General features: G+C 62.3%; 103 protein-coding genes, 1 tRNA gene and 1 pseudogene (2 of these 105 only partly in view). 37 read left to right on the plus strand and 68 right to left on the minus strand.

Going from position 1 to position 114,867, the window contains the following annotated elements:
• From CO656_RS04870 to CO656_RS04885, 4 genes are all read left to right on the plus strand, one after another.
• Positions 1-122, plus strand: the 3' end of a protein-coding gene (locus CO656_RS04870; RefSeq protein ID WP_097524969.1) for an adenylate/guanylate cyclase domain-containing protein. 1,288 nt of this gene lie to the left of the window's left edge; 122 of the gene's 1,410 nt are visible here — the last part of the coding sequence; its start codon lies beyond the left edge, outside the window; its stop codon occupies positions 120-122.
• Positions 123-167: 45 nt separating this feature from the next.
• Complete coding sequence (locus CO656_RS04875) at positions 168-461, plus strand: hypothetical protein (RefSeq protein WP_234819689.1); 294 nt, start codon at positions 168-170, stop codon at positions 459-461.
• 106 nt (positions 462-567) lie between these two features.
• Positions 568-1,227 carry a dihydrofolate reductase family protein gene (locus CO656_RS04880; RefSeq protein WP_097524970.1) on the plus strand — a complete coding sequence of 220 codons (660 nt, stop codon included), beginning with the start codon at positions 568-570 and terminating at the stop codon, positions 1,225-1,227.
• A gap of 138 nt (positions 1,228-1,365) precedes the next feature.
• Positions 1,366-1,785 carry a CBS domain-containing protein gene (locus CO656_RS04885; protein WP_097525073.1) on the plus strand — a complete coding sequence of 140 codons (420 nt, stop codon included), beginning with the start codon at positions 1,366-1,368 and terminating at the stop codon, positions 1,783-1,785.
• Positions 1,786-1,863: 78 nt separating this feature from the next.
• On the opposite strand, the gene CO656_RS04890 is transcribed toward CO656_RS04885, so the two are convergent.
• A complete protein-coding gene (locus CO656_RS04890; RefSeq protein WP_097525074.1) occupies positions 1,864-2,127 on the minus strand; it encodes a hypothetical protein in 264 nt (87 codons plus the stop codon).
• A 378-nt stretch (positions 2,128-2,505) separates the two neighbouring features.
• On the opposite strand from CO656_RS04890, the gene CO656_RS04895 reads away from it, so the two are divergent.
• Entirely contained in the window at positions 2,506-3,138 is a 633-nt protein-coding gene (locus CO656_RS04895; RefSeq protein WP_097524971.1) for a TerC family protein, read from the plus strand.
• A 334-nt stretch (positions 3,139-3,472) separates the two neighbouring features.
• Here the strand turns inward: CO656_RS04895 and CO656_RS04900 are convergent, their stop codons facing one another.
• The 4 genes from CO656_RS04900 to CO656_RS04915 form a co-directional block, all read right to left on the minus strand.
• Positions 3,473-6,079 carry a mechanosensitive ion channel family protein gene (locus CO656_RS04900; RefSeq protein ID WP_097524972.1) on the minus strand — a complete coding sequence of 869 codons (2,607 nt, stop codon included), beginning with the start codon at positions 6,077-6,079 and terminating at the stop codon, positions 3,473-3,475.
• A gap of 202 nt (positions 6,080-6,281) precedes the next feature.
• On the minus strand, positions 6,282-6,749 hold the full coding sequence (locus tag CO656_RS04905) for a GFA family protein (RefSeq protein ID WP_097524973.1): 468 nt from the start codon (positions 6,747-6,749) through the stop codon (positions 6,282-6,284).
• An 86-nt stretch (positions 6,750-6,835) separates the two neighbouring features.
• Positions 6,836-7,396, minus strand: coding sequence for a DUF924 family protein (locus tag CO656_RS04910; RefSeq protein WP_097524974.1), 561 nt, complete (start codon positions 7,394-7,396; stop codon positions 6,836-6,838).
• A 173-nt stretch (positions 7,397-7,569) separates the two neighbouring features.
• The gene (locus CO656_RS04915) at positions 7,570-9,345 is read right to left on the minus strand and encodes an SLC13 family permease (RefSeq protein WP_097524975.1); all 1,776 of its coding nucleotides are present in this window, start codon (positions 9,343-9,345) and stop codon (positions 7,570-7,572) included.
• A 333-nt stretch (positions 9,346-9,678) separates the two neighbouring features.
• On the opposite strand from CO656_RS04915, the gene CO656_RS04920 reads away from it, so the two are divergent.
• Positions 9,679-9,957, plus strand: coding sequence for a hypothetical protein (locus CO656_RS04920; protein WP_097525075.1), 279 nt, complete (start codon positions 9,679-9,681; stop codon positions 9,955-9,957).
• A gap of 32 nt (positions 9,958-9,989) precedes the next feature.
• Entirely contained in the window at positions 9,990-10,280 is a 291-nt protein-coding gene (locus CO656_RS04925; protein WP_037423529.1) for a hypothetical protein, read from the plus strand.
• 76 nt (positions 10,281-10,356) lie between these two features.
• On the opposite strand, the gene CO656_RS04930 is transcribed toward CO656_RS04925, so the two are convergent.
• The 6 genes from CO656_RS04930 to CO656_RS04955 all read right to left on the minus strand — a co-directional run bounded on the left by CO656_RS04930 (position 10,357) and on the right by CO656_RS04955 (position 14,681).
• On the minus strand, positions 10,357-10,695 hold the full coding sequence (locus tag CO656_RS04930; protein WP_097524976.1) for a DUF1515 family protein: 339 nt from the start codon (positions 10,693-10,695) through the stop codon (positions 10,357-10,359).
• The gene (locus CO656_RS30725; protein WP_234819691.1) at positions 10,688-10,939 is read right to left on the minus strand and encodes a hypothetical protein; all 252 of its coding nucleotides are present in this window, start codon (positions 10,937-10,939) and stop codon (positions 10,688-10,690) included. Before CO656_RS30725 ends, CO656_RS04930 begins: the two co-directional genes overlap by 8 nt.
• Positions 10,940-11,059: 120 nt before the next feature.
• Positions 11,060-11,905, minus strand: coding sequence for a glycoside hydrolase family 108 protein (locus CO656_RS04945; RefSeq protein ID WP_234819692.1), 846 nt, complete (start codon positions 11,903-11,905; stop codon positions 11,060-11,062).
• A gap of 93 nt (positions 11,906-11,998) precedes the next feature.
• Positions 11,999-13,306, minus strand: a complete 1,308-nt coding sequence (locus tag CO656_RS04950) for a calcium-binding protein (protein ID WP_234819693.1) — start codon at positions 13,304-13,306, stop codon at positions 11,999-12,001.
• A 212-nt stretch (positions 13,307-13,518) separates the two neighbouring features.
• Positions 13,519-13,854 carry a hypothetical protein gene (locus tag CO656_RS29595; RefSeq protein WP_052035560.1) on the minus strand — a complete coding sequence of 112 codons (336 nt, stop codon included), beginning with the start codon at positions 13,852-13,854 and terminating at the stop codon, positions 13,519-13,521.
• Positions 13,855-13,922: 68 nt separating this feature from the next.
• The gene (locus tag CO656_RS04955) at positions 13,923-14,681 is read right to left on the minus strand and encodes a TylF/MycF/NovP-related O-methyltransferase (RefSeq protein WP_037386506.1); all 759 of its coding nucleotides are present in this window, start codon (positions 14,679-14,681) and stop codon (positions 13,923-13,925) included.
• 318 nt (positions 14,682-14,999) lie between these two features.
• On the opposite strand from CO656_RS04955, the gene CO656_RS04960 reads away from it, so the two are divergent.
• Entirely contained in the window at positions 15,000-15,842 is an 843-nt protein-coding gene (locus tag CO656_RS04960) for a glycosyltransferase family A protein (protein WP_097524980.1), read from the plus strand.
• A gap of 136 nt (positions 15,843-15,978) precedes the next feature.
• Here CO656_RS04960 and CO656_RS04965 read toward each other — a convergent pair whose 3' ends face one another.
• The 14 genes and pseudogenes from CO656_RS04965 to CO656_RS05025 all read right to left on the minus strand — a co-directional run bounded on the left by CO656_RS04965 (position 15,979) and on the right by CO656_RS05025 (position 29,426).
• The gene (locus CO656_RS04965) at positions 15,979-16,473 is read right to left on the minus strand and encodes a hypothetical protein (RefSeq protein WP_097524981.1); all 495 of its coding nucleotides are present in this window, start codon (positions 16,471-16,473) and stop codon (positions 15,979-15,981) included.
• Between the two features lies 1 nt (position 16,474).
• The gene (locus CO656_RS04970; protein ID WP_097524982.1) at positions 16,475-17,686 is read right to left on the minus strand and encodes a hypothetical protein; all 1,212 of its coding nucleotides are present in this window, start codon (positions 17,684-17,686) and stop codon (positions 16,475-16,477) included.
• Between the two features lie 90 nt (positions 17,687-17,776).
• A complete protein-coding gene (locus CO656_RS04975; RefSeq protein WP_097524983.1) occupies positions 17,777-19,126 on the minus strand; it encodes a tail fiber domain-containing protein in 1,350 nt (449 codons plus the stop codon).
• Positions 19,127-19,133: 7 nt separating this feature from the next.
• Positions 19,134-19,580 carry a GNAT family N-acetyltransferase gene (locus tag CO656_RS04980; RefSeq protein ID WP_097524984.1) on the minus strand — a complete coding sequence of 149 codons (447 nt, stop codon included), beginning with the start codon at positions 19,578-19,580 and terminating at the stop codon, positions 19,134-19,136.
• On the minus strand, positions 19,577-21,205 hold the full coding sequence (locus CO656_RS04985; protein WP_179864700.1) for a hypothetical protein: 1,629 nt from the start codon (positions 21,203-21,205) through the stop codon (positions 19,577-19,579). The genes CO656_RS04980 and CO656_RS04985 overlap by 4 nt, the downstream gene beginning before the upstream one ends.
• Positions 21,202-21,804 (minus strand): hypothetical protein, encoded by a 603-nt coding sequence (locus tag CO656_RS04990; RefSeq protein WP_097524986.1) that lies wholly within the window; start codon positions 21,802-21,804, stop codon positions 21,202-21,204. Before CO656_RS04990 ends, CO656_RS04985 begins: the two co-directional genes overlap by 4 nt.
• Entirely contained in the window at positions 21,801-22,397 is a 597-nt protein-coding gene (locus CO656_RS04995; RefSeq protein ID WP_097524987.1) for a hypothetical protein, read from the minus strand. The genes CO656_RS04990 and CO656_RS04995 overlap by 4 nt, the downstream gene beginning before the upstream one ends.
• A complete protein-coding gene (locus CO656_RS05000; protein ID WP_097524988.1) occupies positions 22,394-22,717 on the minus strand; it encodes a hypothetical protein in 324 nt (107 codons plus the stop codon). Before CO656_RS05000 ends, CO656_RS04995 begins: the two co-directional genes overlap by 4 nt.
• The gene (locus CO656_RS30145) at positions 22,714-22,890 is read right to left on the minus strand and encodes a hypothetical protein (RefSeq protein ID WP_165914035.1); all 177 of its coding nucleotides are present in this window, start codon (positions 22,888-22,890) and stop codon (positions 22,714-22,716) included. The genes CO656_RS05000 and CO656_RS30145 overlap by 4 nt, the downstream gene beginning before the upstream one ends.
• A 66-nt stretch (positions 22,891-22,956) precedes the next feature.
• Positions 22,957-23,924, minus strand: a pseudogene (locus tag CO656_RS05005) (DUF5309 domain-containing protein).
• Positions 23,925-24,071: 147 nt separating this feature from the next.
• The gene (locus tag CO656_RS05010; protein ID WP_097524989.1) at positions 24,072-25,016 is read right to left on the minus strand and encodes a hypothetical protein; all 945 of its coding nucleotides are present in this window, start codon (positions 25,014-25,016) and stop codon (positions 24,072-24,074) included.
• A gap of 157 nt (positions 25,017-25,173) precedes the next feature.
• Positions 25,174-25,410 (minus strand): hypothetical protein, encoded by a 237-nt coding sequence (locus CO656_RS05015; protein WP_037423463.1) that lies wholly within the window; start codon positions 25,408-25,410, stop codon positions 25,174-25,176.
• 537 nt (positions 25,411-25,947) lie between these two features.
• Positions 25,948-27,996 (minus strand): phage portal protein, encoded by a 2,049-nt coding sequence (locus tag CO656_RS05020; protein ID WP_097524990.1) that lies wholly within the window; start codon positions 27,994-27,996, stop codon positions 25,948-25,950.
• A complete protein-coding gene (locus CO656_RS05025; RefSeq protein ID WP_179864701.1) occupies positions 27,996-29,426 on the minus strand; it encodes a terminase large subunit in 1,431 nt (476 codons plus the stop codon). The genes CO656_RS05020 and CO656_RS05025 overlap by 1 nt, the downstream gene beginning before the upstream one ends.
• A 159-nt stretch (positions 29,427-29,585) precedes the next feature.
• Between CO656_RS05025 and CO656_RS05030 the strand changes: the two genes are divergently transcribed.
• On the plus strand, positions 29,586-29,927 hold the full coding sequence (locus CO656_RS05030) for a GFA family protein (protein WP_037423455.1): 342 nt from the start codon (positions 29,586-29,588) through the stop codon (positions 29,925-29,927).
• Positions 29,928-29,960: 33 nt separating this feature from the next.
• Here CO656_RS05030 and CO656_RS05035 read toward each other — a convergent pair whose 3' ends face one another.
• On the minus strand, positions 29,961-30,116 hold the full coding sequence (locus tag CO656_RS05035) for a DUF3309 family protein (RefSeq protein ID WP_037423507.1): 156 nt from the start codon (positions 30,114-30,116) through the stop codon (positions 29,961-29,963).
• Positions 30,117-30,460: 344 nt separating this feature from the next.
• Here CO656_RS05035 and CO656_RS05040 point away from each other — a divergent pair, with 344 nt between their 5' ends.
• Positions 30,461-30,862, plus strand: coding sequence for a hypothetical protein (locus CO656_RS05040; protein ID WP_037423452.1), 402 nt, complete (start codon positions 30,461-30,463; stop codon positions 30,860-30,862).
• Positions 30,863-30,932: 70 nt separating this feature from the next.
• Here the strand turns inward: CO656_RS05040 and CO656_RS05045 are convergent, their stop codons facing one another.
• Positions 30,933-31,322 (minus strand): hypothetical protein, encoded by a 390-nt coding sequence (locus CO656_RS05045; RefSeq protein WP_234819696.1) that lies wholly within the window; start codon positions 31,320-31,322, stop codon positions 30,933-30,935.
• A gap of 863 nt (positions 31,323-32,185) precedes the next feature.
• Here CO656_RS05045 and CO656_RS05050 point away from each other — a divergent pair.
• Positions 32,186-32,380 (plus strand): hypothetical protein, encoded by a 195-nt coding sequence (locus CO656_RS05050; RefSeq protein ID WP_037423450.1) that lies wholly within the window; start codon positions 32,186-32,188, stop codon positions 32,378-32,380.
• A 196-nt stretch (positions 32,381-32,576) separates the two neighbouring features.
• The gene (locus tag CO656_RS05055; protein ID WP_037386694.1) at positions 32,577-32,756 is read left to right on the plus strand and encodes a hypothetical protein; all 180 of its coding nucleotides are present in this window, start codon (positions 32,577-32,579) and stop codon (positions 32,754-32,756) included.
• A gap of 28 nt (positions 32,757-32,784) precedes the next feature.
• Here the strand turns inward: CO656_RS05055 and CO656_RS05060 are convergent, their stop codons facing one another.
• The 4 genes from CO656_RS05060 to CO656_RS05075 all read right to left on the minus strand — a co-directional run bounded on the left by CO656_RS05060 (position 32,785) and on the right by CO656_RS05075 (position 35,332).
• Complete coding sequence (locus CO656_RS05060) at positions 32,785-33,183, minus strand: BA14K family protein (RefSeq protein WP_097525078.1); 399 nt, start codon at positions 33,181-33,183, stop codon at positions 32,785-32,787.
• Between the two features lie 215 nt (positions 33,184-33,398).
• Positions 33,399-33,893: a BA14K family protein gene (locus tag CO656_RS05065; protein WP_083854219.1), complete on the minus strand. Its 495-nt coding sequence runs from the start codon at positions 33,891-33,893 to the stop codon at positions 33,399-33,401.
• A 196-nt stretch (positions 33,894-34,089) separates the two neighbouring features.
• Complete coding sequence (locus CO656_RS05070; protein ID WP_097524992.1) at positions 34,090-34,698, minus strand: hypothetical protein; 609 nt, start codon at positions 34,696-34,698, stop codon at positions 34,090-34,092.
• A 133-nt stretch (positions 34,699-34,831) separates the two neighbouring features.
• A complete protein-coding gene (locus CO656_RS05075) occupies positions 34,832-35,332 on the minus strand; it encodes a helix-turn-helix domain-containing protein (protein WP_097524993.1) in 501 nt (166 codons plus the stop codon).
• 401 nt (positions 35,333-35,733) lie between these two features.
• Here CO656_RS05075 and CO656_RS05080 point away from each other — a divergent pair, with 401 nt between their 5' ends.
• The 4 genes from CO656_RS05080 to CO656_RS05095 all read left to right on the plus strand — a co-directional run bounded on the left by CO656_RS05080 (position 35,734) and on the right by CO656_RS05095 (position 37,752).
• The gene (locus CO656_RS05080; RefSeq protein ID WP_037423501.1) at positions 35,734-36,411 is read left to right on the plus strand and encodes a helix-turn-helix transcriptional regulator; all 678 of its coding nucleotides are present in this window, start codon (positions 35,734-35,736) and stop codon (positions 36,409-36,411) included.
• A 208-nt stretch (positions 36,412-36,619) separates the two neighbouring features.
• Positions 36,620-36,946 carry a hypothetical protein gene (locus CO656_RS05085; RefSeq protein ID WP_097524995.1) on the plus strand — a complete coding sequence of 109 codons (327 nt, stop codon included), beginning with the start codon at positions 36,620-36,622 and terminating at the stop codon, positions 36,944-36,946.
• Complete coding sequence (locus tag CO656_RS05090; RefSeq protein WP_037423441.1) at positions 36,946-37,209, plus strand: hypothetical protein; 264 nt, start codon at positions 36,946-36,948, stop codon at positions 37,207-37,209. The genes CO656_RS05085 and CO656_RS05090 overlap by 1 nt, the downstream gene beginning before the upstream one ends.
• Before the next feature lie 48 nt (positions 37,210-37,257).
• Entirely contained in the window at positions 37,258-37,752 is a 495-nt protein-coding gene (locus CO656_RS05095; RefSeq protein WP_234819697.1) for a hypothetical protein, read from the plus strand.
• Between the two features lie 49 nt (positions 37,753-37,801).
• Here CO656_RS05095 and CO656_RS05100 read toward each other — a convergent pair whose 3' ends face one another.
• The 4 genes from CO656_RS05100 to CO656_RS05115 all read right to left on the minus strand — a co-directional run bounded on the left by CO656_RS05100 (position 37,802) and on the right by CO656_RS05115 (position 41,818).
• Complete coding sequence (locus tag CO656_RS05100) at positions 37,802-38,518, minus strand: pentapeptide repeat-containing protein (RefSeq protein WP_234819708.1); 717 nt, start codon at positions 38,516-38,518, stop codon at positions 37,802-37,804.
• A gap of 177 nt (positions 38,519-38,695) precedes the next feature.
• The gene (locus CO656_RS05105) at positions 38,696-39,703 is read right to left on the minus strand and encodes a Tim44 domain-containing protein (RefSeq protein ID WP_097524998.1); all 1,008 of its coding nucleotides are present in this window, start codon (positions 39,701-39,703) and stop codon (positions 38,696-38,698) included.
• 140 nt (positions 39,704-39,843) lie between these two features.
• Positions 39,844-40,851, minus strand: coding sequence for a glycosyltransferase family 2 protein (locus tag CO656_RS05110; RefSeq protein ID WP_050988333.1), 1,008 nt, complete (start codon positions 40,849-40,851; stop codon positions 39,844-39,846).
• Positions 40,852-41,047: 196 nt separating this feature from the next.
• Entirely contained in the window at positions 41,048-41,818 is a 771-nt protein-coding gene (locus CO656_RS05115) for a Stf0 family sulfotransferase (RefSeq protein ID WP_037423437.1), read from the minus strand.
• A 276-nt stretch (positions 41,819-42,094) separates the two neighbouring features.
• On the opposite strand from CO656_RS05115, the gene CO656_RS05120 reads away from it, so the two are divergent.
• Positions 42,095-42,170 (plus strand) — tRNA-Lys (locus CO656_RS05120).
• 167 nt (positions 42,171-42,337) lie between these two features.
• Here CO656_RS05120 and eutB read toward each other — a convergent pair.
• From eutB to CO656_RS05150, 6 genes are all read right to left on the minus strand, one after another.
• Positions 42,338-44,689 (minus strand): ethanolamine ammonia-lyase subunit EutB, encoded by a 2,352-nt coding sequence (gene eutB, locus CO656_RS05125; RefSeq protein ID WP_097524999.1) that lies wholly within the window; start codon positions 44,687-44,689, stop codon positions 42,338-42,340.
• A gap of 35 nt (positions 44,690-44,724) precedes the next feature.
• Positions 44,725-46,044, minus strand: coding sequence for a glucoamylase family protein (locus CO656_RS05130; RefSeq protein ID WP_097525000.1), 1,320 nt, complete (start codon positions 46,042-46,044; stop codon positions 44,725-44,727).
• A gap of 2 nt (positions 46,045-46,046) precedes the next feature.
• Positions 46,047-49,919 carry a glycosyl transferase gene (locus tag CO656_RS05135; RefSeq protein ID WP_097525001.1) on the minus strand — a complete coding sequence of 1,291 codons (3,873 nt, stop codon included), beginning with the start codon at positions 49,917-49,919 and terminating at the stop codon, positions 46,047-46,049.
• A gap of 43 nt (positions 49,920-49,962) precedes the next feature.
• The gene (locus CO656_RS05140; RefSeq protein ID WP_179864702.1) at positions 49,963-52,419 is read right to left on the minus strand and encodes a phosphoketolase family protein; all 2,457 of its coding nucleotides are present in this window, start codon (positions 52,417-52,419) and stop codon (positions 49,963-49,965) included.
• 33 nt (positions 52,420-52,452) lie between these two features.
• Positions 52,453-53,481 (minus strand): alcohol dehydrogenase AdhP, encoded by a 1,029-nt coding sequence (gene adhP / locus CO656_RS05145; RefSeq protein ID WP_037423488.1) that lies wholly within the window; start codon positions 53,479-53,481, stop codon positions 52,453-52,455.
• Between the two features lie 68 nt (positions 53,482-53,549).
• Positions 53,550-54,221, minus strand: a complete 672-nt coding sequence (locus CO656_RS05150; RefSeq protein ID WP_097525002.1) for a CBS domain-containing protein — start codon at positions 54,219-54,221, stop codon at positions 53,550-53,552.
• A gap of 427 nt (positions 54,222-54,648) precedes the next feature.
• Here CO656_RS05150 and CO656_RS05155 point away from each other — a divergent pair, with 427 nt between their 5' ends.
• From CO656_RS05155 to fabI, 4 genes are read left to right on the plus strand one after another with little or no spacing between them, the layout of a single operon-like run.
• Positions 54,649-56,847: a DUF3141 domain-containing protein gene (locus CO656_RS05155; RefSeq protein ID WP_097525003.1), complete on the plus strand. Its 2,199-nt coding sequence runs from the start codon at positions 54,649-54,651 to the stop codon at positions 56,845-56,847.
• A gap of 22 nt (positions 56,848-56,869) precedes the next feature.
• Complete coding sequence (locus CO656_RS05160) at positions 56,870-57,826, plus strand: phosphate acetyltransferase (protein WP_097525004.1); 957 nt, start codon at positions 56,870-56,872, stop codon at positions 57,824-57,826.
• A gap of 4 nt (positions 57,827-57,830) precedes the next feature.
• Positions 57,831-59,015: an acetate kinase gene (locus CO656_RS05165; RefSeq protein WP_097525005.1), complete on the plus strand. Its 1,185-nt coding sequence runs from the start codon at positions 57,831-57,833 to the stop codon at positions 59,013-59,015.
• Between the two features lie 18 nt (positions 59,016-59,033).
• Positions 59,034-59,819, plus strand: a complete 786-nt coding sequence (gene fabI, locus CO656_RS05170; protein WP_097525006.1) for an enoyl-ACP reductase FabI — start codon at positions 59,034-59,036, stop codon at positions 59,817-59,819.
• Positions 59,820-59,927: 108 nt separating this feature from the next.
• On the opposite strand, the gene CO656_RS05175 is transcribed toward fabI, so the two are convergent.
• A complete protein-coding gene (locus tag CO656_RS05175) occupies positions 59,928-60,845 on the minus strand; it encodes a PhzF family phenazine biosynthesis protein (RefSeq protein WP_037423426.1) in 918 nt (305 codons plus the stop codon).
• Between the two features lie 328 nt (positions 60,846-61,173).
• Between CO656_RS05175 and CO656_RS05180 the strand changes: the two genes are divergently transcribed.
• Complete coding sequence (locus CO656_RS05180; RefSeq protein WP_097525007.1) at positions 61,174-62,379, plus strand: MFS transporter; 1,206 nt, start codon at positions 61,174-61,176, stop codon at positions 62,377-62,379.
• 54 nt (positions 62,380-62,433) lie between these two features.
• On the opposite strand, the gene CO656_RS05185 is transcribed toward CO656_RS05180, so the two are convergent.
• From CO656_RS05185 to CO656_RS05205, 4 genes are all read right to left on the minus strand, one after another.
• Positions 62,434-63,174, minus strand: a complete 741-nt coding sequence (locus tag CO656_RS05185; protein ID WP_097525008.1) for a DNA mismatch repair protein MutT — start codon at positions 63,172-63,174, stop codon at positions 62,434-62,436.
• Between the two features lie 2 nt (positions 63,175-63,176).
• Positions 63,177-64,283 (minus strand): endonuclease/exonuclease/phosphatase family protein, encoded by a 1,107-nt coding sequence (locus tag CO656_RS05190; protein ID WP_097525009.1) that lies wholly within the window; start codon positions 64,281-64,283, stop codon positions 63,177-63,179.
• A 194-nt stretch (positions 64,284-64,477) separates the two neighbouring features.
• A complete protein-coding gene (locus CO656_RS05195) occupies positions 64,478-64,921 on the minus strand; it encodes a TIGR02594 family protein (RefSeq protein WP_037423483.1) in 444 nt (147 codons plus the stop codon).
• A gap of 880 nt (positions 64,922-65,801) precedes the next feature.
• Entirely contained in the window at positions 65,802-68,720 is a 2,919-nt protein-coding gene (locus tag CO656_RS05205; protein WP_179864703.1) for a calcium-binding protein, read from the minus strand.
• Between the two features lie 896 nt (positions 68,721-69,616).
• Between CO656_RS05205 and CO656_RS05210 the strand changes: the two genes are divergently transcribed.
• The gene (locus tag CO656_RS05210) at positions 69,617-70,681 is read left to right on the plus strand and encodes a LuxR C-terminal-related transcriptional regulator (protein WP_234819698.1); all 1,065 of its coding nucleotides are present in this window, start codon (positions 69,617-69,619) and stop codon (positions 70,679-70,681) included.
• A 33-nt stretch (positions 70,682-70,714) separates the two neighbouring features.
• Here the strand turns inward: CO656_RS05210 and csgH are convergent, their stop codons facing one another.
• Together csgH and CO656_RS05220 are read right to left on the minus strand one after the other, a co-directional pair.
• Positions 70,715-71,017 carry a curli-like amyloid fiber formation chaperone CsgH gene (gene csgH, locus CO656_RS05215; protein ID WP_037423407.1) on the minus strand — a complete coding sequence of 101 codons (303 nt, stop codon included), beginning with the start codon at positions 71,015-71,017 and terminating at the stop codon, positions 70,715-70,717.
• A 176-nt stretch (positions 71,018-71,193) separates the two neighbouring features.
• The gene (locus CO656_RS05220) at positions 71,194-71,553 is read right to left on the minus strand and encodes a hypothetical protein (protein ID WP_037423405.1); all 360 of its coding nucleotides are present in this window, start codon (positions 71,551-71,553) and stop codon (positions 71,194-71,196) included.
• A gap of 770 nt (positions 71,554-72,323) precedes the next feature.
• Here CO656_RS05220 and CO656_RS05225 point away from each other — a divergent pair.
• Positions 72,324-73,313: a hypothetical protein gene (locus CO656_RS05225; RefSeq protein ID WP_234819699.1), complete on the plus strand. Its 990-nt coding sequence runs from the start codon at positions 72,324-72,326 to the stop codon at positions 73,311-73,313.
• A 471-nt stretch (positions 73,314-73,784) separates the two neighbouring features.
• Here the strand turns inward: CO656_RS05225 and CO656_RS05230 are convergent, their stop codons facing one another.
• The 3 genes from CO656_RS05230 to CO656_RS05240 form a co-directional block, all read right to left on the minus strand.
• Positions 73,785-75,524 carry a TRAP transporter large permease subunit gene (locus CO656_RS05230; protein ID WP_097525013.1) on the minus strand — a complete coding sequence of 580 codons (1,740 nt, stop codon included), beginning with the start codon at positions 75,522-75,524 and terminating at the stop codon, positions 73,785-73,787.
• On the minus strand, positions 75,521-76,189 hold the full coding sequence (locus tag CO656_RS05235; protein ID WP_050988330.1) for a TRAP transporter small permease subunit: 669 nt from the start codon (positions 76,187-76,189) through the stop codon (positions 75,521-75,523). The genes CO656_RS05230 and CO656_RS05235 overlap by 4 nt, the downstream gene beginning before the upstream one ends.
• A 74-nt stretch (positions 76,190-76,263) precedes the next feature.
• Positions 76,264-77,406 carry a TRAP transporter substrate-binding protein gene (locus tag CO656_RS05240; RefSeq protein ID WP_097525014.1) on the minus strand — a complete coding sequence of 381 codons (1,143 nt, stop codon included), beginning with the start codon at positions 77,404-77,406 and terminating at the stop codon, positions 76,264-76,266.
• A 258-nt stretch (positions 77,407-77,664) separates the two neighbouring features.
• Here CO656_RS05240 and CO656_RS05245 point away from each other — a divergent pair, with 258 nt between their 5' ends.
• Positions 77,665-79,005, plus strand: coding sequence for a sorbosone dehydrogenase family protein (locus CO656_RS05245; RefSeq protein ID WP_097525081.1), 1,341 nt, complete (start codon positions 77,665-77,667; stop codon positions 79,003-79,005).
• Positions 79,006-79,179: 174 nt separating this feature from the next.
• Positions 79,180-80,952 carry a tetratricopeptide repeat protein gene (locus CO656_RS05250; RefSeq protein ID WP_097525015.1) on the plus strand — a complete coding sequence of 591 codons (1,773 nt, stop codon included), beginning with the start codon at positions 79,180-79,182 and terminating at the stop codon, positions 80,950-80,952.
• A 50-nt stretch (positions 80,953-81,002) separates the two neighbouring features.
• Here the strand turns inward: CO656_RS05250 and CO656_RS05255 are convergent, their stop codons facing one another.
• Positions 81,003-81,335: a hypothetical protein gene (locus CO656_RS05255; protein ID WP_037386615.1), complete on the minus strand. Its 333-nt coding sequence runs from the start codon at positions 81,333-81,335 to the stop codon at positions 81,003-81,005.
• A gap of 41 nt (positions 81,336-81,376) precedes the next feature.
• Positions 81,377-82,414: a cell division protein FtsZ gene (gene ftsZ / locus CO656_RS05260; protein ID WP_097525016.1), complete on the minus strand. Its 1,038-nt coding sequence runs from the start codon at positions 82,412-82,414 to the stop codon at positions 81,377-81,379.
• A gap of 307 nt (positions 82,415-82,721) precedes the next feature.
• Between ftsZ and CO656_RS05270 the strand changes: the two genes are divergently transcribed.
• Positions 82,722-82,916 carry a hypothetical protein gene (locus tag CO656_RS05270; protein ID WP_037386619.1) on the plus strand — a complete coding sequence of 65 codons (195 nt, stop codon included), beginning with the start codon at positions 82,722-82,724 and terminating at the stop codon, positions 82,914-82,916.
• Positions 82,917-82,931: 15 nt separating this feature from the next.
• Here the strand turns inward: CO656_RS05270 and CO656_RS05275 are convergent, their stop codons facing one another.
• From CO656_RS05275 to CO656_RS05300, 6 genes are all read right to left on the minus strand, one after another.
• Complete coding sequence (locus tag CO656_RS05275; RefSeq protein ID WP_097525017.1) at positions 82,932-84,644, minus strand: HAD-IIB family hydrolase; 1,713 nt, start codon at positions 84,642-84,644, stop codon at positions 82,932-82,934.
• Positions 84,645-84,774: 130 nt separating this feature from the next.
• Positions 84,775-85,383: a glutathione S-transferase family protein gene (locus CO656_RS05280; RefSeq protein ID WP_097525018.1), complete on the minus strand. Its 609-nt coding sequence runs from the start codon at positions 85,381-85,383 to the stop codon at positions 84,775-84,777.
• Positions 85,384-86,006: 623 nt separating this feature from the next.
• Positions 86,007-87,059, minus strand: coding sequence for an ABC transporter ATP-binding protein (locus CO656_RS05285; RefSeq protein WP_097525019.1), 1,053 nt, complete (start codon positions 87,057-87,059; stop codon positions 86,007-86,009).
• Positions 87,047-89,059, minus strand: a complete 2,013-nt coding sequence (locus CO656_RS05290) for an iron ABC transporter permease (protein WP_097525020.1) — start codon at positions 89,057-89,059, stop codon at positions 87,047-87,049. Before CO656_RS05290 ends, CO656_RS05285 begins: the two co-directional genes overlap by 13 nt.
• A 7-nt stretch (positions 89,060-89,066) precedes the next feature.
• Positions 89,067-90,047, minus strand: coding sequence for an ABC transporter substrate-binding protein (locus CO656_RS05295; protein WP_097525021.1), 981 nt, complete (start codon positions 90,045-90,047; stop codon positions 89,067-89,069).
• Positions 90,048-90,217: 170 nt separating this feature from the next.
• Entirely contained in the window at positions 90,218-91,111 is an 894-nt protein-coding gene (locus CO656_RS05300; protein WP_097525022.1) for an NmrA family NAD(P)-binding protein, read from the minus strand.
• An 802-nt stretch (positions 91,112-91,913) separates the two neighbouring features.
• Between CO656_RS05300 and CO656_RS05310 the strand changes: the two genes are divergently transcribed.
• The gene (locus CO656_RS05310; protein WP_097525024.1) at positions 91,914-93,020 is read left to right on the plus strand and encodes an efflux RND transporter periplasmic adaptor subunit; all 1,107 of its coding nucleotides are present in this window, start codon (positions 91,914-91,916) and stop codon (positions 93,018-93,020) included.
• A 3-nt stretch (positions 93,021-93,023) separates the two neighbouring features.
• Complete coding sequence (locus CO656_RS05315) at positions 93,024-96,260, plus strand: multidrug efflux RND transporter permease subunit (protein WP_097525025.1); 3,237 nt, start codon at positions 93,024-93,026, stop codon at positions 96,258-96,260.
• 112 nt (positions 96,261-96,372) lie between these two features.
• Here the strand turns inward: CO656_RS05315 and CO656_RS05320 are convergent, their stop codons facing one another.
• Together CO656_RS05320 and CO656_RS05325 are read right to left on the minus strand one after the other, a co-directional pair.
• Positions 96,373-97,185: a methyltransferase domain-containing protein gene (locus tag CO656_RS05320; protein ID WP_037386644.1), complete on the minus strand. Its 813-nt coding sequence runs from the start codon at positions 97,183-97,185 to the stop codon at positions 96,373-96,375.
• 187 nt (positions 97,186-97,372) lie between these two features.
• Positions 97,373-98,281, minus strand: a complete 909-nt coding sequence (locus CO656_RS05325) for an SDR family oxidoreductase (protein ID WP_097525026.1) — start codon at positions 98,279-98,281, stop codon at positions 97,373-97,375.
• Between the two features lie 83 nt (positions 98,282-98,364).
• Here CO656_RS05325 and CO656_RS05330 point away from each other — a divergent pair, with 83 nt between their 5' ends.
• The 3 genes from CO656_RS05330 to CO656_RS05340 all read left to right on the plus strand — a co-directional run bounded on the left by CO656_RS05330 (position 98,365) and on the right by CO656_RS05340 (position 100,855).
• On the plus strand, positions 98,365-98,946 hold the full coding sequence (locus CO656_RS05330) for a TetR family transcriptional regulator (RefSeq protein ID WP_097525027.1): 582 nt from the start codon (positions 98,365-98,367) through the stop codon (positions 98,944-98,946).
• 104 nt (positions 98,947-99,050) lie between these two features.
• A complete protein-coding gene (locus CO656_RS05335; protein WP_097525082.1) occupies positions 99,051-99,725 on the plus strand; it encodes a glutathione S-transferase family protein in 675 nt (224 codons plus the stop codon).
• An 80-nt stretch (positions 99,726-99,805) separates the two neighbouring features.
• A complete protein-coding gene (locus tag CO656_RS05340) occupies positions 99,806-100,855 on the plus strand; it encodes an aldo/keto reductase (protein ID WP_097525028.1) in 1,050 nt (349 codons plus the stop codon).
• Positions 100,856-101,114: 259 nt separating this feature from the next.
• Here CO656_RS05340 and CO656_RS05350 read toward each other — a convergent pair whose 3' ends face one another.
• The 5 genes from CO656_RS05350 to CO656_RS05375 form a co-directional block, all read right to left on the minus strand.
• Positions 101,115-103,082: an acyltransferase family protein gene (locus CO656_RS05350; protein WP_097525029.1), complete on the minus strand. Its 1,968-nt coding sequence runs from the start codon at positions 103,080-103,082 to the stop codon at positions 101,115-101,117.
• A 437-nt stretch (positions 103,083-103,519) separates the two neighbouring features.
• Positions 103,520-104,746, minus strand: coding sequence for a PLP-dependent aminotransferase family protein (locus tag CO656_RS05360; protein ID WP_097525031.1), 1,227 nt, complete (start codon positions 104,744-104,746; stop codon positions 103,520-103,522).
• A 124-nt stretch (positions 104,747-104,870) separates the two neighbouring features.
• Complete coding sequence (locus CO656_RS05365; protein ID WP_072642821.1) at positions 104,871-106,061, minus strand: ABC transporter substrate-binding protein; 1,191 nt, start codon at positions 106,059-106,061, stop codon at positions 104,871-104,873.
• Between the two features lie 88 nt (positions 106,062-106,149).
• Entirely contained in the window at positions 106,150-107,907 is a 1,758-nt protein-coding gene (locus tag CO656_RS05370; protein ID WP_037423311.1) for an adenylate/guanylate cyclase domain-containing protein, read from the minus strand.
• A 150-nt stretch (positions 107,908-108,057) separates the two neighbouring features.
• Positions 108,058-108,981 carry an adenylate/guanylate cyclase domain-containing protein gene (locus CO656_RS05375; RefSeq protein ID WP_097525032.1) on the minus strand — a complete coding sequence of 308 codons (924 nt, stop codon included), beginning with the start codon at positions 108,979-108,981 and terminating at the stop codon, positions 108,058-108,060.
• 237 nt (positions 108,982-109,218) lie between these two features.
• Between CO656_RS05375 and CO656_RS05380 the strand changes: the two genes are divergently transcribed.
• From CO656_RS05380 to CO656_RS05390, 3 genes are all read left to right on the plus strand, one after another.
• Positions 109,219-109,821, plus strand: coding sequence for a class I SAM-dependent methyltransferase (locus tag CO656_RS05380; protein WP_097525033.1), 603 nt, complete (start codon positions 109,219-109,221; stop codon positions 109,819-109,821).
• 68 nt (positions 109,822-109,889) lie between these two features.
• Entirely contained in the window at positions 109,890-110,861 is a 972-nt protein-coding gene (locus CO656_RS05385; RefSeq protein WP_097525034.1) for an aldo/keto reductase, read from the plus strand.
• An 80-nt stretch (positions 110,862-110,941) separates the two neighbouring features.
• A complete protein-coding gene (locus CO656_RS05390; protein ID WP_097525035.1) occupies positions 110,942-111,196 on the plus strand; it encodes a hypothetical protein in 255 nt (84 codons plus the stop codon).
• 193 nt (positions 111,197-111,389) lie between these two features.
• Here the strand turns inward: CO656_RS05390 and ilvC are convergent, their stop codons facing one another.
• Positions 111,390-112,409, minus strand: coding sequence for a ketol-acid reductoisomerase (ilvC, locus tag CO656_RS05395; protein ID WP_037386668.1), 1,020 nt, complete (start codon positions 112,407-112,409; stop codon positions 111,390-111,392).
• 59 nt (positions 112,410-112,468) lie between these two features.
• Complete coding sequence (locus CO656_RS05400; RefSeq protein ID WP_179864704.1) at positions 112,469-113,116, minus strand: TetR/AcrR family transcriptional regulator; 648 nt, start codon at positions 113,114-113,116, stop codon at positions 112,469-112,471.
• A gap of 252 nt (positions 113,117-113,368) precedes the next feature.
• Between CO656_RS05400 and macA the strand changes: the two genes are divergently transcribed.
• On the plus strand, positions 113,369-114,637 hold the full coding sequence (gene macA / locus CO656_RS05405; RefSeq protein ID WP_097525036.1) for a macrolide transporter subunit MacA: 1,269 nt from the start codon (positions 113,369-113,371) through the stop codon (positions 114,635-114,637).
• Positions 114,638-114,646: 9 nt separating this feature from the next.
• Positions 114,647-114,867: the start of a MacB family efflux pump subunit gene (locus tag CO656_RS05410; RefSeq protein WP_097525037.1), read on the plus strand. The gene runs 1,723 nt beyond the window's last position; 221 of the gene's 1,944 nt are visible here — the first part of the coding sequence; the start codon lies at positions 114,647-114,649; its stop codon lies beyond the right edge, outside the window.

A 114,867-nucleotide genomic window follows, 5' to 3' on the forward strand; every position in this document is an offset into this window, starting at 1 on the left:
GCTCTGTGCTCGAAGACCCGCGAGCCTCCAACCTGCTTTCGGATCGGGGTCTGAGCCCGATGTCACACAATGTCACGCTGCGCGGCATTGCCACCGAGATCAGCATCTTCGCCATTCCGTGAGGCCGCGACTGAGAAAGGTGCCGCACTCCTGGAGTCCATCGTTCAGTGGACGTTCAGGCTCGGAGGCCCACTCTGGCGGGAGTGAAGGAGGAAGCCATACGTATCCTGCCGTTTCTATTTGTCGCCGCAGCGATGACAACCGGAAAGGCCGAGGCCGGCAGTCAATCGTCGAACACGAGCTCGAACAGTTCATCCAACAACGGAGTCGTCAACGAGCGGATCGTCGACACCTACTGCGAGGACGGCTATTGCGAACGCCGCGTCTGGCGCCGGACCTATCGCGAGGGACGCCGTGGTGGCGAAGGAGAATGGCGCCGCTATTTTTATCATGAGGACTGACCTGATCGATTTTGGAAGTTAGGCCGAAATTGTCGCTGGCGGCTGTCGGAATCAGCCCCCGCCATCCGTCTTAGTCGATATCAGGAGGCGACTAAGGAGAGCGATAATGAGAAAGATCATCGTTGGCGCATTCGTAAGTCTGGACGGAATCATGCAGGCGCCGGGGGGACCGCACGAAGATCCCGTCGGCGGCTTCAAATATGGCGGCTGGGCCTTCCCCTATTTCGACGAGGCCATGGGACAAGCGGTGGACGAGATGTTCGCCAAGCCGTTTGACCTCCTGCTTGGCCGGAAGACCTATGAGATCTTCGCGGCGCATTGGCCCTATGCCGGCGCGGACGACCCGATCGGCTCATTGTTCGACCGCATCACCAAATACGTCGCGACGCGCAATCCGGACCTGAAGCTCGACTGGAAGAACAGTCAGACATTGGGCAACGACGTGCTTGCTACACTGCAAGAACTGAAAGCTGAGCAAGGACCGGACCTGCTGACGCAGGGCTCGACCGATTTCCTCCAGACCCTTTTCCGCCATGACCTGGTGGACGAGATGTATATCTCGTACTTTCCCGTCATTCTCGGAAAGGGCAAGCGACTGTTCGGCGAAGGCACAGCGCCAATGGCGCTGAAACTGGTAAGTTCGAAGCTTTCCGGAACCGGCGTCACGGTCAACAAATATATCCGCGGAGGACCGGTCGTCACCGGTTCATTCGAATTCGATCAGCCATCCGAAGCGGAACTCGAACGGCGACGAAAATTGACGTGAGCGATTTTCGCGACTGTGGACCGCATCTTTTCCACGAACGTGTAAAGTTCGTGCCGAATTCGCATCGAAACACCGGATTCCAACGATTGGCCATGTTTCAGGCGTGTAATGCGGCTGAGTATAGCAAGGGAGGATATGATGAGAACCGAAGAAGCGATGCATTCCGGTGTTCGTTGGATCGGCCCGGACGCGGATCTGCGAACCATCGCGCGGATCATGAAGGAGGAAGACATCGGCGCGCTGCCGGTCGGCGAGAACGATCGCTTGATCGGAATGGTAACCGATCGCGATCTCACTCTGCGTGCATTGGCGAACGGCCGCGACGTCTCCTCGCTGACGGCTCGCGACGTTATGACCAGGGAGATCGTCTATTGCCGCACCAATGAATCCGTCGAAGACGCCATTCACCTGATGGAGTCGAAGAAGATCCGGCGGCTGCCGGTGATCAACGATGACAAGCGCATGGTCGGCATGCTGTCGCTGGGCGACATTTCCCACTGCACCAGCCAGCAATTGGCAGGCGAATTGGTCAAGGCAGTCAGCGCTCACCACGCCTGAGCCATTGGACACAATTGTCCAGCATTAAGGAGCGGCGGGGCACCACGTCCCGCCGCCTTCACGCGACCGGCTGTTCAGTTACTTCACCACAACGGAGCCGTTGACGATTTCGATGGTCTCGTCGCCTTGAAGGCCAATATGGTCGCCACTCGGCGCGGTCACGAAGCAGCCGCTCGGGCAAATCATTTCCGTAGCGCCGGAATCGACGACCACCTCTATCCGGCCTTCTCCCTCGACGATCACCAATATGGCGGATTCGCCATCCTTGTTGGTCACCATTGCAGCGTTCGCGACGCCAGCGGCAAACATGCCGCAAAGCAAGGCAGCAACAACTGTCTTCATCGCCATCGGCGCGCTACCCGCGCGCCGCCCCCCTTTGGCCGGTCACCCTTTCGCCCCGTGGCAAAAACTACCGGCCCCCCCTTCAGCCGACGCCAACCTAGACAATGGCCGGTTGAATTGCATGCTTTTTATGAGAGAACTGCTGAATAGGCGCTGAATGGCGCGTTGAGCTGTCGTTCAGAAGCACGAAGGCGGGCACTTGTTATCGTGTTCTTCGACACGGGGAAGCGAAGCCCGAGGCGGGGCAATTTGCCGATCTCCGCAATATCTTTGGACGAGATCTCCAGCTGCCCCTTGATCCGGCGATTGTTGACGGTCTATGCGTTTGCGACGCCGGCCCGGCGTTTCGGGGATCAGGGTATACAAGGATTATAGCTTATGGAGATTTTCACGTCCGCCGGACTATTGGCGCTTATGCAAGTTATCGTCATCGACCTCGTGCTTGCCGGGGACAACGCCGTCGTGATCGGCCTCGCGGCAGCGGGCCTGCCGATCGAGCAGCGCAAAAAGGCCATTCTCGTCGGCATTATCGCGGCGACCGTGCTTCGCATCGTGCTTGCGGCCTTCACGGTCCAGCTTCTGGCCATCATCGGCCTTCTCCTCGCCGGCGGCATTCTCCTGCTTTGGGTCTGCTGGAAAATGTGGCGGGAGATTCGTTCAGGCGGCCATGAAGAGCTTGGATTGGACGACGCCAACGCACCGAAGAAGACATTCAGGCAGGCCGCGACCCAGATCGTCGTGGCAGACGTGTCGATGTCGCTCGACAACGTGCTTGCGGTCGCAGGCGCCGCACGCGAGCATCCGACCGTCCTCGTCTTCGGGCTCATGCTCTCCATCGCCTTGATGGGCGTTGCGGCAACCTTCATTGCCAAGCTGCTCGCCCGCTACCATTGGATCGCCTATGTCGGCCTGGCGATCATTCTCTACGTCGCTCTCGATATGATCTATCGCGGCGCCTTGGAGGTATGGCCACACGTCGCGCCGGTCGCCCAGGCCATGGCCGGGCTCTGACAGCATGTTCCGGAACCGGCGCGTGGACGCGCCGGTTCCGGCACTGCGGCGATAACCTTGCGGCGCCGAAGAGCATCTGCAAGTCGCCTACACGGCGCCGTGCATCCTCAGACGCCACAGTGCACGACAGCAGCATGAATACGCCTTGTCGTCTACCGTACGCACTGCTCTTCTCCCTCATTCCTGTGCTTGTCACAGGAATCCAGCAGTTAAAAATCTTCTGCGCTGCCGACGCGCCGTCGCTGTGACAAGCACATGAGGGCGTGCCACCGTCGTTTACTGCGGGGCGCTGTAGCACTTCGAATTGCTACCGAAGCTTCGAAATTCATTCGCGTTAGCGGCTGCTGCTGCGCGCACCGAAGGACCGGCGGCGCGTCTCGCTCTCCTCCGCCTGAATCTCGGTTTTGTCTTCCTCAGCCGCTGGTAGCTCGATGTCGGATGGCGTCGCCTCCTCCGGCGTCGTGTCCTCTACCCTCACAGGGAATGGGGCGCCGATCTCCTCGTCGCGGAAACGCTCGTAAATCGAGACACGGATGTCGTTGCGGACGTTGCCCGCCGTCAGCACGTCGGCGACATAGATGCGCAATTCGAAAGTCATGCGCTCGTCGCCGAAGGCCGTGAAGCCGACATTCGGCGCCGGATTCTTGAGGACCATCGGATGGGCGGCGGCGATTTCGTGCAGCAGCTCGATGACCCGGCGCGGATCGCTGGCATAGCTGAGCGTGATGGTAATTTCGGAGCGACCAAGCTTGTTTCGGTGCGTCCAGTTGCCGACCGATGCGTTGATGAGCAGCGAGTTCGGCATCATGATCGACTGGTGCTGGAAGGTTTCGATCTCGGTCGCGCGGACGGAAATGCGCCGGACGAAGCCCTCGGTCGTGCCGCTGACGATCCAGTCGCCGACCTTGAAGGGCCGCTCGACGAGCAGGATCAAGCCCGAGACGAAATTCGAGACGATGTTCTGCAGGCCGAAACCGACGCCGAGCGAGAGAGCACCGGCGACGAGAGCGAGGCTTGAAAGATCGATGCCCGCCGCCGACAGGCCGATGAGGCCGGCAAGGCCGACGCCGATATAGCCGATGCCGGTGCGGATGGAATTGCGCACGCCGGCATCGACACGGCTACGCGCCATGACGTTGCCGTCGATCCAGCGCTGCACCCAACGGGTGACGACAAAGCCGATCGCGAAGAAGAGCACGCCCGCAAGAAGGCCGACCAGCGAGATCGTAATCGTTCCGATCCGGATCTCGGTAACGAACCGATAGACCCAGGATTCGATATCCGCGATTTGGAAGCCCCATTGCAGCAGGATCAGCGGGATGAAAAACAGCGCGACGAGCGCATATATGCCGAGGCCGGCGACAAGGCCGATCTGGTCGAGCCCCACCTGTTCCAGTTTGAAGCGACGTTCGAGATAGCGTCCCCCGACCGTTTCCGCGAAGGCGCCCTGTTTGGAGACCGATCGACCGGTGAGAATGCCGATATACATCGTCACCAGGATGGCGCCGGTAACGATGATCTGCGTGGCAATGAACCGCGCCAGGCCGACATACCCGGCAAGGGCTATTGCAATCAGCCCTGCTCCCAACAACAGCAGCGACACGGAAATGAACCGCGGCCACGGACGACCGGGTGCGTCAAACGGCTCGTCCTGCCTGAGCGTCGGGCGGATCCATGCCATCGACATCAATATCAGCCCGATGATGATCGATGCGAGAAAGCTCTTGGCGACGGTCAGCAGGACCGGCGAACCAAGGGAATCGCTGATGCTTCCGAGCAAGTAGTCGAGGCCGTTGACCAGCGCCATGGCAAAGATCGGCGCCATCAGCATGCGCGCACCGCGATCCGAAACGCGCACGAGACGCCAGCTCGAGCGCGCTGGCGACAGCACGGCACTCGCCAGCCTGGTGACGAAGAAGACGGCAACACCCATGCCAAGCGTAACCGCAATGATCGGTGCTATGTCCGGCCGCAAGACATTGAAGCTGCTCAGGAAGAAATAGCTCGAGGTTGCGAAGGCGATGAGCGCCATGGTCGGAATAAGCGTGGACCAGAAGGCCAGCGAAAGCTGCCGGAAATAAGTGGGCTCGTCCTGCTCCTCGTGCTGCAAAATGAACGGCGAGAAAAACCTATAGCCCCCGACGAGAAAAATCATCGCCCCGCAGAGCGAAAGAAAGATCGCGGTCAAGAAGGGAATGCGCTTGTAGTTCCACGCAAACGTCAGCCAGCTGCTGACGCTGCGCCACAATGCCCTGCTCTCGTCAGCGGTGGTCGTGATCGCCTCGCTCAACATCGCCACGGAAACCTCGGTGCGCTTCAGCAGGGTGTTGGAGAACAGCGCGCGGCGGGTGGCAGTGATGCCGTTGGCGAGCTTCCTGGCCTCAACGGAAAGATTTTCCGCTCTCCCGGTCAGAGCGTTGATGGCGCCGCGCTCGGCCAGCAGGCGCTTTCGCTCCTCGGTGACGATTGCCGCCTCGGGCGGCTGGCCCTCGCCCGGCGGATCGCCCAACTCGGCAAGCCGCGCCTTGATTTCGTCGAGACGCGACCGCGTCGCCACCGATGCCGAGATGATCTGCTTCGACAGCTCGTCGACCTGGACCTTGAGTTCGGCAAGCAACGTATCGTCATCGGCAGCGGCGCCGACACGATCGGCCAGCCGCTTGAGCTCTCGGTCAGCCTGGTCGAGCTGGTCTTCCGCCTGCTGCAGCAAGGGTGAAGCATTTGCCGGGGCCTCGTCGGCTTCGCCTTGGGCCGCCGGAGCGGGTGGCGCGGACTGCGCTTCCGGACTCGGTTGGGGCGGCTGCGCAGGCGTCGGCGTCGAAGGCGCGGCCTGTTGCGGTTGCGCCGCCTGCTGGGCCGTCGCCGTGCCGCCCCCGGCGAGCGTCAGCACGACGAACGAAATGGCAATCGAGAGAACGGTCAATTTCGCAGCGGAATGCAATTCGATATCCTTCGAAATCCGGGAGCCACACAGACGAAATCGCCTGAGCGATCAGCTCGTCTCCTGTGCATAGGCAAGACGGCGAAAAGATGCAAAAGCCGCCCCGGAGCGATGAATTTCTACGTGAATCGGCGCCAATTCACAATTGTTTCACAGCACCCAAGTCCGAGACGAGGCGTTCTTCCGCAGACAAAGCGACGTTCTACGAGTCGGGCTTCCCGGCCCATTCCGCATATCCTTGCAGCAGGCCCTCATACTCCTCCATCGCCGGAATGGTTTCGTAGCTATGGACGGCGGACGTGGCCGCCCATGGCAATTTCTCGCTTGTCCAGGTCTCGATGAAAGGCGCGAACCAGCTGGCGTCGTCGAGCATCGTCGCACGAAGGTTCACGAACCAATCCATCCCTTCGGGGCGGGTGAACATCCAGCTCATGCAGTGCGGGCAAAAATAGTGGCGCGTCGCGCCGTGCAGTCCGCCGATCACCGGGTCTCCCTTGGTTACCGCGAAGCCCTCGCTCGGGACCGCGACGCTTAATGAGTAAGCGCTCGCCGTCATGCGCTGGCACCCCGTGCAATGGCAGGCCATGGTGACAAGCGGCGGAGCGCTGACCTCGATGCGCACCCGTCCGCAGCGGCACCCGCCCTCCCACGGCAGCCTTTTCATGCTCATGGCGTTTCTCCCTTGCGTGATGTCCGCTGTCCTTGCGTCTGTTGAGACCACAAGCGGCGCAGTTGACCTGTATTAGCACGATTGGTCTAGAAGCCCGCCCCCGGCTGCGCGAGATACTCCTCTTCGGCCGGCGTCGAAGTGCGCCCCAAGATCGCGTTGCGATGCGGAAAGCGCCCGAACCGTTCGATCACCTCCCGGTGGCGAATGGCATAGTCGAGATAGCCGGGGTCGCCGAGCGCGGTAAACAGCTTCACCGACATCGTCTGATCGGTGAGGTTCTCGGAGTGTTCGAACGGCATGTAGAAAAACGGACGCCATTCCGCCGGCACCGCAATATCGGCACTGGCCCCTATGGCGAGCTTTGCCTCGCGCAACGCGAGGCAGTCGGTCGCATAGGCGAGTGGCGAGCCTCGATACATGTTGCGCGGCAACTGATCGAACAGGATGATCGCGGCGAGCCGATTGCCCGGCGTCTGGCGCCAGCCATCGTCGAGGTTCCGTGAAAGTGCCAGATGCGATGCCTGAAAGCGCTGCACGCACTGACGATCGAGTTCGGTGCTCGGCGTGAACCAGTGGTCATAGGAAAGCTCCGTGAACCAGAACTCCAGCACCTCTTCCGGCGTGCAAATTTCCGCCCCATCGTTCATGTGACCGCCTCTCGTGACTCGCTCTTCAGATAGGAGCCGATCTTGCGGTTTCCACCGTCGATCTTCAATGCCGCCCATTCACTCTTCAGCGCCGCCTCTGCTAGCGGACCTCCAACAGGCCCGAAGGCGAGCGGTCGCCGGACAGAGGCAACAAGATCAGCGAGGATCTTTCCTTATCTAAGCGGCCAGACCCACATCAGCATCGGCACGGCGACGAGGATGATGACGATGGAGAGCGGCAGGCCGAGCCGCGGATAGTCGCCGAAGCGATAGCCGCCTGGCCCCATCACCAGCGTGTTGCACTGGTGGCCGATCGGCGTCAGGAAGTCGGAACCGGCGCCGATCGCCACCGCCATCAGGAAGGCATCAGGCCTGTAGTCCAGCGCCGATGCGAAGCTCGCGGCGATCGGCGCCATGACGAGCACCGTCGCGGCATTGTTGAGAAACGGAGTCACAGCCATGGCCGCCACGAGGATGAGCATGAGCGCGCCGGCCGGAGGCAGGTTGACCGCTATGCCGCTCAACCAGCTCGCTATCAGGTCTGAGCCGCCGGTCGTGCGCAACGTGTCGCTGACCGGGATCAGCGCCGCTAGCATGACGAGGATCGGCCCGTCGACGGCCCGATAAACCTCCCGCAGCGGAATGACGCGAAAGACCACCATGGCAAGCGCTGCGGCAAAGAAAGCAACCTGCACCGGCAGAATGCCGACCGCCGTCGCGCCCATGGCCGTCGCCAACACGATCAGCGGCACGGGGGCACGTCGGGTGGTCCCGAGCAGGATGTCCCGCTGGGCGAGCGGCAAGCAACTGAAATCCTGAAGGAACGCCGGCAGTTCCGCACGCCGGCCCTGCAAGACGACGATGTCGCCGGCCCGCAGCCTTATGCTACCGAGGCGCTGCTTCAGCCGTTCGCCTTGGCGGCTCACGGCAAGCAGGTTGATATTGTGATTGTGAAACAGGGCGAGCCGCTCCGCAGACATTCCGACCAGCGGCGAGCCGCTGGCAATCACCGCTTCGATCGCCTCAATCTCCGCCCTCGCCGTCTCGGTGGACGTTGGCGATCGATCGCCAGAGATTTTCAGTTTCGCCTGGGAAACGATGCGGTCCAGCGCAGCAGGGCCGCCTTCAAGCAGCAGAATGTCATCGGCCTCGATGACCACGTCGGGGAGCGGCGCCAGGTGAGTGCCGCGACGGAAGATGGCGATGACGACGGCGCCGCCGTCGCCGAGCTTCACGAGGTTGCTGAGCGACTTGCCGATCGCCGGGGAACCGGGGGCCGCCATAGCCTCGGACGTATAATCGGTGATTTCGATCGCGTGCTGCACCGAGACCTGCTGGCTTTTTCGCTCCGGAACAAGCCGATAGGCAAAGAGCAGAAAAATCGCCCCGACCAACGCCAGCGAGGCGCCGACAGGCGTGAAATCGAACATGCTGAAGCTTTCGCCGGTCAGTTCCTGCCGCATACGCGATACGACAACGTTCGGTGAGGTGCCCACCTGCGTCATGAGCCCGCCGATCAGCGCGCCGAAGGCCATGGGCATCAGGAAGACCGAAGGCTGCACGTTCGAGCGCCGGGCGAATTGGAAGGCGACCGGCATCATGATGGCAAGCGCGCCGATGTTCTTGATGAAGGACGAAAGGACCGTAACGGTTACCACCAGCAGCGCGAGCTGTGCCCTCACCGAATTGAGCTCCGGAAGGAAGCGCTGGATCGCCGCATCGACGATGCCGGATCGCGCGACGCCGGCGCTGACGATCAGCGCGCTGCCGACGATGATCACGATATCGTCGCTGAAGCCGTCGAAGGCGTGGTCGTAGGGTACGATGCCGACGGCGACCGCGAGCATCAGCGCCGAACAGGCTACGACGTCATAGCGGAAGCGGTCCCAGATGAAGAAGACCATCATCGTGCCAATGACGAGAAACGAAAGAGACTGCTCGACAGTCATGCAAAACACCTGCGGCGGACTGGTCGCGACATGCCAACAAGGACGCCCGCAGGGCGGCAACGCGTCATCGCCTGAAAAGGTCCACGCTCCCCCCGGGACGTCGCTGATTGCGTATCCGGCTGCCCTAAATCATTCAATCCTCCCGTTCTGCGCAACCGAAATGTTCGAGAATTTGAACTGAAATATTGTGTTTCACCAGAAATCCGCAGAAACGCGTTCCGCTCTTTGATCGTTGCGGCTTCGGGAATACAATGATGCACCAGTTAAACGTGCAGGAAGCTCCTGCAGATGCCGGCCTTGCAGCGGCGTCGCGCCCGAGCGGAGAACATCGCCATGCGGAGTGCCCTTTCCGCGATTTTCGCAGCTTTGATGCTCGGCGCTTGCAGTACGACACAGACCGTCGGCTATGGGCCCAATCTGGAGCCGATCCCCGGCAGCATCACCTATGGCGGCCAGCCGCGCACAAAGCTCACCAAGGCGCCGGTCGGCAGCACCGTGCCGCACCGCTTCTTCGACGATTTTGGGCGCCGCGTCTCGGAAACCTATATAATTGAACCGGATCGCTCGCTGCGGCTGACGAGCCGGCGCATCGACTACGATATCTTCGACTGACTCGGCAGGAACTCTGCAATTCGGAGATTGCCATGAAACACACACTTCCCACGCTCTGCACGGCCCTCTTGCTTGCCGGCTGCGAGATGACGACATCCTCGGTCGGCTACTCGCCCTACCTTGAACCCATTCCCGGCAGCATCACTTACGGCGGCCAGCCGCGCACGAAACTCACCAAGGCGCCGGTCGGCAGCATCGTGCCGCACCAGTTCATTGGTCCGTTCGGTCGTCGCGTTTACGAGACCTATGTGATCGAGCCGGATCGGTCGCTGCGGCTGGTCAGCCGGCGCTATCGGGATTTCCTGCTTTTCGACGACGACTGACGCGAAAGAGCCGTTCGAACCGGGCGACGAGGGCCAGCTTCCCGAAGGCGCCGGGGGTTTGCGCACCGCACATAAGCTACGCTGCCCTGATCAGCATGATCGCCCGCCGGGCCGCATCCGCGAAGGTGACGCCGAGTGCCGCGCCACCGATGCCGATGACGCCAAGCGCCCCCATGCCTATCAGCTTCCATTTGCGGACGTCCTCGGTCACCGGCTTCATCTCGACGATGTCGTCCTTGACGAGCGTCATCGACGTCTCGAGCGTTCCAACCCGTTCGACGAGTTCGTCCATGCGCCGATCCATGGAGTTTCGCCCGGCGTCGGACCTGTCCTCCGCACGGCGGAAATCCTCCCGCAGGTTTTTCACCTCGGCAATCAATGTCCCAAGCTGTTGGTGGACCGTGGCGTCAACCATCGCGGAGCTCCCCGTGTCTCGTGCATTCGCTCTTTACCCAGACCGAAGCGGCACAAAGGCCGACCACCGTCCTGTCAATCCTGCGCTGGTCTGCCGCCGTCGCGCCGCGAGCACCGACGAGGTCAGTGCCGACCACGCCGCGCAGGCCGCTCACATTTGCCGGCGCCGAAGTTCCACAACCCGCCAGAATGAGAGCAGGCATCATAGTCAAGGCGCTTTGTATCAGCGCTATTCGCCGCTTCATTGTTTTGCCTTTCGACGGAGTTTCTGACGCCGTCGCCGCCCTGCCGGTAGATCCAGACAAGAACACCGGCGACGACAGCCAGCGTGGCCGCAGCCGCGACCATGCGCGCACTCGAGAGCATTACCCCGCCTCCCGCACACGCCGCACGAAATACCAGAGCCCGAGGCCGGCACTGGCAACCATGATCGCGGCTAGCGCCCACTGCACTGGACCGTTGCCAGCGATGATCGCACCTCCGGCAGTGAGAATGCTGCCGATCGGCCCCCATGCCTCAGGCTTCTTCAGGATCTCGCGGAGGCCCGTATCGCGGCTATCGGCCTTGGCGGCAGCCTCCGGCGGCGTTTGCGGCTTCTCCACGGTCTGGCCGCCGGCGTCAGCCGCCAGGCTCGCGGCATTTCCAACCACACCCAGCTGATCAGCCCATTCACCCTTCGGGTCCTTGCCGGTGATGCGAATGGTCCAGCCGCGACCGTTGACCGGAAAGCCAGTCTTGGCATTCGTGAGCGATCGCAGGAAACGCATGTAGGCGTCGCAATAGGCATGGACCAACGTGCTTACGCCGCCTGGATACTTGCGCACAGCCCCGAGCGTCTGCTCGCCTACATGCCCGTCCTCGCGCACGCCGAGGACGCTCTGCAGGATCTTCACGGCTCTCGAAGGACCGGACATCCCACCGCTATTGAACACGGCATAGTCAAGCCCCGGCGGAAGGAGATCGCCGCCGCACTGCGGCCAGAACGATCGCCGGTAAATGTCGACAGCCTCTTCGCGGCTCATTGCCCTGACCTGGTCCGCAGTGACCGATTTCACGCCACGGTGCGCCGCAAGCGTGGCGCCCGTGACGCCGTATTTCGTGCCGACGAGCGCACCATGCAGCCAGTTGCCGCGATCCGAGCTGCGATTCGAATAGCCGCCCTCATCCCCGAACATGAGTTCGAGGGCGACGGGAAGAGTTTCCCGAGCCATGCATCACCATCTTTTGTGAGAGGAAGTGTCTACCCATAGGCAATAAAAAACCCCGCCGGAGCGGGGTTCCCTGTGCAGTTGCGGTGAGCGCGATCAGAGGATGAAATAGTCCTTCGTCAGCGTCACGGCGTCATCCAGGTGGATCTTGAGGTCAGCAATTTTGTCGCCGTTCACGTCCCCGTAGATGTAGGTGTCGGAGGCTTGCTTCACGTATCGAACCTGCCCGGCCGTGCCCGTGAAAGTGGCAGTGCCGATAAACGCGAATGCCTGATTGCCGGCGGCCAGGGTGCTCGCATCGATCGAGGAAAGGTCAAGCCTGTCCTGCTCGCTGGTCATGAAGTCGAAGATCGAATCGAACGTCGATCCTGCAGACTCCGAAAGTGCCTTGAACACGAACCTGTCAGCGCCCGTGCCGCCGACCAGCCGATCGGCCCCGGCTCCCCCATAGACCAGGTCATTGCCCCAGCCTGCGCCGATGATGTCGTTGCCGGCGCCGCCGGAGATGCTGTTGGCGCCGGCCGTGCCATAGAGTTCGTCGGCGTACTTGGAGCCGATCAGGTGCTCGATTGACGAATAGCTATCCCCTTTCGCGTCTCCGGTGTTGGAGCTCGTCATGCCGAGGTTAGCGATGATCCCGGCCGCTGCGTTGGCATAAGAGGCGGTGTCGGATCCATTACCCCCATAGAGCTTGTCGCCGCCGGCGCCGCCGATCAGGGCGTCGTTGCCGTCTCCACCAGTGAGGATGTTGATCCCTGAGTTGCCGACAAGCAGGTCGTTGAAGCGCGAGCCAAGGAGGTTCTCGATAAAATAGTAGGTGTCACCCTTGGCATCGTTCGTGTTGCTCGCAGGTGCAATCAGGCTCGCCGTAATCCCGACCGAAGCGGTGGCATAGGAGGCGGTGTCACTGCCGGCCCCACCATCGATCCTGTCACTGCCTGTTCCGCCAATGATGGTGTCGTTGCCAGCATAGCCATAAAGGAAGTCGTTGCCGCCATTGCCGTTAACGACATCATTCCCGTCGAAGGCGTAAAGGACATCGGCAAGATTGCCACCCGAAATGGTGTCATTGCCTTTCAAAACTTCGATAATGACACCAAGATCATCACTGGTACCGACGGTCTGCGCGGCTGCGACAATCTTGGTAGCAGCGACCGACCCCTGCACGTTGAAGAGCTGCTGCCCGCTGTACCAGGCCGCATAGCTTGTGATCGTGCCGGTTATTGGCTCACCATAGGCGTTGTAAGTGAGGCCAGTGCCGCGGAAATCTTCAATGACACCGTTCGAATAATATACCCGAAAGAGCGTTCCTGTCTGGACGTAGGACGTCCCGTAATAGATCGTGCTGAAATCGAAATCGCTCATGTTGAGCGAGTAATTCGACGCCACTGAAATGTTTGCCATTTGTGCCCCCAATACCCTGTGGAGGCAAGCCATAAAACAGTTTTAGGTTGCGGGCAATCGGGATAACGCACGCCTCGAATCTCAGCAGGATCGCCCCGCACCGTTTTGTCCATGCTGTTAAAATCGGCCGAAGCGGATCAGGCAAGACTGCAAGGCGTAACGCGACACAGAGAAAAGCCCCGTCCCGCCGCGGGGCTTACAGCATTCAAAGATCAGCCAATCCTGGGGCAGCCCGGCTCAGCTCCGAAAATGATGCGATTGCGTTCTCCTCGCCGGCCGATGCCCTTCACCTCGATGACATCGTTCGATGTACGACCAATCCTAGGGTTGCGTAGGTAGCGTCGAGCTATATAGAGCGCCTGGCGCGTTGTGCATTGATAGGCTTCTGGCTCCTCGCGATAGTATCGGCGTGGTCGGTATTCTTCGTAGTAGCGAGGGCCACCGCGGCCGATATAGACGTCGAAGTCTTGCGAAAAGGTCACCTCCGGTGCAGTCAGGGTAGCGGCTGCAACAGCGGCGAGAAAAAGCCGGAACGGTAAACCTTTCATTTTCAGGTCTCCTCTTTTCATCACGCGTGATGCTAGAGCATCAATGATGAACGGAGGCCGAACGTTCCCTATTGCTTAATCATCAGTCCTTGTCCGGTGGGAAGGGTCAAGATTGATTGACCGTGGACAGCGGCAAACTCGTTCCACATAGCGTTCTGCTCTTCGCACCCGACAAAGGCATAATCGTCAAGCACAATGCTGGCTCCTGGGACGACCTTATCCCAAACCCGATCGATGCATTCCTTCTCGTATCGTGCGACATTAAGATCGATCGAGAGATAGGCGATTTTGCTGATCGGAATTCCATCAAGCGTCTGCGGCAGAAAACCCTTCACGAGCACCGCGTTCTGAAACTTCGCGAAATTGCGCTTGGCTATATCGTAGACATCGAAATAGATGCCCGCGTTGCGCCGCTTGGCCAGGACTGCTTCCTGAGCAGTCATCTCTCCTTCTGGAATTCCAGCGAAGGTGTCGAAAAGCCAGAACTTTCGATCAAGAGCGCCGAAATTGAGATACTCGCACACAGTCATCGAAAGCAGGCCGGCATTCACCCCGAACTCCACGAAATCGCCGTCGATCTTCATCGCGCGCTGTGCGGCGAAGCAGCAAGTGTGAGCTCGCCATCGGACGTCCGGCACTCGCTTGCGCTTCGCCCAAGCTTCCCTGTTGCCCGCTTCTGAAAACCTCCAGGCCGAAGCAAATTTTGGCTCGTTCATGAACTCTATATTCTTGTTCGTCACGCGAAATCCGTCTGCCTGGTAGCCCGGAAGGGACTCCTCTCCATTCACAAGAAAGCGGATGCGCCTTTTTAACTCGCGAATACCCATTTCCACCCCTTAGAAATTTTATCCATCCTTAGTTGCAGCTGAGTAGGTTGACAAGCGCTGGCCCCTCCGAGTTCGGACGTGCGCCAAAATCGCACTCCTGAACGTGGTGTAGATCCTGCGGTGGCCGACCGGCAGGCATGATGTGGGTCATCATTGTTACCTTTGTTGCTGGAAAGGACCGACGCGACGCGAACGCGCCGTCCTTGAATTTTCAGTAATGCCGACGACGAACTGCGCGTTCTGCGCGCTACGAATTCATTGACTCTTCCGAACGATCAGAACAGAGAAGGTCGCGCCGTTGCAAACTCCGAGGACCTTATGCCCAAATCGAAAGTCGTCGTCGTATTCCCCGTTTTCAACGGGGCTAGGACCTTGGAGATGAGTCTGCAATGCATTGCTGATCAGACATTTAGAGATTTTCACGGGGTTATTCTTGATAATAAATCAACAGACGACACACTTCGCGTGGCTGAGCAGTTCTGCAGAACCGATCGTCGCTTCACCGTGGTCAGAAACGAGCAGCATGTGAGCGCACCGGAAAACTTCGCTCGCGCAATCCAAATTGGCGCAGCGAAAGGCGAATATTTTTGTCTGCGTGCGTGCGATGACTACTCTTCTCTAGATTTCCTAGCATGTTTGGTCGAAGCACTTGATCGAGAGCCTATGAAATTGCTTGCGGCCTGCTCGACAAAACTAGTTGGACCGAACGGACATCGAATCAAATCTCCAGATAAATCTATCTTCGATTTCACCCCAGCATATTTGTCTGGGCGCGTACCAAGAAATCTAACGTTTCCGGCAGAATGGATTTACGGCCTCTACAGGGCCAGCGCGAAAGACTTACTAATGGCACGCTGGTTCGAATTGGGAAACCCGTGGTGTCTAGCATCCTATGTTATATCAGAGTTTGTCGTCCGCGATTTGGTGGTGTACGTTCCCGGACCAACATACGATTTCACCGAGGGATCGGGATCAGAGCAACGCTACGGAGCAAAGAGCCTCCGCGAACGACTCAGGCAGCGGTTGAGATACACTTTCGGATGCTACAAGTTAACTAAGAAGCTTCCGAAAGCTGGCTTCATCACAAGATTAAAGTTCTTTCGGATGTGCTGGAACGACGCAAGGAGAAAAACGCGTTACAAGATTTTCTGGTTTTTTTAATTAGGCATCACCTGACCACAGGAGTGTCATTGATTGCCTTTAGAGAACGTCATCGCCGGGCGTGCGGTGCCGTACTGGTGCGCAGACTAAAAAAGTTGACGGTGCCGAATTACTGACGGAACATTGCAAGAGCGTGTTAAAGATCGCGCGCGACAGTCCACATCGCATCGATTTGTATGTCGGTTAAGCCGAGTGCCGGACCTACGACTGCTATCAGCGGATTTAGTCGGCTAAACGAGGTAGCATATTCCCACTCAATCAGCGCCAGATCCTTTTCATGGCCAAGCGGCATTGTGTCAATGGCAGCCATTACTTGGGTGTGAGAAATCCCGGCGTGGATGAGTCCAAGACGCAATTGTCGCGCCGAAAGTGAGGGCATGGAAGCGCGTATCTGCTCTACCCCCGGCGGTGTGTGAGGCTGGATTGGAAAATTTGGATTGTCGGCGAGCCATTTTCGAATGATGGGGTTCAAACCGAAGCTATCATCGGGTCTCGACAGATATTCGCAGTCGTAGGTTTGACCGCTCACGTCGGTAAGATTGATCGACAGCTCGTAAGCGTCCGGCTCCTCCGTCGCAACGACCGCATGGACCAGGTTGAGCTCCATTCTACCGTGCATGGTACTAGTCATGTTACGCAGTCCTTTGAACGACAAGCCAATCAGCCGTAGCGACAATCCCCCGCACCCGCCAAGTACCTGAAAGCGCTGCGCCTGCCCCGGAATAGCCGCTTTGAACGTAGGCGTTGGTACTGTACAAACAGGGGATAACTGAAGCTTGCCGCGCAGGGTTGGATCCATTCTGCGCCATCGTGAGCACTGTCCCAATCGGGAAGCTGGTATTGGTAGATGAGCTTCCAGTATAAACTTCCGCCGCGACGAACCCCAGCGCATGCGTATGGCTCGTCCCGCTAACGGAATTTGTGGTTGAGTTGGTGATGTCGGATGGCGTGCCCAGCGTCAGCGTGCGGTTTGCCGAAATCGCGCCGCCGCCGGTAAGCCCGCTGCCGGCGATCACCTGTACCGCATTGCTTGCAGGCGTGTAGCCATAGAGCGCGTTGACGTCTGCAGCAGCGAGGTTGCCCGAATGCCAGACGGTGTTATGCGCCGCAACGGAGCTGTCGTAGAATTTCAACGCATCGGTGCTGTTCACATTCGAAAGGTACAAATAGTCGCCGGTCACGTCGTTGGCTGCGCGAAGACCGTCGCCATTCGCCGTGCCGTCGCGATGCTGAATGTAGCCCTGGCGCGCGGTCGCCTTCCAGAACCCGACATAGGGGTCGCCCGTCGCCGAGCCCACGAGTTTGACCGCTTCGCCATCCGTGGTTACGGCAATCTGTATGAAGTCGACATAGGCGCCATCGAGTCGAGCTGAGGGTACCGTGCCCGCCGTGAGATTCGATGCGTTATTGGCACCGAGCGTTGCCCGCGCCGCGGCAGCGTCCGCATCGTCGAGCACGGTCTGCGCAAAAGCTGAGACGCCCAACGTCGTAAGGGCGGCTCCGGCAGTCGCATCGTCCAGAAGTGTGCGCGCAAACGGCGTCAAAGCGGTCGTCGTATAGGCGTCCGCCGCGGTCGTGTAGATCATTTTGTCCGCGCCCGTTGCAAGTCCGGCAATCGAGGCGAGCGCCGCGCTCGCAGCCTGCGCGCCGAGAGCTGCGCGGGCGGCGCTGGCGCTTGTGGCGCCCGTTCCGCCCGCGGTGATCGGCCGCGCCGCATTGGCGTCGGCCGTCAGGTCGTCGATCAGCGCATTGTAGGGGACGCTCTGGATCGTGGTGTTCGGCACCCCCTTGGTGCCGGCCGGTGGGGAATAGACTCCGCCTGTCCTTGGCAAGATAGCCTCCATGAAAAAAGACCCCCGATGGGAGGCCCGCGAAACGAATGGAACATGGATTGGAATGGCGCCCGCCACCTCCGCACCTTGCCGCGGCTGCCTTTACTTCCGCCCCCTCCCCGCCGCGAAAAGCCGGCCATAATCCACCCGGCGCATACCGTCAGCCCCGCGCAGCACCGCCTCTGGCCGGGTCTTTTCCACCTCCTGCGCCATCACGCCGATATGCTTCGGCCCGGAGGTGGGTTCGCCCTTGTATTGGAACTCATAGAGGTTGTGGCCCTTGAGCCTGCCGACCTTCTCGATGTTCTTCTTGGCGCGGCGGTCGGACTTCGGAAGAAAGCCCAGCAGGGAGTCGAGCAAATTGCCGCCCGCCTGCTGCCGGGCGTTATAGGCCGCCATCTGGTTCTGGTAGTTCTGCTGCACCAACCCGGCATAATCGACCGGCTGGATCGACTGCCCCTGCGTCTGCACGAAATTCGGGCTCGTCACCTGTGCGCCTGAAAGCAGCGCCGCGATCTCGTTGATCGGCTGGTTGCGGCTCGCATATTGCTCGTTGAGATAGTTCGAGCGGGCGGTGTTCTGGGCATTGATCTGCGCCTGCTGAGCGTTGAAGCTCTGGTCCTGGAGCGCATTGTTGGCCGCCGTCGCCGATTGGCCGTTCTGGTACATCTGCTGGTTTGCGTTGTTGCCGAAATCGGCGTTCTGCAATGCCTGTCCGTAGGCCTGCGCCTGCGCCGCATTCTCGAAGCTCGCCTTCTGGTTCGCGACGTTGGCAAGCCGCGTCTGCTCCTGGCCGGCATTGAGCACGGCGGCGATGCGGGCGTCGTTCGACGTCCGGTTCGCCTCGTCGATCGCCCGGTTATAGGCCTCAGACCCCGGCTGCAGGCCCTGATTGGCAAGCCGCGTCTCCAGCGCCGCGCGGTCGCGCTCGAGCTGCGGATTGAGCCGGGCCATCAGCGCGTTCTCGTATGTCGAAGTATCGAAATCCGTCTCGTAGCTTCGCATGATGTCGCCGGCATTCCCGATGGAGGTCTGAAGCCTGGGCCCAGCAGCAAACTGCTGGTATTGCGGCAACCTCAGCTTCGAAGGGTCACCGGCGACCGGAGCTTTCGATATGTCCATCGGCTTGCCGAGCAGATCGTTCAGCCGGCTCGATTGCGATGTGGCGAGCGTCGCTAAGTTGAGGCTCGCCACATCGTTCTGATCCTTGATCTTCTGCTGCATCTCCGAAAGCTTCTGCGTCGCCGTCGCCACGGGCAGATCATAGACGTTGCCGCTCAGTGGATCGGTCCATTTCTGCGTCGTGTAGCTGTAGCTGAGGCTGCCGTCCGGCGTCACCTGGTTGACATTGCCCATATATCCGTTGGCAACGGCAGTGCCGATATTGGTGGCGGTCTGTGCCGCCGCCGTCGCCTTCGGATCGGGGGGCGTGGGAGCTTTTGACTTTCCGATAGCACACCTACCTTCGATTGACGGGATGTGCCCGCCAGTCGTTGTCTGTCAGAGTGAAGATGATTTCCGCCTCTTCCCGCCCGCGAAGGCGGGGGATGCGGTAGCTCGTGAACCCGAAGCGGCGGGCGATCGAGACCATGCCGCGGTTCTCTTCCGAGACGCGCAGCACCGCCATCTGGCAGCCGATCTCGTCGAATGGATAGCCGAACATGGCCTTCAGCACCGGCCGCGTCAGCCAGCGTTTGCTGGTGGCCGCGGCCGAAAGCTCGATGACGCCCGCTTCGGGCGAATAGTTGTGAAAGACGACGCCGGCGAGGAGCCTGCCCTCCTCCGTCACGCCGAGCGCCGTAAAGTCGGCAAACCCCCTCTCGCAGCCGTCGATCCGGTCGGCAACAAAAGCGGCGATCCCCTGATTGGTTGCAGGGTCGCCCGCCCCGCCCCAAATGATGTTCAAGCGCTCGCCTCCCCCGCTGCTACTTGCAACGTCGCGAGGTCCACTTCGATGTCGAGTTTCACCGCGCCGCCTGAGGTGATCACGCAACCGACGGCCAGCATGTCGCCGCTCGCCCGCACATTCTGGCGAAAATCGTAGCGCAGCGCCTCCGACACGCCGTCCCAGCGCGCCACATCCCAGAGGCCGACATCCCATTCCGGCGAACCCGCATCCCCCTCCGTCACCCGGGCGAAGGGCGGCACCCTCCGGTCGAAGTCGGCGCGGGCGAAGAGCTGCACCTTTGGCTTCGTCTTGGCGCGGAAATACATATGTGCCATCGTCGCCGCCGTCCGCTGACCGAACTGTCCGACCGGCGCGAACTGCGAGAGATAGGTGGCCGCGAAGGTCAGCCCGTCGTCGGTGCCGCCGGTGTCGCCCTGCCAGCAATAGCCCTCGCGCGAGCCGAAGAAGAGTCCGCCCTGCAGCGTCTCGAAGCAGTTGGCCCGCCAGTTGCTGATCGTCGCCCAGCGCCCGCTGAGCACATTCAGGACAAAGGTCTTGTCGCTCACGACGCTGTTCTCGGGAAAGGCGATGAAGACCAGGTTCTGTTCGGCCCACGGTTCCAGTGTCCAGCCGGAGCCGGTGGCGTTCGCCGCCCGCCGCCAGTCGTCCTCGATCGACCGCGAGACCGAGACCTGGATCAGAGCCTGCCGGTCGCGCTGAAACACCTGCGACATCGGCGTCAGCCCGTCCGAAGTCGCAATCAGCACGTCACCCCCAACGCGGATCCAGGCGTTCTTTCCAAGCGGCTTGCCGATCTGGTAGACGCCCTTCAACGCGAAGTCGCTGGCGCTGGAGGGGTCAGAGCCTGCATAGACGGCGATCTCCCCTTCCGTCGAGACGAAGACGCAGAGATCAGAAAGCCCGTCGCCGCTTTCGAGCGACCAGGAAAAGCCGGTGATGAGCGACCCGCCCTTCTTCATCACCCCGCCAAGCGGAAACACGGCCGCCGCGCCGCCGATCGCGTTCACCGGCAAATAGTAGGCGTCGAGCGTCGCGTTCTTCAGGAAGAATTCGCGGTTCTTGAACAGCCAGCCGTAGTTGAGCTGCGCCATGGTGGTCGAGTCGGAAAATGTGATCGTCGGCGTCGTCGTCCAGGTGGTGCCGTCATAGATGCGGCGCGTGTCGGCGCCATTGAGGCAGACGAGAAACGAGCCGCCGGCGGTCGTGTGTTGGAAGGCGCACCAGTCGCCGCCGGAAAGCCCGCCAACCGCCGCCGCAGTCGTTGCCGGCGGAGCGGCCGGCGCGGTCATATCGTAGATCGCGCTCTCCGTCGCCATGAACAGCTTTTCGTTGCTGCCGAACTTGTATTTGAAGGCGCTGCGGATGGCGCCGCCGTCGGCCGCAAGCCCGACCTTGCGCGAGCCGCCACGGATCCTGCAGCCGGCAAGCGTCGGCAGGAAGTTCGTGAGCACCGTGGCCGAGCCCGGGGTCTGCGATGCCATGTCAGCGGTCGTGACGAGCCCCTCTTTCGGAGCCGGGAATGTGACCGATTGCGAGGCCTGCGGCCGGCCGATTCTCGCCTGCCCCCGGTTGGTCTGCGCTAGGCGGCCCGGCCGGACTGTATTCGTGCGAACTGTCATCATGATGTTCCCCTGTCCGCGTTGATCTCCTGCAGGAGATCCGCCTCGAACTCTGCGAGGTTGTCTTCGAAGGAGAGGCCCTTCTGGCGCTTCCAGCGCCAGATCAGCCCCTTCTTCAGCAGCCGCTCGGGAATGAGCGTCGTGTCGTCGTCGGCCCGGAAGGTATCCCGCTCCTCGTAAGGATCGCCGAGTACCCAATTTTTCGAGACGTATTCGATCGTCGCACCGGCGGCGAAAGCGGCCGGCGAAAAATGCATCTCCCTGCCGCGGAGGTGGCAGTAGGGCTCTGCCGAGGCGATGCCGACGATCACCGCCCATTGCGCGCCGTTGGCGATAGGTCGGAAGAAGTGGCCGTCAGCCGCCCGCACCGCCCCGCCGGGCGCCAGCCGCTGATAGTCGGCAGGCAGGAGCTCCGGCGAAGCGGAGACGGCATGCGTCGTCAGCATCCTCTTCCAGTCGGCGCGCCGCGCAATCTCCGCACCCGCCTCCTCGGCCAGCGCCACCATCGTCTGCGCATTCGGATCGTTCGTGCCGTAAACGCTGTCGAAGCGGTCGAGCGAAACGATGTCCGCGACCTCGTTGATCACGGTCAGAAGCGTCATGGCGTCAGCCCTCCGATGGAGATTGCAGCATTACCGAAGCGCAGCCGCTCGTCGGCAAGCCCGAGCCCGGCTATCGCCTGTCGCTTCAGCGCCTCGGCCGCACCCGCCTTGGCTGCGTCCCGCTCCCAGATGGCTATCACCTCGACGAGCGCGTAGAGATAGACGTCCGGCGCCCTTTCGATCAGCCAGTTGCCTGGCGCTCCGGCCGTCAGCGGCGGGATTTTCGCGTAATAGGTCAGGTGGATGTTCTCGCCGCGCTTCGGCCGCACCTGGATGGCGCTGCCGACGATCGCGTAGCCGATCGGAGCACCGTCGGAGGTCACGTGATTGCTGAGTTCCTGCAGCGGCAGCGCCCGAAGCGCCCGGCCGCTGGCGGCAAGCACCTGCCGCGCCTCCAGGAAATCCGCCGGCAATCTGCCTTCGCCTTCCGTCAGCGGCACCGCCACCGTCTTCTCCATGTCGGCAACGCGCATCACGCGGTTGAGCTTGAGTTCGGCAAGCGCGAGAAAGCGTGGAAAAAGATGCGCGACGTCGTCCCGGCCGGAGTAGTCGCCTGCATCGACGAGAAGCGACGCATAATCGAATAGGGTCATAGATGTCCCTCGAAGCTGCGCCAGGCGCGGTTGTCGCCGTCGTTCAGCCACCGCTTCACATAGCGGTCGTCGCCTTCGGAATGCGCCCTGACCAGGCTTTCGGAATGCGCCAGGTTGAGCGGGACCGAGGCGACCTTGGTCCAGTCGCCGAAAGCGTTGCCGGCAGTTGCATGGCGGGTGAAGGCGTTCTGGCGGACGAGGTTTTCGACCGGATAGTCCGTCCGCCAATGGGTCCTGTTGCCGTCCTCCATCACCCAGACGGAGCGGCCGGTCTGAAAATCATAGTCGTAGAGCTTCCAGTCGCCGTCGCGTACAATCATCCTTCGTCACCTGGAAGAGGATCGTTGCGTTCGGCTTTGCCCTGTGCAATCAAGATCTTTGCCGCCTTGACCGGCAAATCGAGTACGGTGCCAGCTGGAATCCGTTCCTCGTCAATCGCCCAGGTATCATAGAGAAGTTTAACGGGTACCGTGGTGGTCTTTGTGTCTGCCATTCATTTCTCCCGAGACAGGGACCGACGCGCAGTTGGTGCGCTTGCGTCGAAATTGGGAACCTGGAACTAGCTGGCGGAACTCAGTCCGAAGAGGTCAGCGGCAACGCCCAGGCCCCTCTCGTTGTGCACCTTCAGCGTGCCCTCGCCGATGATGACGCCCTTGTCCGCATCGCCCGTCTTGGCGACGTCGCGGTCTTCCTGGATCTGGCGCAGCCACAGGAAGGAGAGCATGTCGGAGTCGATGAAAAAGGCGTTGCGGGCAACTCCGGCGTTCACCGCCTGCACCCGGTTCGGGTGAATCATCACCGTCCCGAATGGCCCTTCGTAGTAGTCCGCCGTCGCGACAATGGTGTTGCGCTCACCGCTTTGCGACACCGCATAGCGGAAAGGCGCGACGTTGCTGTCGGACATGAAGGTGACGAAGACGGATTTCACATACGGAGAGACGGAGACGTGACGGAAATTGGCGCCGTTCTGATAGCCCTGCTGCATCACAGCATCGAGGATGGCCTCGGCGCCACAGTCAGACCGGTGCCGACGTTAAAGCCGCCATTTGCGCCACCGGCGCCGCGAGAGACGTTGCTAATTGTCCAAGTGCTGAGCGACCCGAATTCACGGGTACTGCCGGCGACCGTTGCGTTAGTATCGACGATCGCGAACTCCACGTCCTTGCGAATTTCGACGCCCTTCTTTAGCTTCTGGTATTTCCGCTTCTGCACGTTACCAGCCTCAGCCGTCACCTCCTGCGTCGCGGAGATAATCCAGTCCTTGCGCATGATCTGGGTGTAGTTACCAAGCCGCATCGGCGGAGTGATCGTGCCGAAGGCGTATTCCTCGCCTTCTTCACGGATATTTGCGCCGGGCGCGGCAAGTTCGTCCGTCTCCCATTCCGGGTGATAGGTCGTGCACTTGCCCTTTTCGATCAGTGAATAGATGGGGGTATCTTCTGGAGTGATCCGCGACACCACGTCGGAAAGCTCCTCGCGGTTGCCGACGGCCTGCGTTGTCTGAAAGGTATTGGTGAGAACTGCCATTTGATGGTCCTTATGCGGTGACGTGATCCGTCGCCACGCGCCCGGACAGGCACATGGAAGGCGGTCACTGTGTCGAATGAAGGTGCATGCGAGCGATCGCTGAGCAGCGCTTCGTGAACGCTTGCCGCTCGGCCAACGCTTGTCGAATTACTCGAAATCGACCGCCATCGCGTCGCGGATCGATCCCGTTCTTGCAAGTCGCTGCATTGCCTCGCGGCTTTCGCGCTGCTGCCGCTGCGCCTGGTTCTTTGCTTTCATGCGCGGCGCGGCGGCAGGCGCCGCGGCCACCTTCTGCAAGGCCCTTGCCCGCGACCGTTCCGCAAGCAGGCCGAGGCGAGCGTAATGCGCGAGCTTGAACAGCCGATGATCGACGACCTCGCGCAACTCCTCGTCGGAAAAGCCGAGGTCCTTCGCCGCCTCGAAGGCTTCGGCGAAGAAGGCCTGCCGACCCTCGTCATGCCCGGTCTGCGGGAAAGCCTCGAGGAGTTTGGCATTTTCTGCCTCCAGCCTCTCCTCGCTCGCCGCGGCCTGAAGCTCCGCCGCAACGTCCGCCGGTTCTTCGCCCAGGGCCATCACCCGCGCAAGCTGTTCCCGCCCGGCCTGGTGTAGCGCCCACTGTCGCTGATAGGCATCCGGATTGTGGACCCGCAGTTCCTCCGGCGGCTCCAAGGGGATTTGGGCCGCAACCAGTTCCGCAACGGCACTGGCAGTTGCGGCGACCCTGCTGCTCATGCTTTCCAAGGCCCGCCCCCGCTTGGCGAGATCCTGAGTCTTATGGCGATAGTCGCGGTCCCGCATGTAGCCGAGCTTCAATTCCTTGAGCGGAACCTCTTCCCCGCCCTTGAGCGTGACGATCATGTTCTCGGCTTCATTCGTTGCCTCCTCCTCATCAGGAAGGGTTGGCTCTTCGCCTTCGACGTGGGCCTCGTCTCGCTCGTCGTCTACGGCCTCCTCGCCGTGCCGCTCTTCCTCGTCGTGCGGGTTCGCCTTGTGCGGCTCCCAGAAGTCGAGGTTGTCGATACTTGGGAGCTCATGCGAGTCGACAACGGCTTTGCTCCCGCCGGAAGGCGGGTTGGCACTATCGTTCATCATGGAAAGACCTCTTGAGAGAGATTCGGAGCGGAGGTGCCGCTTTCGCGCACTCCCGCACCGAGAAATTTGGGGAGATTTCAGATGCCGCCCCGATTTCATGAATCAGTTTGACAATGAGGCGCTTCAGGAAGGCAGGCCTGCCGCGCGGTGCACACCTTCACACCGGGGCGTTCATGCCTTCGGATTTGGCTTGCTCCGCGAAGAACTTCAGCCTTGCGCGGAAGTTGCGGACTGCCCGAGCTTCTGCCGCGAAGGCGGCGCGCGCTTCGTGGTCCGTGAGATTCGCGTTGATGCAGCCGTTGATGGCCGCCGCCTCCAACTCCTCCATCAAGCGCTCGAACAGCGGATTGTCGAGAAGCGCTCGCGCAGCCGCCTTTTTTTCTTCTGCCTTCATATCCAGTGCTCTTTCTTGCGAGCAGCCCGACGGACCAACCGAGCGGGCACACGGCAGTATGTTGATTCTCTACCAGTTGCTCGGAAAGGAGTGGTGCAAACACCCTCGGCTGCGCGAGGATGCGAGCCAAAAAGAGCCGTCGTCGATTTTCCCAAAGACGAGCGGGCACCCCGACGAAAGGTGCCTCCGATCAGCTTTTAGTCACGCGTCTCGGGGGAAACCTTCGCGCCTAGCGTCGTAACGCCTACATCCGGCGTGCCGTCGGTTGCCCAACAGGAGCATGGCTCACCGGCGGAACCGGTGCCATAGGGGCAGACTTGGGCCGGTGTCGAGCATTGTCGGGGACTCGGCTTGCCCGCCGTTTTGGTTGCCAGCGCTTGGGCCTTGACCGCTGCACGTGCGGGCACCGCGGTCACAGTCGATTCGCTGCAAGATGCAAGGATGAAAGGGAGCGTTGCAAAGAACAAGCAAAGGTAGCGAACATTTTTCATGCAGTAGGCATATTCTGAGGCGTAGCGGGTTTCAACCCCCCAACTTTCATCCTGTTCGTCCTCCGATATGGACCGACGTTACCGGCTCGCCGCTCACTGCCTCCGCCAGGCTCTGCTGGCGCTTTAGGTTCAGCTCGGCGTCGATCTGGTAGCGCTTCAGGGCGCCGTTCTGCTGGAGTTCGGCAAGCTTCAGCTCGCGCTCGATCTCCAGCTTCCGCCGGTTGTTTTCGGCTGAAAGCCGCGCCTTCTCGGCGTCCACGTGTGCCCGCATCTCAAGCTTCTGCATTTCCGGGTTCGGCTGGTTGGCGCTCGCCTGCATCCGCCGCTGGATCTCCTCCGGCGAGGGCTTCGAAAAATAGAGGTCGGGCGATTTCAGCCCCGCGGCCTCCACCGATTTGGCGATGCCGTTATAAAGGTTGTCCGGCGAGACATAGGGGTTGTCCGGCCCGAGTGTCATCAGCAGTTTTTCCTGAAGCTGCTGGACCATCTGCACCATCATCATGTCGCGCTCGCGGGTCCCGGCGCCGAGCCCGGCATTCACCGTCGCGTCCATCCCGGCGTTCCAGTGGCGCGGGTCGAAGCTCACCCATTGGCCGCGCAGCCTCACCATGCGCGGCCGGTCCTGGTGCTTGATGACGAGCCGAAGCAGGCCCTTGAAGACGCGCCTCAGCCCGTGCGCGAAGGTGCGCACCATCAGTTCCGTCTGGCCGATCCCCGCCTGCTCGATCAGCGCCCGCGCCGTCATGTTCGTGAGCGCGTCCGGCGCCAGTTCGCTCGAAGCGTCCGAAATGCCGGTGCGGTCGGTCGCCTCCTGGTCGAGATAGGAGAGCATCGCGAAGGATTCCTTCGCGACGAATGGCACCATGGTGTAGCCGAGTGCGGCGCGCGCATCGATGCCCTGGCTGACGCGGATCGGCTGGCCGAATTTCGGATTGAGCACGCTTTCCGGATTGGCGATCGCGCCCTCCTGGACGATCGGCTGCTGGTTGTTCTGCCAGTAGAGATTGTCGAGCGTCTGGCGCATCAGAACGCTCTTCACCCGCTGGATTTCCGCCAAGTCGTCGGTCACCGAGCCGCCCTCGCGCTGATGCGGGCGCCGCTCGACGATCAGGTCGGCGAAGGGCACCTCGTCCCACTCGTCATTGGAGATGAGGTTGTCCTCGCCCGTGCCGCCGGCGAGCACGATGCGGCGAAGCTCCGCGATGCCGTCGTCGTCGGCATCCACCTTCACGTAGAGCTCGTAATAGTCCACCTCCTCGAGCGCCTTCGGCACCGCATCCTTGGCCTCGAAGGCACCGCGCCGGCGGGTGAATTCCTCGTCGTCGCAGCCGCCGTCGCCGGTCGAAGCCGGCAGGCTCTCGATGAGATCCCGGTCGTGTCCCATCGCAATCAGGTCCGTGCGGCGCATGCGCGTGGCAATGCCGGTGATCGGGCTGTCCTCGATCGAAATCGCATCCGGATGGATCAGGAATTCTTCCAAAGGCACCCCGGCCAGCCGCGGCGTGCCCTGCTCGCTCCGGCGGCGGATCTTCACATTGTAGAGCGGCTGCTCGACCGGACCCTGTAGCGTTTCCAGCACTTCGACCGTTTTCGATTGCTCCAGCACCTCCACCGCGTCGTCGCCGACAAGCTGGATCAGCGCCGCCTCGTCGAGCCCAGTATGGGTCGAGACCTGAACCGTGGTCTCCCTCTCATACCACCAGCGGATCACGCCGTTCCTGAGCTTCAACGCGTCATGCGCCGCGTCCTGCACGGCGTCGTAGCCATTGCTTTCGGGAAAGACGACATAGTTGATGTAGTCGGTCGCCTGTTCTGCCGCCGCCTCGTCGCCCTCATTGACCGGGGCGTATTCCACCACCTTGTCGTTGCCGAGAATGGTACGGATCAGCGAGGGAAGCACCTTCTTGATCGCCGCGCGCACGTCGCGCGAGACGACTTTCGAGCGGTTGGCATCGGCCGGCACGTCCTTCATCGTGCCGTCGTAATATTCCATCGCCTTGATGCGATCGATCGCAAGCTCGTCGCGATAGTTTTCGCAGTCCTTGACGAGCTCGCTCACAAGGGCGCACAGGCGTTCATCGGTCATCGCGGCCATCAGAGAACCTTTCGGGCGGTGAAATTCCAGTTTGCATTGCCGTTGTTCGCTCTCGCATAGCGCTTCATCATCAGCGCGTAGCGCGAGGCGGAGATCAGGTCGTCGCGCTCCTTGACGATCCTGCCATTCTTTCGGTGGTAGATACGGAATTCCTCGAACCATTCCGTACAGGTGGAAAACACCTTCCAGCGCCCGGTCTGCATCCTTTGCAGCATGTCGGAAAGCCCGGCCTCGACACCGTTGGTGCCGTCGTCGAAGGTCGCCCGCTCGGAAAGCAGCGCCAGTCCCTGTGCGCGATATTGGGGGGCAAGCTGCTCGCCGCTGCCCTTGTCGTGCTGCAGCCCGTCATGCGGCCAGGCGAAAGGCAGCCAGGCTCCCCAGGGCTTCAGCGCCGCCGCATGGATGATCGGCGTCGCCTCCCGCTCGCGATAGAGTTTGGTCACATAGAAGACGTCGGCGTCGCGGTCCCAGGCACAGCCGACGGCGGCGAAGGGGTGGTCCCAGCCGAAGTCGATCCCGCCGATCTGCACCCAATGTTTCGGCACATCGAAGGGCTCGACGCGGATCGCCTCCTCCGTCACGGGAAAGATGCGGCCGGAGCCGAGAGCCGGTACCCCCTTGGTGCGCGCTTCGCGCTCATGGGCAGGGTAGCTGTCGATGATCCTTTGGCGTTCTTCGGCCGTATAGTGCTCGGCCTCATCGATCGTCATGGTGATCACTTGGCGATCCGGCGACTTTTCCATGAGATATCGCGCCACGACGCCGCTCAGGCAATTGAGCGGCGTGAAGGTCACGGCAACCGAGCCGCGCGTTGCATTGGTGCGGGTGATGCCCTCGAAATAGACGTCCTCCGGCGGCTCCTCGTCGAACCAGACATAGTCCACCGTGTTCGCCTGCCACTTGCCGCGCCCCTGCTCATAGGCCTTGAAAAGCAGCGTCGAGACGCCGCCGGAGACATGCCGCACCGTTACGCTGTCGAGTGCCCCGGACGCGCCGGAGCGCCGGGTTGTCGCATGGATCGCCGCCTTCGGAATGAAGCCCGTGCCCCAGTCCTCCTCGGTCAACGGCGGCCCGACGAGCAGCCGCTGCACGCCGTCGCGCGTCAGCTCGTAGGATTCCGAGCCGGCGAGCATGACGATCGGCTTCTCGAAGCGCCTCCCCTGCCACCAGTCCGGGTAACGCCCCGTCAGATGCATCGCCGCTTCGGCCGCTCCCGCCAGCGTCTTGCCGAGCTGGTTGCCCGCCATGAACAGCCGCTCGCGATAGCTGGCTCCGGCCGAATGAAAGTCCCTCTGCTTGGAGTACGGCCGGTACCGCGCCAGAATATCGGTCCTTCGACGCCGGTCGAGCTCCGCCATGAGCATGGCCTGCTCTTTCAGCATCGCCGAAATCTCGGGCGCGCCCGCGGCGGATGTGCTGGAGGGTGTCATCCGTGGCGATGCCCTGTCTGGATAGAGGTCCGCGCGCGTGTCGTTCGTCAGCAGAGGAATGTCGGCCGAGGTGCCGCCGCTGGACTGCGGTCGGATAAGGTCGATAATGCCTCAATCGACGACTGCCCGCTCACGGGGCGCCGATGGGGAGACTCGAAAATGATCGAAGGCCATTGCCATTGCAGGTCGGTTCGCATCACCGTGCCGGTCCGCCCTGAAACGCTCGGTGATTGCAATTGTTCGCTCTGCAGCAGGGTTGGCGGGCTTTGGGGCTATTACGCCCCGAGCGACGTTACGGTCAGCGATGAGGAGAAGCGCCTCGTCGGCTATGTCCAGGGCGACAAGACGCTTACCATGTTCCATTGCAGCATCTGCGGCTGCATCACCCACTGGTCGCCGATCGGTCGCAGCGCGACGAAGATGGGCGTGAACCTGCGGATGTTCGATCGCTCGGTCTGGGAAGATATCCCGCACCGCCTTATCGACGGCGCGGCTTGGTGAAAGCCGACGGGTCCTGATCGGACCCGCCGCACATCATATCCTGCCCATCAGCAACAGGATCAGGAGTATGACGACCACCACTCCGAGCAGCCCGGAAGGGCCATACCCCCAGTTGGCCGAATAGGGCCAGGCCGGAATGGCACCGATCAGGAGCAGTACCAGAATAATAAGAAGGACGGTTCCAAGCATATCGCGATCCTCCGCTGCACGTTTCGCGATTTTGGCGAAAATTTCATGCAGCATTCCAAGTTACTGCAGCGATTTTGTCGCGTCCTGAAAGAGGACGGCGCGCTGCAACCAGTGTTTCACGCTTACGGAATGCCGAAGGGTCTCTGTTAGTTCCGTACGGGAAAGCCCGCACCTTCATGAGAGCGCGGCGCGGCGGTGAGCATCGAACGCGCCCAACGACATCGGATCGTCCGAATTGTACCGTCGGGAACAGCCGAGAAGCTGAAAAGGCGCTCCTATGGGCTCATTCTCAGCATTTTGAGAGCGTGCTAATGTTCTCTTGGCTACACGGGGGAGGAATCCAAATGCCACCTATTGCAAATCTTTATTTCAGAACCGCCATCGTCTTCTTGATCTTGGGCATCTCGATCGGGCTCCATATGTCGATTTCGGGCAATCACGCCGCCACTGGCGCCCACGCGCATGCCAACCTGCTCGGCTGGGTCACGATGGCGATCTTCGGCGGCTATCACGCGCTCAATCCGCAGAAGGCGGCAAGACGTCTGGCGACGATTCAATACGCCGTCTACACATTCGGCGTGGCCGTCTTGATCCCGTCGCTCTATCTGTTGCTCTCCGGCAATAGCGCGATGGAGCCGATTGTCGCCGTCTCGTCGCTCATCGCCTTTGCCGGAGTTCTCCTGTTCGCCGTGATCATCTTTTCGAGCAACGAGCCTGTCGCGGTTGCGGCATCTCCAGCACGCTGATCAGTGCTCCACGACGGATAATGGCGCCGCACCCAGCGGCGCCTAGTCGCTGCCTCTCACGCACTGGCGATCAGGGCTTGGAGGTCGGCTTTCGCCGGGCGCGCGCCTTCTTTTCGAGCAACGGCCGTATCACCGTGTCCAGCGCGCGAATCCGTTCGATTAGCTGTTCGTTCGAAAGCTCGTCCATGGCGTTCGTGCTTGCACTCAAATCCTTCGGCGTGACCGCAGCAACGAGCTTCAAGTAAGTCTCCGGCTTCTCCTCCCGAATGCGAGCGATCACACCAGCGCCGTGCGCAGCGAAGTCCGCCTGAACAGCATCCAGGAATGCACCGCCAAGTCGGCCACGTCCACCAGCAGCCTCTTTCGAAGCAAGTCCCTCCGCGACCGCCAGATCGTCAGCCGTTTCTGTAGCCGGCTGCGTTTCATGACCCACCATTGCGACCCCGCTCGTCTTCGTCATCCCTTTCGCGGCGCCAAAACGCTGGCGTCGACATCGCGGCCGGCGATGCCGCCAGCTCGCGTGCCGCTCTCTGGAAGAGCAGGCATCGAGCGAGCCACGCACCGTAATACTTCCGAACCGCCATGCGGATTCGGATCGACGCGAAGACGCATCGCCGGCCGCATACGGCACCGCGGCGTCTAGAGACGCGCTGGCCGCCGTAAGCTTTGATTAGTAGAAAACTACGCAGTGCTGGACTGACAACCTATCCCGGGTCGAAGTGCCGGCATCAACTGCTGTTGCTGCAGGAGGAGGACAAAATTCCTATCCTTGACTTAAGGAATACTCCGAGAACCCTGAACGCGCAAGCCGCGCGCCGCGGCTTTCGGTTCGATTTTCCGGTTAGCCACAGAATTGTGCGAGCAGCCTGCACCGCCAAGTCATGAAGCGCGGCATGCGCCTTTTCCCTGCCTTCTCCGGGGTGATGCTCGCCGATTATCCTCAGCTAATGCTGTTATACAGGCGTATATTACAATCTGCTTGCATAATACATTGGGCTCTGTTTCAATCCTCGAAGGGTTGATGCAAAAGGGCTTGGGCCTAGGTCTCTTGAGGAATGCTTCAAACCGCATGACGCTAACGAATACCCCGGCATCGCACCGATTTGCGGACGCTGGACTGATGCCCACTCCGGGCGAGCCATACTATCATTTGAATGCCGTCAGCACCCCCACGGAAGCTGACGGCGCTATTTAAACTGACTGCCAAGACGCGGTGCCAACCGCGGTTATTTTTAGAAGCTAAACATTTTGCCCGCGTCCCGGTCGCGCCGGGAACCAGAAAGGCCCTCAACGCATTGCCTCGCGGGAGAAGGAGTTGTCCACATGCGCAACCATTGGATCTATGTCGCCATCGGATTTATCGCCGGCGCTGCGTTGTTTCTCTCGACTGCCTGGCAGCGCACGCCGCCGGTCCAGGAGGTCACCCTGAAGCTCGAAAAAACCAGCCGTCTGCATGCGCCCACCATCCAGACCTCGTTCGTCATGGAGCGCTTCGGCCCTGCCACAGCGGTAGAGTAACGACTCCACGGTTTCCTCGTCCTCCAGCGCTCTTGCGTTTCTGAGAAGGATGCGCAAGGTACTCGCAACCTGCCGGCACTAAAGCGCCGCGCGTCCTTTCGGACGAGCAAAGTCGCTTGTAGCAATTGGAAATACTGCATGTTTCCTTCACGGCTCCGATTGAAGAAAACATGCAGTGGAAGCGAGGGAGTCCGCCTTGAATTCTGACAAGAAACCCGCTGCGACGATCCGGGTCGAAAAGCGCATGAACGGCCGCTGGGCCTTCGTGCTCACCTATCGCGGGGTGACCTACCCTGCCCAGGGCCAATTTGGCAGCGAGCTTCAGGCGCAAGCGGCGGCGCAGGCCGCAATGAAATTGCTTGAGAGGCGCGGCTGACGAGCGCCTTTTCGGCTCGCTTCGCGTGTCAGTCGTAGGGCGAATTGCACTGGCGGCGACGGCCACGGAAGGGCTGATAGCTGTTGTCGTCGAAGCGGTATGAGGCATAGCGCTCGAGGCACCAGCGCAGATGGGCGTTCAAGTCGAGGCGGATTTCGCGGCCGGGGCGCATCCGCGTCCCGGCGGCCCCGGGCAAAGGCCCGCCGACCGTCGCCCCCGGCCCGATGCTGATATCCGGTCTTTGCCCTTGATAGCGCATGCCATAGCTTGGGTAGCGGGGCAGGACAAAGTCCCTGTATTGCCGCTCGACAAAGAGTTCATGCTTGGAAGGTCCCCCGCAAATGCCGATGCATGTTTGCCCCTCCACCGGGGCAGCAACTGCCAGCGCACTCAACATCGCCAGGGAGATGATTGATGATGTTTTCACAGGCCTAGCCGTCAGTCTCGCAGAAATGCCCCTACGCCGGAGATCGCCCCAGGCGCAGCCTTGATCGGGCTTCGATATTAGCAGATTGTCAGCCGCACTTCCCCTCATTTCCTGGCGTGCCTTTAGGGGCCGGAAAACATCGAACCGAAGCCAGCCCGCCTCGAAATTCACGAGACGGGCGGCGATCATGGAGTTCGGGCTAAGCAGGTCTCACCTTACATATAAGGTGAAACACACTGTCGCCGCGGACCGTAGTAGGGCTGGAACGTATTGTCGTATGCCCGATAGGACCGATAGCGTGCATAGCACCATTGGGTATGGCCATTGCCGCCGGCGTAATATCGTGGCGCAGGAGCATAGTATCGCGGCTGCGCGAGCAGCCCGCCGATCAGTGCGCCGGCCGCCAGACCGCCGAACAGCGCGCCTATATCGTCATCGTCGTCATCGTAATGGCGATAGTGATGGCGACGGTATCCGTTCCGATAGTGGCGGTTGCTGTAGTGCCCGCGCCGATAATCGCGCCCGCGAAAACACGGATATCGGCATCCCCGCCCTTTGAACTGTTCGCCCCGTTCGTAGGAAAACTGCACCCGCTGAACATCGGCGGTCTCAGCCCTTATCGTGGGCATTGTTGGAAACGCCTCTGCGGGAGGAGGAACGCTGCTCATCGCCGTCGCCAGCGACAGGGCAATGATTGCTAGCCTCTTCATTGCCTACACCTTTCGTAGGATATTAATCCCTTCGAAAGAGAGAATGGCCGAATTCTGTTTTTGTGCCAGCACTTAGAGACCGATCACGAAGTGTTGATCGGTCTCGACCAGCCTGGCCTGGCCGGACTGGTTACAGCTCAGTTTCCGGCCGGCCGATTCTCGAAATCCATCAGTAGGTTTATTTTCCTATCATTAGTTAAATGGATACTCTCTCGCCGTAGTCGCGCAAGCCCTTTTCGAAGACAAGGGCGTTCAAGCCACGCTTCAGCCACAACAATTGCGCCTCCGGCATCATCCGCAAGCCTTCATAGTCCATCACGCACACGTTGAAGACGGTCGTCTTGACCTGTCGCCCCTCGTCGCATCCGAGCAACACGCCTTCGAGCCGCATCACTTTATCGGACGCCCGCTTGATCTGACGATGGCGCTCCTCGTTCGTTTCGGGGGCATGTCCCCGCACCCGGTCGATCGCTTGGGCGCGGACGCTTGGAAAGGGGATACCGGTCAGGTGATAGTATCGCGCCATCCCCTTCGCATAGTCATCTCCCGCCTCCCGTTGCGCCTCGGTGATCCGCCCGTCGAGGAACAGGCGTCCCAGCGTGTAGCCGGCAAAGCTGCTGCTTGTTTCGAGCCCGTGCATGCGCTTGCGCGCCGCAAGCGCCACCGCCATCGCCTCCTTCTCGCTCTCCCGCTTGGACCAACCGGGCTTGATCTTGCCGCAGGCGAAGCGCTCGGCGTTTGCTTTGCGCGGACGTCCAAGTTGCGCTTTTCGCTTGGCACGGAGCTTCTGAGCCTTGCTCATCATGTTTTATCCTTTCGATATCGGAACGAGAAAAATGGCAGTCGATTTCCGTCCTTGAGGACGGCCTCGGCGCGGACCGACAGCGTGTCAGCCTCGGCCACGGGTCGTAGATCGAAATTGTGCCAAGTGAGGTGGATTAGGGAGTCACGCCTTTCACTGCCGCGAGCACCGTCGTGTGGTCGCGATGAAAGATGCGGCCGATCCGCGGCAGCGACAAATCCTTGCGCTTCTCATATACCGCCCGCATGCAGGCGTGCCGTGGCTTCACCAGCCGGCGATCGCGCCGCACGCTGATAATGTCCGCCCATGTCACCCCTGGGAAATCCGCAAGGACGGCGGCAACGATCTCTTCGATCGAGGATTGCTCGTCATTCGCTTCGCCGTCGCTGTCATCCGCAAGCCTGCCGGAAAGCAGCATTTGAGCCTGCGCGAGCAGTCGCGCTTCCGCATCGGCCAAATCCTCCTCGAGCGCAGCGATCCGGCGTGTTTTTGCTGCACTTTCGGTGGCGAGTTCGACCACCTGCATTTCGAGTTCGGCTATTGCCGCCGATCGGCTTGGTGCTGCGGTAGAGCCGGCCAGTCGCTCGCGCACCGCGAGATAATGCCGGTGTTGTCTTGCGAGTTGCGAGTTCGTCATGCGTTTCTCCTCTAATACAATGTCGACCAAAGGTGTGCAGGGTCTTCGGATGACGACATGCACAAAAACAAAGACCTAAAGCGCGCCGCGTGAGGTCGTCTGAACGCAGCGCGCTTTAGCGTCCGCAGCGCCTTGCGGCGCTGCCCGTTCGACCGCTCAAGAAGAAGCCCGCATCGAAACCAAGCGCAGCAAGCAAATGCCGCAGCCCGAAGGTCGGTCGCTCCGGATCGGATACCCACGATGCTCGATGGCACGCTGGGCAATCGCGTTCTCCCCTTTAGAGATCGGATATGGGTTGTTCATAGGCGCTCGGCTCCCTTCTTTGGCTCGACTACCAATGACATCTTACATGTTGCAATGTCAACATGATTTGTGTTATACATGTTGTTATGCCCCATGTCATGAATGAAAAAGCTGAACGACTACGGCAGGCGCGCATCAGGGCGGGCTACCGCTTCGCCTCCGATGCGGCGAACGCCCTTGGCATCGTCGCCTCGACCTATCGCGCCCATGAGAACGGTCAGAATGAGTTCGAGCTTGCCGAGGCCGAGATTTACGCCCGCAAGTTCAACGTCGATCCCTATTGGCTCATGCGTGGCAAGGCCGGGGACCCGATCTCCATCCCCTCGACACGAGTGATCGACCCACCGAACGCCGAGGTGGGCGCGAAGGTGGTCGGACAGGGCAAGAAGATCCCTGTCTTCGGGCAAGCCGTCGGCGGTGTAGATGGTGAGTTTCTGATGAACGGTACCATGTTGTACGAAGTCATGGCGCCGCCTATTCTTTCGGACATCTCAGGAGCCTATGCTGTCTCGGTATCCGGCGATTCCATGTCTCCCCGCTATGAAGACGGCGAAGTTTGCTTCGTCGACCCCGAGCGCCGCGTCAGGAAGGGCGACTATGTGATCGCCCAGATCCGCCTGGAAGAGGGCGGCGCCCTGCTCGCCTATGTGAAGAAATTCGTCCGGCACAATAGTTCCGAGCTGGTGCTCGAGCAGTTCAACCCGCAAAAAGAACTGCGCTTTGAGGCTCACACAGTGCACTCTGTCCACTACATCGCCCTCGCCGGAAACGCCTGAAGTTCGTTGCCTGCCTGCGTCACTGAACGCCAGCATATCGCAAGAAGCGGACGTCCAATCCTGCCCAGGCTGTCACAACCGCCCGCGCTGCAACACAAAAAACAACATGTATAATGTTGACATCAGTCGTGTTGTGCGGAATGCTGTCTTCGACACAACATCTCGGCTGCGGCGGGGTTCCTGCCGGCTGGGATAACAGGAGCGCCGGATGTCCATTCCCGTAATAAGATCCAATCTCCACGACCATGTGGAAGAACTCTTCTCCGCCGATCTGCTGCGCTCGAGCGACGCGGAAAATCAGAGGGCGTTAAAGACATTTCTCTCCTGCACCTATTCAAGCCTCGCCTCGCTGACCTGGCACCTTGGCGCCGACGGCCACGTTTTTCAGCGCGAGGCCGTCCCTGCGGCAGAGATCGCCGACGAGGCTTACTTCGAAAGAAATCTCGAGGATCAGTTTTCAATTGGGCGAGACGATCAACCGCAGAAATCACACGGAACACACAATCATCGCCAGCAATTCGGGGGCTCGTTGTAATGCACGCCGAGACATATGCCGTCGTCAATCTCGCTGCCTTGAACCTCATCGAAGCCGTGAGCGCCGCCTATTTCGTCACGGAAGAGGAATCTGCCGCCCGCCACGAGTTCCGGGCGCGCGAAATGCTGAAGAAGGTCGCCACGGCGTTGGGATATGAGGTGACCGCGGTCGTTCCAGGCGACATATCCGCGGAGGGTCTAAAGGGAAGCCGTCCGTCAGCCAACGGTGGCCTGAGGCTCGTGCCCAACGCACTTGTGGAATAGGAATTCAGATATAGTTGCGCGATGTCCAGGGAACCGGCAGGAGCAGACGTGATTGGAGACGTCACCGAAAGGTCCTACGAACCGCTGACCTCGGCCGATCTGAGCATGCTCGCCTCGGCCGCCATGCGGGAACTTTGCGCTATTTTTGATCGTGCAGCGGTCGCCGGCCTCCACCGCCACCGTCTGATCCTGGTGGCTCTCGCACAGGGAAGCGCGCTCCACTACCTCGATGGCGCGAACGGCATCAAGGACTTCGACGTCTGGGCATTCTTCGAGGCCGGTCCCGCAAAGCCATTTCCGCACCGAAAACGCTGGTGCAGCGACCTCGGTCCGTCGCGTTTCGGCAGGCATCCCGCGGATGCCGGCTATTCCGGCCGCCGCCTCGACCTCATGGGCCGATCGATCGAGGTGGCGAGCGACGAAACTGCCGAGGACGCCGTGCGGCGGTGGCTGGCCTCACGCGCGAGATCGGCGATCGCGCTTCGCTGCAAGCCGATGTTTTGCCTGTTCCCCGAGCGTTCCTTCGGCAAACGCATCAACTGAATTCTTCCGCGGCTCGCGTCTTCTCAGTCGCCTGATTGACCAAACATCATCAGTCGTCATCGGGAGGGCACGGCCATTTGGCGGGGGCAGTCAGGCCAGTGGGCAGCTTCGTTGCGGCGTCACCGCAAGCGAGATCGACCTGCTCCTGGCTAAGCCCCTTCGCGGCCGCCAGGTCCAGTCCCTCGATCCTGGTCAGGAACATGAAGGCGCGGTCGAAATCGATCGGCCCCTCGAAAAGAGCTCCGCTCAAATTGGCCCGCGAGAGATTCGCAACGGAGAAGCGCGTGCCGGTCAGAACGGCCTTGTCGAAGTTTGCACGGCCAAGTTCAGCCTTCTCGAAGTCGGCCCCCTTCAGCTTTGCGCCGGTGAAATCGGCACGCTGCAGCTCGGAACTGACGAACAGCGCACCCTCGGCAGAAATGCCGGAGAAGTCACCGCGATAGGCCTCCACTCTGGAGAAATTCGCCTTATCGGCCCTGGCGCCGGCAAGCGAGGCACGCACCAATGTGGCCTTTTCCAGATTCGCCGCCGTAAGATCGGCGCCGTTCAGATCCGTGGCGGCAAAATCCGTATCGACCAGATTGCTGCCTTGGAGGTTGCTCCCACCGAGCATCAGCTGCCGCTTGTTGCATTGCCGCCAGTCCACCCCCGGTCCCGGCAGGCTCTTGCAATCCGCAGCCGCCGCACCGCTGGCAAAGCCCGACACCGCAAAAACGACAAGGCATGCAATGAGGCCGCGCTGTTTGACGGCCTCGCGTGAAGTCATCGCATGCTCGGCCGATGTCGCCGCCCACAAGACCATATAGTCCGCTCCTTGAGAGGAATGCTATTTTATTACCCAACACGCGCCGACGAAAGTCCGCCGCTGCTCCGGATATCCCGAACGCCGCCATTCTTGCGAAAGAAAATGCGACACGACCGCCAGCGTCTGCCTGGCCCTCGCCTATTCCTCGACCGCCTGAATCGCGGAAATCTGCCAGTCGCCAGCCGGCTTGCGCAGGAAGGTCCACAGTTCCACGGCTTCGGTCGGGCGTTCGGCGTCGCCGCTGACGACGCGACCGGTCGCCCGGTCGCGCATCACGTCGATGCTCTCGTAGCGCATGGCGACCGTCGCATAGTCGCTGCTGCCTTCGCGCCAAGCCTCGGCGACATCGCCCTGGACAAGATGAACGTCGCGCACGTCGTTCTTGAGTCCCTTCGTCGCGTTTTCGCTAAGCTCTTCGGCGAGATAGGACATGGCTTCCGGCGTCGTTAGCCGGCGCAAGGCTGCGTAGTCTTCCGCAGCATAGGCCGCCTGCAACTCCTTCAGCATGGCTTCGAACCGGTCGAGGTCGTTCTGAGCGATTCCGATCTCATCCGTCTTCCCGTTCATGGCGGCCGCAGACGCCGTTGCGGAAGCTGGGGCGGCGCTCGCGCCAAGGCCGCCGAGCCCCTCCCCAATCCGCGGAATGCGGAAGGATCCGGGCGCCGCAGCGGATGCAGGGGACTGTGAGGAGGACGCTGAAGCCGAGGGTGCCGAATAGGCCGGCCTCTGCCCGCGGCCAAAGAGCCGCATCGCGAAGGACACGACGAGGACGATCAGGCCAAGTTGCAGCAGCAATCCGAGGAAACCGATGCCGCCTCCAAACCCGTGCCCGAGCAGCATGCCGAACAGTCCGCCCATGAGCAGACCGCCCAGCATCGATCCTCCGAAGCTGTTGAAGAAGCCGGGACGGTTTGCCGCCGGATTCTGGGTTGTCGGGCTGGTCGCGGCCGGCGCATTCTGCCGCGGCGTCATGGTCCGCTCGATCGGCGCCGCCGGAGTGGGCGCCGTGCGCGTCACCGGCGCGGTCGAGAACGTCCGGCTACCGCGTGAGCCAAAGCCGCCGCCCGCCCGCCGTGCCTCGGCGAAGTCCACCGCCGTCACCATGACCACAAGGGCAACCGCCATTATCGACAGAATACGCTGCATTCTTCTGCTTCCCGTTACAAATCCCGACCGCGAGGCGGCCACGCAAGGGGCATATAGAGCTTGCGGTGCGGGAGTTTAAGAGCTTCGTGCGAATTATAGGCGGTCGCGGGTGCAACGCTAAAGCGCCCAGCGCTGTAGCGTTACCTCATCTGCCGCGCTGCTTCCCGCGCTGCGTCTCGCTCAAATGGGATAGGCGCTATGAAACCGAGTTCAAGCAGCTGCCTTGACCCGGAGAACCGGACGGAATGCTCATGCGCAAAATCGAATTCGCCGGCTTTCTCCAGGTCATCCAGCATCTTGCGGTAGATCGCGGCCCCATCGAAATATTGCCCGTCGCTGACCGCCTGCTCGATCTTCTCTCGGTAGTCGGAAAAGAACTTGAAATGCAGCAGCACCCCGCAAATTTCCAGGAAGTTTCGCTCGCACGGCAGCGGCTGGTGGATGCTGACGCTAAGGCTGCAATTCCTGTCCCAGAAGATCAGCGGGTATTTGATGAGCTCCAATATATGCGCGAACTTGCGTTTGCGCGGGCCGCCCGTGATGCTTATCGCCCGCTTGGTGTAGCCGATTTCATATCCGTCGCCATCGAAATGATCGGCGATTTCCCACGGCATGCGCTGGTCATCGGTGCCAAACGTGGCCGAGCCCAGCGGTTCGATCGGATACATGTCGATCATGGGAGCAGCGAGGCGCTTTTCGCCCCGCCGTTCGAGAACCTGTATGAGCCTGTCGAGACGTTGATGCTCACAATCCTGATAGATCAGGAATTCATCGGAATCAACATTGAGATACCAACGATCGCCGCCGTAGCGATCGAACAGGGCTTCGCGCCACTCGCGGCCGCGTCGAGCGTCGCGGTAACGCAGGGGTGACCGCCACACATCGACATCGGCTTGAGAAAGCAGGTATTCGCGTGTCCCGTCCGATGAAACGTCATCGACACAGATGAAGCGCGAAACGCCAAGCTTCCTGTAATGCGCCAGGAAGGACGGCATCAGCTTTATGTCGTTGTGCGTATTGAAAACGAGCGGAATATCATTCTTCGCGAGGGGCCGATGACCACCTTCCCGAAGGCAGACGATCTCGATCGCCCGTTTTCTCTTGCGCACCCGAGCCGTCAGCTTGTGGGTCTCGTAACGGGTCAGCAACCGGTCCAGAAGGCTCCTTTGGCTCCGCCCGGTGCCGGAAAGACGAAAAGGATAATGAAGATCGCCCACCATGCGCTCCAGTCGGCTGCCACGATGCGAGCGTTTATCGGCATCGCGTCGATAATTCAACTCCACGGGAATAGGAGCGTAGCGGCACCCTGCCCGCTCGCCGCTTCCAGATTGCGAACCTCTCCCGTCAAAACGCGAAAGGATAGCGCGGCTCGAGACTCCGCGTCGCCAGCTTGAAGAAGTTCTTGATCTTGCCGGGGATGTGTTCGCGGCGATCATAGGCGTCCAGCAGGTGTGCAGATCTGCGGTCCTTGTTGAACCGGGCTACCCATTCGTCGGTCAGGTCGTCACGCTGAACCGCCATCGATGTTTGAAGCTCAATCGGAGGAGGCACTCTCAGATGTTCCGCAACGCAAGTGACGAACGGAGTTGGGTCCGCGACAAGCTCCTCATAGACGAACTCGGTGAATTTCGCGCCCGTGAGTTCGAGATAGCTCTGCCAGAAGCTATTGCTGTCGCGGATATAGAAGAAGCATTTCGCGATTTCTTCGAAATCGTATTGGGGCTCGGCCTTGCTTTCGATATGAGCAGCGAAACTGCGCGTTTGTCTTGCCCGGGCATAGGAGATTGCTTGGCGCAGCGTATCCTTGCGCCGCAAGAAGATGAGCGCCACGTCATGCACGGACAGGCAATATTGAATGAAGTCCATGCCGTATTTTTCACGCGTGACGAAAAGATGATTGGGGAAGATCTTCAGCCCGAAATTTCCATTATCGCTGGAACTCTTTCTAATAATTTGGTCGAAGAACACCTCCCACGACAATGAACCGGCATCCAGACGATGGATTTTCGGCGACAGCCATTCGCTCGACCGCCCCATGTTCCCCGAACCATTGATGAGTGAGCCGAGCCAGTTGGAGCCGCTTCTCGCCTCGGTCAAAAGTAGATAGCCGCGCATAATTCTCCATTCGATTCGCCGTGCAGCCTCCCCAGCCGGCGCGTGTTCTAGTCAAAAATGTCGGCGTTTTTTTGGAGCGTACCGTCCGCTTCAGCGGGAGAGCACCGCCAACTGGAGCATTGACGCCGACCACCGAAAAATTCGCGGAGCGCGCTTGCGGGGCCGTTGGTCCCGAAGGGCGAAGAATTTTTTGCCAAGAATTTTGCAGAGGGTGCTGGACAAGCCGGGCCAACGCCATTATACGCCCCACCAGATCGCTGCGACGCGGTCTTGGACGGGTGATTAGCTCAGTTGGTAGAGCAGCTGACTCTTAATCAGCGGGTCCACGGTTCGAGCCCGTGATCACCCACCAAAAACTTCTAAGAAACCAGAGCTTTACAGAAATCATAGCCGGAATATTCCTGGCTAATGCTCGCATTTGGCGAGGCCCGAAATCTGCATCTCTGGCACGCCGAATGCGTATCGACGAACGCCTTGCCGCCGAGCTGGCTTTCGCATCGACGTTAGCGCGATTTGGCATTACCCATAACGACGGCTGCCATTCACGTCCTTGCCGACGATCTCACGGATAATGGTCAGGGTTTCCCTGGCGGCTTCTTTTGGTGCCAAGGCCGTGTCTGCGACATTGCTCACCAGCTTCGTCATGTCATGGTCGATCTTCTTCTCGGACCATTGCTTGCCCTTGGCGACGGTGATGTAGACCGAGTAGGCGTGGTGCATGGTTCCGGGCCGCTCACCGATGATGTGAAGAATCCCCCTGAAGCTGTTGGGATCCGCATTTTCGAAAAGCACTTCACCAATCCGGTAGCCGGCCCGCACCCTTCCGCTGGTGACCATGATGTTCTTGTCGCCCATCGTGACACCCGCCTCGGCGAGCAACCGGCGCATTTCCTCGAGGTAAGGCGCGAGATGTCCTTCGTCCATGATGGCTTTGGCGTTCAGACCGTCCGAGATGACGATCTGGCCCTTGGGCATGCCGTCTCCCCACGCATCTCTTATTCTTTCGATCTCCGCGACTGCTTCGGGACCGAGCGTTTCACCTGTGTTCGGGTGGGCAATGTAATCGTTGCGGTCCTTGGACAGGGTGCGGACGGGCACGACGTCGGGTACGGCGGCGATAAATTCCGGCGTGAGCTCGGCCCATAGAGACTGCTTGGCGTCGTCGTAGAGGGCCTTCACCTTGGCCGCGAGCGTTGGATTGAGGTCCCAGATTTTCTCCCCGTGCCCCGTGGCCAGGTCGACACCTCTTGCTTCAACTTCCCGCATCTTCCGGCCGCCCTCGACGTAAATAGCATCCTTGGAACGCCCATCCCCTTTGGCGAGGCGATACTGGTAATACACCCAGAGGGGATCTCCATAATTCGCTGTGTAGCTGTTGTCTTCGCCAACGATCCCGATCCGTTTGTAGAAGTCCCACATCGCATCGTTGACCTTGAAGCCAAATCTTTCCCTGATCCGGACGTGATCCTGGAACGACGTGGTGAGATAGCTCAGCATCGGGTCGTTCTTGGTGGGCAGCGCAATCAGGTAGGCGGGATTGGCCGGCATGATCTGGTCCTGGCACCAATCCAGGTCTTCGAGGCTGACCGTCATGTGCAGGGTCGTACAGATATCCAGACCGATAGTAAGCCCATGGAGCTTGCCCATGACCATGTCTTCGAGGCAGCATCTCACCAGTTGTTCGCGGCTCTTGAAGACCTCCGGTCCAATGAAACCGGCAACATCGTTGACATGCAGCCATGCGCCGCTCGGCTGTACCTTTGCGAGTTCGAGGCCGACCGCTCTGCTGAAGCCGTATTTTCGCGACTCGAGCACCATCATGTCGACGCCGTTTGCTGCGCCATTGGTAAATTCCGAGCCCTGCCCGGTTTCGAAGTAGAGGCCGTATCTTTCTCCCTCCTTTGCGCGCGCATATTTCAGGATTTTCTCATTCGTGATGTCGAAAATCTTGTTGCAGTCATCCGTCCCAGCAAGGCTTTGGAACATCGTGGAGACTGTTCCCGGGAAACTGTCGCTGACTTCGGCCTGGACATCGATATGTGCGAGCACGCACCAAGGGATCACTTCGCCAAGCCCGAACGTATCGACGATATCCTTGAGCGCGCGTTGAACGGCGACGACGCTCGCGACCGTGCTGTCCACCGGGTTGGTGCCGATGACGATGTCCCCGGTTGCATAGGAGAAGGCGTCGAAGACCTGCCAGACGATGTCATCGGGGTGGTCTGTCGGAGAATTGGGCTGGATCCGGGCGCCCATGTACCCTTTGGCTCCCATCCTGGTGCCAGGCATTACGTTGAAGATCTTCTGGCTGAGCGAGACCAGTTCCTCGTTGCTCATCAGTTTCGGGACAAAGCCGATCGTGTCGCTGGTAAGGCCATTCATGATGCCTTTGATGTTCTCCTCTGGTTCGGCCAGAAGAAATTCCTTGAGTTGTCCCATGGTCCAGTCCTTGACCTTTTCGTACTGGGCCCGGTCCGTCGTCTGCCAGATCAATTTATGCAGATCATCCTCAAACAGCGGGCGCTGGTGGAGGTCATTGATTTTCGTGTTTGCCAGAAGGGCGCGCGCATTCCGTCGCGTCGTCTCATCTTCGGCCCCCACTTCAATAGCCTCATCTCCTTCCTTGAAGGCATTCGCGGCGCCTATCACCTGCTGGTAAGCCGTCTGGTCAAACCCGCCTTTAATCCTGCCGATATAGCCAAAGACGTCCTCGCCCTGCTTGACCTCCTCAATTGCAAAAGCACCTTCGCCAAGCGCCGCTCTGGCGCCAGGGCGATAGCTCGCGAGCGTAGCGGCGGCAGTTCCCGCCATCACGAGGAGATCTCTTCTGGAAATCCCTTCATGCTGATCGAAGAGCAAGCCCTTGTTCATGGCTATTCCTTTCCGCCCATTGAGTTGCATCGACCTCATAGCCAGCCGCCCGAGAACCCGGCTCGCCTCAGTCCCACGACCAGCGGCTCGCAGCGACGCATGATGTTCCACAGCAATCCGGTTCTGTAGTTTTCGATCATCAGAACGACGGGACCTTGATCGATGCCGAAATGATAGGGGCTGACCCACCACCCGGTTTCGCTGTCTTCCACCGCATAGGTCTGGTTGAACGAGGGTTTGAATCCGTAAAGCCGCGTCATGCCGAGATTCATGCGCGCACAGTTCCAAACGGTCGGGATGACGATCTCTGGCGCAAATGGCAGCGAAGCGACGACTGCCCACGGGGATACGGTCCCGTCGTCCGGTCCGTATGGCGCGCCGCGGGCGATGTAGTCGAAGAACTCCCTGTCGACGCCGTCGATGTTTCTCTTGGTCCAGCCAGGCCCGTCGCTGGCCGTGAACCCCCAGCAGTGCTCGCCATAGCCGACAAAGTTCAGGGGATTGCGGATGGCGTATTCCTGCTGGACAAAGGTCGCATGCCGGCTGTTCTGGAAATAGTCGCTGTTGTGCTCCCGCATGAATTCGTCGCGGATGCCGCGGAAGTCGATCCACATGTGCGAGAGCTGGTGGGTGAACAGCGGTCCCGAATAGAGCAGGTCCCGGCCATAAAGGTTCCGCCACTCGTAGCTCTCGGTGTAGGCGGCATAGGATTCCGGCGGCAGCGGATGAGTGGGTGAACCGAGGCCAAGGATGTAGAGGAGCAAGCCCTCGTCGTAGCCGCGCCACCGATAGGGAATGAACCCGTCCTCCGGCCTCCAGCCGTGGGTCAGCGTCAGGCCGTGATCGCAGGCCCAGTTCCAGTCGGCGCGTTCGTAGAGCGCGTTTGCCAGGCGGCGAATTTCGATTTCTTCATCCGCGTCTCCGTCAAAATAGGCGGCGACTGTCAGTGCACCTGCGAACAGGAAGGCTGAATCGATCGTGGACAGTTCGCACTCCCACACACGTCTGCCGGTTTCGATATCAAGGAAATGATAGAAGAAGCCTTTGTAGCCGGACGCGTCGGGATCAGGTCCCTGGGGGCACTCCAGGAGACATCTAAGCCTTCGGCGCGCTATCTTCGAGGCGAACTTGCGGATGATAATCCTCCGCTCCACGAGCACGGGGATTGTGGCAAGGGCCATGCCGATCGCGGCAATGCTTGCCGGAGCCTCGGCCTGCGTCTTGTCACGAACGAGCCCGTTGTCCGGGTTGGTGCAGTGCAGATAGTAGAGGAGCGTCGTGAACTGCAGCCGAGCGAGATCCTGATCGGTCGGCATCCGGTTCAGGTCGGGATCGGTCGACAGCAATTGCGACATGGCTAGCCGACCACCAGGTGGACGTCATGGTTTCGTCCGTCGTCCACGAGCGGAACATACCGTTCAGCGAGGTCCTTGCCGTCAAGGGTCAGCGGGCGCGGCCTTCCGCCAGCTTCGGCTTCGCGGTTGACCCGTATCCGATAGGTGGCTGCCCCATACCGAAGGTCCACCTCGTACCCGGGCCATCGCGCCGGAATGCACGGCTCGACGAAAAGACGAGCTCCCTCCCGACGGATGCCGAGAATAGCTTCAAGGCCGACGCGGTAGAGCCAGCCGGCCGATCCCGTATACCAGGTCCAGCCCCCGCGGCCCGTATGCGGAAACGCACCATAGACGTCGGCGCTGACCACATAGGGTTCGACCATGTAATGCTCGGTTTCCTCGGGAGAAAGGGCATGGTTGATGGGATTGAGCAGGCTCCAGAGTTCAAACGCCCGATCTCCATCCCCCAGCAATGCAGTCGCCCACACGACCCAGGCGGCCGCATGGGTATATTGCCCGCCATTTTCTCGAATTCCCGGCACATAGCCTCTTATGTAACCCGGCTGCAGCGCCCCCTTGTCGAAGGGCGGATCGAAAAGCTGGATCAGCTTGTCGTCGGAACGAACGAGCCGCTCCCAGACTGCCCGCATTGCCCTGGAAGCCCGCTCGGCATCAGCGGCACCGGAGATCACCGCCCATGCCTGAGGGATGGCGTCGATCTGGCACTCGTCATTCAGGTGTGAGCCAAGGGGAGTACCGTCGTCGAAATAGGCACGCCGATACCAGTCGCCGTCCCAGGCCTCGGCCTCCAGGGCAGTGCGCAACGCCTCGGCGGAGTCGCGGCACCACGCGGCGCGTTCTTCGTCTCCCATTGCCGACGCGATGGCGTCAAAAGAGTTGAGCACAGTCAGGAAGAACCAGGCGTTCCAGACGCTCTCGCCCTTGCCTTCGGCGCCCACCTTGTTCATGCCGTCGTTCCAGTCGCCCGTTCCCATAAGCGGAAGCCCATGGCTGCCGAGCCGGAAACCCCAATCCAGCGCGCGGCAGCAGTGCTCATATATGGTCCCGCTTTCCTCGCTCACCTGCGGAACGCCGAAGCTCTCCTCCTGATCGTCGGCTAGCAGCGGCGAGGTGATGAAAGGAACCCGCTCGCCCAGAAGCCCGTGGTCCCCTGTGACCGATACGTAGTGCTGGACGACGTAGGGCAGGAAATAGAGGTCATCGGTCATGCGCGTCCGCACCCCGACGCCCGACGGAGGATGCCACCAGTGTTGAACGTCCCCCTCGGTGAACTGACGCGCAGCGGCTCGAAGGATGTGGGCGCGCGCTTCATGGGGCGCGGAATGCACCAGGGCCGCCACATCCTGGAGTTGATCGCGAAATCCGTATGCGCCGCCTGACTGATAGAAGCCCGTTCGAGCCCAGACGCGGCAACACAACACCTGATAAATCAGCCAGCGGTTCATCATGAGGTCAAAGGCGGTGTCGGGCGTTCGAACCGTAACGGAGCTCAGCAGCCGGTCCCATTGGCGAGTGACGATCGCCAGAGAGTTTCGGGCACTCTCTGGCGCGGCATATTCGCGAACCAGCCGGCGGACATCATCGAGGCTATCTGCTTGCCCGAGCACGAAAACCAGTTCGACGCTTTCGCCGGGTGGAACCGACGCCTCGACCATCAGCGCAGCGCAGGGGTCGATGGGGGATCCGACGCTGCCGCTGAGATTGGGACCCTCCAGTCCCGCCGGCAGAAATGCGGAGCCGTTCCTGCCGAGAAACTCACGCCGGTCGCAGGTAAACGACCGCAGCGGCGCGCTCGAGGCAACGAATGCCAGTTTTCCGGAGAAATCGCTTTCCCAGACGTTCCGCGCAATAACGGCACCGGTATGGGTGTCGAACTCACATGCCACCCGACCGGAAGCGTTCTCACGCAGCGTACCGAGAACCCATTCGATGAAATAGGTGGCGGTAAGCGTGCGCGTTTCCGCTCCCTCGTTGCGTATGGCGAGGCGGACGATCTTGATCGGTTCCGACACCGGGACATGCACCGTCATTTCCTGGTGTAGCAGCCTGTCGGCGCTCTCGTAGAGGCTGTAACCCTGCCCATGTCTAACGGTGCTCGTCGAAGTATGCCCAAGAGGCAAGTGCGTCGGCGTCCAGAGCTCTCCGGTTCGCTCATCGCGCAGGTAGATGATCTCACTCGGGGGATCCGACACCGGATCGTTCGACCAGGGCGTGAGCCTGTTCAATTGGCTGTTGCCCGCCCAGCTGTAGCCAAGGCCGCTCTCGCTGGTCATGCAGCCACATGCGTGATTGGCTATGACGTTGCACCAGGGCGTCGGCGTCTCTGCGCCGTCGCCCATCGCGATCACATATTCGCGCCCATCCCGGGTGAATCCCCCGCGACCGTTCCAAAAAAGCAAGTCGGTCCGGGCTGCGCCGCCTTGTCTTACGGGAGCGTCACGGAAGTTCGTCTCGGTGTGCTTCGAAGCGGAGAGCTTGGCCGTCGACTTCGGCTCGAGCTGATCGGCAAGCGATCCTCGTCTGCAACAAAGGAGAACGCGCGCCGCGGCGGCGATGGCATCCGCTGCGGCACTCGAAATAGCGGACGCGGACAGGACGTGAACGCCTCCGGGGCCGCCAGGCGCCCTCTCCATTTGGCCCTTCGCCTTGTCGCTCAACTGCATTTCCTCGATCGCGCCGCTCTCGTCGAGCAGGACCAGGTCGAAGGAAAGCCCACGGTTGGTGATGAAGGCGTGAGCGTCGATAACCTCCTCGACGAGCGCGTTTGCATCCGTCTTGTCGATGCGCAGCAGCATTATAGGGAGATCGCCGGATATCCCCACCGACCACAGGTTCCCAGTGCTCAGCGGCTCTTGTCTCAGAGCGCCGCTATCTCGAAGATCGGAATCAAAGAATGCCAGGCTTCCTGCGAGTTGATTGCAGACGTCCACCTTTTCCGGGGAGAGCTTAGAGGACGCGAGTTCCGTGGCATAGGTTTCAAACGCATCTGACAGCGCCCGGCCAGCGGCATTGACGTCTGCAAACCGCTTTGCGATGGCTGCAACCGCCGCCTCGCTGTCAGCCGCGCCCGTCGCGAAGGCGATACGCTGCGTTTCAGAGGGTTTCAGAAGAACTCTCCTGCGTAGGCTGAAGATTGGGTCGAGCACGGGACCCGTCGTGGCTGACAGGCTCTTTCCACGTCCGAGTGCGCTGGGGTTCGATGGCGTCCGTCCGCGGCCAAGAAACCTGCGGCGGTCCGTCTCGTACTCGACCGCAGGCTGGTCATCCGCGCTCGCTGCGGAAACGTGCACCGCCCAGATCGGCTTCTCCGATGCGCTGCGTGGCCGGCGCCGGGCGAACAATGCGGAAGTTTGTTCGTCGAACCACGTTTCGACGAAGAGCTTGGCAAAGGCCGGATGCGCACTGTCGGCGCGTCGGCCATTCAGGCAGACTTCAGCACAGCTCGTCAGGTCAAGTTCTTTCGCCGTCGTGCCCCTGTTGAACAGCCGGAGCAGACGCACCTCGGCATCGCAATCCGTTGCGACGCAGACCTCCCACCAAATGTCGATGTCCCCGGCCGAACAGCGAAACTCCGCGCGGTCGCCGCGAAAGCTGCGCTCGTAAATGGCATCCGCCCGACAGATCGGCTGCCGGCCGATTGTCCACACCTTCCCGTCCTCAAGATCACGGATGTAGCAGAACTGGCCCCAGCAATCTCGCGTGCCATCCTCCCGCCAACGGGTGACATCGTGGCCGCACCAGGATGCAAATCCGGCACCGGACTCCGTAAGGAGCAGGCTGTATCGGCCGTTCGAAAGCAAGGCCGTGTCGGGGCGCGACCCCACCGGATGCGCCGCAGCGACGTCTTCTTTCCTGTCAACCGACTGGGCCATCAGACCGATCCCTCAATCGATGCGGGCAGAGCTCCTGTCGCAGCTAGGCATTGTCGCCTTCCGTGGATGTCGCTCCCCGCACTTGCTCCATGCCCTTGACGCCCCATTGCCATCCGCTGATGGACGGCATGTCGTCGCCATACTTCTCGATATATTCCCGGTGCTCGATCAGCTTTGCCTGAATGGCTTGCTTGAAATAGGCAGCGCGTGCACCGAGCTGCGGCAGCCGATCGATGACGTCGCTGACGAGATGGAAGCGATCGAGCTCGTTGAGGACAACCATATCGAACGGCGTCGTCGTCGTGCCCTCTTCCTTGTAGCCGCGCACGTGAAGATTTCCATGGTTCGTCCGGCGATAGGTCAGCCGGTGGATGAGCCACGGATAGCCGTGGAAGGCGAAGATGATCGGCTTGTCCCTGGTGAAAAGGCCATCGAAATCCCGGTCAGACAGCCCGTGCGGGTGCTCCTCCGCCGGCTGCAGCTTCATCAGGTTGACGACATTGATGACCCGCACCCTCACCTCCGGCAGGTGCTCGCGCAGCAACTGGACCGCAGCCAAGGTCTCAAGCGTCGGGACGTCGCCGCAACAGGCCATGACGACATCGGGTTCGCCGTCTCTGTCGTTGCTCGCCCAGTCCCATATGCTGAGGCCCATGCTGCAATGCCGCACGGCTTGCTCCATGGTCAGCCATTGCGGAGCGGGCTGCTTGCCGGCGACGACGACGTTGATGTAGTTGCGGCTGCGCAGGCAATGGTCGGTCACGGAAAGAAGCGTATTGGCGTCCGGCGGCAGGTAGACGCGAATGACGTCGGCCTTCTTGTTGACGACGTGGTCGATGAACCCGGGATCCTGATGGCTGAACCCGTTGTGATCCTGCCGCCAGACATGGGAACTGAGGAAATAGTTCAGGGAGGCGACCGGCCTGCGCCACGGGATCTCGTTGCACACCTTCAGCCATTTGGCGTGCTGATTGAACATCGAATCTATGATGTGGATGAAGGCTTCATAGCAGGAGAAGAACCCATGGCGGCCCGTTAGCAGATAGCCTTCCAGCCAGCCCTGGCACTGGTGCTCGCTCAGGACCTCCATGATGCGGCCATCCGGCGACAGGTGGTCGTCCTCCGGAAGGATCTCGGCCATGTAGCAACGATCGGTGACCTCGAGCACGTCCTGCCATCGGTTGGAGTTGTTTTCGTCCGGGCTGAACAGGCGGAAGTTCCGGCTGTCCATGTTGAGCTTCATCACGTCCCGCAAGAACTTGCCCATGAGACGGGCGGCTTCCACGGTCGTCGCTCCGGGACGCGGAACATCGACCGCATAGTCCCGGAAAGCCGGCATCTTGAGGTCGCGCAGCAGCAGCCCGCCATTGGCGTGGGGGTTGTCGCTCATTCGACGACGTCCGCTCGGTGCCAGCGCGACCAGTTCCGGCTTCAGCCGCCCCTCGTCATTGAAAAGCTCCTCCGGACGGTAGCTTTTCATCCATTGCTCGAGGACGAGGATATGCTCCGGCTTGTCCATTTCGCCCATCGGCACCTGGTGCGATCGCCAATAGTCCTCACACTTCTTGCCATCGATCTCTGAGGGGCAGGTCCAGCCTTTCGGCGTGCGAAAGACGATCATCGGCCATGCCGGGCGTTTCAGATTGCCGCTGGTGCGGGCGCCGTCCCAGATTTCGCGAATGTCGGCGACGGCTGTATCGAGCACGCCGGCCAATTGCTGGTGAACGTTACCCGGCTCATGGCCTTCGACGAAATAGGGCTTGTAACCCATGCCCTCGAAGAATTTCCGCAATTCATCATGAGGTATCCGGGCGAGAAAACACGGATTGGCGATCTTGTATCCGTTCAAGTGCAGGATCGGCAGCACACAGCCGTCGCGCGCCGGGTTCAGGAACTTGTTGCCTTGCCAACCGGTCGCGAGAGGTCCTGTCTCGGCCTCGCCATCGCCAACGACACAGGCGACGATCAGGTCGGGGTTGTCGAATGCCGCGCCATAGGCGTGGCTCAGCGCATATCCGAGCTCGCCGCCCTCGTGAATGCTGCCGGGGGTCTCCGGGGCGACATGGCTGGGAATGCCGCCGGGAAAGCTGAACTGCTTGAAGAGCCGCTGCATTCCCTCGGTGGTTTGGCCGATGTCCGGATAAAATTCGCTGTATGTCCCCTCCAGATAGGCATGCGCCACCAGCGACGGCCCACCATGCCCCGGACCGATGACGTAGATCATGTTGAGATCGTCGCGCTTGATGATCCGGTTGAGGTGCACGTAGAGCATGTTCAGGCCCGGCGACGTTCCCCAATGGCCGAGCAGACGTGGCTTTACGTGCTCGCGTTTCAACGGCTCTCGCAGCAGGGGGTTGTCGAGCAGGTAGATCTGGCCGACCGAGAGGTAGTTCGAAGCCCGCCAGTAGGCGTCCATCAGGCGAAGCTCCTCCGATGACAGCGCGGTCCCAGCCTGTGACTTGCCTGATGCTGTTTCGTTCATCACTGCCGTTTCAGCCATCTGAGCCTCCCCATCCAAATCCGTCATGCAAGGCTATTGCAGTCTCATGACTATGCGGCCGTCGATCTTGCCTGCTTCCATGCGATGGAAGATGTCGTTGATGTTCTCCAGGTTTTCCCAGGAGTAATGCGGCGTCACCTTGCCCTCCGCCGCAAAGAGGAGCGATTCTTCCAGGTCCTGGCGGGTGCCGACGATCGATCCGCGCACGGTTATGCGCTTCAGGACTGTTTCGAACACAGGCAGGGAAACCATCCCGGGCGGAAGGCCGACAAGGACCATCGTGCCCTTCGAGCGCATGAATCCGAAGGCCTGTTCCATCGCGGCGGGCGAGACCGCGGTCACGAGCGCTCCATGAACGCCGCCGTTGGTGGCCTTTGCTACCTGCTCAATGGCATCGGCTGCCTTGCCGTTGACCGTGATGTCGGCGCCGAGTTGCCTCGCCAGGGCCAGTTTGTCCTCGAATATGTCGGCGGCTACGACGTGCATGCCCATCGCCTTGGCATATTGCACCGCCATGTGGCCCAGACCGCCGACACCCGAAATGGCCACCCATTCACCCGGACGGACTTCCGTTTCCTTCAGCCCCTTGTAAACTGTCACCCCCGCACAGAGAACGGGGGCAGCGGCTCCGAATTCCAACCCATCCGGAAGGCTGCCGACGAAGTCGGGGTCCGCCAGCCCGAATTCCGCGAATGTGCCATTCACCGAGTACCCGGTGTTCGACTGCGACGCGCACAAGGTTTCCCAACCGGTCCGGCAATAGGGGCAATAGCCGCAGGCGGTGTGGAGCCAGGGCACGCCAACCCGGTCACCCTCCTTTACTCTTTTCACGCCGGCGCCCGCAGCAGCGACGAAGCCGACACCCTCATGCCCCGGAATGAAGGGCGGGCTTGGCTTTACCGGCCAATCGCCGTTCGCCGCGTGCAGGTCGGTGTGACACACGCCGGTTGCTTCATATTTCACGAGTATCTGCCCCGATCGAGGAGCTGGGACCTCCACGTCCTCGATCGTGAGCGGGGTGCGGAACTGCCGAACGACAGCCGCCTTCATCATCTGTGCCATTTCCATTCCCCTTCATCTCGCATGAGTACAGAGACGCTTCGCGGGGTCGGTATGATCAGGCGGGCAAGCTATTGAGTATAAGGATCTGGGAAATGCTCCACCACGCCCCGAACGCCGTGAACGCTCTCAGCCAGGACGTGCGCGGCCTTCCTGCAAGCGGCCGGATCGACCTTGCCCCAAAAGTGCACGATCCCCTCGGTCACCGTGACCGTCACATCCAATCCTTCCAGACCGGTGTTCTCGCCGAGGCGAACAAGGATGCTGCGTCGAATGGCGTCGTCGCCGGCTGCTGTTTCGTCCTGCTTTGACGCGAAAATCGCCTCCAGCAGGTCGGCGCGGCTGACGATGCCGACCATTTCTCCATTCCGCAGGACGGGAATGCGCTTGATGCCGCGTTCCTGCATGAGCCTTGCGACACGCGCAAGGGACGCATCTTCGTCGATGGTCACGGGATCGGCTGTCATGACGTCGCCGACTCTCCACGAGCACCGCCTCACAAAGTCGTTGGCCCTGTCATCGGGGGCAAGGCTCATGTCCGCCATCAAGGCGGATGCTTCACTGCAGAGTTCCGTCCGGCGGATCAGGTCGCCTTCGCTGATGACGCCGAGCAAGTGCCCTTCGTCGTCGACGACGGGAATGCCGCTAACGTGATGCTCGAACATCAGCTTGGCTGCCTGTCTGACGCTGTTGTCAGGCGACAGTTTGACGACCTTTGTCGTCATCACATCCTTGACAAGCATATCGATCCAACTCCGGTAAGAATCCCTTCCGTCATTCCCCGCCTGAACCCGACTCCCTCCGTTCCTGCGCTCCCATTCGACAAATCCGGCATGAAGCGAACTGCCGCGGAAAGATGCCGCTCGAAAGGAACGATAGGCCAAAAAAGACGGGCCGGCATTGACCGCAATCAATAACGACCTCGGCTCCGGCGAATCGGGACGCTCTCGCCGTGCCGATTCCGTCATATTGCCGCATTGCGGGCGCTTCCCGACAGCGTCGCAGCGGGATCGCATAGTATGATGCCGCAGTGCAGTTCATCGCGCTCGGCGCCCCGGAAGCGCACCGGTCCGCCTGGATTTGACGGAGATCAATGCTCGAAAGGCAGTGTTGCTGTATGTGCGTTCAGAGACTGGGACCGCCCTCCGTTCAAGCCGAGGAGTAGACCGAATGGCTCAGCCGACCATCCCGTCATTTGCAGACGCATTCGCCTATTCGTTCGATGCCTGGCAGCGTTCCATCCTGTTTCTCGACGTCATGCGCCAGCGTGGTGAACAGTACGAGGAACATGCTGCGCAAACCGCTCCGCACGTGCTGAACTACGACGCGGAACTTGTCGTCGACGGACGGACGCTTGATAGGCCGGTCAACTACGCGCTCGTCCGGATAGTCCCGCCCGAAGGCATCGTTGTCGACACACTGAAACGACCGTTCGTCGTCGTCGACCCGCGCGCCGGCCACGGGCCCGGCATCGGCGGGTTCAAGGCCGACAGCGAGATCGGCGTGGCGATGAAGGCCGGCCACCCCTGCTATTTCATCGGCTTCCTTCCCGAACCGGTCCCCGGCCAGACGATCGAGGACATCGCCCGCGCCGAAGCGGTTTTCCTCGAGACGGTCATTGCCCGCCATCCGAACGCCGACGGCAAGCCTTGCGTGATCGGCAACTGCCAGGCCGGCTGGGCGGTGATGATCCTCGCATCCCTGCGCCCGGAACTGTTCGGTCCGATCATCATTGCGGGTACGCCGCTTTCCTATTGGGCCGGCGTCAGGGGGCAGTATCCGATGCGCTATTCGGGTGGACTGCTTGGCGGCAGTTGGCTGACGGCGCTCACCGGCGATCTCGGCGGCGGCCTGTTCGACGGCGCCTGGCTCGTCCAGAATTTCGAGAACCAGAATCCCGCCAATACCCTCTGGAGCAAGCAGTACAATCTCTACTCGAAAATAGACACGGAGCCCGAGCGCTACCTCGGCTTCGAGCGTTGGTGGGGTGGCCATGTGACGCTGAATGCCGAGGAGATGCAGTTCATCGTCGATGAACTCTTCGTCGGCAACAAGCTCGCCGCGGGCGAAATCCGCACCTCCGACGGCACCGCCATCGACTTGCGCAACATCCGCTCGCCCATCGTCGTCTTCTGCTCGAAAGGCGACAACATCACGCCGCCACAGCAGGCGCTCGATTGGATCCTCGATCTTTACGACAGCGTCGACGAGATCCGTGCCTACGGCCAGACAATCGTCTACGCCGTGCACGACAAGATCGGCCACCTCGGCATCTTTGTCTCGGCCGGGGTCGCCCGGAAGGAACACGACGAGTTCGCGTCCAACATCGATCTGATCGACGTGCTGCCGCCCGGCCTCTACGAGGCAGTCCTTGAGCCGGCGAGCGAGGTCGCCGAGGGCCGGGCCTTGGTTGCCGGAGAATGGGTGATGCGTTGCGAAGCGCGAACGCTGGACGATATCCGTGCCCTCGGTGGAAATGACATCGAAGACGAACATCGCTTTGCCGCGGCGGCGAAGCTCTCGGAGGTCAATCTCGCCCTCTACCGCACCTTCCTGCAGCCCGCGGTCCGAGCCATGGTCACGCCGACCTTTGCCGAGGCGATGCGCCGCACGCATCCGCTACGCCTGCAATACGAGCTCTTCGGGCCGAGCAATCCCTTCATGGCCTGGATCCAGGCGGCCGCGGAGCATGCCCGCGAAAACCGCAAGCCGGCGGTCGCCGAGAACCCGTTCCTCGCCCTGCAGGAAAACATGTCGCAACAGATCGTCAGTGGTCTTGAGGCTTGGCGAAGGACGGTAGAGCAACTTTCGGAGGAGACCTTCCGCGCCATCTACGGCTCCCCGGTCCTGCAGACCGCGCTCGGCATCGACAGCACATCCGATCGCCCGCGCAGGCCGGCGAAGAGCCCTCTGCACCAGGAACTTGTCAAAACCCGGATCGCTTCGCTCAGAGCCGAGATCGCCGAGGGCGGGCTGCGCGAGGCCCTTGCCAGGGCCCTGCTGTTCGTCGGGAAAGCGCGCGACGGCGCCGACGAGCGCGGCTTCGAGGCAATCCGCCGGTTGCGCCGCGCCCACCCGACAGCAAGCCAGTTGACGCTTCCGCAGTTCAAGGCGCTGTTGCGCAAGCAGTACTTCATCTTGCTGATCGACGAGGAAGCGGCACTCGCAGCGATCCCCAAATTGCTCCCGGAAGACCTCGATGAACGCCACTCCGCCTTCAATGTCCTGCGTGAGGTGCTGGAGGCATCCGGAGCCATTGCCGGGGCAGCCGCAGAGCGTATGGAACGCGTCGAGAGGCTTTTTGGCCTCGGCAGCGAAACGGTGCCGTTCGCGGCGCGCAAGAGCGCACGCGAGCGTAAGACGTCCTGATCGACCATTTGGAGGTTTCGAAGTGTCCGAGGTCACTGCACTGACGGCCGAGCCGTCCAAGTACGACCGCCTGATCGCAGCCGCACAGGCCGAAACGTCGGCGGTGACGATTGTCGTTCATCCCTGCGACGAGACTTCGCTGCGCGGTGCGCTTCAAGCGGCGGAAACGGGGCTCATCAAACCTGTTCTCGTGGGGCCGGAAGTGAAGATCCGTTCTGTGGCGGCCGAGCATGGGCTCGAAATCGGCGGCTGGGAAATCGTCGATGCGCCGCACAGCCATGCCGCCGCCGCCAAGTCGGTTGCGCTCGTTCGCGAGGGCAAGGGCGAACTTCTGATGAAGGGCAGCCTGCATACCGACGAGCTGATGCATGAGGTCGCCGCCTCCGCCACCGGCCTCAGGACCGATCGGCGGATCAGTCACGTCTTCGTCATGGACGTCCCCGGTCATCCAGAGACGCTGTTCATCACCGACGCAGCGATCAATATCTTCCCGGACCTCGAAGCCAAGCGCGACATCGTTCAGAACGCGATCGATCTCTGGGTGACGATCGGCCTCGGCGAGCCGCGGGTCGCGATCGTTTCGGCGGTGGAGACGGTCACCGCCAAGATCCCATCGACGATCGAAGCGGCGGCGCTCTGCAAGATGGCCGAGCGCGGCCAGATCACCGGCGGCCTGCTCGACGGGCCGCTCGCCTTCGACAACGCAATCGATCCCGAAGCGGCCCGCATCAAGGGCATCAGGTCGCCGGTTGCCGGCCACGCCCAGATCATCGTCGTGCCGGATCTGGAGGCCGGCAACATGCTCGCAAAGAACCTGACCTTCCTTTCCCATGCGGATGCAGCCGGCATCGTCCTCGGCGCCCGCGTGCCGATCGTGCTGACGTCGCGGGCGGATTCGATCAGAACCCGCCTCGCTTCCTGCGCCGTCGCCGCGCTTTTCGCGGCCCGGCGGCGTGCAGCACAAGTCGCGGCGGTCTAGCGCCATGGACGCGATCCTCGTCGTCAATGCCGGTTCATCGAGCCTGAAGTTCCAGGTCTTCAGCGTCGGCGGGGCGAGCCTGACGCGGCAGGTGCGCGGCCAGATCGGCGGCATCGGCTCGCGACCGCGCCTCTATGCCAAAGGCGCCGATGGGGCAATCCTGATCGATCAGAACTACCCCGCGGAGGCCCTTCGCGACCTTCCGGCCGCCATCGCGTCCGCACGCGAATGGCTGCTGACGCTTGAGGGTGTCGAACTTTGCGCAATCGGCCATCGCGTCGTCCATGGCGGCCCCGACTACGCGCAGCCCGTACTGATCGACGCGACAGTGCTCGACCGCCTTGCCAGCTATCAGAATTTGGCGCCGCTGCACCAGCCCAACAATCTCGCGCCCATTCGGCTTGCCATGGAGATTAACCCGGACGTGCCACAGGTCGCCTGTTTCGATACGGCCTTCCACCGCGGGCACCCAAAGGATGCCGATTGTTACGCGTTGCCACGGGCGTTTTACGACCAGGGCGTGCGGCGTTACGGCTTCCATGGCCTTTCCTACGAATACGTCGCCGAGCGGATGCGCGAAATCGCGCCGGACGCAGCGCGCGGCAAAGTCATCGTCGCGCATCTCGGCAGCGGCGCTTCGATGTGCGCGCTACGCGACGGCCACAGCATCGAGAGTACGATGGGCTTCACTGCCCTCGACGGATTGCCGATGGGAACACGTCCAGGCCAACTCGACCCGGGCGTCGTGCTCTACCTCATCTCGCAAAAGGGCATGAGTGCCGAGGCCGTGTCTGACCTCCTCTATCACGATGCCGGCCTAAAAGGTCTTTCCGGCATTTCGAACGACATGCGCGAACTTCTGGAGAGCGACGACAAGCGCGCCTCCTTCGCGATCGACCATTTCGTGCACCGCTGCAGCCTCAGCGCCGGCATGCTCGCCGCGGCGCTCGGCGGTGTCGATGCTTTCGTCTTCACAGCGGGTGTCGGGGAGAACTCGGCGCCGATCCGCGCACGGATCGCCGAGCGCCTCGCCTGGCTTGGCGCCGAACTCGAGCCAGCCGCAAACGAGGGGGGCGCCGCGCTGATATCGACTGCTGCGAGCCGCGTCGCGCTTCATGTCATTCCGACCGACGAGGAACTGATGATCGCACGCCACACGCTCGCGCTGATCAGTGCCCCCAACGCCTGATCCCGGAGGAAAGCCGAGATGTCCATTCCCGCCGTAAAGGCCAAGCTTCTCGAAGGCCGCAAGGGCCTCATCGTCGGCATCGCCAACGACCGCTCGATTGCCTGGGGCTGTGCGCGCGCATTCCATGCGTTCGGGGCGGAAGTCGCGGTGACCTATCTTAACGACAAAGCCAGGCCCCATGTGGAGCCCCTGGCGCGCGAGCTCGACGCGCCGCTCTTTCTGCCGCTGGACGTCGCCGTGCCCGGCCAGATGGAGGCTGTCTTCGAGCGCATCGCGGAGACCTGGGGAGAGCTCGACTTCCTCGTCCACTCGATCGCCTTTTCGCCGAAGGATGCGCTCGGCGGGCGGGTGACCGACGTCCCCCGCGAGGGCTTCCTGACGACAATGGAGATCTCCTGCTGGTCCTTCATCCGCATGGCGCATCTGGCCGAACCGCTGATGAAGCGCGGCGGAACGCTCTTCACCATGACCTATCACGGCTCGCAGGTGGTGGTGGAGAACTACAACATCATGGGCGTCGCCAAGGCCGCACTCGAAAGCGCCGTGCGGTACATTGCTGCGGAGCTCGGCCCCAAAGGCATCCGCGTGCACGCGATCTCTCCCGGCGCCCTTGCCACCCGTGCCGCCTCCGGCATTCCCGAGTTCGATACGCTTCTGGAGAAGACGAAAGTGAAATCGCCGACGCGCGAACTGGTCGACATCGACGACGTCGGCGTCGCGACGGCCTTTCTTGCGCACGACGCCGCGCGGCTCATTACGGGTCAGGTGCTCTACGTCGACGGCGGCTACCACATCATCGATTGAAGAGCGGCAATCGGGTTGTCTGCGACATTGAACGAGGCGAGCCGGTCCCTGCTCGAAGCGAAAGGAACGCTTCCCGCTTCCTGCTGACGCAAAAAGCCCCCAATCCGCCTAAACCGTCAGGTCGCCCTCGGCCATCTTCACCGCGTGGCCGCCGATGCGGGCGGTTGCAATCTTGCCGCCGGCAATGTCGAGGTGCAGGTGGATGAAGGAAGGGCGCGCCATCTCGACCCCTTGCTCCACCAGGATGGCGTGATGCCCGTCGACGAGTTCGTCGAAGAGGTGAATCGCGCCGGATAGCGCCGCCACGGCCGCGCCGGTTGCCGGGTCTTCGGCGATTCCCATCTCCGGGGCAAACATGCGGGCGTGGAAGCGGGCCATGTGGTTGATCCCGCCGCGGCAGTAGAGATAGGCGGCGGCGAGCCGCCCTTCCGCCAGCGGTGCCAGTCGCTCCCAGCGCTGCGGGTCGAACTCCACAGCCGCCACGGCAGCGATATCGTGCAACGGCACCATGACGAAGGGAACGCCGGCACTCCAGAAGGAAATGACATGGTTCTCGAAGCCGATCTGCGTCGCCTTGAGGCTCAGCGCATCGGCAATCGCCTGCTTGTCGAAGCGCGCGTCCAGCCGGCTCGGCTTGCGCGGCAGGTCGAACTCGGCGAAGGTCGCGGCTCCGGGCCGCAGCCGCACCGCCGTCCGCACCGGCCCGACCTTCTGTTCCAATATCTGCATGAGATCGAGCGGCTTCTCAGTATCGCCGTAGAGCGCCTCTGCTATTGCCACGGCCGCGCCGACGGTCGGATGGCCGGCGAAGGGCAGTTCGTGCCAGGGCGTGTAGATCCTGAGCTGCACCGCATGCGTTGCGCTCCCCCGCCGCTGAATGAACACCGTCTCCGAAAGATTGAATTCCTGGGCGATCGACTGCATCGCCGCGTCGCTCAGGTCTTCGGCATCGAACACCACCGCAAGCGGATTTCCCTCGAGACGCTTCTCGGTGAAAACGTCGTAGATCGCGTAGCGTCGTCCCATGCATCCCCCCGTCGCCGGCACGTTACCCGATGCCCTTAGTCCGAGATCCGGACTGGCAGGAAGCTTGCAACGCCCTCGTCCGCGCGGCAAGGCGAAATTTCCTCGGATGGCCATGACTTTCCGACGCGAGATGCGGCCGCTTTGCGGACACGTCGTCGATCGGAAATCATCAACTCGATAGCACCTGGAAATTTAAACACCCTTTGTCGCGAGGACGACCTTTCTGCCGTTCACGACAACCGTTATGAGACGTTGCTGCAAGCCCTCCCGAACGGGAACGCCAGAAGCGGCATACACGGATGCTGGCAGGAAAGGACGCGGCGGGAACATGACAAGCGAAGTTATGTCACGCAGAACTATTCCGGCCGGCGTGTGGGCCCTCGGCTTCGTCTCGATGTTCATGGACATCTCCTCGGAGATGATCCACGCGCTGTTGCCCCTCTACATGGTCACCGTGCTCGGCACATCGACGCTCGTGGTCGGACTTATCGAGGGCATAGCCGAGGCGACGGCCTCGATCACCAAGGTTTTCTCAGGCGTACTCAGCGATTGGCTGGGAAAGCGCAAGTTCCTGGCCGTTCTCGGCTATGGCCTGGCGGCGCTCACCAAACCGATCTTTCCGCTCGCCACCTCCGTGGAATGGCTGGTGGGGGCGCGTTTCATCGATCGCGTCGGCAAAGGCATCCGCGGGGCGCCGCGCGACGCGCTCGTCGCCGACCTCGCCCCACCGCACCTGCGTGGCGCCAGCTTCGGCCTGCGCCAGTCGCTCGATACGGTCGGCGCATTCACCGGCCCCCTCCTCGCCATCGGCCTGATGTGGCTGACGGCGGATCACTTTCAGGCCGTGTTCTGGTTCGCGGTGATTCCCGCCTTTTTTTCCGTTGGGGTGCTTGTCGTTTGGGTTAAAGAGCCAGAGCGACCGAAGGAATTGCGCCGGGTGCGCATGCCGCTGCGCCGTGATGAACTCAGTCGGCTCGGATCGGCCTATTGGTGGGTCGTGGCCGTCGCCGCGGTCTTCACGCTGGCCCGCTTCAGCGAGGCCTTCCTCATCCTGCGCGCCCAGTCGATCGGCCTGTCTCCGGCGCTGGCGCCGGTCGTCCTCGTGATCATGAGCTTCGCCTACGCGCTCTCGGCCTATCCTGCCGGCGTGCTCTCCGACCGTCTGAACCGCTTGCCCCTTCTCGTGCTCGGCCTTGTCCTCCTAGTCTTGGCCGACCTGGTCCTCGCCTTCACGACGGGTATCGTAACGCTCGGCATTGGCGTCGCGCTTTGGGGGCTGCATATGGGCCTCACGCAAGGATTGCTGGCGACCTTGATCGCCGACGCGGCGCCGGCGGAACTGCGTGGCACCGCCTTCGGCATGTTCAACTTGGTGACCGGCATCGCCCTGCTGCTTGCCAGCATCACCGCCGGCGCTCTCTGGGACATCGCCGGGCCGCAGGCAACCTTCGTCGCCGGTGCTGCCTTCACTCTCTTGACTATTTTGGGGCTGGTTCCGGTCAGCTCCCGGCTCCCCCGGCGGGACAGAGCATGAGTGCGACAATCCCGCTTCGATAGAGAAGCCGCGCGGGGGGCGCATTGACAAAGGCTACTTGATTTCTCGCCGCGCAAAGAGCCAATCGAGGATCGGCGGGATAAACTCCGCATAGTTGTGCGCATGCGGTTCGGGCCCACGGATCGCCAGCGCCTCGTCGACCTCTGGATCCGGATCGGCTGCGATATGCGCCGCCACCCGCGCGACGACCTCGTCCGCTGTAGCGGGGAGCCGGAAAACGCGAAACACGGTGATCGTGCCGGCCATGTGAATGGCGTGCCAGCCTGGTTCGGCGGAGGCCTCGGAGAGTGAAATGCCCGTTTCCTCCTTCACTTCTCGGGCAATATTGCCGGCGACGTCGCAACGCCCATCGACAACGTCTTCCGGTTCCAGCGAGCCGCCGGGGCTGTAGACTCGGCCGGCATTGGCCGTGTGGGCGCCCATGCGGATGGCGATCAGGGCACCGTCCGAGGAAAGCAGCATCGGCATGCCGAAGATGTGGTAGGCCCCCGGTCCCCGCGTCGTTCGCCACCAGAGAAAGGTCGAGTACGGAACGATATGCGCCCGGGCGGCGATGCGCCCTTCGGCGATGCGGATCGACCGCTGCAGTACCATCCTGCCGTCGAACAGGTGCGGATTGGCGGCGATCTCGCGCTGCCAGCTCTCCCGCGCGCGCTCCGACTCGGCAAGGTGGAACGGGTGCGGTTCGGCGGAAACCTCTATGTCGATCTCCGACACCGGGAAAACCTTACCTTCCGGGGGCCAGCCGGTCCGATTGCTCTCGAGAAGGGTCATCGTCAGATGTCCAGCGTCATGACGACCGGGCAATGGTCGGAGGCCTTCGGCCGGTCCCAGCCGGTGCGCGGATAACGCTTCACCTCCTGCCCCGCGGGAAAGATCGTCCGGAAAGGCTGGCCGGCGCGGACGATCTCCGGAATACGGCCGGCATTGCGCCGCGCAAGCGCCGGCGACAGCCAGATATAGTCGAGCTGGCAGAGGTGCCGTTCCTCCGGACCGCGGCTGTGGAAGAGTGTCCAGCGGTCGAGCACCGGTCGTCTCGACATGGGATTCTCGACGAAGCCGTCACGGCTGAGAATATCGAGGGCGCTCGCCTCTTCCTGGCTCGGCACGAATTCGTAGCCGTTGCGGCGGTCGCCGAGGATGACGACCTTCTCCTGATAATCATTCATGTCCCCACAAATGGCGAACATCTTGTCCGCCGCATGGCCGCGGCCGAAGCGGCTTTCGATGATATGGCGCACCGCCTTCGCCTCGGCTTCGCGAATGGCCATGGTTGCCCGTCGGCCGTCGAGGCCGTCGCGCGCCGGTCCCATCGATTTGAAATGCACCACATAGAGCGTCAGCGGCCGGCCGCCGATCCTCAGATCCACTTCCAGGCAGTCGCGCTTGAAGATGCGATCGCGTGGGCGGTTGGTCAAAGCCAGTTCGTCGTTGAAGAGGCCGACATCCTCATAGGTCAGCGCCGCATGGCTCTTGACCTCGAGGCATTCGATTTTCTGCCCGTCGCGCGTCTCCTCGCGCATCAGAACCGCCACGTCGATGCCGCGCGAATCGTTGCCCTCGATCAGATGCTTCTGCCGGTATCCGTTGCCGACCATGCGGAAGAGGTAGCCATATTCGAAGGCCTGCAAGGCCGCCATGTTGTCCGCCTCCTGCAGGCAGAGAATGTCGGCATCGCAGTCGGCGATGGCAAGCGCCGACATCTGTCGCGTGTCGTCGGTGTGGGCGATCGTGCGCGCCTCCTCCAGCCGCTGATACTCCGCCTCGCTCCGCACATCGAAAAGCCTCAGCACCCGGTCCTGCTTGAGTTGGTTGCGGAAGCCGGAAAAGTCGAACCGGCTCAGAAGGTTCTCGATATTGAACGTGGCGAGGCGAAGCGACATCGGGCCATCCGCAGTTGGAGACGCCGCGGAGATTAGAGCATTTTGCAGTCAGGTGGAAACACCTGACGTCGCACAAATGCGGCAAAAACAAACAGATAGAGCGGCAGCGAACGTGCAAGCGCATCCCGCTCCTCATGCGGGATGAGCAAGAAGGCAACCCGCCCATCGGCGTCCGATATCAACCGACGTCCGTCCTAACGTCTCACGGCGACCACCTGGCCGCGGCTGAAATAGGACAGTTGCACCCTCCCCGATTGATTGCCGCCGATCACCCGGGCCGTCGATTTCGACAGCGCGGACAGGATACCGACATGGTAGTTCCGGCCGGTTCTGACCACGATGACGTCGCCCGGGCGGGCATAGGAAAGTTTGATCGGTGCACCGAACCTCAGCCACGACCGCGCAAAACTATAGCTCTGCGGTGGTTGACGACCGGCTTTCCGGGCGATCATGCCCATGAAGTGTCCGCACCAGGGCGTGCGTGCCGGATTGATGCCGAGGGCGGCACGCAGCCGCTTGTTGTTCTTGACCTCGTGCAGTCCTGCATATTGCTGGGCCTGGGCCAGCATGCCTGCGGACGCGGTCTCCGGTGATGTAAGCGCGACAAATGCCGCAGTCAGAAACGCCACAACCTTCATGATTCGGGTCTCCTTTGTGCGCGGACCGGCCTCATGCCGGCTTGCGCCGCTCTGCGTCTCCGACCATCGCACCGGGTTCGCCTTCCTCCGGCACGCAAATTTCTGCGCGCAAAGAGCCACCCGCGCTCGGGAAGCGTCCCTGGCGCGCGAACGAAAGCTCCGGTATCAAAGGGCTAGAGCGTCCTTAATCGAGGCGCGCGACAAACCCCGGCCAAGCCTGGGAGGTCGAAACTTTGCATGGCTCCGCCCGAGAGCGGTACCGCACTACGGCGCCGCGTCTTGTCAGACGCGCAAAGGTCGCCGTAGCACTTTGAATTCCTGCATGTCTTTGTCCCTATCGAGTCGATTTAAGGAGACATGCAGCAGCAACCACGCAAACTACACCACGCCTTCGCTACGACGTACGAAAGACTCTCTAGCGCTTTGAGGCTGCACGTCTTCTGTCGCCGGAAGCCCGGTTGCCGGTTCCAGCTTGAAGTTGCAGCCGGCCTGCGAACTGCAATGGCCGTGCCCCAACCTGATGGCGGTCGCTCAACGAGAGATGAAATTCCCCTGCCAGCCGTTGGTCAGCGGGCAGGACTTTGCCGGTGAGGTGCAGCGAAATTGTGGCAGAGATCGCGCCCAAGATGCGAGAGGCGCGCATTTCTCTATCGGACTCGCGGGATTGGCCCAAAAATGGCGCGTCCTCATCGCGAAGCACCGGGATTTTGTGCACGTGCAATTGCCCGGGGCCACCGGCGTTGCGCGCGGCCGGCGCTGAAATGAGCGCCGCCATTGCGTCTCAGCAAATGCCAAGCTCATTCGCTTGCGACACGACGAATGAGGGGCGGGATGCAGCCATCCCGCCCCTTTCGTGATCAGCCCGGGTAAGCGAAGCCGCTTAGAACAGCGAGAAGTCGCTGGTCGAAAGCGTCGTGACACCCTTGAGGATCGCCACCAGTTCGAGGTCCGCCTCGGTGCCCTTGCCGTCGGCGTCGAACCACAGCCGGCCGTTGTCGCTTTCGAACAGGAAGGTACCCTTGCTGCTCGTCGCCACCGGATCGGCGCCGACGACGAGCGTGACGGTCGCGTCGGCGGCGGCAATGCCGTAGTCGCTTTTGTCGATCACCAGCTTGTCCTGGCCGCGGGTGAAGTCGGTGATGACGTCGCCCTCGCCGTCCCGGCCGGAGCGGTCGAAGACGAACAGGTCGTTGCCGGCACCGCCGGTCAGCCAGTCGTCGCCGGCGCCGCCGTTCAGTCGGTCGACACCAGCGCGACCGTCGAGAACGTCGTCGGCCCCGCCGCCGTTGAAGGTATTCGCAAGGGCATCGCCGCGGATGACATCGTCATTGGCGCTGCCGTTGATGATCTCGAAATTTTTCACCGTCAGGCCCTGCGCCATGCCCCTGTTCGAGGCCTGGCTCTGAAGGTCAAGCACGACCGAGATGTCGCTGGTGTCCTTGAACGAGAGCGTGTCGGTGCCGATGCCGCCGTCGAAGACATCGGTTCCGGTGAAGACGGTGCGCGTCAGCGTGTCATTGCCGGCGTCGCCGAACAGGCTGTCGCTGCCGGCGCCGTCGGTGAGCACGTCATGGCCGTCGCCGCCGCGCAGCGTGTCGTTGCCGCCATTGCCCTCGAGCCGGTCGCCGAGCTTGCCGCCGGTGATCGTGTCCTTGCCGGCGCTGCCGAGATAGTTCAGCACCTCGAACGCCTTGAAGGAGGTGGTCGCATCGACGGTGGCGCTGCCGGTTGCGAAGCTGAAGGCGATGTCCTTCGTCTGGTTGCTTGCATCAAGGTCGAGCGTGTCGGTACCGGCACCGCCATCGGCCGTGTCGCCGATCCCGGCATAGACGCGGTCGTTGCCGTCTTCGCCGGAGATCTTGTCGCGGCCGCCGTAGAAACCGACGCCGTCGCCGGAGAGCGTGTCGTTGCCGAGACCGCCGGTCAGCGTGTCGTTGCCGAGATTGCCGGCAAGCACGTCGTCGCCGGCGCCGCCGGTCAGGCTGTCGTGGCCGATGCCGCCGTGCAGCGCGTCATTCAGCGCGCCGCCGACAAAGACGTCGTTGCCGCTGCCGCCGACGAGTTTCACCCGCTCGATGTTCTTGACCGTCACCGGCGCATTGCTGACGCTGACCGAGGGGGCGAGCTTGAAGGTGATGCCGGCCGTGTATTTGGAGAAATCGATCGACGCGAAGTCAGTACCGGTGCCGCCTTCGAGCGTCAGCTTGCCGGTCGATGCGCTCCGCGCGAACGAGTCGTTGCCGGTGCCGAGATCGATCGTGTTGTGACCAATCACGCTGCCGCTGTCGCCGACGCTGACCGTGTCGTCGCCGTCGCCGGCCTTGATGACATTGGTGCCGCCAAAGTCGATGAGGCGGTCATGGCCAGCACCTGAAGAAAGATTGTCGTTTCCGGTGCCGCCATCAAGCACGTCGGAGCCGGCGGTGCCGATCAGCGTGTCGTTGCCGGCATAGCCGGAGAAATTGACGCTTTGGGCAGTGCCGACCGACTTGACGACGTCATTGCCGGAGCCGAAGAGCACCTGGTAGCGCTCGAAATTCTTGATCGATGTGCTCTCCGACAGAGTGGCGCTGGCACCCGTTGCAGAGAAGCTCAGATCCGCCGTAGCCGTGCGACGGTCGACGGTCACGTGGTCTGTCCCGAGACCGCCGTCGCCCTTGTCCGCCCCGCCATCGCCCAGTTCAACCCGGTCGTTGCCGTCGCCGGCAACGACGCTGTCCTTGCCGAGACCGCTCTTGACATGATCGTCACCGGCACCGGCATTGACGATGTCGTCGCCCGCCGCGCTGTCGATGATGTCGGTGCCGGTGCTGGTGGTGATCGTGTTGGCACTCGTTCCAGTCGCGGTGATGGTGTAGTTCTCCATGCCGATGAAGGTGGTGCCGCCGGCGAGCGTGTTGACCAGCGTCGCCGCCTTGGCGGCGAAATTGCCGGTAAAGTTCGTCAGCACCAGGCGGTCATTGCCGCCGGCATCGGTGATCGTGTCCTTGCCCTCGCCGTAGCGGTAGGTGATCGTGTCGTTTCCTGCCCCGCCCTCGACCTTGTCGTCGCCGGCACCGCCATCCAGCGAGTCGTTGCCGACGTCACCGAAGAGACTGTCAATGCCGATACCGCCGGATACGGAATCGTCGCCGGTGCCGCCGCGAACATCGTCATTGCCGGCGTCGCCGGAAAGAAAGTCCATTCCCTGGTCGCCGGTGAGAATATCGTCATCGTCATCGCCGTTGATGAAATCCGTGCCATAGCCACCCTTCAGCGTGTCCTTGCCGAGCCCGCCCATCAGCAGGTCTGCGCCGCGACCGCCGGTCAGCTTGTCGTCGCCGGCCCCGCCGGTGAACATGTCGCTATAGTTGCCGCCGGTGATCGTATCGGCGAAATCGGTCCCGGTGATGCTGAAGGCTTCGACATTGGTGGTCTTGATATTGCCGACCAGCGTCTGCGGGGCGATCCAATCCTTGATCGCGATGTTCACGCCAGCGGTAAGGTCGGAATAATCGACCATGAGACGATCAGTGCCCGAACCGCCGTCAGCGATGTCGCCGGCGCCGGAAAGCGGCACGTCGGCCATGATCGTGTCCTGACCGGAGCCGCCATAGACGGTATCGCTTTCGTCGCCGCCGTCGAGAAAATCATTGCCGCTGTTGCCGTTCAGCGTGTCCTTGCCCGTATCGCCCAAGATAAAATCGTCCTGGAACGAGCCGCTGAGAGTATCATTGCCTCCGAGGCCGATAATCTGGTCAGCGCCGAAATTGCCGTTCAGCGTATCGGCGCCGTCCGTACCCATTATATTTGTTGCCATTAGTATCTCCTGAGGATTTCTGACATAGAAACTCCGTTCGCCGGCAGCGTGCGGCGTCGAAGCGAATTGAACTTTTTGAAATTGCTGCCGCAGCTGGGAAATGGCGGCATGCGGTTGGAATGTGCTTGGTTAACTGATTTTGATCATCGCTAGTCTATCTCCTCGTCTCCGGACGACTTACGTCCATGTCCGCCATATTGTTCATTAAAAGACGGCGCGGTGTTCCCATGGAAACAGCCGGAAAAGCGAAAGGGACTCTACTCCAACGTGCAGGGTGAATGCCGGTCGAAAAGAGCTTGAACGGTCTGATCAGGTGGATGGCATCAGCACAGCGCCAGCCCCTCTAGCAGTGCTCCACCCCTTTGTCGTAAGGCCGAAGTTCCTCGATCGGGTTTCCGTCGCATTGCGGTGCAGCATTCGCTAAATACCTGAAACCGCTGGCAGGCCTGACGGCCATCCGCGACGTCGCGCGTCCATTTGTTGCGGTGCAACGCAACTCCTCCACCGGAATCCCAAGATTATTCTGGAGGAATTGCTAAAATACCTGTATCTTTCGAGCTAGATCGTCCCCGGGGAGGGGGAAAGTTCCCGCGGATTGAACGAAGAGATAAGACTAATATCTGCTCTACCGCGCCCGGATCAACGTCTTCGGGCCAGCATATTCATGTTCTGCAACAGTGACATTCTGAGTCTTCTTTAACGCCCTGCGAAAGCAGACATTTTTCTATTAGAGGCCGATTGCTGGCTCACCTATTCATCTCGAACAAATTGTGAACTAAAGTTTAATTGCGTGTGTCGACATTGAAAGGGGCGTTTTGTAACCGGAGTACTGGACGATGTCGGATGCGTACCAAGACAAGTTACTACTTAGCCTCATTCAAGCAATTTACGAAACGGTGTTACTGCCTTCCGCCTGGGATCGAATTGTCGCGGATCTCACGAAACTGGCACGGGCAGAATCGGGCGCCATCCTCGGTTTCGAGGGGCTCGACAACAGGAAAATCAGCCTCGCCGTCAAAGGCGTGCAGAGATCGGCTCTGCTCGACGTCGATACGCTCTCGGCGCTGGACGAAGCGACGCTCGCGATGGGCTTGGGAGCGATTGCGACATTGCCGGTAACGCTGGCGAACAGAGCGCCTTGGTCATCCGCCTTGCGGCGCTGCTTCGGCGAGGATGGCAAAATCATCGTTCTGCTCGTGTCGAAGGAAGGAAGCCGGCGAATTGTCGTCGCCTGTTTTTTCCCGCACGCTGCCGACAATCATCTGGCGATCGCCGCCGAAACGCTGATGAAGGTTCTCCCGCATTTCCAGACGGCATTCGCTTTGCAGAAAGCGATGGTCAACGAACGGGAAAGGTCGACCCGCACCGAACGGGCGCTCAGAAGCTGCGCCACCTCGTCGGCCATCGTCACCGCTGATCTTCGCGTCAAATTCGCCAATCGCCGCTTCGGCCGCTTCGTCGATGCCTCCGGCTCCTTCATCGAGTTCCGGGACGAGGTGCTCGAGTTCCAGGACGAGGAGCTTCAGTCGGAGGTCGAGGATCTGATCGAACAGGCGCGCGTCAACAAGCACGATCACCACCTGCGCTGGGCGAAGAGCAAGCGAACCGGCGTGAGCTGGATTGTCAGCGTCGATTTCCTGTCGTTCGGCAGTGACACCTACCGGTTCGGCAATGTTTTCTCGAGCAATGAGCCGAGCTTTCTGCTGACGATCCGGGAATTGAGCCGGAACACCTTGCTCACTCCCGACGACATCAAGACGGTGTTCGGGCTCACGCCGACCGAAGCTGCCCTGGTCCACTCGCTTGCCAACGGCGACGCGCCGTCCGACATCGCGAAGCGCCGGGGCGTTTCCAAGAACACCGTCCATAATCAGCTCGCTTCGGCGATGGGACGGCTCGGCGTGCGCCGGCAGGCACAGCTCCTGAGTTCGCTCGCCGTTCTCTCGTTTTTCACCAAGTGACGGCACGGTGCGCTCCGAGGAGTGGACCTGGCATCACGGAACCGAACTTTCGCACAGCAGCGTCCCGTCGGCGGCATAGACGGACAGGCGGGCCGTCCATACGTCGGGCGCGGTACTGACCAGGATCGTCGATAGCTCCTGCCGTCCCGCCTGTTCGCTCGCGAACGCGCCCGCTTGCACATTCGTGGACGATCCCGTCGTTACCTTGAAGTGGTAGGTCCCGGTCTCCGTCCAGTCGCTGTGCAGCGTCGCAACCAAGGAGGTCAGAGTATTGGTTCTGGAATGTTCTATGACACATTCGATCGGGGCATAAGCAACTGTATCCAGGCTGATCATGGCCTCGTCTCCCGCGCGTTGATTTCACGATGGAGGACCGGCCGCGCTACAGCGCCGCGCGTCCCGTTAGGCGCGCAAAGGTCGCTGTAGCCCTTTGAAAGGCTGCCTGTCGTTGTCCTTAAAGCGAGGTCGATCTAAGGAGACATGCAGTAGGCGGCCGGTCGATCGAAAATCGATCAGTCCTGCACCGTTATGGAGAGGTTCCCCTCGCCGTCTTGATGGGTCAGCGACTTGTTGCCCCAGCCGAACTGGAACGTGCCGGAGGCGTTGTACTTGCCCTTCTGCAAGGTGATCGACTTGTGGTGCTTTCCAAACTGCGCCGTTCCGGAAATGTTGCCGGTGCCCTTCTGGACCGACACGGACTGGTTACCCTTGCCGACTTGTCCGGTGCCGGAGAAGTTGCCCCAGCCCGACTGGCCGGTAGCGGACATATTGCCGAAGCCCGATTGGCTCGTGACCGATACGTTGTTCCCGGCATAAGCCGAGGAAACGGTGGAGAATGCGAGAAGTGCGGATATTGCGAGTGCCTTGAGCATGACCTGTCTCCCACATGGACGCCATCATGGCGTGAGGAAACGGTCGCAGAATTGGGCTTCTTAGTACTCATGAACATAAGACTAGAAGGAGGATACACTTCCAGCAGGCATTACGAGTTTCATAACAGAAGAATATGCTCAATCATGCAGATATATAGTGAAACAATACCATAGGCATCATAGCAACTCATCAACTCCCACGTTAATCGACTTTGAGATTTGCAATCTGGATTAGGCTTGGCCCGGCCGTCTTCGGCCGCGCCTTCTCAGGCTGGACGAAGTCAAGCAACGCCACTCTTTCTTTACCAATTGCTGAAATACTGCCGACGAACGCCTTGTTCGCCTCGAGATGGATCCGCCAACCGCGGAAAATCCAAGCGGCACGACTGAGCAGTACCGAGTATCAGTTGCTAAGGGGAAACGTTCTGAACGCGGACGATCTGGAGCGGCATCCCTCGAACGAGGAGTCGCACGGCAATGTCACCCCATTCCTTGCTCGATTGCCGGGCCGCTTCGCCGGTGTCTTGGTCATCGTCGTCTGTTGGCAGCAGTCAACCAACGTGCGGGCAGACGAGTCGACAACAGCGATGCTAACCTCGGGACACGCCCCGACTTTCTCCTGGGATTTTGGCGCCAGGTGGGAAGACGTCGACACGCCGGACCTATTCTCAAATGTCATCTTTCCGGGCACGTCCGGGCAACTCGAGCCCCCCGATACCATCGGCCTCAGAACGAACCTCTCATTCCGGCTGCCGCTGCAGGATGCGGGGATGGGCCCCTTTTTCCTCGAATGGGATGCAGCGCTCTCTCGTGCAAGCGGCTCCTCCAGCAGGGTCGTGCAGCCGACGGGCAGCGGCTTCGACCTCGCCGCCGGCGAACCAGCCGGTGGGATCATCTCTCTGGCGACTGTTGGCGATATCGGGGGCGCGACCGCGGCCGGCACGATCCATTTCAAGGATAGTTCGGGCGACCCCGCCCGGATCATGGCCTTCGCCCATTCGCCGGCCGGCGACAATGCCATCACGCAATATGCCACCAGCGGCACACAAACGGGCGCCGCCTTCCTGGCTCTGGTCACCAGCGGCGATACATCGTCGGCCGCCGCTTACGCAGCCTTTGCGGATGATCGAGGTCTGTTCTTCCAAGCGCTCGGCGACCTCGACGGAACTGTCGTGAAATCGACGGTCGAGCAACGGGCGCGCCATTTCGATCAGACGCTCTGGCTCGGAGCTGCCCTTGAACTTGGAAACGGCTGGACGGTCACGCCGAGGCTCGGCCCCACCTACCGGTCGACAAGGCAGGACACCACCTTTCGAACGGAAGTCGACATCGCCGAGAGCATCATGTCGGGCGCCTCAATTCCGGCAATCGGCTATCAGGAGAGGGTCAACGTCTCCGCCGACTATTACGGCGTCCTCGCCGGTTTCAGCGCAGAAACGCCCGTGACCGAAAACCTCCTGCTTCGGATCAATGTCAGCGGCGGCGCTGCGCATTACCGGGCTCGCCTCGACAATCGCGCCACGGCAATCTTCCCGGAAGCCGACATCACGTTTTCCTCAAGCGAGCTAGGACGGCGCGGCGGTACTTTCCTCGCCGACGCCAGCGCCGTAATAATCCTATCGTCACGCGAAAGCTTCTCCTTGAAGTTCGAAGCCGGCACGAGTTTCCTTGCGGACACGCCGATCTACCGGTCAGGCAAGCTCGGGACAGAGAGCACGCAGAGCTACTATCTGGCTGTCGGGCTGGAACATCGGTTCTGACGAAGGGGCGTGGTGGCCAGCTGAACTGGTGGGCTCTTCGGTGATTGCAACAACGCGCCGCAGCCATCAGATCTCGCGCGTTTCGATAGCATGGCCACCGCCAATATATGCACCAGGTTGCGCAAGATTCGATCGTGCATCGTTACAATTCGCCCTGAAAAGTTACTGGACCGAATCTCCTGATCTGGCGAATATGAACCTGCAAATCAGGGAATTGATTTCAGTAGCAATTTAGATCAGAGCTCGCTGGGAAAGCGAGCTCTGATTGGAGAAGGGAACCGGTTGAGCTCGCGGCGGCTCTCGGGGAAACGTGCTGATCGGTAGCCCACGCACTCACGGGCGGGCGCGACATTGCCGCCAAAACAACTGCGCCATAGGTGGGACATTTCACCGCATTCTTGAAGGGCTCGCTTGCTGACGGCGGGCCCTTCCCTTCTTCAAGGCATCGGTAAACAGCGCTTGCGACTTCCCTCAACCGTAGAGGTAGTTCGGCAACCACAGCGTCATGCCAGGCCAGACATACATGATGATCATGCAGAGGATGACTATCAGCATGTAGGGCATCATGCCCGCGAAGATCTGCCTGAGCGTAACATGCGGCGGGGACACGCCTTTGAGATAGTAGGCGGACATGGCGACCGGCGGCGACAGGAAGGCCGCCTGGAGATTGACGAAGACGAGAACGCCCCAGACGATCGGATCAATGTCGAAGTGCCGGAGCATCGGCAGGAAGATCGGCACGAAGATGATGATGATCTCCGTCCATTCCAGCGGCCACCCCAGAATGAAGATGATCGCCTGCGACAGGATCATGAATTGCAGCGGCGTGAGATCGAGCGCAAGCACCCATTGCTCGACCAGCGCCTGGCCGCCGAGGATCGCGAAGACTGCGGAGAACAGCGCCGAACCGACGAAGAGCCAGCAGACCATCGCCGTCGTTTTCGCCGTCAGGAACACCGCCTCCTTGGTTCGCTTCCAATTGAGCGTTCCTGCCTGCAAGGCGAGCAGAAACGCCCCGGCCGCCCCGACCGCAGCGGACTCCGTCGCTGTCGTGATGCCGAAGAGGATGACGGCGAGCACGACGATGGTGAGGATGGCGAGCGGCATGACCGAGGAGACCAGGAGTTTCACCACCTGCAGCCGCTCCGCGGTCATGTTGCGGTAATAGCGGACGATGAGGATCAGCGCCACCGCTGCCGCCAAGCCGAACCACAGGTAGAAGCTCGTGGCCGGTCCGTCGGCGGCGGCCGGCCCGGCATCGGCCGCAGGTGCTCCGAGTTCCTCCAGCCCCTCCGGCGCTTCGGTTTCGACCGCCTGCGGATGAATAACCACGTACCACCACACAAGCGCCAGCGTGGCCGCAGTCAACAGAAAGGGGACGAGCGCTGCAAAGGCATTCTTGAAGAGCTTCCAATAGGTAAATCGCCCTTCCTCCGTCTCGATCGCCAATGCCCGCCGCGGCGAGACGAGGGCGGTGAAAAGCCCGGCCAGCATGTTGCGCGAATAGAGCGCCTCGAAACGCCTCATCCAGACCGGCACGGGGACACGTGTTTCTTCTTCCGGCAGGGCCGGCGCGATCTTCGGATTGAGCGCCGCCCAGCCAAGAACATAGGCAAGATAGAGAAGAGCCAGGAAGAAGCCGGGGAACATCGTCGCGGCATAGAGCTTGACCACCGACTGCCCGGCAACCGCCGCATAGACGATGATCATCACCGACGGCGGGATTAGGATGCCGAGCGTGCCGCCCGCGGTGATGACGCCGGAAGCGAGTTTCACGTCGTATCCGGCGCGCAGCATCGGGTTCATGGCGATCACGCCCATCAGCACGACCACCGCACCCACCAGGCCGCTGGCGATGCCCCAGAATGTGCAGATGATCAGCGTCGTCACAGCGAGCGAGGCCGGCACGCGCCGGAAGGAAAGCTGGACGCTGTAGAACATCTTGTCGACGAGGGCGCCGCGCTCCATCACGTATCCCATCAGCACGAAGAGCGGGATGCAGATCAGCACGTCGTTGGTCATCGCGCCATAGGTGCGCTGGACCATGAGATCGAACACGCGATTGTCGATCCAGTGCTCGGCGGGATTGTAGAAGGCATAGAAGCCGAAGACCATTCCGAGCCCCATCAGCGTGAACGCCGTTGGAAATCCCATCAGGATCACGACGACGATCAGCATCAGCATGGTCAATCCGAGAAACGGATCGCTCACGGCTCCTCCTCTCCCTTGAGGCCGCGCTGCCGCGCCGCTCTGTCGATGTCCTGCGCCCGCTCGATCGCCGCCTCGCGCGCCTCCAGGTCGACATGCTCGCTATGGGCAAGCTGCTCGGCGACCACGTCCATCTCCTCGACGTCCTCCATCCTGCGCGGCCATTCGCCGGTCCTCAAACAGGCGATGCAGCGCACGATCTCGGCGAACCCCTGCAGCATCACGAGGGCGCCGGCCACCGGAATGACCGTTTTGAAATAGTAGATCGGCGGCCCTTCCGCCGTCACGGTCGAGTGTTCGCGGATCCGCCAGGAAAGGGCGGCGTAATCGTATCCGGCATAGACGAGGGCGGCGACGCCCGGCAGAAAGAACAGGATGTAGAGCGCGAGATCCAGCGCGGCCTGCGTGCGGGGTTTCAGCGAACTGTAGATGAAGTCACCGCGCACATGGGCGTTCTGCGCCAGCGCATAGGCACCCGCCAGCATGAACAGGCTGCCGTAGAGCATGTTGCTCGCATCGAAGATCCAAGCGGTCGGCGCGTTCAGGATGTAGCGCTTGAACACCTCGACGCAGACAAGCGCCATCAGCCCGATGATCAGCCACGCGGCAGCCTTGCCGACCCACACGCTGATCTCGTCGATCCTGATCAGAAAACGCTGGACGTCCACGCGCTCCCCCAATGCCCCCTGCTCCGATCACGCGTCTCCGGCATCTGGCCGGGGACGCGTGAAGGGTGAAAAGATCAGAGCGACTTTGCCACCCCGTCCTTTCCGAAATAATGGTCGAATGCCAGCCGCCGGCCGACGACGGTGTCCTGTTCCCATCGCGTCGCGCGCTCGGCAAAGGCGATCTGGGACTGGATGACCTCCTTGAACAGCGGGTTTTCCGCCGACTTCTTCTTCACCACCTCGTCATAAACTTCGAGCTGTCTCTTCAGGATCGCTTCCGGTGTCTTGTAGAACTTGACCTGATCGGTGGTCTGCATCGCCACATAGTCGCGCGAATAGCGGTCGATCGCTTTCCAGTGCATGTCCTGCGAAGCGGCTTCCGCCGCATTGGTGATGATCGCCTTTACCTGTTCCGGCAACTGATCGTAACGGGCCTTGTTGAACAGGACTTCGAACTGCTCGGCATTCTGGTGATAGCTCTGCAGCATGCAGATCTTCGATACGTCCGGGAACCCGAGCACCCGGTCGGACGAGGCATTGTTGAACTCCGCCGCGTCGAGCAGGCCGCGATCGAGCGCGGCGACGATCTCGCCGCCCGGCAAGGCGTTGACCGCCGCGCCGAGCCCGGTGAAGACGTCGATCGAAATGCCGACGGTACGGAATTTGAGGCCCTGGATATCTTCGGCCTTGGCGACCGGCTTCTTGAACCAGCCGAGCGGCTGCGTCGGCATCGGTCCGTAGAGGAACGAAACGACGTTGGCGCCGATCGATTCATAGAGCTTGGCGAGCAGGTCCTTGCCGCCGCCATATTTGTGCCAGGCGAGCAGCATGTTGGCGTCCATGGCAAAGCCCGGCCCGGAGCCCCAGAGCGCCAGCGCCGATTGCTTGCCGTAGTGGTAGGCGACGACGCCATGGCCGCCGTCAAGCGTCCCTTGCGATACCGCGTCGAGCAGGCCGAAGGCCGGCACGACGGCGCCTGCCGGCAGCACCTCGATCTTCAGGTCGCCGCCGGTCATGTCGTTGACCTTCTTGGCGAAATCGATTGCGAACTCGTGAAAGATATCCTTTGAGGGCCAGGTGCTTTGCCAGCGCATGTTCACCGGCCCTTGCGCCTTGACGACGCTGGGCGCCGCGACTGCCGCTGCGCCGGCCATGGCAGCGCCGCTCAGGAATTGGCGGCGCGACGTTTTCCCCCGAGTCCGGGTTCCTTGCTTCATGTCTTCCTCCCAGAGCCTGCGCTTGTTGGGAACAGTTTTCCGCAGGCTAATCAAAGTTCTAAGAGGCTGCACGCCCACTGCGAGGCGTTGCGCCCCCGTCATTTTCGAGCTGTTTCCGAGAATACTCCCGAATGCGGCCCCACGCAAAGATTGCAGGAACAAGTCGGGAACGATGCTGTTTGATGCCCCGACAAGGAATATTGCGAAGCGGCCGCGCGTCTAACGACGAAGCGGCACATGCGTTCCGAGGACATCGCGATGAAGACCCGCCTCCCGCTCGACTTACTCATCATCATCCTCTTGGGCAGCCTCATCGCGGGCTGCACCAGCGTCTCCGCGCAGCGAACCGGCGCAATCGCCGGCAGCATCGGCTACGGCCCGAACCCGACTCTGCCGAAGCCGAGACCGACGCTGATCCCGACGATCAGGATTGCCGAGGCGAAAGGCTGGCAGAGCGGTACGATGCCGACGCCGGCGAAGGGGCTGAGGGTGAACGCCTTTGCGACCGGCCTCGACCACCCGCGCTGGCTGCATGTGCTGCCGAACGGCGATGTGCTGGTCGCCGAAAGCAACGCCCCGGAAAAGAAGAACAGCGGCTTCAGCCTGCGCAAGCTGGTCATGGGAGCCGCGATGAAGCGCGCCGGTGCCGCGACGAAAAGCGCCAATCGCATCACGCTGCTGCGCGACACGGACGGCGACGGTGTCGCCGATCTGCGCCGGCCCTTCCTCGAGGGGCTCAATTCGCCCTTCGGCATGACGCTCTCGAACGGCAGGCTTTACGTCGCCAACACCGACGCGCTGGTCGCCTTCCCCTATAGGAGCGGCCGGACGCGGATAACCGCGAGGCCGGAGAAAGTCGTCGACCTGCCCGCGGGCGATCTGAACCACCATTGGACGAAGGATGTGATTGCGAGCCCCGACGGTCGCAAGCTCTACGTCACGGTCGGCTCCAACAGCAATGTCGGGGAGAACGGCATGGCAGTGGAGAAGAACCGTGCCGCCGTCCTCGAGGTCGACCGGACGAGCCGCAGCACCCGCGTATTCGCCTCGGGGCTGCGCAACCCGAACGGGCTCTCCTGGAATCCCGAAAGCGGCGATCTCTGGGTCGCCGTCAACGAGCGGGACGAGATTGGCGACGATCTCGTCCCGGACTACATGACCTCAGTCCGCGCCGGCGGCTTTTATGGCTGGCCCTACAGCTATTTCGGCCAGAACGTCGATCAGCGGGTCAAGCCGCAGCGCCCGGACCTTGTCGCCAGGGCGATCAAGCCCGATTACGCGCTTGGTTCACATACGGCGTCGCTCGGACTGACATTCTCCAAAGGCGCCTCGCTGGGTCCGAGCTACCGCAACGGCGCTTTCGTCGGCCAGCACGGTTCCTGGAATCGGAGCGTCTACAGCGGTTACAAGGTCGTCTTCGTCCCGTTCCGCAACGGCAAGCCGAACGGTCCGCCGAGGGACGTCCTCACCGGCTTCATCGGCCGCGACAACAAGGCCATGGGTCGGCCCGTCGGCGTCGTTATCGACAGGAAGGGCGCCCTGCTCGTTGCCGACGACGTCGGCAACGTCATCTGGCGGGTGAGCCGCCGCGGGAAGTGACACCTGCTCAGAGCGTTGCGATATCACTTCACAGCCGCACCTGCGATTGCTAGGCTTTGCCAGCGGGATAAGGACTGCAGTGTTCGCCATTCCCGCCGCCCAATCGGGATCGATCGTACCCATGAGTTGGATTGGCCAAGGCCCATCACCGCAGCACATCCGGGAGGTTGCCGCATGAGGCGGCTGGCGGCGATCCTGGACGCCGACGTCGTCGGCTATAGCCGTTTGATGGGGCTCGACGAGGCCGGAACCTTCAAGGCGCTGAAGACCTGCCGCAGTTCGCTGATCCTTCCGACGATTGCCGCGCATAGAGGCCGGATCGTGAAGCAGACGGGCGACGGATTGCTGGCGGAGTTCGCGAGCGTCGTCGATGCCGTCGGCTGCGCAATGGCGATCCAGGAGATGATGCTGCAGCACAAGGAGGAGATCAATGGCCGGCGTCTGGAGCTGCGTATCGGCATTCATCTTGGCGATGTCATTGTCGAGGACGACGACATTCACGGCGATGGCGTCACCGTCGCAACGCGTCTCCAGGAAATTGCTCCGCCCGGGGGCATCTGCGTTTCGCGGCAGGTTCATGATCAGGTCGCATCTAAGCTTGACTTCCCGGCCGTCGATTGCGGCAAGCGAAAGCTCAGCGACGCACATGGTCCCATTCGCATCTGGCGGTGGCAACCGGGCGGAGCGCCCGAACAGTCCCCCGCCGCACCGCCGCCGGACGAACAGCCGGTACCAGGGCGCCAGCGCCCGTCGATCGCCGTCCTGCCCTTCGTCAATCTCTCCAGCGTCGGCGAGCAGGAGCATTTTTCCGATGGCTTCACCGAAGAGCTGATCGCCACGCTCGCCCGCTGCCGCTGGCTGAGGGTCGTCGCCCGCAACTCATCGTTCAGCTACAAGGGCAAGTCCGTCGACGTCAGGAAGGTGGCCGAGGACCTCGGCGTCAAATACGTCATCGAAGGCAGCGTTCGCCGTTCCGGCGACCGCATCCGCATAACCGCGCAACTGCTGAGCGGGGAAAGCGGCATGCTGCTCTGGGCGGAGCGCTACGACCGTACGCTCGACGACATTTTCGTGCTCCAGGACGAGATCGCCGGCCAGATCACCGGCACCATCGAGCCGGAGCTCGGGATGATCGAATTCGCCGCACTGCGCGGTCATACGGCCGCCGACATGGATGCCTGGAACATCTATCTGAAGGGCCTCTGGCACCTCTACAAGTTCAACCTCGACGACTTGAAGATCGCCAAGCAGCTCTTCGAGCGTGCCGTAGAACTCGAGCCCAGTTTCGCCCAGGCCCATGCGCGGCTTGCCTATGTCCATATTCAGCTCGGCTGGTACGGCCCTCTGGACGAGCGGGCCGAGCGCATCGCCGATGCCACCCGGCTTGCCGAGCGGGCAATCGCCCTCGACAGCCGCGAGCCCGCCGCGCACCTGGCGCTCGGCCGGGCGCTGGCGCTCGGCGGCCAGCCGGAGCGCGGCATCGACCATCTGCGCAACGCCCTTCGGCTCGACGCGAGCTTCGCCCAGGGCCACTTCGCCCTCGGCCAGGCGCTTTGCTATGTCGATCGTCCGGAAGAAGGCATCGCCGCGATCAGCGAGGCTTTTCGGTTGAGCCCGCGCGATCCGCATCTCTGGACCTTCCACAACATGCTGGCGATCGCCCACTACCAGGCGGGCCGACTGGCAGAATCGGCGGCCGCCGCCCGCGCCTCGCTGCGGCAGGAAAACGTCACCTTCTGGCCGGCCATGGTGCTGGCGGCTGCCATCGGCGCCGAAGGACCGGGCGGAGAAGCGAGCGAAGCGGTCGCCGCCCTCCTCTGCCGCCGACCGGACATGACCGCCGACAAGGCGCGGGCCGAATTCTATTTCGGCAATGTGCCGGCCATGTCGGAGGATTTCATCGACCGTTTTGTCGAAGATCTGCGGCGGGCAGGCTTGCCGGAGTAAGAGCTTCGCTAGGCTGAGGTTCGGTACGAACTCCTCAGTATTCTTGCGACTTAACGAAGTTCGACAAGCATCTCGGACACAATGTCTTTGACCTGGCCATGAAGGTAGGGGTTTGCGAGTTTATGAATCGCAGTCGCAATCGTTTCCTCATGCTCCAACTCGAACCTGATATCCTCGCGGACCTCGACAAGATTTGCCCAGGCCTCGACGGCGTGTTCGTCGACTTCGCCCTTTTCGAATCGCCTTAAAATAACGGCAACATCGTCACGTTTCAGCGTGATAACTGTATCCGAATCCCAAGGCAGCTCGGAGAGTGCGGCTCTTAAGTCAGACAGGGATCTATCGAACTGTATGAGCGAAGCGAGGACAGCTCGTCTGTTCATGATCTTGGCTGCACGTAAACTTGCGAGAGAAATACGCTCCTTTACTGCAGCGTGCGAATCGGCGCGGCCGTCTGGCCATTCATCGCCTCGGGCGCCGCTGCCTCGGTGCTGCGGGCGGCACTGTCGAGGCCGGTCGCAACGACCGAGACGCGGAAGGTGCCGTCGAGGCTGCGGTCGAAGATCGCGCCGACGACGATGTCGGCCTCGTCATAGACCTCCTCGCGGATGCGGGTCGCCGCCTCGTCCACCTCGAAAAGCGTCATGTCCATGCCGCCGGAGATCGACACCAGCACGCCCTTGGCGCCGCGCATCGAGACCTCGTCGAGCAGCGGATTGGCGATCGCCGCCTCCGCCGCCATCATCGCCCTGCCCTCGCCAGCCGCCTCGCCGGTGCCCATCATCGCCCGGCCCATGCCCTTCATCACCGTCTTCACGTCGGCAAAGTCGAGATTCATCAGGCCTTCCTTGACGATGAGGTCGGTAATGCAGCTGACGCCGGAATAGAGCACCCGGTCGGCGATCATGAAGGCGTCGGCAAAGGTAGTCTTGGCATCGGCGATGCGGAAGAGGTTCTGGTTGGGGATGACGATCACCGTGTCGGCGCTCTCGCGCAGCCGCTCGATTCCGAATTCCGCCGTCTGCATGCGCCGCTTGCCTTCGAAGCTGAAGGGCTTGGTGACGACCGCGACCGTCAGGATGCCGGCGCGCCGCGCCGCCTCGGCGATCACCGGCGCTGCGCCGGTGCCGGTGCCGCCGCCCATGCCGGCGGTGACGAAGCACATATGCGTGCCGCCGAGATGGTCCATGATCTCGTCGATCGATTCCTGCGCCGCCGCATTGCCGATATCCGGCAGCGAGCCGGCGCCAAGGCCCTCGGTAATGGCCGCGCCGAGCTGGATCCGCCGCGCCGCCTTCGACATCGCAAGCGCCTGCGCATCCGTATTGGCGGCAATGAAGTCGACGCCCTGCAGGTCTTCGGCGATCATGTTGTTGATCGCGTTGCCGCCGCCGCCACCGACGCCGATGACAGTGATTTTCGGGCGCATCTCCGTGATGATCGGCTTCTTGTACTCTGTCATGGCTCTTCTCCTTGGGCAGTTCCCCGGCCGTCGAAAGCTGCCCGTGCCCGGGAAACGCGATCGAATGCGGTGCGGCGCGAATCACGCGTCTTCATTCTAGGAATTCAAAAAGGCCAGGGAGAAGGCAAGAGGGGCGAAATCAAGGCGAGTCCACAGTTACGTGTAACTCGGGCGAACCATTATCCAGAGTGACAGCAGAAGTTGTAGCTCCCTCGGCTGCGGCAAACCTGCCGAACGAATCTTCCAGGAACAGGAAACTTTCCCGGACGTTGAGGATGACGTTCCGATCAGCGCAGGAGTGTCTGCAATGGGTGTCGAACAAGCCCCGACGGCAAAGGGCAAGAAAGCCGCAAGCGGCCTGCACAAGAGCGCCGCGAAAGAAGAGAAGAAGGTGGAAGCGCAAAAGGGATCCGATCTCGCCAAGGGCGCCGATCGCTTCGAAGAGCGTTCCAAAAGCTCCGACGGCAAAAGTGCCGGGACGAAGCAGAAGCCGAAACGGTAGAACGCCGTCGCCGCCTCAGTCCTTCCCCGACGCCGGTGCGGTGTAGCGCCGGCGCACGGCCTCCGCGAGCCTCTTCCGGCTCTCGGCAGGTGAGAGGGAACGGTCCTCTTCGATACCGGCCGCCTCCTGCGCCAAATCGGCATCGCCGATGCGCTCGCCGAACCATTTCGAGTAGTCGCCGGCCCTCAGATGATGTTCCCAGGTCTCGTCGTCGATCCCTTCGGCAATCTGCAGGAAGATGATCAGATTGTGGGCGCGCAGGTTCATCTTGTTCTCAGGACCGCGGAAATAGAAGCTCGCGTCCTCGCCGAGATGTCCCTCGGCATATTTGCGGGTGTGCCGCTTGCGCACCTGCTTCGGCTTTTCGGCCCGGATACGCTGCACCGGCGCGCCGGTCGCGCGTCGCCAGAAAAGCACCTCGTCCTCTTGATGGAGTTGATCGAGGCCGGCGGGCGGCGCCTCGCCGACGGCCGTGCAGAAGGTCTCGATCACTTCGCGGGCGCTCGGGCCGAGGGCGACCACTGCCGTCACCGCCGAAAGCGCCCTTGGCGAGACCGCGTCCGGATGCACGGTGATCATGATCGTTCCAGAGATGTCGTCCGAGAGCGCCAGCGACGCACTGTCGCGGGCCGCCGGCATCAGGTGATGAGCCTCGTCGATGATCAGCCAATGCGGCCTGCCCGTCCGGGCGCGAAGCGCCGACAGGCCCGGCATCAGCTTGGCGAAGAAGGAAGGCCGCTCCTTGAGCTCGAAGCCGAGCGCGCTCACGACCACATTGTCGTCTGGGTTGGCGAGGATTTCGAGCACCTGGCTCTCGGTCGGCGTGGTCGAACCGTTGCCCACGCTGACGGCGCCCTCGAGGTCCTCATAGTCGCCTTCCGGATCGAACACGCAGAACTGGAAGCGCCGCTCGCGCATACCCTCGGAAAGCGCCGTTGCCAGCGTCGACTTGCCGATGCCGGAACTTCCGGCGATCAGCAGCACGTCGAGCGGCCCGATGTCGACCGGACCGTCGTCGCCCTCGCCGAGCGGCACCTGGTGGCGCTGATTGGTGCAGAAGGCATAGTCGCGCTCGACGATCTCGGCGATCAACTCCTCGACGCCCTCGCCGCGGGCGCCTTCGAGCGCAAGATCGGCAGTCTCCTTCAGCGCCGGCAGAGCATTCGAAACCGCCGCGCCGCAGCCGCACATCCTCAAGAGCGCGTGGTCGTTCTCCGCATCGCCGACGGCCACGACGTTCAGGAATGAAAGCTGCATCTCCTTCAGCGCCGCCTTCAGGCCCGTCGCCTTGTTGACGCCGGTCGGAAGGATCATCACCGCGCCCTTATTGAAGATGATCTCGAGCTCGAGGCCGAGCTCATTGATGGCTTCGAGCGCGGCGGTCTGATGCGGCTCCCAGGTGGCGACGATCGAGCGCCCCACCGAGATATTGTCGACGCCCTTCTGCCGCAGCCGTTCGACGAATTCCGGCGGCGGCGCCGGTGCGATCGGCTTTTCCTCTTCGGTCTCGGGCGTGTAGAGCAAGGCGCCGTTCTCGACGACCACCTTGTCGAACAGATCCATGTTGGGAAAGACCCGCTTCAGGTCCGGCAACTCGCGCCCGGTGACGAGCAGCAGCTTGCGGCCCGTCTCTTTCAGCCGCTTGAGCGCTTCCAGCGTTTCCGCCCGAACCATGCCATTCTCGGCCAATGTGCCATCATAGTCCGTCGCAAGGGCCATGAAATACATGCGCGCCGCCTCTCTTGCCGTGTGCCTCGCCGATTGCCGTCCCGACAGGGAACGTGCGGGCACGGCGCTGGTTCCCGCGGCGCGCGGCACGAGGTCTGCGATGTCACCCGCGGCGGAGCGTAGTCCGGCCTCAAGCATTCCAGCTCGGCCGGCTCCTCACCCGCTCGTTCCAGCGCTGCACGTTCTTGAGCTCTGGAGGTATCTCCATGCCGAAGACGTCCGCAAGCCAGCCGCAGACGCCGGCGGTGATATCGGCGACCGAGAACGCCTCGCCGGCGAGGAACGGCCGGCCATCCGCAAGCTCGCGGTCGAGCCAGGCCCATTTCTTCGGCACGGCCCGCCGCTCGGTTTCCGCGAAGGCCGGAAACTGGGTGAGGCGATCCTTGAACAAGGCATCGGAATGGAGGGCCACATTGCCGATGGTGGCGAAAATCACCAATTCCGCCCGCCGATTCCACATCTCCACCTTGGCGCGGCTGACGGCATCCGATCCGAAGAGCGGCGGCTCCGGGTGGACTTCCTCGAAATAGCGGCAGATCGCGACGCTTTCGGTGATGATCGTGTCATCGTCGAGCTCAAGCACCGGGATCTGCCCAAGCGAATTGAGTGTCAGGAATTCCGGCGCCCTGTGCTCGCCCTTGGCAAAGTCGATCTCCACCATTGGGACCTCGATGCGCTTCTCCTTGAGGAAGATGCGCACCCGATAGGAGTTCGGCCCTATGCCCTGATAGAGTTTCATCGTCGCCTCCCTGGTATTGTCAAGTCCTGGAGGTAGCATGACGCACTTGATTGCATATCGCAACCAGTCATCTTCTTGATCCGGTTCTTGGGGCGCATCCAACATCGTGGCCTGATTTCATCAACGCCGGACGCGACCTCCGTCATGCCGGTCAAGTTTCGGCGGCCCACCCACCCTTTCGAATCCTCCTCGGGCTTGATCCAAGCGCAAGCCGTTCAAAACGCTTCGAAAATCTCGCTTATTGATGGATCCTCGGGTCAAGCCCGAGGATGACGAGTAGCGGACGGAGGCCGTGCGTCCCGAAACGTCGTCGGTTAGCGGAACGCATCACGCCCCAGCCGCGCCAACGCGTCGCAAGGTGGCCGCACCACCCTCCCTCATTCCTGTGCTCGTCACAGGAATCCAGCAGCGCCGCGTCTGCGGCGCGAGAAACTCTTAATACCTGGTAAACGATGACTACATACTGGGAGCCACAGGCAGAGCGGCGACACTTTGTTTCGCGGCAATCGCGATGTCATTCACGGCGCCGACGCGCCCTGGCTGGATGCCTGTGACGAGCCCAGGGATGAGGGTATTCGAGGCAGCCGATGCGCGGCAAAGCCGCGGCGGTATCCGACCCCAACTCAAAGCCGCCAGCCACTGCCGATGACAAAGGCCGCGAGCGTACCCTCCGCAATCGCCGCGCTGCTGAAGGCCTTCAGCCGCTGGCCGTCGGGAAGCGCCAAATCGAGGGCGAAGCGCTCGCCTTCGAAGACGGACGAAAGCACCCGCATCAGCACGCCGTCGGTGCCGCGGTGGACATGCTCCGGCCGTACCAGCACGTCGGCAAGCGGCCCGTCCGCGACCCCATCCCGCGACCCGAGCGCCGCCCGCAGCACCGGCCAGCCGAGCTGCCTTTCGCCGTTTTCCGCCATCGGCAGCCGCAGGATGCTGCCGCGGCCGATGAGCCCGCCGACCACCCGGCCTTCCGGCCGGGCATAGATCTCTGCCGGCGGCGCCACCTGCAAAAGCCGGCCTTCCGACATCACCGCGACGTCGGTCGCGAGCGCCATCGCCTCAGCCTGGTCGTGGGTGACATAGACCATGGTGGCGCCGGAGCGCTCGTGAAAGGTGCGGAAGGTCTCCTCGATCGCCTTCCTCAGATGCTGGTCGAGATTGGCGAGCGGCTCGTCGAGCAGCACGACGTCCGGCTGGGTGACGAGGCAGCGGGCGAGCGCCACCCGCTGGCGCTGGCCGCCGGAAAGTGCGGCCGGCCGCCGCTCGGCAAGCTCGGTGAGTTTCACCAGCGACAGTGCCTCGCCGACCCGCTTCTGCCATTGAGCCCCGGAAATGCCGCGCACTTTCAAGGGATAGCCGACATTCTGCGCGACCGTCATATGCGGCCAGAGCGCATAGGACTGGAACACCATCGCCATGTTGCGCTTTTCCGGCGGCAGCGCGCCCCCGGCGTCCGAAAGCCGCCGCTCGCCATAGGAGATCGAGCCGTCGCTCGGCTGCTCGAAGCCGGCAATCATCCGCAGCACCGTCGTCTTGCCGCAGCCCGATGGACCGAGGAGCGCCAGGAAGGCCTGCCGCCGCAGCGTCAGCGAAACATCGGCGACCGCCGGCCTGTCATTCCCAGGAGACTTGCCGCTGCCGAAATCCTTGCTCAAGTGGTTGAGGATCAGTTGCGCCACGGCAGCACGCCCTCCGGCAGGTATTTTGCGAAAAACTCGAGCGCCGCCATCAGCGCGATTACCAGCAACACGACGAGCACCGAGAGCGCCGAGGCGAGATCGGAGGAGCCGCTGTCGTCGAGATTGAAGATCGCGACGCCGAGCGTCTGCGTGCCCGCCGACCAGAGCAGCGCCGAAACCGTCAGCTCGTTCGCCGCGATCAGGAAGACGAGGATCACCGAGGCGCCGGCGGCCGGGGCGATCAGCGGCAGCAGCACGTCGCGCATGCGGCGGAAGAAGCCGGCGCCTGCAAGCCGTGCCGCCTCCTCGAGCGCCGGGTCCGTCTGCGCAAACGCGCTCATGACCGGCTTCAGGCTGACGGCGAGGAAGGAGGAGAAATAGGCGGCGAGAATGATCCAGATCGTGCCGTAGAGCGAGACGCCGACGACCGGCAGCGGGGCGGCGAAGGTAAGGATGAAGGCGACGGCAAGCACGATACCGGGGAGCGCGTAAGGGATCTCGATCAGGATGGCGACGAGATTGGCGAGCGCCCCCTTCCGCCGCGTCAAGAGATAGGCGGCCGGGACGGTGACGAGGAGTAGCCCGAGGGCGGCGGCAGAGGCGAGGAACAGCGAATTCTTGAGCGCCGTCAGGGTGATCGACTGGCGGAAGAGGATTTCCGCATAGGCGCTGAGCGACATGGTGTTGAAATTGAGCGGCACGCCATAGGCCGGCACCAGCGAACTTGCGACGAGCGCCAGCAGCGGCGCGACCAGCACCAGCGCCAGCACAATGAGGAGCAGCGCCTCGACAGCGATGCGGAAGCGCCCCAGCGAAAAGGCGGCGCGGGCGCCGGAATGGCCGATCAGGCGATAGTCGCGGCCGGCGAGCGCCCGCTGCTGTACGAGAAGCCCGGCGGCGGAGATCGCCGCGATTAAGGTCGAGATCAGCGCGATCTCGCCGAAGGTGGCGGCGCCGAAACTCGCCAAGCGGCTGAAGATCAGCGTCGGCAAGGTCTCGATCCCGGCAGGTATGCCGAGGATCGCCGGAATGCCGAAATTGCCGATGCCGGAGACGAAGGCGATCGCACCGCCGGCGATCAGCCCTGGAGCGCTTAGCGGCACCACGATATCGCGAAACACCCGGAACGGCCCGGCACCTGAAAGGCGCGCTGCCTCGATGCCGTCGCGCGGGCTCGCCGCAAGCCCGGCCTTCAGCGCCAGGAAGACGAGCGGCGCATGCTGAACACCCAAGAGCAGCGCGATGCCGGAAAGCGAATAGAGCGGCTGCGGGCTGCCGAGCGGCGGCGCCAGCCCGAGCGTCTTCAGGAGCGGGCTCGCCGGCCCCGACATCTCCACCCAGGCGAGCGCCGTCACCTGCGGCGGGATCATCATCGGCAGCATGAAAGCGAAGCTTAACGCCAGCTTGCCGCGAATGTCGGTGAGCGCCAGCGCGAAGGCGAAGAGCGAACCGAAGAGGAGCGAGACGACCATGCCGCCGGCGGCGGTGAGAAGCGTGTTGCGGAGTGCCGCAAAGGTCGCCGCCTCGAAGACCAGCCGCGCCGCCTCGCCGTCGACAAGTCCGCTCACCCCCGCCCCGGCCAGGCGGGCGAGCGGCAGCACGGAAAGCAAGAGCACCGCACCAAGTATGAAAGGCAGCAGCCAGGCCGGCTCGCCAGACGGCGCCCGCCGCTTTCGCGGGCGGAAGCCGAGCCCTTCCCGGCCGCGCGGCGGCCGCGCCTTGAGGATGCCGTCTTCCGTAGCGTGAGGCATCGGGGGCAGTTCGACGCCGCGCAAGGTCCGCGTCAGAGCGGCCGGCAGTTTGCCGGACGTCATCTGGGGAGGCCGGCTTTCCGCCGCCTCCTTGCCGCCAAAGAGAAACCGCAACCGGCCGAAGCGCCGCGCCTTCGACAGAAGACGCGACGGATCCGGCGTGTTGGACCCGGAGCCTCTTTCCGCGTCCGGCGCTTCGGCCGGAGCGCGCGCGCTCCGGCCGCGGGCGGTCTCGTCCGCTCGCGTCATCGGGCGATCAGTTCGTCCCGAAAATGCCGGAGAAGGTTTTGAGGTCCGCTTCGGAATTCTTGACCGCCGCGGCGGCATCGAGCGGCAGCACCTTGATCGTCTCGCGGGCCGGATAGCCTTCCGGCAGCGCCGCGCCGTTGCGGGCCGGGATATAGCCCATCTTCGCCGCCACCTTCTGACCTTCCTCGGAAAGTAGGAAGTCGACGAATTTCCTCGCGGCTTCGACGTTTTTCGCGGTCTTCAAAATACCGACCGGCTCGGTGACGGCGGAAACGCCCTCGACCGGGAAGACGAATTCCACCGGCGCCCCCTTGGCCTTCTCGCGGATCGCCATGAAATCGACGAGCATGCCATAGGCCTTCTCGCCCGTCGCGACCGCCTTCAACACGCTGCCATTGCCGCCGGCGGCCGTCGCGCCGTTTTCGGCCAGCGCCTTGTAATAGTCCCAGCCGAGGCCGGGAATGGCGGCGAGCGTCTCGGCATGGATCAGCGCCGCGCCAGAGGTGAGCGGGCTCGGCATGGTGACGAAGCCCTTCGCTTCAGGCTTGGTCAGATCCTGCCAACCTTCCGGCTTCATCCCGGCCGAGCTGTTGTAGACGATACCGGTGGTGATCATCTTGGTCGAATAATAGGCGCCGTCCGCATCATAGAGCGCCGCATTGTAGCCCGCCGCCTCCGGCGACTTATGCGGCAGCAGATGCCCCCCCTCCTTCAGCCGCTGCATCGTCACCGTATCGGCGATCAAAAGCACGTCCGCCACCGGATTGCCCGCCTCGATCTCGGCCATTAGCTTGGCCATGATCTTCGTCGTCCCCTCACGCACCCACTCGACCTCGACGCCGGGATTTACCGCCTTGAACGCATCCACCGTCGCCTGCGCATCCTCGTTCGGCTGGCTGGTGTAGAGGATAAGGTTTTCGGCATAGGCCGCGGTAGAAAAAAGGCCGGCAAGAAGCGTGGCGGCAACGGCGGAGAGAAGCGTTTTCATGGGGAGTACCCTCGGTGGGAGAAAGATGGCGCCGAGGGATAGAGCCGGTGTTTTACAGGGGTGTGACAGGGGGAGTGGGTAGGCGAGCGTCGGTCAGCTTAGCGCCAGTAGCGGACATTAGGCCGATGGCCAGTTCCGACCCGATTGCGGACGTGAGCTGCAATTTGTCACTACTTTGCTAGCTTTGTTTTGCCGGGTGTGCGAGCCGCGCGGCTGGCGACAAGCGCGCCGACATACTCTTCGAGCGTTGTCTCGCCTCGTTCGAACGGCTCCAACATGGCAAACCCACTTTCGACACTGACCGCGGTCATTCGAGCGTAGGACTCGGCCGCTGCATCAGAGAAGCCCAGTCTTCTGTAAGCCGCGATCCATTGATCGCGCGGTATGACCTCGACCTTCACCGAATTTCCAAGCGCGGTCGCGAAGGCTTTTGCAACATCCTGCGGCGAATACCGCTCGGGCCCTTCGACGTAATGCACATCCTGATCGCGGGGCGGTTCCAACAGATGGCGCACGGCCGCTTTGCCGAGATCGGCAGGGGCGACCATTGGGATCTTCATGTCTGCCGGTATCATGGTCGGCAACACACCGTCCCTCGCGGCATCGAGAAGTTCATCCCAGTTGCTCATATAGTAGGCCCCGCGCTGGATCGTCGCTGGTATCGGTTGTGCGGCAAGCGCCTGCTCGAAATCGTAGAGGATGTTGAGATCGCCGCAGCGCTCGCCTGGCTGGGCGCCATAGGTGGATGCGGCCACGACCTTCTCGAGCCCGGATCCTTTCAGCGCCGCGACTATACTCCGAACGGTAGCATGTTCCTCACGATCGGTGTCGGTCGAGACATCGGCGTTCGGGTTAAGCAGGAATGCGCGCGTGCCCGTTCTGAACACCGCACGTAAGTCGTGGGTGTTGTGCACGTCGACGACCGCGGTCTGTGCGCCGCGGTTGCGCCAATCGGCATCGTTCTCGCTACTGTGAAGCACGGCCGTGACTGGCCGACCTGCATCGAGCAACGTCGACACTACCGCGGAGCCGACATGGCCGTTTGCGCCGATCACAATGAACATCGCATCACTCCTAAAGCTGTACCGGAATAAGAGTCAACGTCGCTTATGGTTCCACAATCGAGACTAACCGTTCCCGCTGCGCTGCAGACTCGAAAGGGTGTGTGCTCTACACACTGATCGGTGGGCGCGGCATACGTCCACCTCCTTTCCAAGAAAGCTGATGCCCTTTGCCGCGCGTTGTCTGCTTTCCCAACCCTTGCCATTCCGGCTGATCGAAGAGAGTCCGCAAAGGGCCGTATTGCGGAAGCCTTCCCGCGCTTCAGCACAGGTTGCTAAGGGCAGCCGAAATCAGAACCACCAACATCTTTCCCGTAGCCATTTCATAGTGATTTTCCCCCGAACGAGTTGAACGAAAAAGATAGTCATGGCCGTGGCTGCGACCAATCCCTGCGCTACTTCAATTGCAACCCAGAAGGCAGACATATTGCGCTCTAATTATGTGGCCGTCTTCGGTGAGATAGGCTTCAGGCCAACCTCGCGCAAGCTCGACCGCGGCCCACTTCTGTGATCTTGATGGCTACCGAAGTCTCGCCCGCTGGATCGAGAACTAGGCCCGGGAGTGGAATGCCTGCTTCGGGCCGGAAGCGGTCATCTCTTCGAATATCACCAATGCTTCGTGTGCCAGCCTTGAGATGTCATCGCCGAGTGTCCCACGGTCAGCACCCCGATTTTTACGCCGCCCTTGACTATCCCCACCCTACTGTATCAATCTCAAGTTGCGTGACTTGACCGAACGAAAGTGCTCTGATTCCAGCCCATCCGAGAGTGAAAGCCGTCTCAAGCTGTAACGGGGGAACGTTGCATGCGTGGTTCGAGAACTCTGGCTGCCGTCCTTTCCTCAACCCTCATCGCCGCGCTGTCGATCGCGCCGGCCCGCGCCCAGCAGGCGCCGGCCGTGGTCGTGGCGCCGGCGGCGATCATGGATCTGCGCGAAAGCGCCGATTTCACCGGCAAGGTGGTGGCGATCCAGAAGGTCGGCGTGCGCGCCCGCGTCTCGGGCTTTCTGGAGAAGGTCAATTTCAAGGAGGGCGACAAGGTGCCGGCCGGCGCCCTGCTCTACGAGGTGGAGGATGGCGCCTACAGGGCGGCGGTGCAGGAGATCGAAGGCTCGATCGGCGCCGCCGAAGCTGCACGGGAACTGGCGGTGCTCGAGCGCGACCGCGCGCAACGGCTGATCTCCAGCAACACGGTGGCGCAGGCAACCGTCGATACCGCCAATGCGCAGGTCAAGAAGGCCGAGGCCGATATCCTGCGGCTTCAGGGCAGCAAGCAGAACGCCGAGCTCAACCTCTCCTATACGAAGATCGTCGCGCCCTTCGAAGGCGTCGCCGGGCTTTCGAGCGTCGATGTCGGCGCCCTGGTCGGACCGGATTCGGATGCCCTGGTGACGCTGACCCGGCTCGACCCGATCTATGTCGAGTTCCCGGTCTCGACCGCGCTCTTCCTCGAATATCGCCAGCGGGCGCTGCGCGGCGAGATCGGCCGCGACGCCAATGTCGAACTGCTCCTGCCGGACGGCACGACCTATCCGAAGAAGGGCACCATCAACTTCGTCTCCAGCGACGTCTCGGCAGGCACCGACACGATCACCGTCCGGGCCGAGTTCGAAAACCCCGACTATCTGCTGCTCGACGGCACGCTTGTCCGGGTCACGCTCGAGCAGACCGACAAGCAGGAGGTGCTGGCGGTGCCGCAGCAGGCGATCCAGCGCGACCAGCAGGGCGCCTTCGTCATGGTCGTCGGGGCGGATTCGAAGGTCGAGCTTCGTCGCGTCGACGTCCAGCGTTCCACCCGCGGCCAGGCGGTCATCGCCAAGGGGCTGAAGCAGGGCGAGCAGGTGATCACCGACGGCGTCGGCAAGGTGCGGCCCGGCATGACCGTGGACGCCGCACCGGCAGCGGGCGGCTGAGCCATGATCTCGCAAATCTTCATCGATCGCCCCCGCTTCGCCGCGGTCATTTCCATCGTCCTGACGCTCGCCGGGCTGATCGCGCTGACCGCGCTCCCCGTCGCCCAGTTTCCCGACATCGTGCCGCCGCAGGTGAGCGTCACGGCGAGCTATCCCGGTGCCGGCGCCGAGGTGGTCGAGGCGACCGTGGCGCAGCCGATCGAAAGCCAGATCGTCGGCGTCGACGACATGCTCTACATGAAATCGACGAGCGGCGCCGACGGCTCCTATACGCTGACGGTGACTTTCGCCGTCGGCACCGACCCGGACATCGCCACCGTCAACGTGCAGAACCGCGTCTCGCTCGCCGAGGCGAGGCTGCCGTCCGAAGTCAAGCAGACCGGCGTCAGCGTGCGCAAGAAGTCCTCGGCGCTGATGCAGGTGATCGCCATCCATGGCGAGAACGACAGCTTCGACAACCTGTTCCTGTCGAACTACGCCACCATCAACGTGATGGACACGATCAAGCGCGTTCCCGGCGTCGGCGATGCCGCGCTGTTCGGCGCGCAGGACTATTCGATGCGCGTGGTGCTCGACATCGATCGGCTGACCAGCCTCGGCATGACGCCGACCGACGTGATCAATGCGCTGAAGGCGCAGAACATCCAGGCGGCGATCGGCCGCATCGGCGCCCAGCCGATGACCAACGACCCGCTCTTCCAGCTGAATCTCCAGACCCAGGGGCGGCTCACCGATCCGAAACAATTCGAAGACGTCGTGCTGCGCGCCGAGGCGGGCGGCTCCTTCGTGCGCATCCGCGATGTCGCCAGGGTCGAGCTCGGCGCGGCGAGTGCCGATTCAAGCTCGCGCTTCAACGGCAAGCCGGTGGCGATGATCGGCACCTACCAGGCGCCGGGCGCCAATGCACTTGCCGCCGCCGAGGGCGTGCGCGCGGCGATGGAGCGCCTGTCGCAGGCCTTCCCGGAGGGCCTCACCTACAAGATCTCCTATGACACCTCCGAATTCGTCGAGGCGAGCGTCGAGAACGTGGTGCACACGCTCATCGAAGCCTTCGTGCTGGTGATCATCGTCGTCTTCCTGTTCCTCGGCAATTGGCGCGCGACGCTGATCCCGCTCGTCGCCGTGCCGGTGGCGCTCGTCGGCACCTTCGCGGTCATCCTCGCCATGGGCTTCTCGCTCAACACCGTGTCGCTCCTGGCACTGGTGCTGGCGATCGGCATCGTCGTCGACGACGCGATCGTCGTCGTCGAGAACATCGAGCGCGTCATGGAGGAAAACCCCGGCATGCAGGCGCCGGAAGCGGCGCGGCTTGCGATGGGCGAGATCACCGGCGCGATCGTCGCCATCACCCTGGTGTTGCTTTCGGTCTTCGTTCCGGTCGCCTTCATTCCGGGTTTGAGCGGGCAACTGTTCCAGCAATTCGCGGTCGCCGTTTCCGTGTCGATGGTGATCTCCGCCATCAATGCGCTGACGCTCAGCCCGGCGCTCTGCGCGGTGCTGCTGAAGCCGCATCATGGCGAGAAGCGCGGCATTCTCGGCTGGCTGTCGCGTCGCATCGACAACGGCCGCGACGGCTATGTCTATGTGGCCGAGAAGATCGCCCGGCGCGCCGTCATCGGCCTTGTATTGCTGGCGGTGGCGATCGGCGCCAGCGGCTGGCTGTTCCGCGTTGTGCCGACCGGCTTCCTGCCGAGTGAGGACCAGGGCATGTTCTTCACCGAGGTCCGCCTGCCGGAAGGCGCCTCCTACAACCGCACCGATGCGGCGCTCCGCCAGGTCGAGACCTTCCTCAACAGCATCGAGGGCGTGCAGGACGTCACCAGCGTCACCGGCTACAGCTTCCTCGACGGGCTTTCGAAGTCGAACAGCGCCTTCGCCGTCGTCACCATGAAGCCCTTCGCCGAGCGCGAGGCGCAGTCCGCCTCGGTCGATAGCGCCGTCGCCACCGCCATGGCCAAGGGCACGACGATCCGCGAGGCGCAGGTCTTCGCCTTCAACCTGCCGCCGATCCTCGGGCTCGGCACCGGCTCCGGCTTCGAATATCAGCTGCTCGACCTGCAGGGCCGCTCGGCCGCCGACCTTGCCGCCACCGCTGGCGGGCTGATCATCGCCGCCAACCAGAACCCGAAGCTCGGGCCCACCTTCACCACCTATTCGGCAAGCTCGCCGCAGCTCTATCTCGATGTCGACCGCGACCGGGTGCAGGCGCTCGGCGTCTCGATCAGCGATCTGTTCGCGACGCTGCAGGGCACGCTCGGCTCCTATTACGTCAACGACTTCAACCTGTTCGGCCGCAGCTGGAAGGTCAACCTGCAGGCGGCGCAGGCGGACCGCGACTCCGTCAACGACATCCAGCGGCTGCATGTGCGCAACGCCGCCGGCGGCATGGTGCCGGTCGCCTCGGTGGCGCGCATCGACTATATCGTCGGCCCGCAGACGATGGTGCGCTACAACAACAACCGCTCGATCACGCTGAACGGCCAGCCGGCGTCCGGCGTCTCCTCGGGCGAGGCGCTGCAGGCGATGGCGGCGCTTTCCGCCACCACGCTGCCGCCCGGCTACAGCTACGAGTGGACCGGCACGGCGCTGCAGGAACTGGAAGCCGCCGGCCAGACGACGGTGATCCTGGTGCTCGCGGTGCTGTTCGCCTATCTCTTCCTGGTAGCGCTTTACGAAAGCTGGACGATCCCGGTGCCGGTGCTGCTTTCGGTCGCGGTCGGCGTTGCCGGCGCGCTGGTCTCGGTGCTGATCGCCGGCCTCTCCTTCGATATCTATGCCCAGATCGGCCTTGTCGTGCTGATCGCGCTCGCCTCCAAGAATGCGATCCTGATCGTCGAATTCGCCAAGTTCCAGCGGGAGAAAGGCGCCGGCATCGTCGAGGCGGCGGTTCAGGGCGCCCGCGCCCGCTTCCGCGCGGTGATGATGACGAGCTTCGCCTTCATCGTCGGGCTGATCCCGCTCGTCACCGCCGAAGGCGCCGGCATGCTCAGTCGCCGGGCCGTCGGCACCGGCGTCGCCGGCGGCATGCTCGCGGCTTCCCTCATCGGCATCTTCGTCATCCCCGCCCTCTATGTCGTCTTCCAGTGGCTTCGCGAACGCGGCCACAAGCTCGCCGGCCTATCTGGTGCGCATATCGGTCAGGCCGCGCCGGCCGATGACGTTCCGGAAGAGGAGCGGGAGCAAGACCGGCGAGCGCCGGCGACGGCCGCGACCGCCGCCCAGGCGCCGCCCGTGCCCTGACGCATCGGCCCGAAAATCGGACCCGATTTTCGGAAAGCACGATGCATCGTTTCAAAGAGTTACAGCGTCCTTTGTGCGTCCTGAAGGACGCACGGCGCTGTATCGTCATTCTTCAGCGCACCGCCCCGACCACATGGGCCTGGATTGGCCGCTCGATCATGCCGCTCCCGAAGCGCTTCCTTAGCGCCTCCGCCACCCGCTCCGTTACCGCCGCCAGCGCCGAAGCGTCGCGCTCCTCGATCTCGCTGCGGACGGGAGTGCCTTGGCAGAAGCCGGTCGCGGCATCGGACGCGGATATCGGGCCGTTCCTCTTCTCGAGCGTTTCGAGCGTGATTTCATGGAAGCCCGCGGCCACCAGATCGGCGCGGATGTTTTCCGGATCCGCATAGCCGTGCGGCACGCGGCGCATGAAGCTTGGCGGGTTCTCCTGGAACTGCGCTGCGAGCGCCTCCACGGCTGAATGCGCAAGCTCGTTTGCCTCGACCCTGTCCCAAACGTTGAAGAGGAAGCGGCCGCCGGGTTTCAGCACGCGCCGCGCCTCTCCGTAGGCTTTCACCCGGTCCGGGAAGAACATTACGCCGAACTGGCAGAGGACGACATCGAAGCTCTCGTCGTCAAAGGGCAGTTCCATGGCGTCCGCCTGCTGCCAGACGATCCGCTCGTCGTCACCGAGCTTCGCATGGGCGACATCCAGCATCGGCTGGTTGAGATCGGTCACGACGAACTGCGCCTCGATATCGAGCTTCGACGCCAGCATCCGGGTGACGATGCCGGTACCGGCGGCGATTTCAAGCACATCAAGGGGCTTGAGCCGCGCTGCCCGTTCGGCCAAGTCTATCGCATACGGCTCGAAGATCAGCGGCACCATCAGCCGCTCGTAAACCTCGGGTATCGCTCCCGCAAAGACCTTATCCGCTTCCGCCATCGTCCCCTCCCGCGTCGGTGAGCGGCGCCCTCCGATGACGCCGCTTTCGCGGGAGTAAGATACAACCTTGCGCCGCATTTCCGAAGCGGTCCGAACGAGACGGTGAATAGCAACAGGATTACCGGCTCTTGCGAGCATTTGCGATCGCCCGACAGATTGCCTCACCCTGCGTCAGGAGTGAGCTACCTCATCGATAGCTGGTCGCATCGGCCGGCTTGCCGACCTCCATCACCTCGTCGATGTAGCGCCAGCAATCTGGCCGGGAGCCGTCGAGGTCGGTAAAGCCGTAGACCTGGGCGAGCCCTCCGCTTGACAGCGACTGGCCGTTGAAGCGGGACTTCTCCGGATCGGCGGCAAGCGCCGCGACAGCCCGGCCGACGAAGCGCGGGCTCTCGGAAATGACGAAATGCGGCTGATAGGCCGTGGCGTCGCGCCAGTTCTCCTCCGTCACCTTGAAGGCCTCGAGCATCATTTCCGAGCGCAGCCAGCCGGGGGTGATCGAGACCGCCTTGGCGCCGTGGGGCTCGAGATCCTTGGCATGCGCCCAGGCCATGCGGTTCGCCGAGATCTTGGCGAGGTCGTAGAAGGGCGAAAGCCGGTAGTGATCGGCATTGTATTGCGCCGTGCCGTCGGTCACCTCGACCAGCAGCCCACCCGGCCGCTCGATCAGGAGCGGCAGCGCGTAATGGGCGGTGATCAGATGCGTGTCGATCGCCAGCCGCAGGATCTTCAAGCCGTTTTCGAGATTGTGGTCCCAAACCGGCTTGTTCCATTCAAAGAGCTTCTCGCCGCCCCAGATATCGTTGACGAGAATGTCGAGCCTTCCCTCCTCGCGCCGAATGCGATCGACGAGCGCCTGCACCGCCGCCGGCTGCAGGTGGTCCACCTGGACGGCGATCCCCTTGCCGCCCGCCGCGGTTGCGAGCTCCGCCGTTTCCTCGATCGTCTCGGGCCGCTGATATTCCGACGGCTGCGCTCGCGTCGTTCGTCCCGTGACATAGACCGTCGCGCCCGCGGCGCCGAGTTCCACCGCAATGCCGCGACCTGCGCCGCGCGTTGCGCCCGCGACCAGCGCCACCTTGCCTTCAAGCGTCATGTCATCCTCCCTGAGAAATCCTCTGGCCTTGACCGGCAGGTGAATTTATAAACGCTTATTCGGTTATAAATAAAGGTCAAAAAATGCCGCGCCCCAAAACTCTGCCAAATGAAGAGGTGCTCGAGGCCGCCCTCAACCTCATGCGCAAGAAGGGGCCGGAAGCCCTGACCTTCGCGACCCTTTCTGCCGCCTGCGGCCTTTCCCCCTCGACCCTGGTGCAGCGTTTCGAGACCAAGTCCGGCCTCATCCAAGCGGCCTTGCTGCAGGCCTGGGACCGGCTTGATCGATTAACGGCGGAACTGGCAGCCGCCACGCCGAAGACGCCGGCGGGCGCCGTCGCGCTGCTCGTCGGGCTCTCCGGCGATTACGGCGGCATCGAAAGCTACGCGGACGATCTCCTTATCCTGCGCGAGGACCTGCGCGACCCGATCCTGCGCGCCCGCGGCGCCGCCTGGCGCGACGTGCTCTCCGCGGCGCTCGAGGAGCGTTTCACGCGCGTGCCGGCCGCCTCCGCCGGCATCGGGCTGATGATGGCCGCCCAATGGCAGGGCGCGCTCCTCTGGTGGAGCTTCGATCCGCGCATGCCGGTCACCGATTTCGTCAAGCAAAGTCTCGAGCGCTTCATCACGGCTTTCGCGGCGGGGCGGGAAACGCATTCGAGCTGACGATGGGAACTTCACGGCGGCTGAATCGCGAAGACTCCCCTTTTCTCTTCGCGCTGGCGCGCTATACTGATTGCGAAACGCAACCAATCATTATAGGCACGCCCATGGCTCTCACCCTCTATCTCCACCCGCTCGCCTCCTTCTGCCACAAGGTGCTGATCGCGCTCTATGAGACCGGAACGCCCTTCGAGGCGCGGATCGTCGATCTTATGGACCCGCAGGAGAATGCCCGCTACCTGGAGGTCTGGCCGGTCGGCAAAATCCCGGTGCTGCACGATGGCGCCGCGGACCGGATCGTTCCGGAAACGTCGATCATCATCGAATATCTCGATCGCCATTATCCCGGCAAAGAACCGCTGATCCCGCGCGACGAGACGCTGGCGCTCGAGGCGCGGCTGTGGGACCGCTTCTTCGATCTCTACATCCACGTCCCGATGCAGAAGATCGTCACCGACACGCTGCGCGCTTCCGGTGAGAACGACCGTCGCGGTGTCGCCGACGCCCGCGCGTCGCTCGCAACCGCCTATGATCTGGCCGAACGCCATCTCACCGACCGGCGCTTTGCCGTCGGCGAGGCCTTCACCATCGCCGATTGCGCCGCCGCACCCGCGCTCTTCTATGCCGGCATCGTCGAGCCCTTCAGCGGCACGCATCCGAATCTTTCGGCCTATTTCGAGCGGCTGCTCGAGCACCCCTCCTTTAAGCGCACGCTCGCCGAGGCGAGACCCTATTTCCACATGTTCCCCTACAAGGACGCGATGCCGGCACGCTTTCTTTGACCCTTTCGGCGGGACGCCGCTTGCGTTCGCGTCCATGCCGGCTACCCTCTCCGGCGACAACCACGCAAAGGAGCGAGACAATGGAATATCGTCTGCTCGGCCGCTCCGGCCTGAAAATCTCGACCGTGACGATGGGAACGATGACCATCGGCGGCGGCGGCAAGTTCGCCCAGGTCGGCAGTGTCGGCGTCGAAGAGGCCCGCCGCTATGTCGACCTCTGCCTCGATGCCGGCGTCAACCTGATCGATACGGCCGACATCTACTCGACCGGCACCTGCGAAGAGATTCTCGGCGAGGTTCTGGGCGGCAAGCGCAAGAACGACGTGCTTCTCGCCACCAAGGCGCGCTTCTCCATGGGTCCGGGCCCGAATGACGGCGGCCTGTCGCGCCAGCACCTGATCAGCGCATGCGAGGCGAGCCTCAAGCGGCTGAAGACCGACGTGATCGACCTCTACCAGGTGCACGAATGGGACGGCCAGACGCCGCTCGAGGAGACGATGGAAGCGCTCGACACGCTCGTGCGCCAGGGCAAGGTGCGCTACATCGGCTGCTCCAACTATTCCGGCTGGCACATCATGAAGGCGCTCGGCATCAGCGCGCTGGAACACCGCCAGCGCTTCGTCAGCCAGCAGATCCACTATACGCTGGAGGCCCGCGAGGCCGAATACGAGCTGGTACCGATCTCGATCGACCAGGGCCTCGGCATCCTCGTCTGGAGCCCGCTTGCCGGCGGCCTGCTTTCCGGCAAGCACCGCCGCGGCCAGTCACCGGAAGGCACCCGCCAGTTCGCCGGCTGGAACGAGCCGCCGATCCGCGACGAGGAACGGCTCTGGAAGATCGTCGACATGCTGGTAGCGATCGCCGCCGAGCGCAACGTCTCTCCTGCGCAGGTGGCGCTTGCCTGGCTAATCGGCCGCAAGGCGGTCACATCGGTCATCATCGGCGGCCGCACCGAGGCGCAGTTCCGCGACAACCTCGCCGCCGCCAGCCTCAAGCTCACCGATGAGGAACGCGAACTGCTCGACGCCGTCAGCCTGCCGCCGGTCATCTATCCCTATTGGCACCAGCTCTGGACCGCCAAGGACCGGCTCGGCGCCGCCGATCTGTCGCTGCTCGGGCCGCATGTTTGAGCGGGAGCGGTGATTGCTTCTCGACTGCAGCAGTGTTGGATTACCCCCCTCTGCCCTGCCGGGCATCTCCCCCACAAGGGGGGAGATCGGCAAGCGGCAATGTGTCGCTCAACTTTCAGAGCTGAAATTCTGACGGTGCATTCGCCGACCTAGCATCATTGCGCTCACTCTCGGGCAGGTCTTCGCTTCTGGCCGATCTCCCCCTTGTGGGGGAGATGCCCGGCAGGGCAGAGGGGGGGTGCGCCTCCGAGCCATATTGTCAGCGTCCCCCGAACACCGCTCGCTCCAGGCGAGGCGCGAGCGACTCAGCGTAGGGCGTCGCGATATGGTGGCGGTCGCGGAAGGTGAGCTTGCCGTCGACGACCGCGGGGCATGTTGTCCTGTTGCAGAACAGATCAACCACATCGACATAAGACGCATGCGTCTCCACGGCGGCCTTTCTTTCCGCGGCGGGGATGGTTTCCTCCACCGCCTCGCGGCGCGGCGTGTCGCAGACGGTCGGGCTCTTCTGCTGCCACAGGGCGCGCGCCACGCATTTGTCGAGATAGGATTTGTGCACCGGCACGTCGCGCAAGAGCACGACGTCGCTGCCGGCGCGTTCTAGCGTCTCGACCGAGCGCCTGATGCCTTTCTCCCAATCCCGCACATCCATCTGGTGGCTGGATACGAAGTTGATGTCGTTCTTCACATAACTCGACGAATATTGCGAAAGGATCACCACATCCGGCTTCAGCGCCGCGATCTCGCCGAACGCCCGGCGCTTCCAGGCGTCGCATTCGTCATAGTTCCGCATCAGCACGCCGTTCCAGGTCGGCACATCCGCCGCCGGGCAGGACGACTTCAGATAGGTGACGAGCCGCCAGCCGTTCCTTTCGGCGATCTTCTTCAGCGGCGTCGACCAATGGTCGGCATGGGAGTCGCCGAGGAGGACGACGGTCTTCTTCGGCTTGGCGGCGCCGAATTCGCATGCCTTCGGCTGCACCGCTTCCCTTTCGAGCACGCAGGCCGAATCGAATTCACGCGCCGCCGATTTGCGTTCGGCGCTTTGCTGGATCTGTCGCTGCTCCCCATCGAGGCTGTAGCCGGCCAGGGCGGCGCTGCCATAGGCGAGCGTCGTGCCCGCCCCTGTAAGCAACGCGGCGAGCCCCAGCGAGCGTCCGGTCCTCGCTGCCAGCCAGCCGTTGTGGCGGATCGGATTTTCGATGAAGTGATAGCTAAAGAGCGACAGGGCGAGCGTAACCGCCAGGCACAGAAGCCGGTCGACGAGCGAAAGCTCCGGGTCGATGATGCCCGCATAGACGATGACCGGCCAGTGCCAAACATAGAGCGAATAGGAGAGCTTTCCGATCTCCTGCAGCGGCCTAAGCGCGAGGACGGACTTCGGGCCTGCCGCTCCCTCATGGGCGCCGCTCAGGAGCAGAAGCACCGTGCCGAGAACCGGCACGAGCGCGATCGAGCCCGGAAAAGGTATTTCCTCCGTCACGGCCAGATAGGCGGTGACGATCAGAAAGAGCCCGAGCCAGCCGAGGGCAGGCGCAAAGCGAGAGCGCCGCGCCCATTGCTGCGGCAGCGCCATCGAAGCAAGCCCCCCGCAGGCAAATTCCCAGGCGCGCAGGGGCGAGAAATAGAAGGCCCAAGGCTGCGACACGGCCGTCATGTGCCAGCAGAGTGCGAAGGAGACGGCGGCGACTAGGGCGAGAAGAAAGAAAAGACCGCCCTTCCCCGGCCGCAGCCGCGCGAGGATCAGCAGCAGCGCGGGCCAGACGAGATAGAACTGCTCCTCGACCGAGAGCGACCAGAAGTGGATGAAGGGATTGTTCGAGGCGTCCGAGGCAAAGTAGTCGACCGTCCACCTAATCAGCCAGAGGTTGATCATATAGGCCGAGGCGAACAGCGATCCCTTGGAATAGAACTGCTGCTCGGACGGCGCGAGGATGAAATAACCGACGAGCAGCGTGGTCAGGATGGCGAAGAGCGAGGCCGGAAGCAGCCGGCGGGCGCGGCGGGCGTAGAAGCGCCAGAGATCGACAGTGCCGCTTCTCGCAATCTCCTGTTGCAGGTGCCTGGTGATCAGAAAGCCGGAAATGACGAAGAAGATGTCGACGCCGACGAATCCGCCCGGCAAGCTGGTCATTCCGAAGTGGAAGGCGATGACACCCGAAACTGCCAAGGCGCGCAGGCCTTCGATATCCGGACGAAAATTTCCTGAAGTCGCTGGTGTACTCATACGCACAACGCCCCGTCCTAGAGCACTTGCAGTCGGGTCATGTCACCCGACGTCGCGCAAATGCGGCAATGAACAGATGGAGCGGCGTCGCAAACGCATCCCGCTCCGGTTCCGGCCGGCCGAAGGGTATCAGCAAACCGGAAAACAAAGCTCCCTGATGCGCCGCAGCAATCTTGCTGCAGCGCGGCGGAACGGGGCGAGATACTGGTTCAGAATATGGCCTCAATAAGGGGCCGGCGGTTGAAAGGCTCGCGCAACGGCTGACGCGGGGCCTCGGAGAGGCGACGCGGCGCTTCGATTCCGAAGGCCGCAAGGGCCGCCACGCTCACAGAATATCGAGTTTCGGCAAGGACTTCAGCTGAAACCCTCGACTGAAGTAGCAGCTAAACGAGTGGCACGCCCGGCCAAGGCCTTCATGATTTGTTGAAAACTGCCGATCAGGCGGCTTTCGCCATCCCGCCGCGAATCAACTCGCCCAGCCGGCGGATGCCTTCGTCGATCATGCTGTCGTTGGCGCAGGAGAAGCTCAGGCGCAGAGTGTTCACACCGGAGCCGTCGGCGAAGAAGGCGCGGCCGGGAACGAAGGCCACTTTCGCGCTCTGGATCGACTTGGCCAGGAGTTCGGCGCCGTCCGTGCCGTTCGGCAGCGTGACCCAGACGAACATGCCACCCTCCGGCTTCGTCCAGGTGACGCCGGCCGGCATGTATCTTTCGAGCGCCGCGAGCATCGTGTCGCGGCGGTGCTTGTAGACCTTGTGGACCTTCGCCACCTGCTCGTCGAAGCCGCGTTCGGCGACGGTGCAGATCGCCATCTGGTTGATGGTCGAGGAATGAAGGTCGGCCGCCTGCTTCAGGAGCACCAGCTTGCGGATCACCGGCTCTGCCGCGCAGACCCAGCCGACGCGCAGCCCCGGCGCCAGCGTCTTCGAAAAGCTGCCGCAATAGATCGTCCGGGCATTGTTGATGTCGCCCCTGCGGGCGATCTCCAGCGCCAGGATCGGCGGGATCGCCTCGCTGTCATAGCGCAGCGACTGGTAGGCGGCATCCTCGATCACCGGGATATCGAGCTCCTCGGCAAGGTCCAGCACCCGCTCACGGCCGGCGCGGTCGACCGTTTCGCCGGTCGGATTGGCGAAATCGGCCGAGAGATAGGCGAACTTCACCCGGCCGCCCGCCTCGGCTGCCGCCTGGATATAGGCTTGCGGCGTGCGGTTGCCGCCGGGGTTCAGCTGGTCGTAGTTCGGCTCATAGGCGTTGAAGGCCTGCAGCGCGCCAAGATAGGTCGGCCAGGTGACGAGCGCCGTATCCTTGGGCGAGAGAAACAGCTTGCCGAGATAGTCGAGCCCCTGCTGCGAGCCGGAGGTGATGAAGATGTTATCGACGGTCGCGGGAATGCCGAGCGCCGTCATCTGCTTGGCAAGCCATTCGCGCAGCGGCCGGTATCCCTCGCTGACGGAATATTGCAGGGCGGCACTGACCGCCGGCCCGCCGAAGATTTCCGCATAGGCCTGGGCGAACTCCGCTTGCGGAAAGAGCTCGGGATCGGGAATGCCGCCGGCGAAGGAGATGATGTCCGGACGGTCGAGCAGTTTCAAGAGCTCGCGTATTTCCGAAGCCTTCATCCGGCTGGAGCGCGTTGCGAAAATACTTTCCCAATTGAACATGCGGCCCTCCTCTTGGCGTGGGCCGGAGATGATCACAGCGCGCGATTTATGTCAATATTGCTGACCTATATTGCGATCCCCGCCGTCGTGAGGAAGAGGGCAAATCGCCGCCGCGGCATGGCGACTATTGCGGAACGGGAGCCTGGCAGGTTCGGTTGGTATTCAAGGCGATCGGGCCGGGATCAGGCTGCGGAGGCTCACACTCAATCTTCACGCCGACGATGTCGTCCCATCCTTTTATGATGACGTCTCGCGCCCTTTCCTGTTCCTGGATGCTCGGAAAGGCCGGGTCCGAGGCGCCGCGATCACGCTCGATTTGCCGCAGCCTCTCGCGCCAATCAACAGGTATCGCACCTTTGCGCATCAGGTCCGCGCGGCGGATCGGCTCACAATGGCCCGCCAGCCAGGCAAGTTGCGCCTCGTCGGAGTAGAGGTGCTCCATCCACAGCCGGGCGGCGTTCGGATGCGGAGCAAAGGCACTGATCGCCTGGACATAGACACCGGCAATGTTGCCCGTCTTGGGTCTGACGACCTCGATCCTGGTTTTCCCCTTGAGGCGGTCGCGATCACCGAGCGCGAGATACTCCCAGCGGATGAGGATCGGTGTGCGGCCGTCTACGAGTGTGTCGGTGCTACCGACGAGCGGAACGAAGTTGCCTTTGCTGTTGAGATCGGCGAAGAACCTCAGCCCCAGCCTCGCAGCTTCTTCGACGTTTCGGTCCGTTATGGAGAGGCCCGCGGCGTAAACACCGAGGATGGCCTGGTTCGAAGCGAGGTCGCCGGCAAGCGCGACTGCGTTCCTGTAGTCAGGCGAAGCGAGATCGGCCCAATCCCGCGGCATCGTCGAGACCCGGTCCGCATTGATCTCGAAAACGAGCACCCCGTAGTAGTCGCCATACCAATGACCGTCCGCATCCTTGACGGCGTCCGGGATCGTGTCCCAGGTGGAAACCTTGTAGGGCTGCAGCAAGCCGTCTTTTTTTGCGGGTGGGCCGAAGGAGATGCCGACATCGATCACATCCGGTCTCTCTCGGCCGGCCCCGATCCCCGCCTTGATCGCCTCGATCTGTTCTTCCGATCCCGCCTGAGGCTTCAGTTCGTTGACCGCCAAACCGTATTTCGCCTTGAAACCATCGATGATGCCGCCGTAGCCGCACCAGTCGCGGGGCAAGGCAATGACGTTGAGCTGTCCTTCCTCCCTGGCGGCGGTAACCAGTTCGTCCATCGAGCCTGCGGAAGCCACTGCCGCGCATGTCAGGACCGCGAGCGCCGCAGCCGGCGCCACCAGGTTTCTCGCTCTCCACTCCCATTTCATCGCCGCGCCCTCCACGGTTCGGGGACCATTGCACCCAGTCTTACCAAACCTGCGCGGACCGCGAAAAACCGCACCTCCGCCCGCTGGCTCAACGAACGACGGCCAGCCCTGCCTTATGCAATCCATCGAGGAAGTGCTCGTACTGGGCTGGTTCTGCATACGGAGTCAGCATCCGCCAGTAGTGTGCGAGGTTGGTCGTCACGTTCGCCATGATGTCCGGAATCAGGGCACGTGCTTCCTGGTTGCGGCCAAGCTGGCCTAGGATGGCCAGCAGCACGACCCGGTTAAAGTATCCCCGGCGGAGCGAAACCCCTCGTTCCGAAGACCGCAACGCTTCGTCGTAATTGGCGAGATGGTAATGCGCGAGCGCGAGCCGATCGAGAAACAGATACGTCAGCGGATCGTGCGGGCTGAGCCTTAGTGCCGTGTGAAGGGAATCGAGCGCTTCTGCGCATTGACCAGTGTAGATCCGGGCCCATCCCAAGCCCAAATGAGCGAGCGCGAGATTCGGATTGAGGTCGACCGCGCGCTGCGCCTCGGCGACCGCCGCGTGTGCCCGCTGCCCGACAAAATGGGCAAGGCACATTGCATAGTGGGAATAGGGATCGCGATCATCCAGGGCCACAGCGCGCTCGGCCGCGGCTCGGAGCTCGGCACCATCGCGATCGACGGCGGCGCTGAAACCATGGAAACATTGTGCATATAGCGCGCGGGCAAGCATCATGTGCGCTCGACCGAAGTCTGGATCGAGAGCAATCGCCCGACGATGCCAGGCGATCGCTTCCTTGAAGTGCTCGGCGGTGTCCTGCGCGTTATGCAGCCACGTGCCGCGCATGTGGCATTCGTAGGCGTCGAGATTGTCCGTTCCGCACGACAGCGCGCGGCGGCTTTCGCCAATTAGGATTTCGGGCTCGATGGCGCCGACGATGCTCTGGGCGAGCTCGTCCTGAATGGCAAAAATGTCGCCGATCTCGCGGTCATAGCGCTGTGCCCAGAGGTGCACGCCGGTGTTCGTCTCGACAAGTTGGCCGGAGACGCGCAAGCGGGTACCCGCTTTGCGCACGCTCCCCTCCACAATGTAGCGCACGCCGAGCTCACGACCGATCTGCTTTGCGTCGATGGCGCGCCCCTTATAGGCGAACGAGGAGTTTCGAGCGACCACGAAGAACCAGCGATAAAGTGAAAGCGCCGTGATGATGTCTTCTGTCAGACCGTCGGCGAAATATTCCTGCTCCGGGTCGCCCGACATGTTGACGAAGGGAAGTACCGCAATCGACGGCTTGTCTGGTAGCGTAAGCGGGCCGCCCAGTACGGCCGCCTCGGCCGAGTCCTCCGGACGCCAATCGAGTCCGAAGACCGCCACCGGCCGGGGGATGTTCTTGAGCTTGCGGTCGCCCAGCCGGACCATTGGAGAGCCGAGCTTGCCCTCGATCTGATCGCGCAATGCGCCCGAAACGCAGATACCGCCGGGCTGTGCAACCTCCTGCAGCCGCGCCGCAACGTTGACGCCGTCGCCGAGCAGATTGGTGCCTTCCACGACGACGTCGCCGAGATGGAGGCCGATACGGAACTCCATTCGCCGATCCGGCGCAAGATCGGCATTGCGGCGCCTCAATATCCGCTGGATCGCAACGGCGGCGCGCGCCCCTTGCACGGCGCTCTGGAACTCTGCCACGACGCTGTCGCCGGCGGATGCGAATATGCGCCCGCCGTGCTCGCCCACAAGGTCGGCGATGATGGACCCATAAGTCCGCAGCTGCTCGAGGACGCCTTCCTCGTTCGCAGCGACGAGCCGGCTGTAGCCGGCCACGTCAGCGGCAAGGATCACTGCGAGCTTGCGTTCCACGAGAAGAGCCGCTCCTGCGGCACTTGGCCAGGATGTTTCAAGGGTAGCTTAAATACGAAATCCGGAGAAGCGCGAAATGCCAGCTGGACCAAGGTGAGGTTGTGTTCCGGCGGGCCCAATCGGCGCTTCGCGAAAGCGATCTGGCATCGGTCAACGACCGACGCTGCCTCGTCCGCGCATGACCCATCGAATGGCGGCGGCGATCGCCAGGCCGAGCAGCGGCCAGCGCGCCCAAAATTCTCCGCTCCAGCTAAGAAGGTTGATCGTGACGATGGCGAGCCCGGCCACGACGAGCGTGGCAAATCCGCGGTCCACCCGTGAGGTCCTGATCCAGAGCAATGCTGCGGCGAGCCCGATCCCGAAGAGCGGCCATACCGCCCAGAATTCGCCTCGCCACGAAAGAAGGTTTATGGCGACGACACCGGCGGCAACCATGGCGAGCACCATATAAGCCCGAGAATGTCGGCGGATGGGTGCAGCGGCGGCCGGCTGCAGCGGCTGCGCCTGCCGCCCGAAGACGGGGTCGGCCGTCGGCGCGGCCCGATCTTCCCCGGCGCCGATCCGAACCGCATAGCTCGGAACGCCGCCCTCGATGTTCTTGACCTCGAGCTGCCCGAGAAAGTCGAATCCGACCGCTACCTTGTTGCGCACCTGATCATAGACGGTGTTGGAAATGACGACGCCACCGGCGGGTGCGGATGCCTGAAGCCGGGCGGCGATGTTGACGCCGTCGCCGTAGATGTCGTTGCCTTCGGCAATCACGTCGCCGAGGTTGATGCCGATGCGAAAGAACATCCGCGCCGCGCTTGGTAGCCCGGCGTTCAGTCCGGCCAGTTCGCTCTGGACATCGACGGCCGACCTCACCGCCTCCACCACGCTCGGGAACTCGGCAATCAGCCCGTCGCCCCAGGTGTTGACGACCCGGCCCCCATGCGAGGCGATAAGACGCGCCATGGCATCGCGGTATTGCTTGAGGGTGGCCAGCGTCCCCTCTTCATCCGCCCCCATCAGGCGCGAATAGTCCTGGACGTCGGCAAAGAAGATGGTTGTCAGCTTGCGACGCGTTTCGGACATGGCCCTTGATCCTCGCTCGGTCACAGCGCCAAGGCACAACCCGTAGATTGTAGACCCGTTGCACGATTCGCCACTCGAATCCAGTTCGCCTCCAGCATACAGAGTGCAGGCTGTTCCGGCGACTCCGCAGGACACCGGATGCGCAAACGGGCTATCACCGGCATCATCCCCGTAGCCATTGGCCGCCGGCACGCGATGGCGGATGCTGGACGTCGAGGCCGGCGACAGGAGTATGACATGACAACGATCGATGAGGGCAATGTCCGGTTTTACCGCGACAACGCCGCCGCCTATGCAGGCCGCGCCCGCCGGACACCCACGGCGCGGCTCGACAAATTCCTCGCACAGCTGAAGCCCGGCGCCGCCGTGCTGGAGATCGGCTGCGGCGGTGGTCAGGACAGCGCCTATATGATCGCCCGCGGCTTCGACGTCACACCGACGGATGGCTCGCCGGAACTGGCGGCCGAGGCCGAACGCCTGCTCGGTCGGCCCGTCGGCGTGGTGCGCTTCGAAGGGCTTTCCTGGCGGGAGCGGTTCGATGGCATCTGGGCGGAGGCCTGCCTGCTGCATGTGCCGCGTACGGCCCTTCCGGACGTGCTCACCCGCCTCCTCCGAGCTCTCAAGTTCGGTGGCGTGCTGCATGCAAGCTTCAAGGCCGGCGGTGGCGAGGGTCGCGATGACTTCGGCCGCTACTACAACTATCCCTCGCACGACTGGCTTCTGCGGCAGTTCGAGGAGACGGGCTGGAGGGCGGTCGAAATCACCGAAGCCGACGGCGGCGGCTATGACGGCAAGCCGACACGCTGGCTGCATGTTGCGGCCGAGAAGCCGGAGATTTGACTTCGCAAGGTCGAGGCCTAGGTAACGGCGTTCCTCCTCATCTCGATCCAACACCCAGCGAGAACGCCATGCACTACCGAACACTTGGCCGCACCGGCCTGCGCATCTCCGAAATCGGCTACGGCGCCTGGGGCATCGGCAATAGCGGCTGGCAGGGCGCCAAGGACGAGGAGTCGGCGCGAGCCCTCAACCGCGCGATCGACCTAGGTCTGAACTTCATCGACACCGCGCTCGGCTACGGCGACGGCCACAGCGAGAGACTGGTCGGCAAGCTGCTGCGCGCACGGTCGGAGACCATCCACGTCGCGACAAAGATCCCGCCGAAGAACCGGATATGGCCGGCTCGCGCGGGCACGCCGGTCGAGGACGGCTTTCCGGCCGATCACGTCATCGCCTCGACCGAGACGAGCCTGCGCAATCTCGGCATCGAGACGATCGACGTGCAGCAGTTCCATGTCTGGTCGGACGAGTGGGTCGGCCGCGGCGACTGGCTGGCGGCGGTCGAGCGGCTGAAGCGCGACGGCAAGATCCGCTTTTTCGGCGTCTCGATCAACGACTACGAACCGCACAATGCCCTGAAGCTGATCGATAGCGGCGTGGTCGACACTGTTCAGGTGATCTACAACATCTTCGAGCAGGCGCCCGAAGAGCAGCTGTTCCCAGCCTGTGAGCGCCACAAAGTCGGCGTTATTGTCCGCGTCGCGCTCGACGAGGGCGGCCTGACCGGCCAGATCCGTGCCGATACGGTTTTCCCGGAAGGCGATTTTCGCCAGAACTACTTCCGCGGCGAGCGCAAGCGCGACGTCGAGGAGCGCGTCCGAAAGATCGTCGAGGACCTGGAGATCGCACCCGACGCGCTCGCAGAAACAGCACTCCGCTTCGTCCTCAGCCACCCCGCCGTGTCGACAGTCATTCCCGGCATGCGCTCGGTCCGCAATGTCGAGCGCAACTGCGTGATCGGCGACGGACGCGGCCTGTCGCAAGCACAGCGCGAGGAGCTGCGGTCGCACCGATGGTCCCGCAATTTCTACCGCGACTGACAGCCTCCTTGGGAACGGAACCGCCCAACGGCGGTTTGGCCCGCGTGTATCGCATGAAGCGATGGCATTGGAGGTTACATATGTTCAAGAAACTGTTGGTTGCAGCCGCGATCTCGGCGGCTTGCGTGTCCCCGGCTCTCGCCCAGGCCGATCTCGTCTGCGATCAGGCGGGCATGACGAAGCTCGAAACGGACGTGGGTCAGATCACCGACTCTGGACGTAAGGAGATGGCGCAGAAAGAGCTGACCATGGCCAAGGAAGCATTGGCGGCGAACGACCAGGAAAAGTGCAAGACCCATATGGCAAACGCCATGAAGGGCAAAGATCCGATGTAATGCCGCTCGTGCCTGTACGATCGGTCGCTTTCCTTCACCGCACATGAAAAAGCCGAGGCACGATGCCCCGGCTTCTCCAGCCTTGGGAGGTAAGGCTTTAGAGCGAGATGCGCTCACATTCGTTCGCGCCCCCGCTCTATCGTTTTTGCCGCATTTGTGCGACGTCAGGTGATTCCACCTGACTGCAAATGCTTTAGTTCTTCGCCTTGTCGACCAGCTTGTTCTTGCCGATCCAGGGCATCATGCCGCGCAGCTTGGCGCCGACTTCCTCGATCTGGTGGGCGTCGTTGACGCGGCGGATACCCTTGAAGCGGGCAGCACCCGAACGATATTCCTGCATCCATTCCGAGGTGAACTTGCCGGTCTGGATGTCCTTAAGCACGCGCTTCATCTCGGCCTTGGTCTCTTCCGTGATGATGCGCGGGCCGGTGACGTATTCGCCCCACTCGGCCGTGTTGGAGATCGAGTAGTTCATGTTGGCGATGCCGCCTTCATAGATCAGGTCGACGATCAGCTTCACTTCGTGCAGGCACTCGAAATAGGCCATTTCCGGTGCGTAGCCGGCCTCGACCAGCGTTTCGAAACCGGCGCGGATGAGCTCGACCAGACCACCGCAGAGAACGACCTGCTCGCCGAAGAGGTCGGTTTCGCACTCTTCCTTGAAGTTGGTTTCGATGATGCCGGAGCGGCCGCCGCCGACGCCGCAGGCGTAGGAGAGCGCGAGGTCAAGTGCATTGCCGGAAGCGTTCTGGTGAACGGCGACAAGGCAGGGTACGCCGCCGCCCTTCTGGTATTCGCCGCGAACCGTGTGGCCCGGGCCCTTCGGCGCGATCATGACGACGTCGACGGAAGCCTTCGGCTCGATCAGGCCGAAGTGAACATTGAGGCCGTGGGCGAAGGCGATCGCCGCGCCGTCGCGGATGTTGCCGGCGATTTCGGCCTTGTAGATGTCGGCCTGGAGCTCGTCCGGGGTCGCCATCATCATCAGGTCGGCCCAGGCGGCAGCCTCGGCAACCGTCATGACCTTGAACCCGTCGGCTTCGGCCTTCTTTGCCGTGGCGGAGCCGGCCTTCAGCGCGATGGCGACATTCTGTGCGCCGGAATCTTTGAGGTTCAGCGCATGGGCGCGGCCCTGCGAGCCGTAGCCGATGATGGCGACCTTCTTCGACTTGATGAGGTTGAGATCGGCATCACGATCGTAATAGACGCGCATTGAACTTTCCTTCCCTTTGCTTGTCCGTTTCCCTTTGACGGTCCGCAGTTCGGCCGCCGTTACACCTTTCTGCCGTAAAGGGTGAGAAAGGCGTCGACCGCCCGCTCCGCCCTCAGGCCGAAATTCTTCTTCAGGCCGCCCGGATCCTCGCCGAGCAGCATGCGCAAATGCCAGTCGGAGACGACCAGCCCATAGAGCGCGCCATAGGCCTCCTCCGCATCGCCGAAGGCAAGAAAACCCGCCTTGCGGCCCGCCTCGAGCAGTGCCCCGGCCCTGCGGCCGATCTGCCGGCGCCCGCGCTCCTCGAGCAGACGGCCGAGCTTGGAGCCCTCGCGGCTTGCCTGGCCGATCGCCAGCCGGTTGAGCGCCAGCGACACGTCGCCTGCCAACACGTCGAGCAGGTCCTTGGCAAAGGCGACAAGATGCGCCTTGAGGCTTGCCGCGTCCAGCACCCCGCCAGAAACGTCGAGCGTCCTGACTTTGCTTGCCTGGAAGGCGATCATCGCCGAAAGCAGCCCGTCGCGGTCGCCGAACCACTTGTAGAGGCTCTCCTTGGAGCAGTTCGCCGCGCGCGCAACGCCGGCGGTCGTCAGCGCCCGCTCGCCGCCGTCGACAAGCAGTCGCAGCGCCTGTTCGAGCACCGCACCCTGACGCTCCGTCATGCCGCTTCCGCTACCGCTCCGCTTGATCGTTTCGACGCCCTGCACTTCGCTGCCGCTCCATCAGTACCGTACGGTACGGTTCGCCGTTTTAGTGAGATGATCGCTGGACGTCAAGTGCGAATCCGCTGATGGCGAAACAAACCGAACCTACAAGCAACCTTTTCGGATTATGGCATCGGCCTCACCCGCGGGCAGCGGCAATGATTACGAAAATATAATGATCCCGACGCTGTTCCCTCGCCCCGTTCGCCTTTATTTTAAAAGGAGAAAATCCGCCGGCGGAAAGCCATTGTGCCGATGAGCAAGACAGCGAAGACGATCAGACAGGAAGCGCCGGCTGCGGCGCCGAACGTCACCCTGATGCCGAGCCCGGCCCTACCCGTCCGCCGCAAGCGACGCTGGCGCCTGGTATTCGCTGTGCCGGTTCTAATCGCTGTGCTCGGCGCCGGCTATTATGCCTGGAGCCAATACGGCGCGCAGCCCGAGACCGCGATGATCACGCAAGCCGTGACCCGCGGCGACATTGAAGACAGCGTCACCGCCGTCGGCACGCTCGATGCCATCAAGTCGGTCGATGCCGGTGCGCAGGTCTCTGGCCAGCTGAAATCGCTGCATGTGGAGATCGGCGACAAGGTCGAGGCGAACCAGCTCGTCGCCGAGATCGATCCCGCCTCGATCGAAAACAGGATCGAGATCGACGAGGCGGAGCTTGCCCATCTCGAGGCCCAGCTCGTCTCGACGAAGGCGCAGCTGGTGCTGAAGGAAGCGAATATCGAGCGCCAGCGCAGTCTCGTCGCGACGAAGAGCGTTTCGCAATCGACACTCGATCAAGCGATTGCCGATCACACCGCCGCTCAGGCCGACGTGCAGGCGATCGAGGCGCAGATCCGCAAGCAGAAGGCGACGCTCGCCGGCGACAAGGTCGATCTCGGCTACACCAAGATCTATGCGCCGATGGCCGGCACGATCGTCGCCAACCCGGCCAAGGAAGGCCAGACCCTCAACGCCAACCAGACGACGCCGACGATCGTCACCATAGCCGATCTCTCGACGATGACCGTCAAGGCCCAGGTCTCGGAAGCCGACGTCGGCAAGCTGAAGATCGGCATGGATGCCTACTTCACCCTGCTCGGCCAGCCGGGCAAGCGCTTCACCGGCAAGCTGCGGCAGATCCAGCCGATGCCGGACACGGAAAACAACGTCGTCCTCTATTACGCGCTCTTCGACGTTCCCAATCCGACCGGCGAACTGATGATGTCGATGAGCGCCCAGGTCTTCTTCGTCGAGGCTGCCGCCAAGGACGTTCTTGTCGTGCCCAGCGCCGCCATCCGCACGGCGCGCGGCGATGGTGGAGGCAAACCGGGGAACGAAGTGACCGTGCTTACCCGGTCGGGCGCCACCGAAACCCGCCCGGTCGAAGTCGGCATCCGCAATCGCGTCAGCGCGGAGATCGTCAGCGGCCTGAAGGAGGGGGAGAGCGTCGTCGTCGACTCGGATTCAGGTTCGTCCCGCAGCAGCCAGCGCAGCACGCGCACGCGCGGCATGCGCATGCCGCCGATGTTCTGAAGACGGCCTATGCAGCCCCTCATCTCCCTCCGGAACGTCAGCAAGACCTACTTAAACGGCGACCTCGCCGTCGAGGTCCTCCATGATATCTCGCTCGACATCGAGGCGGGCGAGTTCGTGGCGATCATTGGTCAGTCCGGCTCCGGCAAATCGACCTTGATGAATATTCTCGGCTGCCTCGACCAGCCGACCGCGGGCGAATACCTGATCGAAGGCGAAAGGATCTCCGG

This window comes from Sinorhizobium sp. FG01 (assembly GCF_002531875.1).
Lineage (GTDB): Bacteria > Pseudomonadota > Alphaproteobacteria > Rhizobiales > Rhizobiaceae > Sinorhizobium > Sinorhizobium fredii_C.

Excerpts from the sequence above, each read along its gene's own strand:
- CO656_RS04880 (WP_097524970.1), top strand. The coding sequence starts at position 568 with ATGAGAAAGATCATCGTTGGCGCATTCGTAAGTCTGGACGGAATCATG.
- CO656_RS04885 (WP_097525073.1), top strand. The coding sequence starts at position 1,366 with ATGAGAACCGAAGAAGCGATGCATTCCGGTGTTCGTTGGATCGGCCCG.
- CO656_RS04890 (WP_097525074.1), bottom strand. The coding sequence starts at position 2,127 with ATGAAGACAGTTGTTGCTGCCTTGCTTTGCGGCATGTTTGCCGCTGGC.
- CO656_RS04895 (WP_097524971.1), top strand. The coding sequence starts at position 2,506 with ATGGAGATTTTCACGTCCGCCGGACTATTGGCGCTTATGCAAGTTATC.
- CO656_RS04905 (WP_097524973.1), bottom strand. The coding sequence starts at position 6,749 with ATGAGCATGAAAAGGCTGCCGTGGGAGGGCGGGTGCCGCTGCGGACGG.
- CO656_RS04910 (WP_097524974.1), bottom strand. The coding sequence starts at position 7,396 with ATGAACGATGGGGCGGAAATTTGCACGCCGGAAGAGGTGCTGGAGTTC.
- CO656_RS04915 (WP_097524975.1), bottom strand. The coding sequence starts at position 9,345 with ATGACTGTCGAGCAGTCTCTTTCGTTTCTCGTCATTGGCACGATGATG.
- CO656_RS04920 (WP_097525075.1), top strand. The coding sequence starts at position 9,679 with ATGCGGAGTGCCCTTTCCGCGATTTTCGCAGCTTTGATGCTCGGCGCT.
- CO656_RS04925 (WP_037423529.1), top strand. The coding sequence starts at position 9,990 with ATGAAACACACACTTCCCACGCTCTGCACGGCCCTCTTGCTTGCCGGC.
- CO656_RS04930 (WP_097524976.1), bottom strand. The coding sequence starts at position 10,695 with ATGGTTGACGCCACGGTCCACCAACAGCTTGGGACATTGATTGCCGAG.
- CO656_RS30725 (WP_234819691.1), bottom strand. The coding sequence starts at position 10,939 with ATGAAGCGGCGAATAGCGCTGATACAAAGCGCCTTGACTATGATGCCT.
- CO656_RS04945 (WP_234819692.1), bottom strand. The coding sequence starts at position 11,905 with ATGGCTCGGGAAACTCTTCCCGTCGCCCTCGAACTCATGTTCGGGGAT.
- CO656_RS04950 (WP_234819693.1), bottom strand. The coding sequence starts at position 13,306 with ATGGCAAACATTTCAGTGGCGTCGAATTACTCGCTCAACATGAGCGAT.
- CO656_RS29595 (WP_052035560.1), bottom strand. The coding sequence starts at position 13,854 with ATGAAAGGTTTACCGTTCCGGCTTTTTCTCGCCGCTGTTGCAGCCGCT.
- CO656_RS04955 (WP_037386506.1), bottom strand. The coding sequence starts at position 14,681 with ATGGGTATTCGCGAGTTAAAAAGGCGCATCCGCTTTCTTGTGAATGGA.
- CO656_RS04960 (WP_097524980.1), top strand. The coding sequence starts at position 15,000 with ATGCCCAAATCGAAAGTCGTCGTCGTATTCCCCGTTTTCAACGGGGCT.
- CO656_RS04965 (WP_097524981.1), bottom strand. The coding sequence starts at position 16,473 with ATGACTAGTACCATGCACGGTAGAATGGAGCTCAACCTGGTCCATGCG.
- CO656_RS04970 (WP_097524982.1), bottom strand. The coding sequence starts at position 17,686 with ATGGAGGCTATCTTGCCAAGGACAGGCGGAGTCTATTCCCCACCGGCC.
- CO656_RS04985 (WP_179864700.1), bottom strand. The coding sequence starts at position 21,205 with ATGATGACAGTTCGCACGAATACAGTCCGGCCGGGCCGCCTAGCGCAG.
- CO656_RS04990 (WP_097524986.1), bottom strand. The coding sequence starts at position 21,804 with ATGACGCTTCTGACCGTGATCAACGAGGTCGCGGACATCGTTTCGCTC.
- CO656_RS04995 (WP_097524987.1), bottom strand. The coding sequence starts at position 22,397 with ATGACCCTATTCGATTATGCGTCGCTTCTCGTCGATGCAGGCGACTAC.
- CO656_RS05000 (WP_097524988.1), bottom strand. The coding sequence starts at position 22,717 with ATGATTGTACGCGACGGCGACTGGAAGCTCTACGACTATGATTTTCAG.
- CO656_RS30145 (WP_165914035.1), bottom strand. The coding sequence starts at position 22,890 with ATGGCAGACACAAAGACCACCACGGTACCCGTTAAACTTCTCTATGAT.
- CO656_RS05010 (WP_097524989.1), bottom strand. The coding sequence starts at position 25,016 with ATGATGAACGATAGTGCCAACCCGCCTTCCGGCGGGAGCAAAGCCGTT.
- CO656_RS05015 (WP_037423463.1), bottom strand. The coding sequence starts at position 25,410 with ATGAAGGCAGAAGAAAAAAAGGCGGCTGCGCGAGCGCTTCTCGACAAT.
- CO656_RS05020 (WP_097524990.1), bottom strand. The coding sequence starts at position 27,996 with ATGGCCGCGATGACCGATGAACGCCTGTGCGCCCTTGTGAGCGAGCTC.
- CO656_RS05025 (WP_179864701.1), bottom strand. The coding sequence starts at position 29,426 with ATGACACCCTCCAGCACATCCGCCGCGGGCGCGCCCGAGATTTCGGCG.
- CO656_RS05030 (WP_037423455.1), top strand. The coding sequence starts at position 29,586 with ATGATCGAAGGCCATTGCCATTGCAGGTCGGTTCGCATCACCGTGCCG.
- CO656_RS05035 (WP_037423507.1), bottom strand. The coding sequence starts at position 30,116 with ATGCTTGGAACCGTCCTTCTTATTATTCTGGTACTGCTCCTGATCGGT.
- CO656_RS05040 (WP_037423452.1), top strand. The coding sequence starts at position 30,461 with ATGCCACCTATTGCAAATCTTTATTTCAGAACCGCCATCGTCTTCTTG.
- CO656_RS05045 (WP_234819696.1), bottom strand. The coding sequence starts at position 31,322 with ATGACGAAGACGAGCGGGGTCGCAATGGTGGGTCATGAAACGCAGCCG.
- CO656_RS05050 (WP_037423450.1), top strand. The coding sequence starts at position 32,186 with ATGCGCAACCATTGGATCTATGTCGCCATCGGATTTATCGCCGGCGCT.
- CO656_RS05065 (WP_083854219.1), bottom strand. The coding sequence starts at position 33,893 with ATGAAGAGGCTAGCAATCATTGCCCTGTCGCTGGCGACGGCGATGAGC.
- CO656_RS05070 (WP_097524992.1), bottom strand. The coding sequence starts at position 34,698 with ATGATGAGCAAGGCTCAGAAGCTCCGTGCCAAGCGAAAAGCGCAACTT.
- CO656_RS05075 (WP_097524993.1), bottom strand. The coding sequence starts at position 35,332 with ATGACGAACTCGCAACTCGCAAGACAACACCGGCATTATCTCGCGGTG.
- CO656_RS05080 (WP_037423501.1), top strand. The coding sequence starts at position 35,734 with ATGAATGAAAAAGCTGAACGACTACGGCAGGCGCGCATCAGGGCGGGC.
- CO656_RS05085 (WP_097524995.1), top strand. The coding sequence starts at position 36,620 with ATGTCCATTCCCGTAATAAGATCCAATCTCCACGACCATGTGGAAGAA.
- CO656_RS05090 (WP_037423441.1), top strand. The coding sequence starts at position 36,946 with ATGCACGCCGAGACATATGCCGTCGTCAATCTCGCTGCCTTGAACCTC.
- CO656_RS05100 (WP_234819708.1), bottom strand. The coding sequence starts at position 38,518 with ATGACTTCACGCGAGGCCGTCAAACAGCGCGGCCTCATTGCATGCCTT.
- CO656_RS05105 (WP_097524998.1), bottom strand. The coding sequence starts at position 39,703 with ATGCAGCGTATTCTGTCGATAATGGCGGTTGCCCTTGTGGTCATGGTG.
- CO656_RS05115 (WP_037423437.1), bottom strand. The coding sequence starts at position 41,818 with ATGCGCGGCTATCTACTTTTGACCGAGGCGAGAAGCGGCTCCAACTGG.
- eutB (WP_097524999.1), bottom strand. The coding sequence starts at position 44,689 with ATGAACAAGGGCTTGCTCTTCGATCAGCATGAAGGGATTTCCAGAAGA.
- CO656_RS05130 (WP_097525000.1), bottom strand. The coding sequence starts at position 46,044 with ATGTCGCAATTGCTGTCGACCGATCCCGACCTGAACCGGATGCCGACC.
- CO656_RS05135 (WP_097525001.1), bottom strand. The coding sequence starts at position 49,919 with ATGGCCCAGTCGGTTGACAGGAAAGAAGACGTCGCTGCGGCGCATCCG.
- CO656_RS05140 (WP_179864702.1), bottom strand. The coding sequence starts at position 52,419 with ATGGCTGAAACGGCAGTGATGAACGAAACAGCATCAGGCAAGTCACAG.
- adhP (WP_037423488.1), bottom strand. The coding sequence starts at position 53,481 with ATGGCACAGATGATGAAGGCGGCTGTCGTTCGGCAGTTCCGCACCCCG.
- CO656_RS05150 (WP_097525002.1), bottom strand. The coding sequence starts at position 54,221 with ATGCTTGTCAAGGATGTGATGACGACAAAGGTCGTCAAACTGTCGCCT.
- CO656_RS05155 (WP_097525003.1), top strand. The coding sequence starts at position 54,649 with ATGGCTCAGCCGACCATCCCGTCATTTGCAGACGCATTCGCCTATTCG.
- CO656_RS05165 (WP_097525005.1), top strand. The coding sequence starts at position 57,831 with ATGGACGCGATCCTCGTCGTCAATGCCGGTTCATCGAGCCTGAAGTTC.
- fabI (WP_097525006.1), top strand. The coding sequence starts at position 59,034 with ATGTCCATTCCCGCCGTAAAGGCCAAGCTTCTCGAAGGCCGCAAGGGC.
- CO656_RS05175 (WP_037423426.1), bottom strand. The coding sequence starts at position 60,845 with ATGGGACGACGCTACGCGATCTACGACGTTTTCACCGAGAAGCGTCTC.
- CO656_RS05180 (WP_097525007.1), top strand. The coding sequence starts at position 61,174 with ATGACAAGCGAAGTTATGTCACGCAGAACTATTCCGGCCGGCGTGTGG.
- CO656_RS05185 (WP_097525008.1), bottom strand. The coding sequence starts at position 63,174 with ATGACCCTTCTCGAGAGCAATCGGACCGGCTGGCCCCCGGAAGGTAAG.
- CO656_RS05190 (WP_097525009.1), bottom strand. The coding sequence starts at position 64,283 with ATGTCGCTTCGCCTCGCCACGTTCAATATCGAGAACCTTCTGAGCCGG.
- CO656_RS05195 (WP_037423483.1), bottom strand. The coding sequence starts at position 64,921 with ATGAAGGTTGTGGCGTTTCTGACTGCGGCATTTGTCGCGCTTACATCA.
- CO656_RS05205 (WP_179864703.1), bottom strand. The coding sequence starts at position 68,720 with ATGGCAACAAATATAATGGGTACGGACGGCGCCGATACGCTGAACGGC.
- csgH (WP_037423407.1), bottom strand. The coding sequence starts at position 71,017 with ATGATCAGCCTGGATACAGTTGCTTATGCCCCGATCGAATGTGTCATA.
- CO656_RS05220 (WP_037423405.1), bottom strand. The coding sequence starts at position 71,553 with ATGCTCAAGGCACTCGCAATATCCGCACTTCTCGCATTCTCCACCGTT.
- CO656_RS05225 (WP_234819699.1), top strand. The coding sequence starts at position 72,324 with ATGGGCCCCTTTTTCCTCGAATGGGATGCAGCGCTCTCTCGTGCAAGC.
- CO656_RS05240 (WP_097525014.1), bottom strand. The coding sequence starts at position 77,406 with ATGAAGCAAGGAACCCGGACTCGGGGGAAAACGTCGCGCCGCCAATTC.
- CO656_RS05245 (WP_097525081.1), top strand. The coding sequence starts at position 77,665 with ATGAAGACCCGCCTCCCGCTCGACTTACTCATCATCATCCTCTTGGGC.
- CO656_RS05250 (WP_097525015.1), top strand. The coding sequence starts at position 79,180 with ATGAGGCGGCTGGCGGCGATCCTGGACGCCGACGTCGTCGGCTATAGC.
- CO656_RS05255 (WP_037386615.1), bottom strand. The coding sequence starts at position 81,335 with ATGAACAGACGAGCTGTCCTCGCTTCGCTCATACAGTTCGATAGATCC.
- ftsZ (WP_097525016.1), bottom strand. The coding sequence starts at position 82,414 with ATGACAGAGTACAAGAAGCCGATCATCACGGAGATGCGCCCGAAAATC.
- CO656_RS05270 (WP_037386619.1), top strand. The coding sequence starts at position 82,722 with ATGGGTGTCGAACAAGCCCCGACGGCAAAGGGCAAGAAAGCCGCAAGC.
- CO656_RS05275 (WP_097525017.1), bottom strand. The coding sequence starts at position 84,644 with ATGTATTTCATGGCCCTTGCGACGGACTATGATGGCACATTGGCCGAG.
- CO656_RS05280 (WP_097525018.1), bottom strand. The coding sequence starts at position 85,383 with ATGAAACTCTATCAGGGCATAGGGCCGAACTCCTATCGGGTGCGCATC.
- CO656_RS05290 (WP_097525020.1), bottom strand. The coding sequence starts at position 89,059 with ATGACGCGAGCGGACGAGACCGCCCGCGGCCGGAGCGCGCGCGCTCCG.
- CO656_RS05295 (WP_097525021.1), bottom strand. The coding sequence starts at position 90,047 with ATGAAAACGCTTCTCTCCGCCGTTGCCGCCACGCTTCTTGCCGGCCTT.
- CO656_RS05300 (WP_097525022.1), bottom strand. The coding sequence starts at position 91,111 with ATGTTCATTGTGATCGGCGCAAACGGCCATGTCGGCTCCGCGGTAGTG.
- CO656_RS05310 (WP_097525024.1), top strand. The coding sequence starts at position 91,914 with ATGCGTGGTTCGAGAACTCTGGCTGCCGTCCTTTCCTCAACCCTCATC.
- CO656_RS05315 (WP_097525025.1), top strand. The coding sequence starts at position 93,024 with ATGATCTCGCAAATCTTCATCGATCGCCCCCGCTTCGCCGCGGTCATT.
- CO656_RS05320 (WP_037386644.1), bottom strand. The coding sequence starts at position 97,185 with ATGGCGGAAGCGGATAAGGTCTTTGCGGGAGCGATACCCGAGGTTTAC.
- CO656_RS05325 (WP_097525026.1), bottom strand. The coding sequence starts at position 98,281 with ATGACGCTTGAAGGCAAGGTGGCGCTGGTCGCGGGCGCAACGCGCGGC.
- CO656_RS05330 (WP_097525027.1), top strand. The coding sequence starts at position 98,365 with ATGCCGCGCCCCAAAACTCTGCCAAATGAAGAGGTGCTCGAGGCCGCC.
- CO656_RS05335 (WP_097525082.1), top strand. The coding sequence starts at position 99,051 with ATGGCTCTCACCCTCTATCTCCACCCGCTCGCCTCCTTCTGCCACAAG.
- CO656_RS05340 (WP_097525028.1), top strand. The coding sequence starts at position 99,806 with ATGGAATATCGTCTGCTCGGCCGCTCCGGCCTGAAAATCTCGACCGTG.
- CO656_RS05350 (WP_097525029.1), bottom strand. The coding sequence starts at position 103,082 with ATGAGTACACCAGCGACTTCAGGAAATTTTCGTCCGGATATCGAAGGC.
- CO656_RS05360 (WP_097525031.1), bottom strand. The coding sequence starts at position 104,746 with ATGTTCAATTGGGAAAGTATTTTCGCAACGCGCTCCAGCCGGATGAAG.
- CO656_RS05365 (WP_072642821.1), bottom strand. The coding sequence starts at position 106,061 with ATGAAATGGGAGTGGAGAGCGAGAAACCTGGTGGCGCCGGCTGCGGCG.
- CO656_RS05375 (WP_097525032.1), bottom strand. The coding sequence starts at position 108,981 with ATGTCCGAAACGCGTCGCAAGCTGACAACCATCTTCTTTGCCGACGTC.
- CO656_RS05380 (WP_097525033.1), top strand. The coding sequence starts at position 109,219 with ATGACAACGATCGATGAGGGCAATGTCCGGTTTTACCGCGACAACGCC.
- CO656_RS05385 (WP_097525034.1), top strand. The coding sequence starts at position 109,890 with ATGCACTACCGAACACTTGGCCGCACCGGCCTGCGCATCTCCGAAATC.
- CO656_RS05390 (WP_097525035.1), top strand. The coding sequence starts at position 110,942 with ATGTTCAAGAAACTGTTGGTTGCAGCCGCGATCTCGGCGGCTTGCGTG.
- ilvC (WP_037386668.1), bottom strand. The coding sequence starts at position 112,409 with ATGCGCGTCTATTACGATCGTGATGCCGATCTCAACCTCATCAAGTCG.
- macA (WP_097525036.1), top strand. The coding sequence starts at position 113,369 with ATGAGCAAGACAGCGAAGACGATCAGACAGGAAGCGCCGGCTGCGGCG.